This window comes from Streptomyces sp. CA-210063 (assembly GCF_024612015.1).
Classification (GTDB): Bacteria; Actinomycetota; Actinomycetes; order Streptomycetales; family Streptomycetaceae; genus Streptomyces.
Genome location: NZ_CP102512.1, coordinates 8,102,485 through 8,216,002, shown reverse-complemented (window position 1 = coordinate 8,216,002; position 113,518 = coordinate 8,102,485). Strand labels below are relative to the sequence as shown.

Annotated in this window: 103 protein-coding genes and 1 pseudogene (2 of these 104 running past the window's edge); 42 read left to right on the top strand and 62 right to left on the bottom strand. The window is 71.1% G+C overall.

What is annotated here, in order from left to right:
- Both JIX56_RS35900 and JIX56_RS35895 read right to left on the bottom strand, forming a co-directional pair.
- Window positions 1-941: the 5' portion of an aldo/keto reductase gene (locus JIX56_RS35900; protein ID WP_257546808.1), read on the bottom strand. Its footprint begins 94 nt before the window's first position; the window shows 941 of its 1,035 coding nt (coding positions 1-941); the start codon lies at window positions 939-941; the stop codon falls past the left edge of the window.
- A gap of 35 nt (window positions 942-976) precedes the next feature.
- Window positions 977-2,446, bottom strand: coding sequence for an MFS transporter (locus tag JIX56_RS35895; protein ID WP_257546806.1), 1,470 nt, complete (start codon window positions 2,444-2,446; stop codon window positions 977-979).
- A gap of 57 nt (window positions 2,447-2,503) precedes the next feature.
- Between JIX56_RS35895 and JIX56_RS35890 the strand changes: the two genes are divergently transcribed.
- The 3 genes from JIX56_RS35890 to JIX56_RS47735 all read left to right on the top strand — a co-directional run bounded on the left by JIX56_RS35890 (window position 2,504) and on the right by JIX56_RS47735 (window position 5,212).
- Window positions 2,504-3,379 (top strand): helix-turn-helix transcriptional regulator, encoded by an 876-nt coding sequence (locus tag JIX56_RS35890; protein WP_257546804.1) that lies wholly within the window; start codon window positions 2,504-2,506, stop codon window positions 3,377-3,379.
- A gap of 292 nt (window positions 3,380-3,671) precedes the next feature.
- Entirely contained in the window at window positions 3,672-4,169 is a 498-nt protein-coding gene (locus tag JIX56_RS35885) for a cupin domain-containing protein (protein ID WP_257546803.1), read from the top strand.
- Window positions 4,169-5,212 (top strand): ketoacyl-ACP synthase III family protein, encoded by a 1,044-nt coding sequence (locus JIX56_RS47735; protein WP_306819900.1) that lies wholly within the window; start codon window positions 4,169-4,171, stop codon window positions 5,210-5,212. Before JIX56_RS35885 ends, JIX56_RS47735 begins: the two co-directional genes overlap by 1 nt.
- 101 nt (window positions 5,213-5,313) lie before the next feature.
- Here the strand turns inward: JIX56_RS47735 and JIX56_RS35870 are convergent, their stop codons facing one another.
- From JIX56_RS35870 to JIX56_RS35855, 4 genes are all read right to left on the bottom strand, one after another.
- Window positions 5,314-6,198, bottom strand: coding sequence for an AfsR/SARP family transcriptional regulator (locus JIX56_RS35870; RefSeq protein ID WP_257546801.1), 885 nt, complete (start codon window positions 6,196-6,198; stop codon window positions 5,314-5,316).
- Window positions 6,199-6,473: 275 nt separating this feature from the next.
- Window positions 6,474-6,932 (bottom strand): MarR family winged helix-turn-helix transcriptional regulator, encoded by a 459-nt coding sequence (locus tag JIX56_RS35865; protein WP_257546799.1) that lies wholly within the window; start codon window positions 6,930-6,932, stop codon window positions 6,474-6,476.
- An 86-nt stretch (window positions 6,933-7,018) separates the two neighbouring features.
- Window positions 7,019-7,450: a hotdog fold thioesterase gene (locus JIX56_RS35860; protein ID WP_257546797.1), complete on the bottom strand. Its 432-nt coding sequence runs from the start codon at window positions 7,448-7,450 to the stop codon at window positions 7,019-7,021.
- Between the two features lie 10 nt (window positions 7,451-7,460).
- Entirely contained in the window at window positions 7,461-9,026 is a 1,566-nt protein-coding gene (locus tag JIX56_RS35855) for an MFS transporter (RefSeq protein WP_257546795.1), read from the bottom strand.
- 204 nt (window positions 9,027-9,230) lie between these two features.
- On the opposite strand from JIX56_RS35855, the gene JIX56_RS35850 reads away from it, so the two are divergent.
- Window positions 9,231-10,187: an aldo/keto reductase gene (locus JIX56_RS35850; protein WP_257546793.1), complete on the top strand. Its 957-nt coding sequence runs from the start codon at window positions 9,231-9,233 to the stop codon at window positions 10,185-10,187.
- A gap of 96 nt (window positions 10,188-10,283) precedes the next feature.
- Here JIX56_RS35850 and JIX56_RS35845 read toward each other — a convergent pair whose 3' ends face one another.
- The 10 genes from JIX56_RS35845 to JIX56_RS35800 all read right to left on the bottom strand — a co-directional run bounded on the left by JIX56_RS35845 (window position 10,284) and on the right by JIX56_RS35800 (window position 20,170).
- Entirely contained in the window at window positions 10,284-11,021 is a 738-nt protein-coding gene (locus JIX56_RS35845) for an HAD family hydrolase (protein ID WP_257546791.1), read from the bottom strand.
- A complete protein-coding gene (locus tag JIX56_RS35840) occupies window positions 11,018-12,583 on the bottom strand; it encodes an FAD-dependent monooxygenase (RefSeq protein WP_257546789.1) in 1,566 nt (521 codons plus the stop codon). The genes JIX56_RS35845 and JIX56_RS35840 overlap by 4 nt, the downstream gene beginning before the upstream one ends.
- Window positions 12,571-13,329 carry an SDR family NAD(P)-dependent oxidoreductase gene (locus JIX56_RS35835; RefSeq protein ID WP_257546788.1) on the bottom strand — a complete coding sequence of 253 codons (759 nt, stop codon included), beginning with the start codon at window positions 13,327-13,329 and terminating at the stop codon, window positions 12,571-12,573. Before JIX56_RS35835 ends, JIX56_RS35840 begins: the two co-directional genes overlap by 13 nt.
- 64 nt (window positions 13,330-13,393) lie before the next feature.
- Window positions 13,394-14,380, bottom strand: a complete 987-nt coding sequence (locus JIX56_RS35830) for a 3-oxoacyl-ACP synthase III family protein (RefSeq protein WP_257546786.1) — start codon at window positions 14,378-14,380, stop codon at window positions 13,394-13,396.
- Window positions 14,381-14,436: 56 nt separating this feature from the next.
- Window positions 14,437-15,192 (bottom strand): SDR family oxidoreductase, encoded by a 756-nt coding sequence (locus JIX56_RS35825; protein WP_257546784.1) that lies wholly within the window; start codon window positions 15,190-15,192, stop codon window positions 14,437-14,439.
- Window positions 15,189-16,448, bottom strand: a complete 1,260-nt coding sequence (locus JIX56_RS35820; protein WP_257546782.1) for a beta-ketoacyl-[acyl-carrier-protein] synthase family protein — start codon at window positions 16,446-16,448, stop codon at window positions 15,189-15,191. The genes JIX56_RS35825 and JIX56_RS35820 overlap by 4 nt, the downstream gene beginning before the upstream one ends.
- A complete protein-coding gene (locus JIX56_RS35815; protein WP_257546780.1) occupies window positions 16,448-16,687 on the bottom strand; it encodes an acyl carrier protein in 240 nt (79 codons plus the stop codon). Before JIX56_RS35815 ends, JIX56_RS35820 begins: the two co-directional genes overlap by 1 nt.
- Window positions 16,688-16,789: 102 nt before the next feature.
- The gene (locus tag JIX56_RS35810) at window positions 16,790-17,857 is read right to left on the bottom strand and encodes a 3-oxoacyl-ACP synthase (protein ID WP_257546778.1); all 1,068 of its coding nucleotides are present in this window, start codon (window positions 17,855-17,857) and stop codon (window positions 16,790-16,792) included.
- A gap of 6 nt (window positions 17,858-17,863) precedes the next feature.
- Window positions 17,864-18,874, bottom strand: a complete 1,011-nt coding sequence (locus JIX56_RS35805) for a ScbA/BarX family gamma-butyrolactone biosynthesis protein (protein WP_257546776.1) — start codon at window positions 18,872-18,874, stop codon at window positions 17,864-17,866.
- Between the two features lie 366 nt (window positions 18,875-19,240).
- The gene (locus JIX56_RS35800; RefSeq protein WP_257546774.1) at window positions 19,241-20,170 is read right to left on the bottom strand and encodes an NADP-dependent oxidoreductase; all 930 of its coding nucleotides are present in this window, start codon (window positions 20,168-20,170) and stop codon (window positions 19,241-19,243) included.
- Window positions 20,171-20,334: 164 nt separating this feature from the next.
- On the opposite strand from JIX56_RS35800, the gene JIX56_RS35795 reads away from it, so the two are divergent.
- From JIX56_RS35795 to JIX56_RS35760, 8 genes are all read left to right on the top strand, one after another.
- Window positions 20,335-20,976: an MBL fold metallo-hydrolase gene (locus tag JIX56_RS35795; protein WP_257546773.1), complete on the top strand. Its 642-nt coding sequence runs from the start codon at window positions 20,335-20,337 to the stop codon at window positions 20,974-20,976.
- The gene (locus JIX56_RS35790; protein WP_257546771.1) at window positions 20,973-21,986 is read left to right on the top strand and encodes a quinone oxidoreductase family protein; all 1,014 of its coding nucleotides are present in this window, start codon (window positions 20,973-20,975) and stop codon (window positions 21,984-21,986) included. The genes JIX56_RS35795 and JIX56_RS35790 overlap by 4 nt, the downstream gene beginning before the upstream one ends.
- Window positions 21,987-22,025: 39 nt before the next feature.
- Entirely contained in the window at window positions 22,026-23,603 is a 1,578-nt protein-coding gene (locus tag JIX56_RS35785) for an acyl-CoA mutase large subunit family protein (RefSeq protein ID WP_257546769.1), read from the top strand.
- A gap of 84 nt (window positions 23,604-23,687) precedes the next feature.
- Entirely contained in the window at window positions 23,688-24,089 is a 402-nt protein-coding gene (locus JIX56_RS35780) for a cobalamin B12-binding domain-containing protein (RefSeq protein WP_257546767.1), read from the top strand.
- A gap of 177 nt (window positions 24,090-24,266) precedes the next feature.
- Window positions 24,267-25,529: an MFS transporter gene (locus JIX56_RS35775; protein WP_257546765.1), complete on the top strand. Its 1,263-nt coding sequence runs from the start codon at window positions 24,267-24,269 to the stop codon at window positions 25,527-25,529.
- An 87-nt stretch (window positions 25,530-25,616) separates the two neighbouring features.
- Entirely contained in the window at window positions 25,617-26,081 is a 465-nt protein-coding gene (locus tag JIX56_RS35770) for an SRPBCC domain-containing protein (RefSeq protein ID WP_257546763.1), read from the top strand.
- Entirely contained in the window at window positions 26,078-26,416 is a 339-nt protein-coding gene (locus JIX56_RS35765; RefSeq protein WP_257546761.1) for an ArsR/SmtB family transcription factor, read from the top strand. Before JIX56_RS35770 ends, JIX56_RS35765 begins: the two co-directional genes overlap by 4 nt.
- 87 nt (window positions 26,417-26,503) lie before the next feature.
- Window positions 26,504-26,944 (top strand): SRPBCC family protein, encoded by a 441-nt coding sequence (locus tag JIX56_RS35760; protein ID WP_257546759.1) that lies wholly within the window; start codon window positions 26,504-26,506, stop codon window positions 26,942-26,944.
- Window positions 26,945-27,036: 92 nt separating this feature from the next.
- On the opposite strand, the gene JIX56_RS35755 is transcribed toward JIX56_RS35760, so the two are convergent.
- A complete protein-coding gene (locus JIX56_RS35755; RefSeq protein WP_257546757.1) occupies window positions 27,037-28,203 on the bottom strand; it encodes a hypothetical protein in 1,167 nt (388 codons plus the stop codon).
- Window positions 28,200-29,156: a 5-dehydro-4-deoxyglucarate dehydratase gene (locus tag JIX56_RS35750; protein WP_257546755.1), complete on the bottom strand. Its 957-nt coding sequence runs from the start codon at window positions 29,154-29,156 to the stop codon at window positions 28,200-28,202. Before JIX56_RS35750 ends, JIX56_RS35755 begins: the two co-directional genes overlap by 4 nt.
- A 242-nt stretch (window positions 29,157-29,398) precedes the next feature.
- On the opposite strand from JIX56_RS35750, the gene JIX56_RS35745 reads away from it, so the two are divergent.
- From JIX56_RS35745 to JIX56_RS35735, 3 genes are all read left to right on the top strand, one after another.
- Window positions 29,399-30,208, top strand: a complete 810-nt coding sequence (locus JIX56_RS35745; RefSeq protein WP_257546753.1) for an NAD-dependent epimerase/dehydratase family protein — start codon at window positions 29,399-29,401, stop codon at window positions 30,206-30,208.
- 219 nt (window positions 30,209-30,427) lie between these two features.
- Window positions 30,428-31,189: a DeoR/GlpR family DNA-binding transcription regulator gene (locus tag JIX56_RS35740; protein ID WP_257546751.1), complete on the top strand. Its 762-nt coding sequence runs from the start codon at window positions 30,428-30,430 to the stop codon at window positions 31,187-31,189.
- A gap of 327 nt (window positions 31,190-31,516) precedes the next feature.
- Window positions 31,517-32,746 (top strand): TerD family protein, encoded by a 1,230-nt coding sequence (locus tag JIX56_RS35735; RefSeq protein WP_257551307.1) that lies wholly within the window; start codon window positions 31,517-31,519, stop codon window positions 32,744-32,746.
- 256 nt (window positions 32,747-33,002) lie between these two features.
- Here the strand turns inward: JIX56_RS35735 and JIX56_RS35730 are convergent, their stop codons facing one another.
- The 5 genes and pseudogenes from JIX56_RS35730 to JIX56_RS35710 form a co-directional block, all read right to left on the bottom strand.
- Window positions 33,003-34,022, bottom strand: a complete 1,020-nt coding sequence (locus JIX56_RS35730) for a 1-aminocyclopropane-1-carboxylate deaminase (protein WP_257546749.1) — start codon at window positions 34,020-34,022, stop codon at window positions 33,003-33,005.
- Between the two features lie 158 nt (window positions 34,023-34,180).
- A pseudogene (locus tag JIX56_RS35725) lies at window positions 34,181-34,819 on the bottom strand (GntR family transcriptional regulator); the annotation flags it as partial.
- A 106-nt stretch (window positions 34,820-34,925) separates the two neighbouring features.
- Entirely contained in the window at window positions 34,926-36,509 is a 1,584-nt protein-coding gene (locus JIX56_RS35720; protein WP_257546745.1) for a TROVE domain-containing protein, read from the bottom strand.
- Window positions 36,510-37,003: 494 nt separating this feature from the next.
- Window positions 37,004-38,473, bottom strand: a complete 1,470-nt coding sequence (locus JIX56_RS35715) for a PhoX family protein (RefSeq protein WP_257546743.1) — start codon at window positions 38,471-38,473, stop codon at window positions 37,004-37,006.
- Between the two features lie 372 nt (window positions 38,474-38,845).
- A complete protein-coding gene (locus tag JIX56_RS35710) occupies window positions 38,846-40,333 on the bottom strand; it encodes a hypothetical protein (RefSeq protein WP_257546741.1) in 1,488 nt (495 codons plus the stop codon).
- 358 nt (window positions 40,334-40,691) lie between these two features.
- Between JIX56_RS35710 and JIX56_RS35705 the strand changes: the two genes are divergently transcribed.
- Window positions 40,692-42,515: an endonuclease/exonuclease/phosphatase family protein gene (locus JIX56_RS35705; RefSeq protein WP_257546739.1), complete on the top strand. Its 1,824-nt coding sequence runs from the start codon at window positions 40,692-40,694 to the stop codon at window positions 42,513-42,515.
- A gap of 13 nt (window positions 42,516-42,528) precedes the next feature.
- Here the strand turns inward: JIX56_RS35705 and JIX56_RS35700 are convergent, their stop codons facing one another.
- The 3 genes from JIX56_RS35700 to JIX56_RS35690 all read right to left on the bottom strand — a co-directional run bounded on the left by JIX56_RS35700 (window position 42,529) and on the right by JIX56_RS35690 (window position 44,733).
- Window positions 42,529-43,272: an SRPBCC family protein gene (locus tag JIX56_RS35700; protein ID WP_257546737.1), complete on the bottom strand. Its 744-nt coding sequence runs from the start codon at window positions 43,270-43,272 to the stop codon at window positions 42,529-42,531.
- Window positions 43,273-43,288: 16 nt separating this feature from the next.
- Window positions 43,289-43,927, bottom strand: coding sequence for an ArsR/SmtB family transcription factor (locus tag JIX56_RS35695; RefSeq protein WP_257546736.1), 639 nt, complete (start codon window positions 43,925-43,927; stop codon window positions 43,289-43,291).
- A 101-nt stretch (window positions 43,928-44,028) separates the two neighbouring features.
- Window positions 44,029-44,733: an antibiotic biosynthesis monooxygenase gene (locus JIX56_RS35690; protein ID WP_257546735.1), complete on the bottom strand. Its 705-nt coding sequence runs from the start codon at window positions 44,731-44,733 to the stop codon at window positions 44,029-44,031.
- Between the two features lie 112 nt (window positions 44,734-44,845).
- Here JIX56_RS35690 and JIX56_RS35685 point away from each other — a divergent pair, with 112 nt between their 5' ends.
- Window positions 44,846-45,946 (top strand): YihY/virulence factor BrkB family protein, encoded by a 1,101-nt coding sequence (locus JIX56_RS35685; RefSeq protein WP_257546734.1) that lies wholly within the window; start codon window positions 44,846-44,848, stop codon window positions 45,944-45,946.
- Window positions 45,947-46,483: 537 nt separating this feature from the next.
- Here JIX56_RS35685 and JIX56_RS35680 read toward each other — a convergent pair.
- Both JIX56_RS35680 and JIX56_RS35675 read right to left on the bottom strand, forming a co-directional pair.
- Window positions 46,484-46,756, bottom strand: a complete 273-nt coding sequence (locus tag JIX56_RS35680; RefSeq protein ID WP_443031933.1) for a DUF3618 domain-containing protein — start codon at window positions 46,754-46,756, stop codon at window positions 46,484-46,486.
- Window positions 46,753-47,223: a phage holin family protein gene (locus JIX56_RS35675; protein ID WP_443031932.1), complete on the bottom strand. Its 471-nt coding sequence runs from the start codon at window positions 47,221-47,223 to the stop codon at window positions 46,753-46,755. Before JIX56_RS35675 ends, JIX56_RS35680 begins: the two co-directional genes overlap by 4 nt.
- Window positions 47,224-47,450: 227 nt before the next feature.
- On the opposite strand from JIX56_RS35675, the gene dapA reads away from it, so the two are divergent.
- The gene (gene dapA, locus JIX56_RS35670; RefSeq protein WP_257546731.1) at window positions 47,451-48,350 is read left to right on the top strand and encodes a 4-hydroxy-tetrahydrodipicolinate synthase; all 900 of its coding nucleotides are present in this window, start codon (window positions 47,451-47,453) and stop codon (window positions 48,348-48,350) included.
- A gap of 8 nt (window positions 48,351-48,358) precedes the next feature.
- Here dapA and JIX56_RS35665 read toward each other — a convergent pair whose 3' ends face one another.
- The 6 genes from JIX56_RS35665 to JIX56_RS35640 all read right to left on the bottom strand — a co-directional run bounded on the left by JIX56_RS35665 (window position 48,359) and on the right by JIX56_RS35640 (window position 52,680).
- Window positions 48,359-49,591 carry a WD40 repeat domain-containing protein gene (locus tag JIX56_RS35665; RefSeq protein WP_257546730.1) on the bottom strand — a complete coding sequence of 411 codons (1,233 nt, stop codon included), beginning with the start codon at window positions 49,589-49,591 and terminating at the stop codon, window positions 48,359-48,361.
- Window positions 49,588-50,145: a SigE family RNA polymerase sigma factor gene (locus JIX56_RS35660; RefSeq protein WP_257551306.1), complete on the bottom strand. Its 558-nt coding sequence runs from the start codon at window positions 50,143-50,145 to the stop codon at window positions 49,588-49,590. Before JIX56_RS35660 ends, JIX56_RS35665 begins: the two co-directional genes overlap by 4 nt.
- 206 nt (window positions 50,146-50,351) lie before the next feature.
- Complete coding sequence (locus tag JIX56_RS35655) at window positions 50,352-50,576, bottom strand: hypothetical protein (RefSeq protein WP_257546729.1); 225 nt, start codon at window positions 50,574-50,576, stop codon at window positions 50,352-50,354.
- A gap of 104 nt (window positions 50,577-50,680) precedes the next feature.
- Window positions 50,681-51,670 carry a 2,3,4,5-tetrahydropyridine-2,6-dicarboxylate N-succinyltransferase gene (dapD, locus tag JIX56_RS35650; protein WP_257546728.1) on the bottom strand — a complete coding sequence of 330 codons (990 nt, stop codon included), beginning with the start codon at window positions 51,668-51,670 and terminating at the stop codon, window positions 50,681-50,683.
- Window positions 51,671-51,823: 153 nt separating this feature from the next.
- A complete protein-coding gene (locus JIX56_RS35645) occupies window positions 51,824-52,360 on the bottom strand; it encodes a TetR/AcrR family transcriptional regulator (protein WP_257546727.1) in 537 nt (178 codons plus the stop codon).
- Window positions 52,360-52,680, bottom strand: a complete 321-nt coding sequence (locus JIX56_RS35640) for a DMT family transporter (protein ID WP_257546726.1) — start codon at window positions 52,678-52,680, stop codon at window positions 52,360-52,362. Before JIX56_RS35640 ends, JIX56_RS35645 begins: the two co-directional genes overlap by 1 nt.
- 294 nt (window positions 52,681-52,974) lie before the next feature.
- On the opposite strand from JIX56_RS35640, the gene JIX56_RS35635 reads away from it, so the two are divergent.
- Window positions 52,975-53,880, top strand: a complete 906-nt coding sequence (locus JIX56_RS35635) for an AbfB domain-containing protein (RefSeq protein ID WP_257546724.1) — start codon at window positions 52,975-52,977, stop codon at window positions 53,878-53,880.
- Window positions 53,881-53,950: 70 nt separating this feature from the next.
- Here JIX56_RS35635 and JIX56_RS35630 read toward each other — a convergent pair whose 3' ends face one another.
- The 8 genes from JIX56_RS35630 to JIX56_RS35595 all read right to left on the bottom strand — a co-directional run bounded on the left by JIX56_RS35630 (window position 53,951) and on the right by JIX56_RS35595 (window position 60,522).
- Entirely contained in the window at window positions 53,951-54,283 is a 333-nt protein-coding gene (locus tag JIX56_RS35630) for a metal-sulfur cluster assembly factor (protein ID WP_055636909.1), read from the bottom strand.
- A complete protein-coding gene (gene sufU, locus JIX56_RS35625) occupies window positions 54,280-54,744 on the bottom strand; it encodes a Fe-S cluster assembly sulfur transfer protein SufU (RefSeq protein WP_257546723.1) in 465 nt (154 codons plus the stop codon). The genes JIX56_RS35630 and sufU overlap by 4 nt, the downstream gene beginning before the upstream one ends.
- Before the next feature lie 16 nt (window positions 54,745-54,760).
- Window positions 54,761-56,017, bottom strand: a complete 1,257-nt coding sequence (locus JIX56_RS35620) for a cysteine desulfurase (RefSeq protein ID WP_257546722.1) — start codon at window positions 56,015-56,017, stop codon at window positions 54,761-54,763.
- Window positions 56,014-56,778, bottom strand: a complete 765-nt coding sequence (gene sufC / locus JIX56_RS35615) for a Fe-S cluster assembly ATPase SufC (protein ID WP_257546720.1) — start codon at window positions 56,776-56,778, stop codon at window positions 56,014-56,016. Before sufC ends, JIX56_RS35620 begins: the two co-directional genes overlap by 4 nt.
- 7 nt (window positions 56,779-56,785) lie before the next feature.
- The gene (locus JIX56_RS35610; RefSeq protein ID WP_031057580.1) at window positions 56,786-57,103 is read right to left on the bottom strand and encodes a non-heme iron oxygenase ferredoxin subunit; all 318 of its coding nucleotides are present in this window, start codon (window positions 57,101-57,103) and stop codon (window positions 56,786-56,788) included.
- Window positions 57,103-58,284: a Fe-S cluster assembly protein SufD gene (gene sufD / locus JIX56_RS35605; RefSeq protein ID WP_257546719.1), complete on the bottom strand. Its 1,182-nt coding sequence runs from the start codon at window positions 58,282-58,284 to the stop codon at window positions 57,103-57,105. The genes JIX56_RS35610 and sufD overlap by 1 nt, the downstream gene beginning before the upstream one ends.
- 82 nt (window positions 58,285-58,366) lie before the next feature.
- Complete coding sequence (sufB, locus tag JIX56_RS35600; protein ID WP_257546717.1) at window positions 58,367-59,791, bottom strand: Fe-S cluster assembly protein SufB; 1,425 nt, start codon at window positions 59,789-59,791, stop codon at window positions 58,367-58,369.
- Window positions 59,788-60,522, bottom strand: coding sequence for a helix-turn-helix transcriptional regulator (locus JIX56_RS35595; RefSeq protein WP_257546715.1), 735 nt, complete (start codon window positions 60,520-60,522; stop codon window positions 59,788-59,790). Before JIX56_RS35595 ends, sufB begins: the two co-directional genes overlap by 4 nt.
- 161 nt (window positions 60,523-60,683) lie before the next feature.
- On the opposite strand from JIX56_RS35595, the gene JIX56_RS35590 reads away from it, so the two are divergent.
- From JIX56_RS35590 to JIX56_RS35575, 4 genes are all read left to right on the top strand, one after another.
- The gene (locus JIX56_RS35590) at window positions 60,684-61,517 is read left to right on the top strand and encodes an aminoglycoside N(3)-acetyltransferase (RefSeq protein WP_257546713.1); all 834 of its coding nucleotides are present in this window, start codon (window positions 60,684-60,686) and stop codon (window positions 61,515-61,517) included.
- Between the two features lie 10 nt (window positions 61,518-61,527).
- A complete protein-coding gene (locus JIX56_RS35585; RefSeq protein WP_257546711.1) occupies window positions 61,528-62,451 on the top strand; it encodes an ABC transporter ATP-binding protein in 924 nt (307 codons plus the stop codon).
- 142 nt (window positions 62,452-62,593) lie between these two features.
- Window positions 62,594-63,310 (top strand): ABC transporter permease, encoded by a 717-nt coding sequence (locus JIX56_RS35580; protein ID WP_257551305.1) that lies wholly within the window; start codon window positions 62,594-62,596, stop codon window positions 63,308-63,310.
- A gap of 70 nt (window positions 63,311-63,380) precedes the next feature.
- Complete coding sequence (locus tag JIX56_RS35575) at window positions 63,381-64,394, top strand: COX15/CtaA family protein (RefSeq protein ID WP_257546709.1); 1,014 nt, start codon at window positions 63,381-63,383, stop codon at window positions 64,392-64,394.
- 13 nt (window positions 64,395-64,407) lie between these two features.
- Here JIX56_RS35575 and JIX56_RS35570 read toward each other — a convergent pair whose 3' ends face one another.
- The 4 genes from JIX56_RS35570 to JIX56_RS35555 form a co-directional block, all read right to left on the bottom strand.
- Window positions 64,408-65,241: a nucleotidyltransferase gene (locus tag JIX56_RS35570; protein ID WP_257546707.1), complete on the bottom strand. Its 834-nt coding sequence runs from the start codon at window positions 65,239-65,241 to the stop codon at window positions 64,408-64,410.
- Between the two features lie 45 nt (window positions 65,242-65,286).
- Window positions 65,287-66,393 (bottom strand): amidohydrolase, encoded by a 1,107-nt coding sequence (locus tag JIX56_RS35565; RefSeq protein ID WP_257546705.1) that lies wholly within the window; start codon window positions 66,391-66,393, stop codon window positions 65,287-65,289.
- Between the two features lie 57 nt (window positions 66,394-66,450).
- A complete protein-coding gene (locus JIX56_RS35560; RefSeq protein WP_257546704.1) occupies window positions 66,451-66,813 on the bottom strand; it encodes a hypothetical protein in 363 nt (120 codons plus the stop codon).
- Window positions 66,814-66,975: 162 nt separating this feature from the next.
- Window positions 66,976-67,932 (bottom strand): heme o synthase, encoded by a 957-nt coding sequence (locus JIX56_RS35555; protein ID WP_257546702.1) that lies wholly within the window; start codon window positions 67,930-67,932, stop codon window positions 66,976-66,978.
- Between the two features lie 373 nt (window positions 67,933-68,305).
- On the opposite strand from JIX56_RS35555, the gene tkt reads away from it, so the two are divergent.
- Genes tkt through pgl form a run of 5 tightly spaced genes read left to right on the top strand, consistent with a single transcriptional unit; the run spans window position 68,306 to window position 75,045 of the window.
- Window positions 68,306-70,393: a transketolase gene (tkt, locus tag JIX56_RS35550; RefSeq protein ID WP_257546700.1), complete on the top strand. Its 2,088-nt coding sequence runs from the start codon at window positions 68,306-68,308 to the stop codon at window positions 70,391-70,393.
- Window positions 70,394-70,428: 35 nt separating this feature from the next.
- Window positions 70,429-71,547, top strand: coding sequence for a transaldolase (tal, locus tag JIX56_RS35545; protein WP_257546698.1), 1,119 nt, complete (start codon window positions 70,429-70,431; stop codon window positions 71,545-71,547).
- A 5-nt stretch (window positions 71,548-71,552) separates the two neighbouring features.
- A complete protein-coding gene (gene zwf / locus JIX56_RS35540) occupies window positions 71,553-73,076 on the top strand; it encodes a glucose-6-phosphate dehydrogenase (protein ID WP_257546697.1) in 1,524 nt (507 codons plus the stop codon).
- Window positions 73,073-74,266, top strand: a complete 1,194-nt coding sequence (gene opcA, locus JIX56_RS35535; protein ID WP_257546695.1) for a glucose-6-phosphate dehydrogenase assembly protein OpcA — start codon at window positions 73,073-73,075, stop codon at window positions 74,264-74,266. The genes zwf and opcA overlap by 4 nt, the downstream gene beginning before the upstream one ends.
- Entirely contained in the window at window positions 74,263-75,045 is a 783-nt protein-coding gene (gene pgl, locus JIX56_RS35530; RefSeq protein WP_257546693.1) for a 6-phosphogluconolactonase, read from the top strand. The genes opcA and pgl overlap by 4 nt, the downstream gene beginning before the upstream one ends.
- A 242-nt stretch (window positions 75,046-75,287) precedes the next feature.
- Here pgl and JIX56_RS35525 read toward each other — a convergent pair whose 3' ends face one another.
- Window positions 75,288-76,652, bottom strand: a complete 1,365-nt coding sequence (locus JIX56_RS35525) for an MFS transporter (RefSeq protein WP_257546691.1) — start codon at window positions 76,650-76,652, stop codon at window positions 75,288-75,290.
- A 503-nt stretch (window positions 76,653-77,155) separates the two neighbouring features.
- Here JIX56_RS35525 and JIX56_RS35520 point away from each other — a divergent pair.
- The 14 genes from JIX56_RS35520 (at window position 77,156) to fabG (ending at window position 93,216) form a co-directional block, all read left to right on the top strand.
- Window positions 77,156-77,983 (top strand): class I fructose-bisphosphate aldolase family protein, encoded by an 828-nt coding sequence (locus tag JIX56_RS35520; RefSeq protein WP_257546689.1) that lies wholly within the window; start codon window positions 77,156-77,158, stop codon window positions 77,981-77,983.
- Window positions 77,980-79,227 (top strand): 3-dehydroquinate synthase II, encoded by a 1,248-nt coding sequence (locus tag JIX56_RS35515; protein ID WP_257546687.1) that lies wholly within the window; start codon window positions 77,980-77,982, stop codon window positions 79,225-79,227. Before JIX56_RS35520 ends, JIX56_RS35515 begins: the two co-directional genes overlap by 4 nt.
- Before the next feature lie 6 nt (window positions 79,228-79,233).
- Window positions 79,234-80,649, top strand: coding sequence for a class I adenylate-forming enzyme family protein (locus tag JIX56_RS35510; RefSeq protein ID WP_257546686.1), 1,416 nt, complete (start codon window positions 79,234-79,236; stop codon window positions 80,647-80,649).
- A 63-nt stretch (window positions 80,650-80,712) separates the two neighbouring features.
- On the top strand, window positions 80,713-80,997 hold the full coding sequence (locus tag JIX56_RS35505; protein ID WP_234361230.1) for an acyl carrier protein: 285 nt from the start codon (window positions 80,713-80,715) through the stop codon (window positions 80,995-80,997).
- Window positions 80,994-81,326 (top strand): acyl carrier protein, encoded by a 333-nt coding sequence (locus JIX56_RS35500; RefSeq protein ID WP_257546684.1) that lies wholly within the window; start codon window positions 80,994-80,996, stop codon window positions 81,324-81,326. Before JIX56_RS35505 ends, JIX56_RS35500 begins: the two co-directional genes overlap by 4 nt.
- Entirely contained in the window at window positions 81,316-82,803 is a 1,488-nt protein-coding gene (locus JIX56_RS35495; RefSeq protein WP_257546682.1) for a beta-ketoacyl-[acyl-carrier-protein] synthase family protein, read from the top strand. Before JIX56_RS35500 ends, JIX56_RS35495 begins: the two co-directional genes overlap by 11 nt.
- The gene (locus JIX56_RS35490; RefSeq protein ID WP_257546680.1) at window positions 82,800-83,738 is read left to right on the top strand and encodes a hypothetical protein; all 939 of its coding nucleotides are present in this window, start codon (window positions 82,800-82,802) and stop codon (window positions 83,736-83,738) included. Before JIX56_RS35495 ends, JIX56_RS35490 begins: the two co-directional genes overlap by 4 nt.
- Window positions 83,725-85,404, top strand: coding sequence for a class I adenylate-forming enzyme family protein (locus JIX56_RS35485; RefSeq protein ID WP_257546678.1), 1,680 nt, complete (start codon window positions 83,725-83,727; stop codon window positions 85,402-85,404). Before JIX56_RS35490 ends, JIX56_RS35485 begins: the two co-directional genes overlap by 14 nt.
- Window positions 85,401-86,039, top strand: a complete 639-nt coding sequence (locus JIX56_RS35480; RefSeq protein ID WP_257546676.1) for a hypothetical protein — start codon at window positions 85,401-85,403, stop codon at window positions 86,037-86,039. Before JIX56_RS35485 ends, JIX56_RS35480 begins: the two co-directional genes overlap by 4 nt.
- Window positions 86,040-86,042: 3 nt before the next feature.
- Complete coding sequence (locus tag JIX56_RS35475; RefSeq protein WP_257546674.1) at window positions 86,043-86,963, top strand: NAD-dependent epimerase/dehydratase family protein; 921 nt, start codon at window positions 86,043-86,045, stop codon at window positions 86,961-86,963.
- The gene (locus JIX56_RS35470; protein ID WP_257546673.1) at window positions 86,960-89,038 is read left to right on the top strand and encodes an FAD/NAD(P)-binding protein; all 2,079 of its coding nucleotides are present in this window, start codon (window positions 86,960-86,962) and stop codon (window positions 89,036-89,038) included. The genes JIX56_RS35475 and JIX56_RS35470 overlap by 4 nt, the downstream gene beginning before the upstream one ends.
- 325 nt (window positions 89,039-89,363) lie before the next feature.
- On the top strand, window positions 89,364-90,905 hold the full coding sequence (locus JIX56_RS35465; RefSeq protein ID WP_257551303.1) for a class-II fumarase/aspartase family protein: 1,542 nt from the start codon (window positions 89,364-89,366) through the stop codon (window positions 90,903-90,905).
- Window positions 90,902-92,503: an MFS transporter gene (locus JIX56_RS35460; RefSeq protein WP_257546671.1), complete on the top strand. Its 1,602-nt coding sequence runs from the start codon at window positions 90,902-90,904 to the stop codon at window positions 92,501-92,503. The genes JIX56_RS35465 and JIX56_RS35460 overlap by 4 nt, the downstream gene beginning before the upstream one ends.
- Window positions 92,500-93,216: a 3-oxoacyl-ACP reductase FabG gene (gene fabG, locus JIX56_RS35455; protein ID WP_257546669.1), complete on the top strand. Its 717-nt coding sequence runs from the start codon at window positions 92,500-92,502 to the stop codon at window positions 93,214-93,216. Before JIX56_RS35460 ends, fabG begins: the two co-directional genes overlap by 4 nt.
- 123 nt (window positions 93,217-93,339) lie before the next feature.
- Here the strand turns inward: fabG and pgi are convergent, their stop codons facing one another.
- The 15 genes from pgi to JIX56_RS35380 all read right to left on the bottom strand — a co-directional run.
- On the bottom strand, window positions 93,340-94,995 hold the full coding sequence (gene pgi / locus JIX56_RS35450) for a glucose-6-phosphate isomerase (RefSeq protein WP_257546667.1): 1,656 nt from the start codon (window positions 94,993-94,995) through the stop codon (window positions 93,340-93,342).
- A gap of 74 nt (window positions 94,996-95,069) precedes the next feature.
- Window positions 95,070-95,258 (bottom strand): hypothetical protein, encoded by a 189-nt coding sequence (locus JIX56_RS48155; protein WP_443031931.1) that lies wholly within the window; start codon window positions 95,256-95,258, stop codon window positions 95,070-95,072.
- Between the two features lie 576 nt (window positions 95,259-95,834).
- Entirely contained in the window at window positions 95,835-96,170 is a 336-nt protein-coding gene (locus JIX56_RS35440) for an RNA polymerase-binding protein RbpA (protein WP_003957010.1), read from the bottom strand.
- A 230-nt stretch (window positions 96,171-96,400) separates the two neighbouring features.
- Complete coding sequence (gene secG / locus JIX56_RS35435) at window positions 96,401-96,631, bottom strand: preprotein translocase subunit SecG (protein ID WP_029181151.1); 231 nt, start codon at window positions 96,629-96,631, stop codon at window positions 96,401-96,403.
- 102 nt (window positions 96,632-96,733) lie between these two features.
- On the bottom strand, window positions 96,734-97,510 hold the full coding sequence (gene tpiA / locus JIX56_RS35430; protein ID WP_257546665.1) for a triose-phosphate isomerase: 777 nt from the start codon (window positions 97,508-97,510) through the stop codon (window positions 96,734-96,736).
- A 6-nt stretch (window positions 97,511-97,516) separates the two neighbouring features.
- Window positions 97,517-98,728, bottom strand: a complete 1,212-nt coding sequence (locus tag JIX56_RS35425) for a phosphoglycerate kinase (RefSeq protein WP_257546663.1) — start codon at window positions 98,726-98,728, stop codon at window positions 97,517-97,519.
- 135 nt (window positions 98,729-98,863) lie between these two features.
- Window positions 98,864-99,874, bottom strand: a complete 1,011-nt coding sequence (gene gap, locus JIX56_RS35420; RefSeq protein WP_257546662.1) for a type I glyceraldehyde-3-phosphate dehydrogenase — start codon at window positions 99,872-99,874, stop codon at window positions 98,864-98,866.
- 268 nt (window positions 99,875-100,142) lie between these two features.
- Window positions 100,143-103,097 (bottom strand): M14 family metallopeptidase, encoded by a 2,955-nt coding sequence (locus JIX56_RS35415; protein ID WP_257546661.1) that lies wholly within the window; start codon window positions 103,095-103,097, stop codon window positions 100,143-100,145.
- Window positions 103,098-103,271: 174 nt separating this feature from the next.
- Window positions 103,272-104,261 carry a DNA-binding protein WhiA gene (whiA, locus tag JIX56_RS35410; RefSeq protein WP_257546660.1) on the bottom strand — a complete coding sequence of 330 codons (990 nt, stop codon included), beginning with the start codon at window positions 104,259-104,261 and terminating at the stop codon, window positions 103,272-103,274.
- A complete protein-coding gene (locus JIX56_RS35405; protein WP_257546659.1) occupies window positions 104,252-105,322 on the bottom strand; it encodes a gluconeogenesis factor YvcK family protein in 1,071 nt (356 codons plus the stop codon). The genes whiA and JIX56_RS35405 overlap by 10 nt, the downstream gene beginning before the upstream one ends.
- Complete coding sequence (rapZ, locus tag JIX56_RS35400; protein WP_257546657.1) at window positions 105,319-106,371, bottom strand: RNase adapter RapZ; 1,053 nt, start codon at window positions 106,369-106,371, stop codon at window positions 105,319-105,321. Before rapZ ends, JIX56_RS35405 begins: the two co-directional genes overlap by 4 nt.
- Window positions 106,368-108,446 carry an excinuclease ABC subunit UvrC gene (uvrC, locus tag JIX56_RS35395; RefSeq protein ID WP_257546655.1) on the bottom strand — a complete coding sequence of 693 codons (2,079 nt, stop codon included), beginning with the start codon at window positions 108,444-108,446 and terminating at the stop codon, window positions 106,368-106,370. The genes rapZ and uvrC overlap by 4 nt, the downstream gene beginning before the upstream one ends.
- Before the next feature lie 143 nt (window positions 108,447-108,589).
- Window positions 108,590-109,261 carry a response regulator transcription factor gene (locus JIX56_RS35390; RefSeq protein ID WP_257546653.1) on the bottom strand — a complete coding sequence of 224 codons (672 nt, stop codon included), beginning with the start codon at window positions 109,259-109,261 and terminating at the stop codon, window positions 108,590-108,592.
- Between the two features lie 308 nt (window positions 109,262-109,569).
- Window positions 109,570-112,251: a PAS domain S-box protein gene (locus JIX56_RS35385; protein ID WP_257551301.1), complete on the bottom strand. Its 2,682-nt coding sequence runs from the start codon at window positions 112,249-112,251 to the stop codon at window positions 109,570-109,572.
- Window positions 112,252-112,386: 135 nt separating this feature from the next.
- Window positions 112,387-113,518: the 3' portion of an ABC transporter substrate-binding protein gene (locus JIX56_RS35380; protein ID WP_257546652.1), read on the bottom strand. It continues 266 nt past the right edge of the window; the window shows 1,132 of its 1,398 coding nt (coding positions 267-1,398); the start codon falls outside the window, past its right edge; its stop codon occupies window positions 112,387-112,389.

Genomic DNA, 113,518 nt, shown 5'->3' with positions numbered 1-113,518 from the left:
GCGGTGCGCTCCTCGGGCGTGAGCGACCAGCGGGTGGCGGCCAGGTTGTCGGCGAGTTGCCGCTCGTTGCGGGCGCCGATGACGACCGAGGTGACGCCGCGCCGCTCCAGCACCCAGCGCAGCGCGACCTGGGCCGGGGACACCGCCCGCTCGTCGGCGATCTTGCGCAGTACGTCGATGGTGTCGAACGTACGCTCGGGGTCGACCGGCTCGAACCAGCCCACCGCCCGCCGCGTACCCGGCGGTGGCGTGGCGTCCCGCTCCTGGTGGCCGCTGAGCAGACCGCCCGCCAGCGGGCTCCACACCATGACGCCCACCCCCTCGGCCTCGGCCATCGGCAGCAGCTCCCACTCGACCTCGCGGGCGGCCAGACTGTACTGGATCTGGTGCGAGGCGAACCGCTCCAGGCCCCGCTGCTCGCTGGTGGCCAGGGCTCGGGTGAGCTGCCAGGACGTCAGGTTCGACGCGCCGACGTAGCGGACCTTGCCGGCCCGTACGAGGTCGTCCAGCGCCCGCAGGGTCTCCTCCCACGGTGTGCGGCCGTCCCAGCCGTGCGTCTGGTAGAGGTCGATGTAGTCGGTGCCCAGGCGGCGCAGACTGGCCTCGACCGAGCGCACGATGTGATGCCGGGACAGACCGCGGTCGTTCGGGCCGCCCTTGCCGTCCGGCATCTGCCAGCGCACCTTCGTCGCGATGATCGCGTCGTCGCGCCGGCCGGAGAGGGCCCCGCCCAGGACCTCCTCCGACTGGCCGGCGGAGTACATGTCGGCGGTGTCGAAGAAGTTCACGCCCGCGTCCATGCAGAGATGGACGAGCCGTCGGGCTTCGATGGTGTTGAGCTGCCCCATGTGCTGGAAGCCGTGCCGGCCGCCGAACGTCATGGTGCCGAGGCAGATCTCGGAGACCTGCAGGCCGGTGCGGCCCAGGTAGCGCGTACGCATGCGGATGGTCGTCCTCTCGTCCTGCTTACGTTTCCTCAGCGTGCGTCGGCCGCGACCGGCTCACCGGCGCCCGAGGCGGTGGCGGCCGCGGCGCTCCGCCCGGGGCGCAGGAACGCGATGGCGGCGAGGCCGGCGACGAGCAGCGCGGTCGCGGCGGTCAGCAGGCCGCCCTGTACGCCGTTGAGGACGGCGGCCGGGCCGCTGCCGCCGGAGGAGGCGATGCCGGAGGCGGCGACCGTGGCCAGGACCGGGGTGCCCACCGTGACGCCGAGCTGCTGGCCGGTGTAGGCGAGACCGGTCGCCAGGCCCTGCTCGTGGTCCGGCAGACCCGAGGTGGCGGTGATCATGTAGCCGACGACCGCCAGGAGGTGGCCGAAGCCGCCCGTCGCGGTGGCCACGAGCAGCAGCAGCATGCCGCCGTCGGTGTCGAGGAAGAAGAGCGCGGCCGTGCTCGCCGCCTGCAGGAGCAGGCCGTACACGAGCGCCCGGTGGACGCCGATCTTCCCGATGATCCTGGCCGCGAAGGCGCCGCCGAGGACGGCCGCGACACCGAGCGCGGCGAACGCGAAGCCGGCGTCGAGCGGGGTCATCCCCCGCACCTGCTGCATGTACAGCGTGAGCAGGAAGACCATGCCGGTCATCATCGCGAAGGTGACCAGACCCGTGGCGTTGCCCCAGCTGACGGTACGTCGGCGCAGCACTCCCAGATCGACGAGCGGCGCGGCGACGCGTGACTCGACGGCGAAGAAGGCGACCAGCAGCACGGCGCCGGCCGCGAGCGCGCCCAGGGTCATGCCGGAGCTCCAGCCGTTGCGCTCGGCGGAGGTGATGCCGTAGATGACCGAGAGCAGGCCGCCGGTGACGGTCACCGCGCCGAGGACGTCCAGCTTCGGGGTCTCCTCGTTGCGGCTCTCCTTGATCAGGATCGGGGCGGCGATCGCGGCCGCGATGCCGACCGGGACGCTGATGAAGAGCGTCACGCGCCAGCTGGTCAGATCGGTGATGACACCACCCATCACCACGCCCGACAGGAAGCCGAGCGACAGCAGGGCACCGTTGATGCCCAGGGCGCGGGCGCGCTGCGGCCCCTCGGCGAAGTTGGTGGTCAGCAGGGACATCGCCGCCGGGGTCAGCATGGCGGCCGCGACTCCCTGGGCCGCGCGAGCCCCGAGCAGGACGCCGGGGGTGGGGGCGAGGCCGCCGACCAGCGAGGCCACCGCGAACAGGACCATGCCGGCGACGAACCAGTTGCGACGGCCGTACAGGTCGGCGGCACGGCCGAAGAGCAGCAGCAGACCGCCGGACGGCAGGGCGAACGCGGTGACGACCCACTGCAGGTCGCTCAGGGCGAAGCCGAGGTCCTCGCCGAGGACGGGAAGCGCGACGCTGAGGATGGAGAAGTCCAGCGCGAGCATGAACTGCGCGCCGCACAGCAAGGTGATGATGAGCCACTGGCGCGTGGTGAAACGCACCTTGGCGGGCGAGTTGACGGAATCGGAAGTCATGCCGCGAGGCTCGCAGTCCGCAACACGCCCTGGGGAGTCCGTACTTATCCTGTGTTCATGACCACCAGTCTGAACGCGGTACGGGAGCCCCGCCGACGCGAGGAGCTCAAGCACTTCCTGCGTACGCGCCGGGAGCGTCTCACGCCGGAGGAGGTGGGCCTTCCACCGGGGGCGCGCAGGCGGACCCCGGGTCTGCGCCGGGAAGAGGTCGCCCTGCTGGCCGGTATCGGCGCCTCCTGGTACACCTGGCTCGAACAGGGCCGGGACATCAAGGTGTCGGCGCAGGTCCTGGACGCCCTCAGCCGCACACTGCGGCTGGACCCGGCGGAACACGACCACCTCTACCAGCTGGTCGGGATGAACCCGCCGCGCCGCACGGCGGACGACCTGTCCGACACCACACGGCTGACCGCCCTGCTGGAGGGCTGGATGCCGTCTCCGGCGTACGTCATCGACCGCTGCTGGAACATCGTGGGGACCAACCGGGCGGCCCTGCTGGTCTTCGGGTTCCGTGAAGGGGACACCAACTGCCTCGTGGCCTTCTTCACCAACCCGGCGTTCCGGGCGCGGCACCGCTACTGGGAGGAGATCGCCCCCGGTCTGGTGTCCGAGTTCCGCCGGGACGCCGCCCGCTACCCCGACGACGCGGAGTTCACCCGGATCTCGGACCAACTGGTCCAGGAGAGCCCGGAGTTCGCGGAGCTGTGGTCGCGGTACGAGATCACGGCGACGAACCAGGGCGTGAAGGCCGTCGACCATCCGAGGGCCGGGTGCCTGATCTTCGACCACTCGGTGCTGGAGATCCCGGACCGCCCGGGCGTCCGGCTGATGCTGCACACGGCCCGGGCGGGCACGGACACGCGCGAGAGGGTCATGGAACTCCTGGGCCGCGACGAGCGGAAGGGGCGGATCTCCCTGGTCGAGGCGGGCTGACACGGGCGATCACGGCGGTCGGCCGGTGCGGCGCAGCGCGGCGGTCGATGCGGCGGCGGTGCGGCGCGGCGGTCGATGCGGCGGCGGTGCGGCGCGGCGGTCGAGGACGGCTGGAGAGCCGGACGAGGAACGACCGAGGGGCGGCCGAAGCCCCAAAAGAGGGCAGCACAGGAACCCAAGACAGCCCTCGATCGAGTGACAATGCTCTGATACATATGGCTGCGGACGGGGGCGCGAGCGTGCTCCCGCCTCTTTCGTGCACACACTTTCCGCGAGCAGAGGAAGACGTACCGTGGTCAACAAGAGCAAGGTCGCAGCAGCCGGTGCCGTCGTCGCGGTGACCTTCGCCGCCGGGTTCGCCACCCAGCACCTCGCCGTGGCCGAGGAGCCCCCGGTGAGCGTGGTCACGCTGAGCCAGGGCGTCACATCGGCCCCCTTCAAGATCAAGGCGAACGGCGACCGCAAGATCCTTTACCGCAAGGCGGTCGTGCAGCCGGGCGCCTCCACCGGCTGGCACTACCACGTGGGCGAGGAGATCGCCGTCATCCATTCCGGCACCTTCACCCGGATCGAGGGCTCCGACTGCTCGGTGGAGGAGTACGGTCCGGGCGAGTCGCTCGTCGAGCCCGTCGGCCCCGACACCGTGCACATGGGCATCAACAACGGCACCGAGCCCGTCGAGCTGTACGTCGTCGACATCATCCCCAAGGACGCCACCGCCCCGGTCGTGGCCGCCCCGGACCCGGGCTGCGACACCGAGGGATACAAGGGCGCCGGCGGGCGACCGTGATGCGTCTGCCCCGTCCCCTGGGTATCTCGGGGCCCGCCCTCTGGCTCCCCGAGCGGCGGCAGAGTGCGCGGGAGGCCGTCGAACTGGGGCTGGTCGACGCCGAGACGGCCGGGGAACTGGGGTATGCCCAGCTGCCGGTGGCCGACCTCGCCCCGCCCGAGATGGCGGTCGAGGCGGGCCGCCGTGCGCTCGCGGCGGCCGGCACGCACCCCCGCGACATCGGCCTCGTCCTGCACGCGTGGATCCACTACCAGGGCCACGACCTGTGGTCCCCCACGCACTTCATCGCCGACCGGCTGGGCGCCGACGACGCCGTACCCGTCGGTGTCCAGCAGGTGTGCAACGGCGGTGCGGCGGCCGTGGAACTGGCGGTCGCGCGGCTGTTCGTCGAGCCGGCCCTCGGCCGGGCCCTGGTGACCACGGCCGACGCGTTCGTCGAGCCGGGCTTCGACCGCTGGGGCGGGGACTACGGCATCGCCTACGGTGACGGGGCGACCGCCCTGGTCCTGCACCACCTGGAGGGGACGGAGGGAGGGCGGCCCGCCGATCTGGTGCTGCACTCGCTGTCCACGGTGGCGGCGCCGCGGCTGGAGCGCATGCACCGCGGGGACGACCCGTTCAGCCCCGCCGCGCGCTCGCTCGGACCGCGGGTCGACATCCGCCGCACCAAGAAGGCGTTCCTCCAGGCGTCGGGTATGGAGGCGTTCACCGAGGCCAGTGCCCGTGCGCTGCGGTCGGCGGTGGAGTCGTGCCTGGACGGTGCGGGGATGGCGGCCACGGGTGATCCGCCGCTGCGCTATGTGGTGGCGCCGAGGCTCGGCCGCAAGACCGTCGATCTGGCCTACGCGCCCCTGCTGTCGAAGCTCACCGGGGCGGAGCTGCTGCGGCCCGGCGCCGACACCGGGCACCTCGGCGCCGGTGACGCGGCGGCCAGTCTGGCGGAGCTGCGTGCCCGGCGCCTGCTGGGCCCCGGCGAGTACGCGCTCGTGGTGAGTGCCGGTGCCGGGTTCACCTGGTCGTGCCTGCTGGTGAGCGGGGGCTGACCCTCGACGACACAACGGGTCCGTGGGGCGCTCAGCCCCCCGGACCCGTCATGCGTACCGGACCGGATGGGTACCGGACCGGATGGGTACCGGACGGTGCCTCAGCCGGTCGGCTGCATGGCCGACATGGGCAGGCGCCGGACCGTCCCTCCGCCGACGGCCCGGCCCCTCTGCCGCCCGGAGCCCTGGTCGGCGGGCCCCGCCGTCGGCTCGTCCAGCGACGGCTCCCCGCGCAGGATGTCCTGCTCCAGCTGGATGAGGAACGGTGAGGGCTCCAGGCCCAGCTCCTCCACCAGCCGCGTGCGCAGCCGCCGCATGACGGCGAGCGCCTCCGCCCTCCGCCCCGACCTGTACAGCGCGAGCATCAGGTGGCGGTGGAAGTTCTCGTGGAGCGGGTGGCGGGCCGTGAGCCCGGTCAGCTCGGGCACCAGCGTGCGGTGGGCGCCCCGCTGGAGATCGGCGCAGATCCGCTGCTCCTCGACGCAGATCAAGGACTCGTCCAGGTGGACGATCCGGGCGCTGAGCAGCTCGCCGGCCTCCACGTTGACGAGCGCCGGGCCCCGCCACAGCGCCAGTGCCCGGCGGAGCAGATCGGATCCCCGGGCGAATTCACCACGCTCGACCGCCGCGACCCCCTCCTCCGCCAGCAGTTCGTACTCCGTGATGTCCAGTGCCACCCGTGAAGTGGACAGGACATAACTGCTGCCCTCGGTTATCAGAATTTCCTCGGCGACGGTGGCGGCGCTTGTCCTGAGTGCTTCCGCCAAGGTGCGCCGGACATGCCCTATGTAGGTCTGAATCGTGGCTGTCGCCGTCCGTGGCGGCTTGTTCCCCCATAGTTCCTGCATGAGTGCGCTGACGGATATCGCTCGGTCGGCGCTGACCGCGAGTAATGCCAGAACCTGTCGTGGCTTCGGTGCCAGGATCACCGGCTCCGACTCCTCGTCGAAGACGGTCATCGGACCGAGGACGTGAATCTGCACCATTCCCCCTTATTGGTACATTACATTCCACTCGGCGGCGGAATGCAAGATTCCGCTTCCCTCAGGGCCACCATGAGCATTACCCTGAGTGACCATTCAACTGTAGCAGGGTTCTGGCTTGAAACCACTTGAATGTTTGATCGAGCAGGGAATATTTACCGGGTGGAGCGCTTGCTGTAACCAATCTCACTCCGGTCGAAAAAAGAAAAAGCCACGGTGAGTAAATCACCGTGGCTTTCTCGGATGCGCGGACCCGTCAGCGGAATATGGAATTCCACTCAGGGGGTGGATTCCAGCGAGCTCAGTAGGGCGATCGCCCGCTCCAGGTATTCCTCGAACTGGGCCAGTTCCTCCGGCGTGAACTCGCCGCTCAACGCGCCCTCGACATGAAGGGCCGCCTTGTCGGCCTTCCGGGCGACGGTACGGCCCGCGCGGGTCGCCCGGTTGACCACGACCTTCTGGTGGAGCTCCGAAGGTTCGCGCACCACCAGACCGGCCTTCTCCAGGTTCGTCAGGACCGTGGCCATCGTCTGCGGGGTGACCATGCACTCCCGCGCGAGCTGGGCCGCGGACATGCCGTCGGAGACCGACAGCAGCAGCAGGACCGAGTACTGCGGCACCGTCAGGTCGAACTCCCGCAGCACCTGGGTCTTGCGTGCGATGAGAGCCTGCTCGGCTCTCTTGATCGTGTGCCCGAGTCGGCCTGCGGCGACCGTCTCCGCCGTCGTGTTCGCCATATCAATAGTCTCGCATACGACAGAGGACGAAGCATTAGCCGCGCAGTGCCGTCGCCCCGTCGGACCCCGCCCCCTGGAGGGTGCCGTCACCGTGGCTTCCGGCGCCTGGCCGGCGGAATCGCACACGTCAGCCTGGCCGTACAGGTGCGCCGGCCCCGCTCGTCGGTGACGACGATCTCGTAGGTCGCCGTGTGCGTGCCCACGTGCAGCGGCCGGCAGACGCCGGTGACCCGGCCCGAGCGGGCGCCCGCGTGGTGGGTGCAGGACAGCTCCTGGCCGACGATGATCCGGTCGGCGCCCGCGTGCACCCAGGCGGCGAGCGACCCCAGCGTCTCGGCGAGGACCGCGTTGGCTCCGCCGTGCAACAGCCCGATGGGCTGCCGGTTGCCGTCCACCGGCATGGTGCCGACGACCAGATCCGGCTCGCAGACGGTGATCTCGATACCGAGGCGCTCCACCAACTGCTGTTCGGCATAAGGGGGCAGGACCTCGACGGGCCCCAGGGCGGTCTGAGTCATGGCCGCCCCCTCAGTGCGTCGAGGCGGGCTCGGGCGCCGCCGCAGCCGCGCCGTCGGAAGGCTCGGCGGGTGCATCGCCGGACTTCTTCCCGCCCGAGAGGAGGCTGCCGACGACGACCGCGCTGACGGCACACGCCGCCGCGACGATCCACATCGTGGTGTGCAGCCCGCTCGCGTACGCGTCGGCCATCGCGCCCACGGCCCGGTCCCGCACCTCACCGGCCGGCAGTGTCCCCGCGGCCTCGGTCAGGCCGCCCTGGAGCGCACGCGACGTCAGCTCCTCTCCGCCGCCCGGATACGCGGAGACCGCGTCGTTGTCGAGGGCGCTCGTGGTGAGCGCGGTGACGAGGGCGCCCAGACCGGCCATGGATACCGCGTCGGAGGTGAGCCGGACCGTGTTGAACATGCCCGCCGCCATGCCCATCCGTTCCGGCTCGACGGCCGAGACCGCCGCGCCGTCCAGAATGCCCAGCGAGATGCCGTACCCGATGCCCAGCAGGAGCAGCGGACCGGCCAGCGCGGCAGCCGACGCGCCCGGTTCCACCAGGGTCAGCCAGGCGGCGCCGACCGCGGAGCAGCCCAGCAGCACCAGGAACAGGGCGCGTTGCGAGACCTTCTGCGCGAGCAGCCCGGTGAGGGCGGGCATCACCAACGACGGGCCGGTCAGCAGCAGCAGGACCACGCCGATGCGCAGCGCCGACATGCCGCTCGTGGAGGTCAGATACGGCGGGAGCACGATGACGAGCGCGACGAAGCTGAACGCCAGTACCAGGGGCACCAGACAGACGGCGAGGAACTGCGGCCGGGCGAACAGGCCCAGGTCGAACATCGGGTGTTCGGTACGGCGCTCCACCGCCACGAACACCCCCATCAGGACCAGGCAGCCGACGGCCGCGGCGAGCACCACGGGGTCGGTCCAGCCCCGGCCCGGGCCCTCCACCAGGGCGAGGACGAACAGGGCGACGGCGAAGCCGAAGCTGAAGCTGCCCGCCCAGTCGAAGCGCGGCCCCTTGTTGGGCGCGGAGTGCGGCAGCAGCGGCGTGCTCAGCAGGACGAGCACGGAGACCGCGGCCAGGACGAGGAACACCGAGCGCCAGCCCCACAGGTTGACCAGGGCGCCGCCGAACGCGGGTCCGAAGGCGAGGCCCGCGCCGAGGAACGTACCGAAGAGGCCGAACGCCTTCGCGCGAGCGGCGCCGTCGAAGGCCTGGGCGAGGATGGCGGTGATGGAGGCGAGCGCGGCGCCGCTGCCGAAACCGGCGATCGCCCGCGACAGGTCGAGCAGGAGGATGCTGTTCGCCAGGCCGGAGACGGTCATCCAGAAGGCGAAGAAGGCCATGCCCCAGGTGAACATGCGCCGGTGGCCGACGCGGTCGGCGAGCGAGCCCATGGCCGCGAGGCTGCTGGACGCGGTCAGCATGTAGCCGTCGACCACCCACTGGGCGGCGGCGAGTGAACTGTGCAGATCGGCGCCGATGTCGGGGACGGCCACGGACGGGCCGGTCACCACCAGGGTCATGAGCGGACCGACGACGCACGCCGCGGCGAGCGTGGCCCGCGGGTTGCCGGTGGACACGGAGGATCACCTCTGTCTGTTGGGTGTCGGGTATTCGGGGCGGTTATTCGTTTTCAGGCATGAGCCAGAACCCTGTCATAGAGTAGAGGTCTACTCGACCCGGATGTCAATGTCGTATGCCAGGGTTCTGTGTAAAGATGAGGGCCTGTCATCCGTCGGCAGGTACGGGACACAGCGAGAACGGGAAGGGCGGTGCGCAGGGCGATGCGCAGGATCCAACTGGGCGGCTCACAGCGGACCTTCGGGGCTGTCGGCCTCGGCTGCATGGGCATGTCGTGGGGCTACGACGAGCTGGGCCGGGACGAGAACGAGTCCATCGGGGTGATCCGCCGTGCCGTAGAGCTCGGTGTCGATCTGATCGACACCGCGGACCAGTACGGCCCGTTCACCAACGAGCTGCTGGTCGGCAAGGCCTTGAAGGGGTACCGCGACAAGGTGCTGCTCGCCACCAAGGGCGGGCTCGTGGTCGACGACCCCGCCACCTACCGCAGCCACCGTGACGGCCGGCCGGAGTATCTGCGCTCCGCCGTGGAGGCGAGTCTGCGCCGGCTGGACGTGGACCACGTGGATCTCTACCAACTGCACCGCATCGACCCCGAGGTGCCGGTCGAGGAGAGCTGGGGCGCGCTGGCGGAGCTGGTGAAGGAGGGCAAGCTCGGCGCGCTCGGGCTGTCCGAGGCGTCGGCCGACGAGATCGGCCGGGCGCACGCGATCCATCCGGTCGCCTCCGTGCAGAGTGAACTGTCCCTGTGGAGCCGGGAGGCCCTGACAGACGGGGTGGTGGAGTACTGCGGGCGCGAGGGCATCGCGTTCATCGCGTTCGCCCCGCTCGGCCGGGGCTTCCTGTCCGGCCTGATCAGCGGCCCGCAGGACCTCCCCGAGGCGGACGGACGGCACCGGCTTCCGCGCTTCCAGGCCGAGGCCATCACCGCCAACCGGGCCATCGTCGACCGGGTGCGGGCGGTGGCCGACGGGCTCGGCGCGACCGTGGCACAGGTGGCGATCGCCTGGGTGCTGGCCCAGGGCGACCACGTGGGCGTCATCCCCGGCACCAAGACCCGCCGCTACCTGGAGGACAACGTCGCGTCCGGCTCCCTGACCCTCTCGCCGGACGCCCTCGCGGAACTGGCGGCCCTGCCGGAGGCGACGGGTTCTCGCTGAGAGAGCCGGTGCCCGGACCCCGGCCGGACCGGCGCGGACGGCGGTGGGCGGTCTCCCCCCTCGGGGAGGCCGCCCACCGGCATGTGCCGCCACCGCCTACACCGGCTGGCGCTGGGTGCCCGTCGCGAGGGTGGCCGGGAGGACCGGCCAGCCGTGTTCGGCCGCGTGGACCGTCATCGTCGGGTGCGCGCCGACCACCGTGGGGTGGCCCACCATCCGGAGCATGGTGAGGTCGCCCGGATCGTCGCCGTAGGCGTAGCAGTCCGCCGGGTCCGCGCCGAACTTGTCCAGGGCCTCCCGTACCGCGTCCGCCTTCGCCGGACCGAACATCGCGTGCCGGATCGCACCGGTCATGCAGCGCCGTTCGTCCAGTTCCGGTTCGGTGCACAGGACCAGGTCGATGCCCAGGTCGTCGGTGATCGGGGTCAGGGTCGCCGGCCACGAGCCCGAGACCACCACCGTGTGATGGCCCGCCTCCTGATGGCGGCGCAGCCGGGCGACGGTCGGCTCGATGAACGGCGCACCGTGCTCCCGCAGTTCGGCGTACCACATACGGGCCTCCGCGAGCACGTCGTCCCACGGGATGCCGGCATGCAGCTCGTAGAACTTGGACACCACCTCGACCGGTGTGACGCCCATCGACGCCAGCCGCCGCAGCGGCTCCACCATCCGCTCGTACGTGGCTCCCGTGACGTCCCCCTGGCGCCGCAGCCGATACCGCAGCAGGGAGAACGGGCTCTTCATGGCGATGAGCGTCTCGTCGGCGTCGAAGAAGGCCACCACGGGACGGGAGTGGCCGGTGGCCGGCGGGATGGGGGCGGGGGTCGTCGTCATGGCCGGCTCCTTGGGTGTGCGGCTCGGTCGAGCAGTCGCGCGGTGTCCTGTGGCCGCCCGGGGTCGCACCGTGCCAGCAGATGGCCGTCCGGGCGGACCACGGCCACGGTCGGCACCGGACCCAGCGCCCGGGCCGGACCCGAGGGCAGCGCACGGGTCAGATCGAGTACGGGTGTGCCCTCGGGCAGCGCCCCGCGCACCCGGTCGCGCGTGCGCTGCCAGTCCGCCGGCGGCGTGCGCGTACCGGGCCACAGCAGCACGGTGTGCCGATCCCGGGCGATCACCGGCCAGCCCCCGCTGCCGAGGTGCGGGGCGTCGTCGGCCGGACCCGCGACCTTCAGCGGCAGCCGGGGGTGGCGGTCACCGTCGTAACTGACGGCCGTCTGACTGAGCTGTGGCGCGAGCTTGCGCTGGAACAACCCCGTCCGGTCGGCCGCCATGAACGCCGCGTCGCGCAGCGCGACCTTCGCCGGCGTGTTGACCAAGCCCGCTTTGGTCAGCCACTCGGTCGAGCGCGCCACATCGTGGGAGACCGCCCGCCGCTCGCTGTCGTACGAGTCGAGGATGCCCTCCCCGAACTCCCCGCGGATCACCCCGGACAGCTTCCACGCCAGGTTGAACGCGTCCTGCATCCCGGTGTTCATGCCCTGGCCGCCGGCCGGACTGATCACGTGCGCCGCGTCGCCCGCCAGGAAACAGCGGCCGCCGCGGAACGCGGACGCGATCCGCACCCGTACCCGGAAGGAGCCGCTCCACAGCAGCTCCTCGACCACGCTGCGGCCGGCCGCCCGGTCGTCCACGACCCGCTGGAACATCTCACGCGGCGGCGGACTGTCCTGGTCGTAGGCGTCGTGCGGCACGTTCAGGGCGATCCGGTGGACGCCGTCGCCCATCGGGCCGAGCACCATGGCGCCGCTCGGCGCGTAGCAGTAGTGGGACAGGTCCTCGGAGAGGCTGGTGGTCAACCGGGCGTCGGTGATGGCGAACGACACGTCGACCGGCGGACCGTCGTACGCGATGCCCAGCTCCTTGCGGACGGTGCTGTGCGCGCCGTCCGCGCCGACGAGCCAGCCCGGTTCGAGCTCCTCGACCCGGGCCGGCTCGTCGGCGTGCTCCAGCTTGACGTGCGGCACGCCTCCCGCGTTGTCCAGGGAGGTGAGCCGCACGCCCTCCTCGACGGTGCCGCCGAGCGCGGCGAGCCGTCGTCGGAGCACCCGCTCGGTCTCGTTCTGCGAGATCGTGAGCGCGAACGGGTAGGGCGAGTCGGGCAGTTTGCTCATCCAGGCGGTGGCCAGCCGACGGCCGCGCGAGTAGAACGCCGTCCCCGCCAGCCGGTGTCCGAGGCCGAGCAGTTCGTCGGTCACCCCGATCCGGTCGAGCAGTTCGAGATTGCGCGGCCAGATGACGTTCGCCCGGGAATGCGCCGAGGGACCGCGCCCGGCGTCCACGACGCGTACCGTGACACCGCGCTGGAGCAGTTCGCAGGCGACGACCAGACCGACCGGGCCCGCGCCGACGACGAGCACCGACCGCTCCTGCCGGTCCCGCGTCAGGCCGCCCACATCAGCCCCCCGTTGACCTCGACCACGCTGCCGTTGACGTACGAGCTGTCCCGTGAGGCGAGGAACACCGCGGTGGCGCCGACCTCCTCCGGCCGGCCGAGCCTCCCGGAGAGCAGCCGGCCGCGGTAGCTCTCCCAGGCGCGCTCGTTGGCGGCCAGCTCCTTGCCCATGCCCTCGTCGATGTAGCCGGGCGACAGGCAGTTGACGGTGATGCCCTTGGGCGCCAGCTCGGCCGCCGACGTCCGGGTGAACATCTCCACGGCCGCCTTGCTCGCGCTGTACGCGGCGGCGCCGATCGCGGCCCGGCCGGCCACGCAGGACGACACGTTGATGATGCGGCCGCCCGCGCCCGTCGCCTTGTCCGGGGCGGTCATCGGGGTGATCACCGCACGGGTGCACAGGAAGACACCGGTCAGGTTGGTGGCCAACGTGGTGTTCCAGTCGGCCACCGAGAGCCGGGCGATCTTGCCGTCACGGCTGACACCCGCGTTGTTGACCAGGATGTCGATGCCGCCGAACGCCTCCACGGCCGCGGTCATCAGCCCGGCCACCGACCGCTCGTCGGTGACGTCCGTCTGGTGGTAGAGCAGCCGGTCGCCGTGCACGTCGGCCAGCTCCTTGATGTCGTACGGGTTGCGCGCGGCGACCACCACCGAGGCGCCCTCCGTGAGGCAGGCCTCGGCGATCGCCCGGCCCAGGCCCCGCGTGCCGCCGGTGATGACGGCGGTCTGTCCGTCGAGCCTCATGGCTCCTCCATCCGCTGCGTGTGGTTGGTGTGTGCGTGCGACGACCGGTGTGGGTGACACGGCGTCAGTACCAGGTCAGCAGCGCGGCACCTGCCGTCATGCCGCCGCCCACCGACGCCAGCAGCACCTTCTCGCCGCGCCGCAGGGGCCGCTCCCGATGGGTGGCGTGCAGGGTGAGCGGCACGGACGCGGCGACGGTGTTGCCCAGCTGCGGTGCGGTGTAGGCGACGCGCCGCGGGTTGATCCCCGCCTCCGCCACGAAGGTCTCCAGGAGCCTGGTGTTCGCCTGGTGGAAGACGAACCGGTCGATGTCCTCCAGGGCCAGCCCGCAGTCGTCGAGGGTCACGGCGGTCAGCTTCGCCAGCACCGACAGCGCGTAGTCGCGCACCGCGCGCCCGTCCATCCGGAAGAGGTGCTGCCCGGCCTCGCGGGCCCGCGCGTCGAGCGGCGTCCGCGTACCGCCGGCCTCCACACCGACGTAGTGGTGGAACTCCCCGTCCGTGACCAGGTGCACCGACTGCAGGCCGTAGCCCTCGGGGACCGTGCCGAGCACGACGGCGCCCGCGCCGTCACCGAACAGGCTCACCGTGCGCCGGTCGGTCCGGTCCATGATCGTGGAGAACATGTCGGCACCGACCAGCAGCACATGCTCGCCGTGGCGGCCGGTCCGGACCAGCCCTTCCGCGACGGACAGCCCGTACAGGAAACCGCTGCAGACGGCGTTGATGTCGAAGGCGGGCAGCGCGGAGAGCCCCAGCTTGTGCTGGAGGATCGCCGCCGTGGACGGCTGCGGTACGTCCGGGGTACTGGTCGCCACGACCAGCGCGCCGAGCCTTGCGCGCACCTCGGGGCCGACGGCCTCCAGCGCTTCCCGGGCGGCGGGGACGGCGAGGTCGGACGTCGTGGTGCCCGGTTCGGCGTACCGCCGCTGAAGCACTCCGGTGCGCTCGGTCACCCAGGACTCGGGCATCCCCGTCCAGGTACTGATCTGCTGGTTGTCGACGACCTTGTCCGGTGTGTAGGAGCCGATCGACAGGACACCGACTGGCATGGTTTCCCTTTCCTGTTCCTGTGCTTTCGTGGGTGGTGGAAGCGCGGCACGGGGCGTCAGTGACCCATGCCGAGCCCACCGCTGACCGGCAGCACGGCGCCGGTGATGTACGAGGCCTGCTCGCTGGTGAGGAACCCGACGGCCGCGGCGACCTCGTCGGTGGTGCCGGGCCGGCCGAGCGGCGTCATCGCCAGGTACTGCTCCACACGGGCGGGGCGCACCTCGCGCAGCATGTCCGTCTCGACGAGGCCGGGGGCGACGACGTTGACGGTGATGCCGCGACCGCCGAGCTCCCAGGCGAGGGAGCGGGCGAGGCCGACGAGGCCGGCCTTGGCGGCGGTGTAGTTGGTCTGGCCGGGCGACCCGGTGAACGCGACGGCGGACGAGACGAGCACCATCCGGCCCCAGCGCCCCCCGAGCATGCCCCGGGCCGCGTGCTTGGCGACCCGGATGACCGCCCGCAGGTTGGTGTCGAGCACGGCGTCGACCGCGTCGTCGCCGAGGGCCAGCAGCAGTCCGTCCTGAGTGATCCCGGCGTTCGCGACCAGCACCTCGACATCGCCCTGTGCGGCGGCGACCTCCTTGAAGGCACGCTCGACCTGCGCCTCGTCCGTGACGTCGCAGCGCACGGCGAACAGCCCCTGAGGCGGCTCACCGGTACGGAAGGTGACCGCCACCCGGTCGCCGCGTGCGGCGAGCGAGCGGGCGACGGTCAGACCGATGCCCCGGCCGCCCCCGGTGACGAGGACGGAACGGCCCCCGGGCGGCGGACCGGCGTCGCCGGCGTTCCTGGTCTCTGGAGCCGTACTCATGCCGGGGTCACCACGATCACCGCGTTCTGGCCGCCGAAGCCGAAGGAGTTGTTCACCGCGGCGCCGATGTCCAGGGGGCGGGCCTCCTTCGCCACCACGTCCACCCCGATGCCCGCGTCCTGACTCGTCAGGTTGGCGGTCGGCGGGACGAGGCGCCGCTCGACGGCGAGCACCGTGTACACCGCCTCGGCCGCTCCGGCCGCGCCCAGCAGATGGCCCACGACACCCTTGGTGGAGGTGACGGCGGGCTTCTCTCCGAAGACCCGCCGGATCACCCCGGACTCGGTGATGTCGTTGAGCGGGGTGGACGTGCCGTGCGCGTTGACGTGGTCCACCTCGGACGGGTCGACGAGGGCGTCGGCGAGCGCCGCCCGGATGGCCCGTTCGGCTCCGCCGCCCGTCGGGTCGGGCGCCGACGCGTGATGGCCGTCGGCGGACGCGCCGAACCCCGACACCCGGGCCCGGATGCGAGCGCCCCGCGCCCGCGCGTCCTCGACCCGTTCCAGTACCAGCATCGCCGCGCCCTCGCCCGCGACGAAGCCGTCGCGGTCGGCGTCGAACGGACGCGAGGCGGACGCCGGGTCGTCGGTGCGGCCCGACAGCGCGCCGGCCCGGGCCAGACTGGCCATCGCGGTCGGGGACATGGCCGCCTCGGCGCCGCCCGCCAGGACGATGTCGCAGACCCCGGCCTCCAGCAGGGCGCGGGCGTACCCGATCGCCGTGTTGCCCGAGGCACAGGCCGTGGACACCACCTGGTTCGGGCCCAGCGCCTTGAGATCCATGGCGATGTAGCCGGCGGTCATGTTGACCGGCCCCATCACCATCAGCAGCGGGGAGACGAACTCCGGGCCGTCGGCCAGCCGGTTGCCGTGCTCCCGCTCGACCGTGGACCAGCCGCCCAGCGACGTACCGACGACCACACCGACCCGGGGGCCCTCCCAGGAGGCCGGGTCGAGCCCGGCGTCGGCCACCGCCTGCCGGGCCGCGACCACACCGAAGTGGCTGACCGGGTCCATGCGTACGGCGCTGCGCCTGCCCAGCAGTGCCGCGGCGTCGAAGTCCGGTACACGACAGGCGAAGTCGACGGGCAGACCGGCGAGTTCCGGGTCGGGAGCCGCCGTGGAGACCCCCGACCAGACCCGTTCCACGTTGGCCTCGACGCCCAGCCCGGCCGGGGTGACCAGACCGACGCCGGTGACGGCGACGTCGAAGCGTCGGCCGCGACCGGGACGGGCTTGCGTTCGTACATCGGTCATCAGGCCACCACGGCCTTGCTGTCGATGACGGAGAGGACGTCGGCGAAGGTGTTGTCGGGGGTCAGCGCGGTCTCGTCGATCTGCACGCCGAACTCCTTCTGCACGATGACGCTGAGCTCGATCAGTGCGAGCGAGTCCAGGTCGAGCGCGTCGAAGGTGGCGGCGGTGTCGAGGTCCTCAGGGGCGACGCCGAGCTTCTCGGTGACGAGGGCGAAGAGACGGTCCTGGTGTGCGGACATGGGTGTATCTCCTTGGATCGCGTTGCTTGCTGCTTGGTGTTTGCTGCTTGGTGTTTGCTGCTTGCTGCTTGGTGGTGAGGTGGGTCCGAGGGGCGGCGCCGGTCAGGGCTTGCCGACCACCACCGCGGTGAACGTGAAACCGCCACCGCCGTTGAGCACGAGCGCGTACTGCCCGGGCTCCAGCAGGTCGGTGCGGGACAGGTCGGCGAGGGAGGCGTTGAGGTCGCCGGCGCCCACGTGCCCGGTGGCGCGGCCGAGGTCGAGCACCTCCGCGGAGGTGACGTCCGTCAGCGGCGGGATGTACGCCTCCGCCATGGCCTTGCTCCCCAGTCTGGGGATCACGGCGTAGCGGAGCCGCGGGTCGTCCGGGGCGAGCCCGGCGTCGGCCAGGCACTCCTCGACGACGGCACGGATACGCCCGGCAGCGGTCTTGAGGAAGAAGTCGACGCCGTACGCCTTGATGAACGCGCGCTTGGTGCGCCGTACGTCGATCATCGAACTGTGGCCCATGGGCGTCGCGTTGAGCTCGTCGTCGCCGCGGTGCATCACCTCCAGTTCGGCCGCGGCATCGGTCGCGAGGGAGTGCAGGAGCAGGTCCGGTGCGAGCGCGTGCCCTGTTCCCGGAGCTCCGGACGCCTCCGCCGCCCCGCTGACACGGTGGACGAGGACGGCCGTGGCCGCGTCGCCCGCCGCCATGCCGTAGTCGCTGAGCCAGCGGTGCCAGCTCGGCATCAGGAACCGGTCGGCCGTCGTCACCAGAGCGGGTCCGGCGGCCGGGTCGCCCTGGAGGCGGCTCGCGGCGAGCTCGATGCCGATGGCGCCGCCGTTGCACTGCTGCAGGAGGCCGATCGGTACGGCACGGTGGGCCCCGAGCCGCCGTGCCACGTAGTGCGGGGCGGACCAGGCGTCATGGCCCTGGTGGTGGACGCTCGCGTGCAGGACGAGCGACAGGTGGGCGGCCTGGGCGCCGGAGAGCGTCAGCACCTCCGTCGCGGCCTCGACGGCCATGTCCGGCGGTGCCATGTGCTCGCTGACCGGAAGGGAGGTGTAGCCGAGGTCGCGGGCGGTGCGGGCGTCGATGTCGCCGACGGCCAGGGCCTCTTCGACCGTCTGCCGTCGCTTCGGGTACCAGGCCGCGGCGATCAGCCCGAGCGGTGAGTCCAGTCGCACCTGGCGTCACCTGCCGCCCGTGTCCGTGGCCGGCGGCGCGGGAAGCCCGGCGACGCCGACGGTGGCGGTGCAGACGGACGCGCCGTCCTGCCGGAAGTCGACGGTGAAGCGCTCGTCGTCGGAGGGGGTGACGGCGACCGTCACCGGGCTGTCCAGTTCCACGAACCGGCTGAAGGTGGCGCCGAAGGCGTAGGCGTACCGCCGCTCCGCCGGCGCCCCGGCGGCGAGCACCGCCGCCTGGCGGGCCGCCTCCATCAGGGCCATCGCGGGCACATGGTCCAGTGGGTGGTCGTACATCGCCGGGTGCTGTACCGGTACCTCGAGCGAGGCGCGCAGGAGCTCCGGGCCGCCCGGGTGTGCCACGTCGGTCAGCACCACGTTCCCGGTCCGCTCGCGGCCGACGAGTCCGGGCGCCACAGGGGCGCCGACGCGGTCGCACGGCATGTCGGAGGAGAGAGGCGGAACGTTTCCCCGGCTCTTCTCGCGGTGTGCCTGGTAGCCGTCACGGCTGAGGTAACCGGCCACGATGACGCTCGTTCCGGCGTGTCGGCCTCCGACGACGAACACGCACTCCAGCGTGGCGGCCAGCAGTCGGGTCCCCCGCCGCTTGAGGTCACGGGTGGTGACCTCGACGACGAACTCGTCCGGCACGTCGCCACGGGTCCGCAGCGCGGACAGGTCCGTGAACTCGGTGGTCCAGTCGCTGATCAGGAACGACGTGTCGTACGAGACGCCCAGCCACTGGTGCGCCACGACGGTGACCGCCTGCCGGGCCGCCTCCAGCAGGAACAGCGGGTCGAGCAGCCCGGGCCGCTGGGTGTGGTCGTTGTAGTAGCTGTGCGCGCGGGGTGCCTGCACCGCCACGGCGAACGTCTCGTCGCCGAGCCGTGCCGCGTCCGTGACGAAGACCTCCATGATGGCGCGGCGGTGCACCAGCGCCCGGTCCATCGAACGCCGGTAGGCCGGTTCGGCCGCGGCCGGGGCGGCGTCCGGCCGCTCCTGCTCAGCAATGGTCATACCCAGTCCCGTTCGTCCGTGGTTTCGTTCGGCGGCCCCCTGGGAGGCGTGAGATCAGCCTCGCAGTCACCTCTGGGGGCTCGGCCGAGAACGCCGAGGGGTTCCGCCGACGGCTCCGCCACGGCTGGGCCGAGGCTCCGGCATGGCCTGCTCGAAAGCCGCTCAAGGCTCACTGGAGAGACGGAAGGAAGCGCGGCCGCCGTGGAAAAGGACAGGGAAGTACAAGGAGACGGACAGGGAAGTCCATGGAGACGGACAGGGAAAAGGGCCGCCCCCCAGGGGGACGGCCCTTCCTTCTCGCACGTACTGCTGACTGCTGACTGCTGGCTGCTGACCGCTGACCGCTGACCGGTCACCGCTGTGCGGTCAGGCCGGCGTGACCGCCAGGACGACCTTGCCGCGCACATGGCCGGTCGCCACGAGCTCGTGGGCACGCGCCGCGTCGGCGAGCGGGAACTCGGCGCTGACGTGGACCCGTACCTCGCCGCGGTCCGCCAGAGCCACCAGCTCGGCGAGGTCGGCCGGGTCGGGGCGGACGAACACATAGCGCCCGCCCAGCCCGGTCACGTCCCCCGAGATGGACGCGAGGCGGCCCCCCGGGCGCAGCAGGGCGGGCGAAGCGTGCAGCGTGTCACCGCCCATGAGGTCGAAGACCGCGTCGACGCCCTCCGGGGCCAGGGCCCGCACCCGGTCGCCGAGCCCGGGGCCGTACGTCACGGGCTCGGCGCCGAGCGAGCGCAGGAACTCGTGGTTGCGCCCACTCGCCGTACCGATGATCCGGGCGCCGAGAGCACGGCCGATCTGGACGGCGAGGGAGCCGACCCCGCCGGCCGCCGCGTGCACGAGCAGTACGTCACCCGGGCCGACCTCCAGATGACGGCGCAGTGCCTGGTAGGCGGTGAGGCCGGCGGCCGGGAGCCCGGCGGCGGCGCGCCAGTCGAGGGTGTGCGGCTTGTGCGCCAGGGTGCGGACGGGGGCGGCCACCAACTCGCCGTACGTGCCGCGTTGCATGTGGTCGGCTCGGACATAGCCGACGACCTCGTCGCCCGGGGCGAACTCGGTGACGCCGAGGCCCGTACGCTCGACGACACCGGACAGGTCACAGCCCATCACCATGGGGAAGTGCGACTCGAACCAGTCGTCGATGTAGCCCTCGCGGATCTTCCAGTCCGCCGGATTGACGCCCGCGTAGCGCACCCGGACGAGCACGACGTCCGGGCCGATCCGCGGTGCGGGAAGGTCCATGAGCTCCAGGACCTCCGGCCCTCCGTAGCGCTGGATGGCGATGGCCTTCACGTACGAACCTCCTGGGGAAACACGGCGACAGCGCGTCCGCCCGGCGTGCGACAGCACACCCGTCGGGTGATGACACCTCGGCACTATAGCTGAGCGATAAGACAGAGCTCTGCTTCACAAACGGCAATTGACATATGGCCGAGGACTCCGACAGAGTCGAAGGCATGCTCGTACTGTCCGCCACCACCGGCAAGTTCGGCACGAACGTCCACATCGTCGCCGCGGGACCCGGATCACCGTGCCTGATCATCGACCCCGGGCACGACGCCGCCGACGCGGTCGCCGAGGCCATCCGCGCCCACCGGCTCGAACCCGAGGCGATCCTGCTCACGCACGGCCACATGGACCACACCTGGGACGCCGTGCCGCTCGCCCGGCGCTACGGCATCGCCGCGTGGATCCACCCGGCCGACCGCTACCAGTTCGGCGCCCCCGCCAAAGGGCTGCCGGACACCTTCCCCCGTGAACTGCTCGTCGGCCACCCCGACCAGGAGCCCGACGAGGTCGGTGACCTGCCCGAGGACGGCGGCGAAGTGGCTTTCGCGGCGGGCCAGGTCACCGTGCTGCACACGCCCGGCCACACCGGCGGTTCCGTGATGTTCCGCTTCGACGGCGGCGAGGTGCCGCTGCTCGCCACCGGAGACACCCTGCTCGCGGCGGGCAAGGGGCGCGCCGACGCGCCCGGCGCCAGCCCCGCGAGCCTGGACGCCTCCCTCCGCACGATCGTCACCGCCTGTCCGGGCGGCACCCGTCTGCTCACCGGACACGGCCCCACCAGCACCCTCAGCGAGACAGGAATCCGATGACGAACACCTCCCAGCCCCCCGTGGCCCTGATGCGCGCCGTCCGGTTCGAGTCCTTCGGCGGCCCGTCCGTCCTGACCGTCGCGGACGTCCCGGTGCCGGAGCCGGAGCCCGGACAGATCACGATCGACGTCGATCACGCGGGCGTGAACTTCGCCGAAGTGATGTTCCGGCGCGGCCAGTTCCCCGTGGATCTGCCGCACTCCCCGGGCCTGGAGGCGGTCGGCAGGGTCCGTGCCGTCGGCGCCGACGTCACCGGCTTCGAGATCGGCGAGCGGGTGGCCGCCCTCACTCTGGGGGGCGGCGGAAACGCCGAGGTCGTCGCCGTGGGCGCGGGGCACGCCGTGCGACTGGACGGCGAACTCTCCGGACTGGACGGCACCCTGGCGGCCGGAGCCCTCTGCAACGTCACCACGGCCCTGGGCGTTCTCACTTCGGCCGGGCACCTCGCCGAGGGCGAGACCGTGGTCGTTCTCGCCGCCGCGGGCGGAGTCGGTACGGCCGCCGCACAGCTGGCCCGGTCGCTCGGCGCGGCCACGGTGATCGGCGTGACCAGCAGCCCGGCCAAGGCCGAGTACGCGCGTGCCTTCGGCTACGACAGCGTCGTGTCGTACCAGGAGATCGAGCGGGAGGTGGCGGAGCGGACCGGCGGAGCGGGCGCCGATCTTGTCCTGGACTCGGTCGGCGGCGCGTTCCGCTCCTCCGTGACCGGCCTGCTGGCCGCGTTCGGACGGCATGTCATCTTCGGCAACGCCGCGGCCGAGGACGTCACGTTCGAGGGCAATCACCCCTGGTACACGAACAGTTCGCTCGTCGGCTACAACCTCGGCGGTGTCGCCGGCCGCGCACCCGAACTGCTCCGCGCCCATCTGGAACAGGCGCTGGCCGAAGTCGCGAAGGGCGCGGTCCGCGTCGACGTGAAGGTGCTGCCGCTGAAGGACGTCGTGCACGCCCACGAACTGCTGGAGACACGGGCGTCCACGGGCAAGTACGTACTCGACGTCCGGGCCTGACACCGGCACCGGCACCACCACAGGCATCAGGGGGAAGGCATGCGCGAGTCGGAGTCGGGACTGCCCATCGAGCCGGTGTACGGCCAGGGCGCCCTGGAGGGCTGGGATCCGGCGGAGAAGCTGGGTGAGCCGGGTGCGTACCCGTTCACCCGTGGCGTCTATCCGTCGATGTACACCGGCCGTCCGTGGACCATGCGCCAGTACGCCGGCTTCGGTACGGCGGCGGAATCCAACGCCCGCTACCGGCAGTTGATCGCCAACGGGACCATGGGCCTGTCGGTGGCCTTCGACCTGCCCACCCAGATGGGCTACGACTCCGACGCGCCGATCGCCCACGGCGAGGTCGGCAAGGTGGGCGTGGCGATCGACTCGGTCGACGACATGCGGGTGCTGTTCGGCGGGATCCCGCTGGACAAGGTGTCGACGTCGATGACGATCAACGCGCCGGCCGCGGTGTTGTTGCTTCTGTACCAACTGGTGGCCGAGGAGCAGGGCGTCGGCGCCGACCGGCTGACCGGCACGATCCAGAACGACGTGCTGAAGGAGTACATCGCGCGCGGGACGTACATCTTCCCGCCGAAGCCCTCCCTCCGGTTGATCGCCGACATCTTCAAGTACTGCAGGGCCGAGATCCCGAAGTGGAACACGATCTCGATCTCCGGCTACCACATGGCCGAGGCGGGCGCCTCCCCCGCGCAGGAGATCGCGTTCACCCTGGCCGACGGCATCGAGTACGTCCGTACGGCGGTCGCGGCGGGCATGGACGTCGACGACTTCGCCCCCCGGCTGTCCTTCTTCTTCGTCGCCCGTACGACGATCCTGGAAGAGGTCGCCAAGTTCCGTGCGGCGCGCAGGATCTGGGCCCGGGTGATGCGGGAGGAGTTCGGCGCGCAGAACCCCAAGTCCCTGATGCTCCGCTTCCACACGCAGACGGCCGGCGTGCAGCTGACGGCCCAGCAGCCCGAGGTGAACCTCGTCCGCGTCGCCGTCCAGGGCCTGGCCGCGGTGCTGGGCGGCACCCAGTCCCTGCACACCAACTCCTTCGACGAGGCGATCGCGCTGCCGACGGACAAGAGCGCCCGTCTCGCCCTGCGCACCCAGCAGGTGCTGGCGTACGAGACCGATGTGACCGCGACGGTCGACCCCTTCGCAGGTTCGTATGTCATCGAGAAGATGACCGACGACGTCGAGGCGGCGGCCGTCGAGCTGATGCGGAAGATCGAAGACCTCGGCGGCGCGGTCTCAGCCATCGAACACGGCTTCCAGAAGAACGAGATCGAACGCTCCGCCTACCGCATCGCCCAGGAGACGGACTCCGGCGAGCGCGTCGTGGTCGGCGTCAACCGCTTCCAGCTCGACGAGGAAGAGCCGTACGAGCCCTTGCGGGTGGACCCCGCGATCGAGGCCCAACAGGCCGAACGCCTTGCGAAGCTGCGGGCCGAGCGCGACCAGGCGACCGTGGACGCGGCCCTCTCCGACCTGAAGAAGGCGGCCGAGGGCACGGACAACGTCCTCTACCCGATGCGGGAGGCCCTGAAGGCCCGCGCGACGGTGGGCGAGGTCAGCGACGCGCTCCGGGACGTGTGGGGCACCTACACACCGACGGATGCCTTCTGACGGCCGTCGCGAGGAAAGAAGAAAGCGGAAAGCGGAAAGCGGAAAGCGGAAGAGCAGAGAGGGAAGAGCAGTGAGGGAAGAGCAGTGATATCGACACCCGTTCGCGTCGTGATCGCCAAACCGGGGCTGGACGGCCACGACCGTGGCGCCAAGGTCATCGCCCGTGCCCTGCGGGACGCCGGGGTGGAAGTCGTCTACACGGGGCTCCACCAGACACCACGCCAGATCGTCGACACCGCGGTCCAGGAGGACGCCGACGGGATAGGCCTCTCGGTGCTCTCCGGAGCCCACATGACCCTCTTCGCCGAGGTTCTCAGGCTGCTGAAGGAGGCCGGGGCGGAGGACATCACCGTCTTCGGCGGCGGGATCATCCCGGAAGCCGACATCCCGGCACTGCGCGACATGGGTGTCGCCGCCCTCTTCACCCCCGGCGCGGCGACTCACGACATCGCCGAGTGGGTGACGACGAGCGTGCGCTCCGGCTGAGAGGGAGCAGCCCCTCAGCGCCAAGCCCCACCCACCCGTCGGGGTCGAATGTGGCTTCGGTGGACCTGCGGCGCCCCGAGAACTCATCGCTCGCCACGCACCCACTCCTCCCGGCGACGATTCCTAGGGCATCCGCCCGATCCGCGGCGCAGGGCCTTAGCGCCACGATCACCAGCCATGACATCCACGCCATGGGCGACGACGCGCGTCCTCGGGGACCGCAACGCGGGGCTGTACCTGGCCGGAGTGGTGGTCTCGGGCCTCGGTTCGTCGGCGATGTGGCTGGTCGCGGGCGTCTGGGTCAAGGACCTCACCGGCTCGGACGCGCTCGCGGCGCTGTGCGCGTTCGCCCTGTGGGCCCCGGTCCTGGCCGGCCCCCTCCTGGGCACCCTCGCGGACCGCCCCCGCCGCCGCGCCCTCCTCATCACCACCAACCTGGGCCTGGCCGCCCTCCTCCTCACCCTCTTCGCCGTGGACACCCCGGGCGACCTGTGGCTCCTCTACACGGTCCTCCTCGTCTACGGAGCGGCAGGCGTCGTCGCCGACGCGGCCGAGTCGGCCCTCGTCACCACGGCCATCGACAAGTCCCTCCTCGGCGACTTCAACGGGCTGCGCATGACGGCTAACGAGAGCATGAAACTGGTGGCTCCGCTGGCGGGGGCGGGGCTGTACGCGGCGTACGGCGGGGCGACGGTGGCACTGCTGGACGCGGTCACGTTCGTCGCGGCGGCGGGGGTGTACGGGTTGGCGCGGGTGCGGGAGGGTGCCCCGGAGCCTGGGCCGTCGACGGCCCAGGCAGGTGGCGAGGTCGCCCCCAAGACACCGCTGACCAGCCCCGCACTCGAGCAGCCCACCGCGGGTCGGCGCGCCCGCACGACCGAAGGCGCCCGCCATCTGCTCGCCGACGAACGCCTACGCCCCCTCGTCCTGGCCGGCGCCACGACCATGCTGCTCTCCGGGATCAACGGCGCCCTGATCTACGCGGTGGTCGAGTCCCTGGGCCACTCCCCCGCCTACACAGGCCTCCTCTACGTCGCCCAGGGCATCGGCTCGATCACCATCGGCCTGACCACGGGCCCGCTCCTGCGCCGCCTCGGCGAACTCCCCTTCGCGGCGTACGGCATCGCCCTGACGGGATCGGCGGTGGCCCTGCGCGCGCTACCGAACGACACCCTCACGCTGGCCTGCAGCACAGCGATCGGCATCGGCCTCCCCTGTGCCCTGACCGCCACGCTCACCGCGATCCAGCGCCGAACCCCGCCCGAGCTACTGGGTCGCACCACCGCCACGGCCCACACCCTGCTCTTCGCCCCGACCGCCGTCGGGATGGCGATCGGCGCGGGACTGGTGGAACTGATCAACCTCCAGGTACTGCTGGTGGCCGTGGGGGCGGGATTCGTCCTGTCGGCGGCCCGACTGCTGCGCCATTGCCGCCGGTGAACCCTTGGAGCAACTTTTGGTTGCGCGTCCCAGAGGGGAGGTCTACAGTTATACGCAACCAAAGGTTGCGAAAGACGGGAGCGTGAGATGGAGTACGGCAGCATCGAGCGGGAGCTCTACATCGAAGCCACACCCGAGGTGGTCTACGAGGTCATCAGCAGGCCCGAACATCTGCGGGAGTGGTGGCCGGACGAAGCGGAGCTGAAGCCGGTGCCCGGCGCCACCGGGGTCATCCGGTTCGGCGACAGGACCACGCCGGACGCGAAGGTCGTACCGCTCACGGTGATCGAGGCCGACCCGCCCCGGCGGTTCTCCTTCCGGTGGGTGTACGACGAGGCCGAAGCCGCGGCGCCGGCCGACTCGCTCCTGGTGACCTTCGAGCTGGTCCCGTCGGGTGCGGGCACACTGCTGCGCTTCACCGAGGCCGGGTTCCGGGAGAAGGGCTGGGAGGCGGCCGTGCTCGAGGAGCAGTACCGCGAGCACGTCACCGGCTGGGACTACTTCCTGCCCCGCCTCGTCGCGTACGTCGCTCGGCTGGTGTCGACACCATGAGCGTCACCATCGACGACGAACTCTGGTCGGCGGTGGGGGACCCGACCCGGCGGCGGATGCTCGACCTGCTGTTGGCCGACAGCGGCGGGACGGCGACCACGCTCAGTGAGCAGCTGCCGGTCACCCGGCAGGCGGTCGCCAAACACCTCGGCGTACTCCACCGGGTCGGGCTGGTCCACGTCACGCCGTCCGGACGCGAGCGCCTCTACCAGGTGGACGAGGCCCAGCTCGCCCGCGCGGTCGCGCAGCTGTCGTCGGTCGGGGCCAGTTGGGACGCCCGGCTGCATCGCATCAAGCGGATCGCCGAGGCAATCCAGCGCGGCCAAGAGGGATGACCTCTCACGTACGAACGTCGCCACATCCGATGCGGCGCCGATGAACCGCGCCCGCATGCGGGCGCCTGCACGAGAAGAGGTATCGAGATGGTGGACATCCTGCACAGGATCGGAGTCACGTCGTCTCCCGACGCTGTCTACGCCGCCCTGACCACGATCGACGGGCTGGCGAGCTGGTGGACGCAGGACACGGAGGGCGACGGCGACGTCGGGGGAGTGATCAGGTTCCGCTTCGAGCCCGGCGGGTTCGACATGAAGGTGCTGGAGGCTCAGCCCGCCGAGCGCGTGGTCTGGGAGGTCGTGGACGGCCCCGAGGAATGGATCGGCACGCAGATCCGCTTCGAGCTCAAGCACGAGGACGGCTTCACGATCGTGTTGTTCCGGCACGAGGGCTGGAAGGAGCCGGTGGAGTTCATGTACCACTGCAGCACCAAATGGGCGACCTTCCTGATGAGCCTCAAGAAAGTGGTCGAAACCGGCAAGGGAGAGCCCGCGCCGCACGACGTCAAGATCAGCAACTGGCACTAGACCCCGCCAGGGCCGCTCTCAGGTGAGGGTCCCGCCGTACGCCCGTCTCCCCCTCTCGGCTCGCCCCTCGACGAGGGGGAGACCCCCTCGATTCAGCCCACCGCCGTCAACGCCTCCCGCACCGCCACCAGATCCTGATCCGAAGCCAACCCCGCGTGATACAGCCGCAGTTCGGTCGCCCCCAGCTCCATCGCCCGTCCCGCGTCCTCGGCGAGTGTCACCGGGCTCCCGCCCATCCCCGACACGATGCCGAAGTTGGCGGCCAGCACGGCGCCCTCCGCCCCGGCCTCGGCGAACGCGGGCAGCAGCCCCGGTCCGCCCGCGCACGGGACGACGACACCGTCCGCCACGCCCAGGATGTGCGCGGGGTCTACCCCCGGGTTCGCCCCGCAGTGGTACGTCACCGGGTCCGCGTGCAGCAGCACCTGGAACCCCCCGGGCGCGGCGGCCCGTACCGCCGTCACAGCCGCTTCCTGGAGCGAGCGTGCGATCGCGTCGCGCCACACCCGGGTATCCGCCGCCCGCTCGGCGCCGAGGAGTTTCTCCACGGCCGGCCAGCCCTCGTCGACGCCCTCGCCCCGCCACAGCGGCTCCAGCGCGTCACGGACGGCCGCCGCCAGCGCGTCGGGGTCCTGCCCGGCCTCGGCGTAGCCGTCGCGGCAGGTTCCGCAGAAGCACAGCGACATCAGGTACTGCCCGGCGTCCCCGAGCCCGACCCCGCCCGTCTTGTCATGGGCGTGGAGGTGGGAGATGCCGTACCAGCCGAGCGACTCCAGCTCGGTGCCCCGGGCCCCCGGGCGGACCGCCGCCTCCACCGCCAGGTCGACGAGGTACTCGCGTGTCGCGGGCTGCGCGACGCACGGCGCCCAGGGATACCGGTCCCCGTACGCGTTGACCACGGAGGTCGAGGGATGCTCGGCGCCCATACGGGAGTTGTGCGCGAGAACGACCCAGGTGTGGACCTCGAGACCGGCGGCGGCCAGCGCCTCGGCCGCCTCCCCGAACGCGTCGCCGGGCGCCCACTCCCCCGCCGCGTACGGCCGCAGCGTACGGCCCTCCCAACGCGCACCCGGCGGATACAGCACGGCCGCGTGCTCGGCGGTGACGATGCGCTGCCGGGGGTGGCGGGGGGTGAGCGCGCGCGTGGAGTGGTAGGCGGAGGCGAGCGTCACCTGTTCCACGCCCAGCCCCGCGACGCGTTCCGCGGCGGCCGGATCCCCGTTGACGTCCCACGGGTAGACGAACGTCGACGCCTTCACTTGACCTCCTGGCACTCTTCCAGCAGCGCGTAACCGCGCTCGATCAACTCGCCCAGCCGCTTGACGTGTTCCTCGGCCGGCTCGTGCAGCGGCGGCCGTACCTCTCCCACGTCCAGCCCCCGTAGCCGTACCCCGGCCTTGACCAGTGACACGGCGTAGCCGCGTCCCTGTGCGCGGAGTTCGACGAAGGGGCGGTAGAAACCCTCGAGCAGCCGTTCCACGATTCGATCGTCTCCCGCGCCGAGCGCCCGGTGAAACGCCAGGGCGATCTCCGGAACAAAGCAGAAGACGGCCGAGGAGTACAGGGGGACCCCGACGGCGCGGTAGGCGGGCTGGGTCAGTTCGGCGGTCGGCAGGCCGTTGAAGTAGAGGAAGTCACCGGCATCCGGCGCCCCGCTTCGCACCGCGCTCACGATCCGCGTCATCAGGTCGAGGTCGCCGACGCCGTCCTTGAGGCCCACGATCCCTTCCGTGCGGGCCAGTTCGACCACCGTCTCCGGCGTGAAGACGGCGTTGTCGCGCTGGTAGACGACGACGGGGAGGGAGGTCGCGGCGGCGAGTTCGCGGTAGTGGCGCAGCAGCCCTTCCTGGGCGGCCACCACGAGGTACGGGGGCATGGCGAGGAGGCCGTCGGCGCCGGCCTCCTCGGCGAGACGCGCGTAGCGCACGGCGAGGGCGGTGCCGTAGCCCGCGCCGGCCACGACGGGCACCCGCCCGGCCGTCTCCGCGACGGCCGCCCGTACGCACTCCTGGAACTCCTCGGGCGTGAGCGCGTGGAACTCACCGGTGCCGCAGCAGGCGAAGACGGCGGCGGCCCCGGCCTCGACCCCCTGGCGGACGTGGGCGCGGTAGGCGTCGAGGTCGATCGTGCCGTCCGGCCCGTACGCCGTGACGGGGAAGAACAGCGGTCCGCTGGGGACCCTGAGCCGGGCGGCGAGAGGGGCTGACGTCACGGGCTCTCCCTAGTCCATGCAGCTGATCAGTAGTCCATGTAGCTGATCAGTGTTTACATTTCTGAACAGAAGCACGCTAAGGCGCCCCCTTGCGGCCGGTCAAGCCGGGTAACCCCCACCGCACCAGCGATTTCCCGCCTCCGCGCCACACTTGACGCACGGGACCCACACTCCCTAGCGTGTCCACGAATGTGAATGTCGGACGCCCATGTGCACAGATGGCGATGCAAGGAGATCCACGGATGCCCGCTCCCCGCACCGTTCTGCTCACCGGCGCCGCCGGTGGACTCGGCACCCTGATGCGGGAGCTGCTCCCGGCCCACGGCTACGAGCTGCGTCTCCTGGACATGCTGCCCATCGAGGGCGAGCCGGACGCGATCACCGCCGACCTCGCCGACAGGGCGGCCCTGCGCGAGGCCGTACGGGGCGTCGACGCGATCATCCACCTCGCGGGCATCTCCCTGGAAGCCTCCTTCGAGAAGATCCTGAAGGCGAACATCGAGGGGACGTACCACCTGTACGAGGCCGCCCGCGAGGAGGGCGTGCGCCGTGTCGTGTTCGCCTCCTCCAACCACGCGGTGGGCTTCACGCCCCGCCCGCAGGGCCCGGATCCGCTGATCCCGATCGAGACCCCCCACCGCCCCGACACCTTCTACGGCCTGTCCAAGTCCTTCGGCGAGGACCTGGCCCAGTTCTACTGGGACAAGCACGGCCTGGAGACGGTCTCCGTACGCATCGGCTCCTGCTTCCCCGAGCCCACCAGCGTCCGCATGCTCTCCCTCTGGATGAGCCCGGCCGACGGCGCCCGTCTCTTCGACGCGGCCCTGACCGCCGAGCACGTCGGTCACACCGTCGTCTACGGCTCCTCCGCCAACACCCGCCTGTGGTGGGACCTCTCCACCGCCCGCGCCCTGGGCTACGAGCCGCAGGACGACTCCGAGCCGTACGCCGAGAAGCTGATCGCCGAGCAGGGCGAACTGGACCCGGCGAACGTGGCGCACGCCAACCTGGGCGGCCACTTCGTGAGCGACCCGCCGATCTGGCCGCACTGACGCCTCTTACGGGCGCACAGGTTCGTACGCCGTACGGGATACGAGGGCCGTGACGACGTACGGAAGGAGCGGGCGGGCACCGAACGGGCCCGCCCGCTCCCGCGTTCGGGCATCCGCAACAGGCCTGGTCGGCGCCGCGCACCCGCTGTAGAACTTGCACCGAGGCCCCCACCGGGCCCGAACGGGCAGCACTACGGCGAGGGAGAGCAGGTGTCGGCCATGAGCGCGGAAGAAAGGCAACGCGAGATCGTCAGGGCCGCCCGCCGCACGGGCGCGGTCGACGTGGCCGAGCTGGCCGTCGAACTGGGGGTCGCCAAGGAGACCGTACGGCGTGATCTGCGTGCCCTGGAGGACCACGGGCTGGTCCGCCGTACGCACGGCGGGGCGTATCCCGTGGAGAGCGCCGGCTTCGAGACGACGCTCGCCTTCCGCGCGACCAGCCATGTGCCCGAGAAGCGCCGGATCGCGGCCGCGGCGGCCGAACTGCTCGGGGACGCGGAGACGGTCTTCGTCGACGAGGGCTTCACCCCGCAGCTCATCGCCGAGGCGCTGCCCCGGGACCGGCCGCTGACCGTGGTCACCGCCTCCCTCGCCACCGCGGGCGCGCTCGCCGAGGCCGGCACCACCACCGTGCTGCTGCTCGGCGGCCGGGTGCGGCCCGGCACCCTCGCGACCGTCGACCACTGGACGACGAAGATGCTCGCCGGCTTCGTCATCGACCTGGCGTACATCGGCGCCAACGGCATCACCCGCGACCAGGGCCTCACCACCCCCGACCCGGCCGTCAGCGAGGTCAAGGCCCAGGCGATCCGCGCCTCCCGGCGCACGGTCTTCACCGGCGTCCACACCAAGTTCGGCGCGGTCAGCTTCTGCCGCTTCGCCGAGGTGAGCGACCTGGACGCGATCGTCACGAGCACGCTGTTGCCGACGGCGGAGGCCCACCGGTACGCGCTGCTGGGCCCCCAGGTCACCCGGGTCTGAAAGCCGCCGATCCGCTCTGCCAAGGGTCGTACGACGGGTGCGGGTGGGATGTGGTTGCTCGCGCAGTTCCCCGCGCCCCTGAAGACCCACGGCCCTGCGGGCCGAAAAGCACGGGGCGCAGCCCCTGCTTTTCAGGGGCGCGGGGCTGTATCGATATGCGGCTCCGCCGCGTGGGCGCGACCAGCCCCCACCCACCCGCACCCGCCCACGCACCCCGGACACCCCCCACCTCACCGGCCCCCAGACACCCGCACCCCCGAACGGCCCCCGACCCGCTCGGTAAGGGAACGGTAAAGCGGCCTGAATCGTTCACCCGGCATGACCGCTATGACCCCCGGCTCGAACATCCCGCTGCCCGCCCCCCGCGTCGCCGTGGACGTCGCCGCCCCGGTGCGGCTCGACGTATCGGGCCTGCTGCTCACCGCCGACGGCAAGGTGCGCTCGGACGACGACTTCATCTTCTACAACCAGCCGACCGGCCCGGGCGTGACGTACCGCTCCGGCGGCGGTACGACCCCCGACTCGATCACGGTGGACACGACGGCCGTCCCCCCGGGCATCGAGAAGATCGTCGTCACGGCCAGCCCGGACGCGGCGGGCCAGACCTTCCAGGGCGTCGAACCGACGGCGACGATCCGCAACGCGGCGGACGGCTCGGTGATCGCCACGTTCACCCCGCCCCAGCTGAGCACGGAGACGGCCGTGGTGATCGTGGAGATCTATCTGCGCAACGGCGCGTGGAAGGCCCGCGCGGTCGGCCAGGGGTATGCGAACGGCCTCGCCGGCATCGCGACGGACTTCGGCGTCACGGTGGAGGAACCCGCACCGACCCCGGCACAGACCACTGCCGTCGCCCCACCCGCCCCCACCATGCAACCTCCGGTGGCCCCGCCGGCCCCGCCCCTGGACCCGCGCCTCACGGCGCCCCCGGCCCCCGCCGCACCTCCGGCCGCGCCCGCGGCCCCCGCACCCGGCGCCGGCAAGATCAACCTGGACAAGGGCCGTGTCAGCCTCCAGAAGAACCAGACGGTCTCCCTGGTCAAGGGCGGCCGCCCGCTGCTCTCCCAGGTCAAGATGGGCCTCGGCTGGGAGCCGGCGTACCGGGGCAAGGACATCGACCTGGACGCGTCGGTCATCGCGTACGGCCCGCAGCGCAACCACATCGACAGCTGCTACTTCGGCAAGCTGTCGATCGTGAACGGCGCGATCAAGCACTCCGGTGACAACCTCACGGGTGAGGGCGGAGGTGACGACGAGGTGATCGTCGTGGACCTCGGACGGCTCCCCCAGGAGGTCACCGGACTGGTCTTCACCGTCAACTCCTTCTCCGGCCAGAAGTTCACCGAGGTCGCCAAGGCCTACTGCCGCCTCCTCGACGCCGCCACCGGCGAGGAGCTCGTCCGCTTCGACCTCACCAGCGCCGAGGCCCAGACCGGCGTCATGATGGCCAAGCTGATCAAGCAGTTCTCCGGCGAGTGGGAGATGACCGCGATGGGCGACTTCGTGAAGTCCCGCACGGTCCGGGGGATGGTGAAGCCGGCGGCGCAGTCGCTCTGAGGGCACACATACGCAACGCCAGGCGCCCCCGAGGAGGGGCGTCCGGCGCGTGCCCGACAGGCGGGAGGGCCGCAGGACGCCAGCGTCCTTGCTGCGGGCCATGGTGCTTGGGCCAGGAGCTTCGGGCGGAAGTCCTCGACAGCGATGGCGTCGTGGTCGCGGACGACTTCTTGGCCCGCTCCGGACACAGACCCGGGCAAGTCCGCTGCCGCAACCGACGGCGAGCCGGGTCAGCCCCGCGACAGCGCCCCCGACATCACTCGATGACCCCGCTGTACGCGTTCAGCGCGGGCTGCCCGCCGAGGTGGGCGTAGAGCACGGTGCACTCCGGGTCGATCTCGCCGCGCTCGATCAGGTCGGTCATCCCGGCCATCGACTTCCCCTCGTACACGGGGTCGGTGATCATGCCCTCGGTGCGTGCGGCGAGCTGCATCGCCACGAGGGTGGCGTCGTCCGGGACGCCGTAGATCCCCCCGTGGTAGCGCTCGTCCAGCTCGACGTCGGCCACGGTCAACTCCCGCTTGAGACCGATGAGTTGACCGGTGTTCTGCGCGATACGGGCGATCTGCTCACGGGTGGCGGTCGGCTTGGCCGAGGCGTCGATGCCGACCACCCGGCGCGGCCGTCCGCCCGCCTCCTCCAGCGCGGCGAACCCGGCGACCATGCCGGCCTGGGTCGAGCCGGTCACCGAGCAGACGATCACCGTGTCGAAGAAGACGCCCAAGTCCCGTTCCTGCTCGGCGACTTCGTACGCCCAGCCCGCGAAGCCGAGACCGCCGAGGGGGTGGTCGGAGGCGCCGGCCGGGATGGCGTACGGCTTGCCGCCGCTCTCCTCGACCTCCCTGAGCGCCAGTTCCCAGCTCTCCTTGAAGCCGATACCGAAGCCGGCCCGGACGAGCCGTACGTCGGCGCCGGCCAGCCGGCTGATCAGGATGTTGCCGACCTTGTCGTACACGGCGTCGGGCCAGTCGACCCAGCTCTCCTGCACCAGCACGCACTTCAGCCCGGCGTGGGCGGCGACGGCGGCGACCTGGCGGGTGTGGTTGGACTGCACGCCGCCGATGGAGACGAGGGTGTCGCAGCCCTGGGCGAGCGCGTCCGCGACGAGGTACTCCAGTTTGCGGGTCTTGTTGCCGCCGTACGCGATACCGGAGTTGCAGTCCTCGCGCTTGGCCCAGACGGAGGCGCCGCCGAGGTGGGCGGTGAGGCGCTCCAGCGGGTGGACCGGTGAGGGCCCGAAGAGGAGCGGGTAGCGCTCGAAGGAAGAAAGGGACACGGGTCCTCCCGGGGTGGAGTGGGTCAGTGGTCCGCTTCGAGGACGGGCGCGCCGACGGCGTCGTCGACGGGTCTCTCGGCGGCCTCGGCGGCAGCCTGGTCGCCGGGCTCGTCGACGGGTTCTTCGGCGGGCTCGTCAGCAGGTTCCTCGGCGGGCTCGTCGACGAGCGCGGCCAGGCCGCGCCAGATCTCCGCCGTGACCCGGACCGCCTCGTCCGTGTCACCGGCCGCGCAGGCCTCGATCAACTGCTCGTGCAGGCCCGCCGAGCGACAGTTGCCGCCCTCGCCGAAGCGCCGTCGCTCCAGTCGGCGGATGAGCGGGGTGTAGCGGGCGACGGTGGCGGCGGCCGCGCGGTTGCCGCTCACCCGGACGAGGACGTCGTGCAGTTCGTCGTCGGCGACCAGGGCGGCGTCGACGTCGCCCGCGTGGACGGCCGCCGCGAACCGCTCGTTGGCCGAGCGCATCGTCTCGACGTCCGCCGCGAACAGCCGGGGCACGGCGGTCCGGGTGGCCAGCTCGTGCATGGCCCCGACCACGGCGGCGGCGTCCCTCACATCGGCGGCCACGACGGCCGTGACCCGCGTGTAGCTCTGCGGCTTGCTCTCCAGGAGCCCCTCGTCCACCAGCCGCGAGAACGCCTCCCGCACCGGCGCCCGCGACAGCCCCAGCAGCTCGGCGAACTCGGCGTCGCGCACCACCGCACCGGGCTCGATCTCCCCGGCCACGATGGCGTCCCGGATGGCTTGGTAGGCACGGTCCCTGAGAAGGGTGCGGCTCACCGGTCGTATGGCCTCCATGGACTGAAATGTTAGATGTCAACACGCACCCGAACAAGAGTGTGGCCCGTACCCCCCGGTGGGATACGGGCCACACTCACCGCCGGACGGCACTCCCCGGCGTCCTTCAACCGACCCACGGCCAGTCGGCGTCCCGGGCTGCCTCCAGCAGCGGGACCATCCGGAAAGCCGCGTCCGAAAGGCCGCCGAAGGTGTGGCGGTTCCCGTTTCCGGAGGGGCCGTGGCCCGCCCGGTAGCCGGCGAGGTTCCAGGTGTAGACCGGTACGTCGGCCGGGACCTGCGCGGTCGGGTCGCCGTAGTGGCTGTAGGTGGCCTGCTCGTCGGTGACGATCAGGACCCGGTCGTGCTTCTTGTAGTGCCGGCGGACGGCCTCGGTGGTGTCGGTGCCGCCCAGGTCGCCGAAGCGGCCGATGATCTTCAGTACCGACTCGCCCTTGCGGTACTCCACCGGCTTGCTCGTGCTCCCGAACTCGACGAGATCCGCGTCCGCCGCCCGCAGCGCGAGCGCCGTGCCGAAGATCGCCGCCGCGTCGGCGTACGTGAGCGACGAGCGGTCGGTCAGTCGCGAGTAGAACATCGAGCCCGAGCGGTCGACCAGGACCAGGGTCCGGCCGGGCAGCGCGGGCACATTGGCCAGCGAGTGGCCGAGCGCCTGCTCCAACGGGTACGCCCAGCGCAGCGAGGGCGCGTGCCGGTAGGCCGAGAGGTAGCGGAACGGGAACTGCCGCGACCGCGCGACCTCCGCCGGGTCGCTGATCCGGGCGGCCACCTGCGCCGCGACCTCGTCCGAGACACCCGCCTCGTCGAAGTTCCGCAGATTCCTGGTCAGGGCCATCGCACCCATGGACGGAATGACGGCCTCCCAGGCCGCCTTGTCCATCGGTCCCTGCAGCCAGCCCGCCAGCGCCTCCCAGGTGATGCCCGCGTCGGCGAGACGCCGCGCGCCGCCCGCACCGGTGACCACCCGGCGCCGCTTGGCGGGCCGCAGCTCCATCAGGTCACGGTGCGCCGCGAGCACGGGCAGCGACTTGGGCACGACCGCCGTGTCCGGGTTGTGGCGCCGGTCGAGGGCGTACTGGAACAGGTCCCCCTGCCACGGCTTGTCCGGGTCCGGCGCCGCGTGCACCAGGTTCAGGATGTCGCCGAAGCGGTAGCCCTTGGACGCCGTGTCGTACTTCAGCAGCGACTTGGCGCTGTAGAGCCGTCGTACGGCGTCGGCGACGCCCCGCTTCACCGGCTTGGGGATGGTGCGGCCGTACCGCGAGGTCCAGTAGGCGAGCAGTTCGCCGGGCTCGTCCGGGCGCCGCAGCACCGAGTCGATGACCTGGCGGTTCGTCGGGCCGTCGGTGGCGCCCGCGTCGAGCCGTGCCTTCACGTACTCGGCGGCGCCCACGATCGAGGCCGTACGGAGGTTGCCCTCGCCGCGCAGCCAGCCGAGCAGGCCGGCCGTCCACGCCGGGTCGGTGACGGCGAGCCGGCGTACGAGCGCGGCGAACCGGTCGTCCCGCTCCTCGCCGCTCTCGTAGAAGGTCTTCTGGGCGACGAAGTTGGCGATCGACAGCAGGAAAAGCTCGGAGCGCTCGTCGCGCTCACGGCCGCGGCCGCCCTCGTACGTACGGAGCACACGCCCCGTCGAGGTGACCCGCGAGGTGGGCTGCGCCTTGGCGGCCTTGGTGTTGAATCGCGCCATGATGAATTCCCCCGAATTCGCCAGCACTTCGTGCGTGGAATGGTTGTTTCGGAGGGAGGCGCAGCAAAAGGAGGGTGTCCGAGGTCGAGATCGGCGACGGTTGCTTATAACTGGCGCGTCTTCCGTTCCGCCACACCGACCCGAAGTCGATGACGGGATTCGAACCCGCATGAGGAGTCATCCCCACCAGTTCCCGAAGTATCCGCTGCCTGCGCACCGGGCACCCACCATCTGCTGCGCCTCCCCGAGATCAGACATCGCACCGGGAGGTGCATGAAGTTTTGGGTGTCCAGAGATCGAAGCCGGCGGAACCGACGTAGGTGCTCTAACCCCTGAGCTACACCGGCACGTGGTACCGGTGGCGGGACTCGAACCCGCGGCCGCCCCATTATCAGTGGAAGTAGGTCCTGCCTTCGCACCTGGACAAGAAAGACTTTAGGAGGCGAACCGCGGGTCGAGCGAACGAATTAAATCGAGGAGTACGGCTTCGAGGTTCAGCCGCGCTTCTGCCGCTTCCACGGACCCGTGATGGCGAGCAGGATGCCCGGCTTCTGGATGTTGGCGTAGAGGGTCTTGCCGTCGGGCGAGAAGGTGACGCCGCAGAACTCGGCGTAGTCGGGCTCCTCTTCGGTGCCGACGTTGAGGTCGTTGCGGGCGATGGGGTACGTACGGCCGCTGTCGGTCGCGCCGAAGAGGTGCGAGACGCCTTCGCCGTCCTCGGCGAGGATGATGCCGCCGTACGGGGAGACGGTGATGTTGTCGGGGCCGTCGAAGGCGCCGTCGACGGACGGGTCGGGGTTGACGCCGAGCAGGACCTTCAGCGTCAGGGTGCGGCGCTTGGGGTCGTAGAACCAGACCTGGCCGTCATGCGCGGCGCCGGGGCTCTCCGCACGGGCGTACGAGGAGACGATGTACGCGCCGCCGTCGCCCCACCACATGCCCTCCAGCTTGCGGGCGCGGGTGATCTCGTCGGTGCCGAACTGCTTGCGGACGGCGACGGTCTTCGCGTCACGGTCGGGGACGTCGATCCAGTCGACGCCGTAGACCGTGCCGATCTTCGTGGCGCGGGAGAGGTCGTCGACGAACTTGCCGCCGGAGTCGAAGCACTTGGGCGCCTGGAGGACGCCCGCGTCGTCGGCGAGCTCACGGAACTTGCGGGGGCCGTACTCGAAGCCCTTCGGCGGGGTCCAGCGGAAGAAGAGGCCGTTGGGGTTCGAGGCGTCCTCGGTGAGGTAGGCGTGGCCGCGCTTGGGATCGATGACGACGGCCTCGTGGTCGTAGCGGCCGAAGAACTTCAGCGGCTTGGGGTCACGGTTGGCGCGCCGGTCGATGGGGTCGACCTCGAAGACGTAGCCGTGGTCCTTGGTCATGCCGTTGACGCCGGCCTTGTCGGAGTTCTCCTCACAGGTCAGCCAGGTGCCCCACGGGGTGCTGCCGCCCGCGCAGTTGGTGGAGGTGCCGGCGATGCCGACCCACTCGGCGACCTGGCCGTCGCGGCGGACCTCGACGACCGTGCAGCCGCCGGACGCGGCCGGGTCGTAGACGAGGCCCTCGGTGAGCGGCACGGGGTACTGCCAGTTGGCCCGGGGGCCCTTCAGCTCGTGGTTGTTGACGAGGAGGGTGGCGCCGCGCGGGCCGGCGAAGGTGGCCGTACCGTCGTGGTTGGAGGGCGTGTACTCGCCCGACTCCAGCTTGGTCTTGCCGCTGTACGTGATGACGCGGTACTTGAACCCGGCGGGCAGCGCCAGGATGCCGTCGGGGTCGGGAACGAGCGGGCCGTAGCCGACTCCACTGTGGCGGTCCGCCCCGCCCTCGGTGGCTTCGCCGGTCGTGCTGTCGGTGTCCGTGTCCGTCGACGCGAGGGCGTTCGGTGCGGTGGCGAGTGCGCCTACGCTACCGGCCAGCGCGACACCGGCTCCGGTGACCGCGGATGTTCTGGCGAAGTCCCTGCGGGTGAGCGACATGCTGACTCCTGCTTGCGGTGGATGACCGTGGGGGGCGGACCCGTGTTACGCGCCCGAACTGTCCCGTCCGTGGCTGAACACGGGTTGAACGGGGGGCGAAGCGGGCCCCTTCGCTTCGATGAACCCGTCAAGGGGCTGTGCCCCTTCGACCCCCTGGCGCGGGAGAGCTCGGGTGGATGGGGTCATGGGGCGGGTGCGGGTGGGTGGGGCTTCTCGCGCAGTTACCCGCGCCCCTGAAAGACCAGGCCCTGCGGGCCTGAAAAGCACGGGGCGCAGCCCCTGCTTTTCAGGGGCGCGGGGAACTGCGCGAGCAACCACGAACCACCCGCAGTCGCCCGAACACAGTCAGCCCCGAGTCACTAGGCGCCCGGCTCAGCGGCGCAGCTCACTCCGCGCCTTGAACGCCGCCTTACGAGCCTCCTTCGCCACCCGCTTGTCGGGATGGATCCTCCCCATCGCCTCCAGCACATCGGGCGTGGCCGGATGGTCCACCCGCCAGGCGGCCGCGAAGAACCCGCCGTGCTGCGCCGCCAGCCCCTCCACCAGCGCTCGCAGTTCCGCGGAGTTCCCCTCGGCAGCCAGCTGCGCGGCCAGCGTGTCGATGGTCAGCCAGAAGACCATCGCCTCGGACGGCGCGGGCACGTCCGATGCCCCGCGCTCGGTCAGCCAGACGCGCGCGAGCCCGCCCAGCTCGGGATCGTCGAGCACCTCGCGCAGCGCGGGCTCGGCCACGGGCCCGACCAGGGACAGCGCCTGCTGGCAGCGCAGCCGCCGCAGTGGCGCGCCCGGGTCGGAGCCGCGGGCGGCCGCGAGCAGCTCACGGGCCGCGCCCAGCGATTCCCGGCGGGCGAGCCACTGTTCGGTCTCGGCATGGGCCGCCGCCGGCGGGAACCCGGCGGTGCCGTCCAGCAGCGCGTCCGCACCCTTGTCGACGAGGTCTCCGACCGCCGGCGCGGGAACGCCCGCCTCCTGGAGCCGCGCCCGCATCCCGTACAGCCCGAGCGGGGTGAGCCGCACCATGCCGTACCGGGTGACATCGGTTTCGTCGACGACCGGCGCACCCGTCCCCTCGGCGGCGGCAGCCTCCTCCGGGTCCGTCATCAGCGCCTCGTCCACAGGCTGGTACTCGACCAGCCCGACCGGCTCCAGCACCCGGAACTGGTCGTCGAGCCGCATCATCGCGTCCGACACCTGTTCCAGCACGTCGTTGGTGGGCTCGCCCATGTCGTCGGGGACGATCATCGACGCGGCGAGGGCGGGCAGCGGCACCGGCCCGTCGCCGGGGCCGTCCTCGCTGACGGTGAGGAGGTAGAGGTTGGCGAGCACTCCGTCGAGGAACTCCGCCTCGGCGTCGGGGTCCCAGCCCAGTCCGGGGAAGTCGATCTCGCCGCCGGAGTCCATGGCGTCGACGAGGCCGTCGAGGTCGGGCACGCTCGCGTCGGCGAGGGCGGTCTCCAGGGCGGTGAGCCAGATGCCGAGCACGTCCTGCGGCCCGCCGGAGGTGAGGAGCGCGAGGTCCTCGCCCGGGGCGACCGTCCCCTCCTCCTCGTCCACGATCTCGACGAGCCCGGTGTCCAGAGCCACCCGCCAGGCCGCGCTCGCCGAGGCCGCCGCGTCGTCACCGTCATGACCGTCGACGCCGTCATGACCGTCGACGCCTTCGCCGGTGAGCCCGAGCGCCGCGGCGGCCGCGGGCAGCTGCTCGTCGACGAGTTCGCCCCCGGTGCCCACACGCGTGTCCGGCCCGGCCCAGCGGGCGAGCCGCGCGGCGCGCGAGAGCAGCGGTGTGGCGAGCGCTTCCCGCGCCAGCTCCGCTTCGGGGAGAAGCCGCACCGGCGGCAGTGGCGAGCTGTCTGACATCGGCGGGGATCTCCTCGGAACGAGCGGTGTACAGGCGACAAGTACACGTACAAGTACGACGACGAGTACGGCAGCCGCTCAGCCTAGACGGATTTCCACCCATGCCACCCGGTTCATGTACCTGCCAGGAGTCAGACATGGCTGAAACCTTGACAACTGCCCTGACCAGGCAGGAGATTGACGCGCGTAGAAACTCACGGGTAGCCCTGGGGTGGTTCCGGGGCCGCCCACAGACGCGGCCATCGGAGTCCGTCGGAGTCCGTCTGGGTTCTACGCGCGTCGCACCGGCCCCGCCGGTCGCAGGCCACCCCCGTCCACCCTCGTCCCGGCGCTCACGTACGTCCCCGGAGGGATCCCCTTGCCCAGCAAGAGAACCGCGCGCATCGGCGCGCTGACCGTCGCCACCATCTGCTCCACGGTGTCCGCCGTGGTCCTGACCTCGCCCGCCGAGGCGGAGTCGATACGCATCCACGACATCCAGGGCACGACCCGGACGTCCCCGCTCGCCGGTCAGCAGGTGACCGGAGTCGAGGGCGTCGTCACGGGTGTACGCACCTACGGTTCGCGCGGCTTCTGGATCCAGGACACCCGGGCGGACGCCGACCCGGCCACGAGCGAGGGTGTGTTCGTCTTCACCAGCTCCCGGCCGACGGTCTCGGTGGGCGACGCGGTGACCGTCTCGGGCTCGGTCTCCGAGTTCGTGCCGGGCGGCACTTCGTCCGGAAACCAGTCCGTGACGCAGATCACCCGCCCGACGATCACGGTGGTCTCCACGGGCAACGCCGTCCCGGCCGCGACCGTCATCGACGCCAAGTCGGTGCCGGGCAGGTACGCGCCGGCCGGTGACACCGCCGCCGGCGGCTCGGTCAACGGCCTGCCGCTCGCCCCGGCCACGTACGCCCTGGACCTCTACGAGTCCCTGGAGGGCATGAACGTCCAGGTCGCCGACGTCCGCGTGGTCGGTGCCACCGACCCGTTCACCGAGCTGTGGGTGACGGTGAAGCCCCGGGAGAACGCCAACCGCCGCGGCGGCACGGTCTACGGCTCCTACACCTCGCAGAACACCGGCCGGCTGCAGATCCAGTCGCTGGGTGCGGTCGCCGACTTCCCGAAGGCGAACGTCGGTGATGGGCTGAAGGGCACCACGGCCGGCCCCCTGGACTACAACCAGTTCGGCGGCTACACGCTCGTCGCCAACCGGATCGGCACCCTGGAGCAGGGCGGCCTGGAGCGCGAGACGACCCGCGAGCAGGCGCGCGGCGAGCTCGCGGTGGCGACGTACAACGTCGAGAACCTGGACCCCTCGGACGCCACCTTCGCGGACCACGCGGCCGCGATCGTGCACCACCTCCAGTCGCCCGACATCGTGACCCTGGAGGAGATCCAGGACAACAACGGCGCCACCAACGACGGTACGGTCGCCGCCGACCAGACGGTGCGGAAGCTGGTCGACGCGATCGCGGCGGCGGGCGGCCCGGCGTACGACTGGCGGTCCATCGACCCGGTGAACCTCGCGGACGGCGGCGAGCCCGGCGGCAACATCCGCCAGGTCTTCCTCTTCAACCCGGAGCGGGTCTCCTTCACCGACCGCGCGGGCGGCGACGCCGCGACCGCCGTCGGCGTGACGAAGTCCTACGGCAAGGCGCGGCTCACGGTCTCCCCCGGCCGTATCGACCCGGCGAACGCCGCCTGGACGAACAGCCGCAAGCCGCTCGTCGGCGAGTTCTCCTTCCGCGGCAAGCCCGTCTTCCTGATCGCGAACCACTTCGCCTCCAAGGGCGGCGACCAGTCGCTGCACTCGGAGTTCCAGCCGCCGAAGCGGAGCTCGGAGACCCAGCGCCACCTGCAGGCGGCCGCCGTGAACACCTTCGTCAAGGAGATCCTGGCGAAGGAGAAGAGCGCGGATGTCATCGTCCTCGGCGACATCAACGACTTCGAGTTCTCCGACACCGCCGAGCTGCTGGAGGACGACGGCGCCCTGTGGTCGGCGTTCAAGTCGCTGCCGAAGAGCGAGCGTTACTCGTACGTCTTCCAGGGCAACGCCCAGGTCCTCGACCAGATCCTGATCAGCCCCTCGATCCGGCGCTCCTGCGAGTTCACGTACGACAGCGTGCACATCAACTCGGAGTTCAACGACCAGATCAGCGACCACGACCCGCAGGTGCTGCGGTTCAAGCCGTAACCGTCAGTGGTTCTCAGGGCTGGCTGAACACGCCGTTCAGCCAGCCCTCCCAGGCCGTCTCGTCGGCCTTGGCGTCGGCGCCCGGCGCGAAGTCGTGGACGCTCATGCCGACGCGGTAACCCCAGTGGTTGCGGCCGAAGAAGCGGATCAGGGCGTCGTCGGTGCGCAGGCCGATGAAGTACGGGTCGCGGTAGTCGACCACGGCGTCGAGCAGCTGCCCCTCGGGTCCCTTGGCCTGGACGCGCGTCCCCGCGGCGGTGTCGTCCGCGAGGCCGAGCGCCCGCCCGACGGTGGTGAGCGCGTCGGCGCCCCCGGCCGTCTCGGGCCCGTCGAAGGTGGCGAACGCGGTGACCGGCCGACCCTCGAAGCGGGTCAGGTACTGGCGCAGGGTGTGCAGATAGAAGTCGGTGTGCTTGGAGGCGCCGTCGTACTGGTTGTCCCAGTCGTCGACGAAGACGCCGCTGTGCACGTACCGCACCCAGGCGCGCCGGCCGTCGTCGCGCGGTTCGATCGTGTAGTCGAGCTGGTTGACGGTCTGCTCGGCGATCTCCTCGACGTCCTCGACCCGGTTGGTGTACCGGTGCGGCGGGTCCCAGGCGGTGACCTCGGAGCCGAACGGCCCCTTGCCGCCGACCTGCGGCTCGGGCGCCTCCATCGGCCACAGCCAGCCGCCGGTACCGCTGGTGACGGCCTCCCACACCTGCTCGGGCGTGGCGTCGACCTCGAACTCGCGGGCGATCTCGAATTCCTTGGGCATGGTGAACTCCTGAGTACTACTGATCCAGTTCGGGGGCGGTCGGGTTCTCGGGCTCGACCGTGGCTTTGACCGTGGCTTTGACCGTGGGATGTACGGCGACGACGATGCGGTGACCGCGGCCGCCCTCGGCGTCGGGGGCGTCGTACTTGCGGAGGAGCGCGCTCACCCCGGCGGTCAGCTCCTGGACGAACGCGGCCCGGTCGGCGGCCGTGGCGAAGGTGACCTCGCCGTCGAGCGCGTAGGTCGCGAGCCGTTTGCGGGCCTTGGCCGCCCCCGTGATCAGTGACCCGACGTCCCGGACCAGCCGGGCGCCGAGCGCGAGCAGCCAGCGCGCGGAGAGCTGGTCCCGGAACCGGTCCGGGTCCGGCTGTACGGCGGCGAGCGCGAGCGGCGAGATCACGTACGACGCGGCGGTGGCCCGCATCAGCCGCTCGGTGACATTGCCCTTGCGGCGCTCCCCCGCCAGCTCGACCAGGCCGTGCTTCTCCAGCGCCTTCAGGTGGTAGTTCACCTTCTGGCGCGGCAGCCCGACCTTCCCGGCCAGCATGGCCGCCGACGCGGGCCCGGCGGCCAGCTCGGCGAGCAGCCGGGCCCGTATGGGGTCCAGCGAGACCGCTGCGGCCTCCGGGTCCTCGATCACGGTGACGTCCAACATGGCTCCACCCTCTCACCGAAAACTTTTCTTGTCCAGACGGTTGGATTTTTCGGCGGAGGGCGGAGGAGGGTGGAGAAGGGACGGAGGAGGGGCGGCCGAGGTCAGTCGGGGACGAGGCCGAGGGCGTACGCGTAGCGGTTGACCGTGCTGCTCTTCAGTCCCGGCCAGGTCTGCACGCGCTGCCACAGCCGCGTGGGTGGGCCGATGCCGTCGCCGGGGGCGGCGAGGGCGTCCATGTGGTCCTGGGCGGTCTCCCACTCGGCGTAGTTGAGGACGCGGGTGCCGTCGGTACTGACGTGGAAGTGGGTGGAGATGCCGCCGGGGTGCGGGTTCGGCTCGACGGACAGCGCCTCCTCGACGGCGTCCACCCAGGCCCGCTGCCGCGCCGGGTCCGGCCCGTCGAACTCGACGTCGACGATCACGACGCACCCCGGCACGCGTGCCGCACGGTCGTCCCGGGTGAGGCTGCGGTAGTGCCGGTAACGCCCGAGCCCCACCCGCTCGATCCCCGGCACGGCGGTGTCGATGGCGTCGTTGCGTTCCTGCCTCCGCGTCCTGACGAAGGCCTCGTACGCCTGCTCGTCGGCCCACTGCGAGTAGTGGAGCAGGCCGGAGCCGTCCTCCGCCGTATAGATGAAGTAGCCCAACAGCCCGTCGGCGGGCCACGGCCGCCGCTCCCAGGTGTCGGCGATGGCCTCGACGGTCTGCCGCTGCCGCAGGGGTGTGCCCACCCGCCAGGTGCTGAAGAAGGGCGCCCCGACGTCGGGGCGGTCGAGGACGGGATGTGCATCGGTACGGCGAGTCATGTCGCTCTCCGGTGGTCGGCGATCGTTCCGTGCATCCACCACCCTTCAACCTCAACCAAGATTCAGGTCAAGTCCGCGGTTCGGGGCCCGGATTCGGGAGACCCGCCCGGTCATGGACGCGAAGCGGCCCGAGGCCGAGCGGGTGGGGAAGGGACCGGAAACCCAGGCGGAGAGCCAGGAGGAAACCGGGGCGGAAACCGGGACGGAGACCGAGGAGCGGACCGGCGCGGGCGGTCCCGCCGGACTGCCGAGGCGTTCGTGGTGGGCGGTGGTACGGCGCACGGTCAAGGAGTTCCAGGACGACGAACTGTCCGACCGGGCGGCCGCGTTGACGTACTACGGCGTACTGTCGCTGTTCCCCGCGCTGCTGGTGCTGGTGTCGCTGCTCGGGGTCGCCGGGCAGCGCACGACCGACAGACTCCTGGACAACATCGGCGACTTGGCGCCCGGTCCCGCTCGGGACATCCTGCGGGACGCGGTCGTCCAGCTGGGTGAGAGCGGCGGCACGGGCGGAGTGCTGGCCATCGTCGGCCTCCTGGCGGCCGTGTGGTCGGCGTCGGGGTACGTGGCCGCGTTCATCCGCACCTCCAACGCGGTGTACGACCTGCCGGAGGGCCGCCCGGTGTGGAAGCTGACGCCCCTGCGGATCGCGCTGACCCTGGTGCTGATGCTGATGCTGGCGGCGAGCGCGATGATCGTGGTGTTCACCGGTCCCCTGGCCGAGCGCGCGGGCACGACGGTCGGGCTCGGCGACGCGGCCATCGCGATGTGGGACATCGCCAAGTGGCCGGTCCTGCTGGTGCTGGTGACCCTGATGATCGCGCTGCTCTACTGGGCCGCGCCCAACGTCCGCGGCCGGGGCTTCCGCTGGGTCAGCCCCGGCGGCGTCCTCGCCACGCTCATCTGGCTCGCCGCGTCGGCCGGCTTCGCCGTCTACGCCGCCCACTTCGGCTCCTACAACAAGACCTACGGCACCCTCGCCGGCGCCGTCGTCTTCCTCGTCTGGCTCTGGCTCACCAACCTGGCGATCCTCCTCGGCCTCGAATTCGACGCGGAACTCTCCCGCGAACGCGCCATCACCTCGGGCCGGCCCGCCACCGAGGAGCCCTACGTGGAACCCCGCGACACCCGCAAGTGGCCACCGCGCCTACAGGCCCTCCGAGAGGCCCGCGCACGCGCGACGGGCGGACCGGAGGCGATGGGCAGAGGGTGAGGAGACACCCCCTGCCGCAGATACCACCGCGTGCCAGTCGCGCCCCGTCGGCAGGCACCGCCGCCCGCCAGCGACAGGACTGACAGGGGGCGGCGCCTGCGGCGGGGGCCCGACTGGCAGGCGGCGGCGCCTACGGACAAGGAGCACGACTGGCAGGCGGTGCCCCTGCCGACCGAGGGGCACGGCTGGCGGGCGGCGTCATCTGCCGACCCTGGGCGATGGCGCCCTGACCAGGCGTGATCACGTCCGCCATGGAATCAACAGCGGCAGCGCGGAGGCACACCGCCCCTGCGATCGCCGGCCCCGGGCAGCCGCAGGTGTTCTCAGGCTGCCGCAGGTGCCAGTCCCGGCAGCCGCAGGCGTCCTGAGGCTGTCGCAGATGTCGGCCCCCGGGCCCAGGCAGCCCGGGAGCTGGTGCCGCACCGGAGGTGCAGGACTCGGCCCGCTGACGCGGAACCGTGGAAACAGAGCCTCGCCGAGCCCTGTGAGCTGGACTGATCACCAAGGCGAGTCGGGTGGGCGGGTGGGCGAAGTCGGTCAGTGGTAGTGCCGCCAGGCCAGTACTCCCGCCGCGGCCACGGCGGCCCCCGCGCCGCCCACGATCACCGCTTCCCGGGGCACACGGTCCCACGCGGAGTGGACCCTGGCCTTCACATCGGCCTTGGCGGCCAGTTCCTCGACGGTGTCGCCGAGCTGCGCCCGGGTCACCTCGATCTGCCGCCGGAGTTCGTCGGGACCCTTGGCTCCCGCCGAACCGTTGTGCTTGCTGGAGGCACCGGGCGTGCCGGACGTGCCGGATGTATGCGTCATCGCCGAGCCCTTCCCTTGATCTCGTCCACATCCGCCTTGACGCTGTCGAGCGCCAGCTCCGGCTTGGGAGGAGTGGCCCGCCGCAGTTGCGCGCGGCCGACCGCGGCCAGTACGGCGGCGATCAGGAACAGCACGCCCATGACGATGAGCGCGGCCGCCCACACGTCCAGCACGAGCGACAGCGCCGCGACCCCGGCGCCCGCGAGGGTCATGAACCCCACATAGGCGACGGCGCCGGCCGCGCCGAGGAGCCCCCCGCCGCGCCCCGCGCGCCGCCCCTTCTCGGCCAGCTCCTCCTTGGCGAGGGCGACCTCCTGTCGTACGAGCAGGGAGAGCTGTTCGGTGGCCTGCCCGACCAGTTCCCCCACGGAGTGGTGGTCGTGTTCGCCCGGCCCCGGACGCGCGTCTCGCACGGAGCGCACGGATCGCACGGATCGCGAGGGCCTGGTCTCGGTGGTACCGGTCACGGTGTCCCGCCTCCTCACATATCGGGACGCCCCGGGTACCCTCCCCGACCTGGGCTACCCCTGCGGCGGCGCCACCTCGGCGACCAGCCCGGGCACCCCGAGATCACCGGACAGCCCGGCCCCCGCAGTCCCGGACGACCGCCTCCCCCATCGTCGTAGCAATGCTCCCCTACACCTCGTAGAAGAATTAAGTGGAGCTTCACAATGACCCCGCCGAGACTACCCCTATGACCCTCACCCCCCGCCCCGCCCCCTTCGGCCGCGCCCTCTGCGCGATGATCACGCCCTTCACCGCGTCCGGCGCGCTCGATCTCGACGGGGCCCAACGGCTCGCCGACCGGCTGGTGGCTCAGGGGTGCGACGGGCTGGTGCTGTCCGGTACGACGGGCGAGTCGCCGACGACGACGGACACGGAGAAGGCGGAGCTGATCCGCGCGGTGCGCGCGGCGGTCGGCGACCGGGCCGTGATCGTGGCGGGGGTGGGCACCGCCGACACCCGGCACACCGTGGAGCTGGCATTGGCGGCCGAGAAGGCGGGCGCGGACGGCCTGTTGGCGGTGACGCCGTACTACAGCAGGCCCCCGCAGGACGCGGTCGAGGCGCACTTCCGCGAGCTGGCCGACGCCTCGGGACTGCCCGTCGCCCTGTACGACATCCCCGGCCGCACCGGCACCCGGATCGAACCGGAGACCATGATCCGGCTCGCCCGCCACCCCCGGATCGTGGCCGTGAAGGACTGCGCGTACGACCTCCTCGGCACCCAGAAGGTGCTGGCGGAGACGGAGTTGGCGTACTACACGGGCTGCGACGAGTACGTCCTGGCGCTGTACGCGATCGGCGGCTCCGGCTGCATCGGCACGGTCGCGAACGTGGCGCCCCGGCACTTCCGCTCGGTCATCGACGCGTTCGACGCGGGCGACACCGGCGAGGCGGCCCGGCTGCAGCGACGGACCATCCCGCTCACCGAGTTGATGATGTCCTCCGGTCTGCCCGGCACCGTCACGGCGAAGGCGCTCCTGGGACGGCTCGGCCTGCCCGGCGGGCCGGTGCGCGCACCGCTGCGGCCCGCCGGCCCGGAGGTGACCGACGGGCTGCTGGCGGCCTACGAGCGGCTCGTGGCCGCCTGAGACGAGGGTCAGCGGGTGGCGAAGACCGGGTTCCAGCGACCGCCCGCCCCGTCGTTGCCCTTGCGGGCGCCGCTCAGCGGGATGGTCCTGTCGCTGCCGATCGTGACGAGCACGAGGGCGTTGTGGAACTCGTTGTCGCCGGCGGTGATGTCCCAGGCGACGAGCCGCTTGTCGTCGACCCAGGCGAGCAGCTGCTGCCCGCGGATCTTGTGGAGTCGCTCGCCGGTGTGGGGATCGAGGATCTCGGAGGCCGTGGTCTTGGCGCCGCCCGCGAAGCCGCCGGCCGCGAGCTTGCCGTCCGGGGAGAGCCGTGCCTCCACCGACCAGGTCAGATACTTCTCGTTGGCCGGCTTGGCGACCTTGTTGCCCTTGAGGTCGTAGAACTGGTCGTGCGGTTCCGAGGTCAGCCCGGAGTAGACCAGCTTCGCGTCGCCGCTGAAGGCGAAGTCCTGACGGGCGTTGAGGACGCCCGTCTCGTTGCCGTCGTCGGCGGCGACCTCACTCCAGTCGGTCTTCCCGGAGTCGACGTCGACGACGTAGAAGCCGGTCCGGTGCGACGTGGACCAGTCCGAGTCGAAGTCGTTCATCTTGCCGTCGCCGTCGGAGTCGTAGTCCACCCTGGTCAGCAGATCCGGGTTCTCGCTGTAGGTGGTGGCCACGAGCCTGGTGCCGTCGGACGAGAACTCGACGCTCGCGACGCCCCGGTCGACCGGGATCCAGCGCTCGACCTCGCCGGTGAGCAGGTCGAGGAGCCCGATCCGCCGGGCCGGCAGATCCTTCTCCAGGACGGCGGCGGTCCGCATGCCGGGGGCGACCGAGACCATGGACCAGCGGGTGTCCGTGACGTACTTGCCGTTCTTCTGGTCGAGGATCCGGTAGGTGCGTTCCCTGACCGCTGTGTCCTTCTTCGAGGTCATGACGGTGTCCGAGGTGTACCAAGCGGCCAGCGCCACGTCCCCCGCCGCGATCAGGTCGCGCGGCGGCGACTGGTCGGGGTGGGCGATGATGTCGCTCTCGTTCTTCTCGGTGGCGAGCCGCAGCTCGTTCCTGCCGGAGTCCAGCAGCGGCACGGCCACCGCTACGGCGACCACGGCGGCGGTGGCCGCGGCGACGGTCGCGAGCGTACGGGTCCGGCGGCGGCGCCGGACGGTCAGCACCCGGTCGGCGAAGCCCGGCCCGAGGGGCGCTTGTTCGGCGGCCTGCTCCCGCAGGGACTCCCGCACCAGTTCGTCGACGTTCACGGACGCACCTCCACGGGCGAGAAATCACGGGACGGCTGCTGCTCGGCCTCGGCGGGACCGAGGGCGGCCAGCTCGGGCGCGAGCGCGCGCAGCCGGGCGAGCGAGCGGTGGGTGGTGGACCGGACGGTCCCGACCGAGCAGCCGAGGATCCGGGCCACCTCCCGCTCGGGCAGGTCCTCGAAGTAGCGGAGCACCAGCACGGTCCGCTGCCGGGCGGTCAGCCGGGCCAGCGCCCCGCGCATGACGAGCCGCAGCTCCACCCCGGCCGCGCCGTCCACGGCGCCGCCGCTCTCCGGCGGCTCGGCGACGGTCAGCTCCCGGCGCCGCCACTTCAGCCGCCACCGGCTGACCTGCTGCCGGTAGAGGATCCGCCGTACGTAGGCCTCCGGCTCGTCGATCCGCTGCCAGCGTCCGGCGGCCTTGATCAGCGCGTTCTGCAGCAGGTCCTCGGCGGCGTGCCGGTCCCCGCCGCTCAGCAGCACGGCCGTCTTCAGCAGCGCCGACGACCGCCCGGCCACGAACTCCCGGAAACTCTCCTGCCCCGCGGCATCCATCGTCACCTTCTCTTCCCCGGCGGGCCCCGTGTCCCGCCCCTGTGCCCCTTGTGACGCGCCGACCCGCCCGCCGCTATGCCGGGACGACGAAAAGACGCTGAAAAAGACGAATGACAAAGACGACCGAAAAGCGCCGGGAAACAGATCCGGGGCCCGTACGCGTGTGAACGCGTACGGGCCCCGGACCATACGGCCGGCCGTGCGGATCAGCCCCAGCGGTACCCGTCACCGAACAGCAGGGTGTGCTCCAGCACGTCCTCCATCGGGTCGTCGACCTGCCCGACGTTGATGAGCCCGATCCGGGGGCCGTTGTGCGAGGACTTGTTGGTCTCGTCGGCGTGCGCGGCCCCGGTCGGCAGCCAGCACACCGCCACCGTGGCCAGCACCCCCGTGACCACTCGCGTCACGGTCCTCGCCCGGTCGTTCCTCATCCCTCAGCCCCTCATTTCGTCGGTTCGGCCACTGATCGGACATGGCGTCCACCAGTTCATCTGCCTGGACCGGGCCGAGGTCACGCCGGGCAACCCGTACGGAGTCAGTTGTGGCTGTGCAGGATCTCGTTCAGGCCGCCCCAGACCGCGTTGTTCGGGCGGGCCTCGACCGTGCCGGTGACCGAGTTGCGGCGGAAGAGGATGTTCGAGGCGCCGGAGAGCTCGCGGGCCTTGACGACCTGGCCGTCGGGCATGGTGACGCGGGTGCCGGCGGTGACGTAGAGGCCGGCCTCGACGACGCACTCGTCGCCCAGCGCGATGCCGACGCCCGCCTCGGCGCCGATCAGGCAGCGCTCGCCGATGGCGATGATGACGTTGCCGCCGCCGGACAGGGTGCCCATGGTGGAGGCGCCGCCGCCGATGTCCGAGCCGTCGCCGACGACGACACCGGCGGAGATACGGCCCTCGACCATCGACGTGCCGAGGGTGCCCGCGTTGAAGTTGACGAAGCCCTCGTGCATGACCGTGGTGCCCTCGGCGAGGTGCGCGCCGAGGCGGACACGGTCGGCGTCGGCGATCCGGACGCCCTTGGGGGCGACGTAGTCCGTCATGCGCGGGAACTTGTCGACGGAGGTGACCTGGAGGTGCAGGCCCTCGGCGCGCGCGTTGAGGCGCACCTTCTCCAGCTCGTCGACGGCGACCGGGCCGAGCGAGGTCCAGGCGACGTTGGCGAGGAGGCCGAAGATGCCGTCCAGGCTCTGGCCGTGCGGCTTGACCAGGCGGTGGGAGAGCAGGTGGAGGCGCAGGTAGGTGTCGTGCGTGTCGACCGGCTTGTCGTCGAGCGAGGAGATGACCGTGCGGACCGCGACCACTTCGACGCCCCGGCGGGTGTCCTGACCGATCGCCGCGGTCGCGCCGCCGCCCAGCAGCTGCGCGGCCTGCTCGGCGGTCAGCCGCTCGGTGCCGGAAGGGCCCGGCTCGGCGGCGAGCTCGGGCGCGGGGAACCAGGTGTCCAGAACGGTGCCGTCGGCGGCGATCGTGGCGAGGCCGGCGGCCACGGCGCCGGTGGTGCGAGGAGCAGTCGTGTCGGTCATGAGGGCAACCTAACCGTCCGGGGGCTGTACGGGCCAACCGGCGGCGGGGGCGTCTCAGGGTGCGGTCCGGTCACCGGGTTCCCTACGAGCGCACCGGGTTCTCTCCCCTCAGGGACCGGACCGCGGCACGGAACGCCCGCCCGGGACCGCGGCTCAGGGAATCACCCGCGCCAGCACCTCCCGCGCGTACTCCTCGTCGTACGGCGCCCCCGTGAGCAGGACCTGCAAGCAGATGCCGTCGACCAGCGCGACCAGCGCCCGCGCGGTCACCGGGTCGGTGCGGCGGGCGAGGATGTCGGCGAAGCCCCGGCCCCACTCGTCGGCGACGGGCCTGAGGGCGGGCCGGCGCAGGGCGGCGAGGTAGAGCTCGTACTCCACCTCCACGCCCGTACGGTCCCCGGCGAGCCATTCGCTGCCCAGCGCGGCGAGTTCGGTGGCCAGGTCGGTGTCGGGGTCCCCCAGGGCGGCGCGTGCGGCGACGGTCTTCGCGAAGCCCTCGTTGGCCTGCCGCAGGGCGGCGACCATCAGCTCGTCGAGGGTCTTGAAGTGGTACGTCGTCGAGCCGAGCGGTACGTCCGCCTCGGCGGCCACGGTCCGGTGGCTCAGTCCGGCGATGCCCTTCGCCCCGACTACCCGGATCGCCGCGTCGATGATCCGCTGCCGCCGCTCGGGGTCGTGACGCCGGGCCATCAGTGGGCGCCTCCCAGGTTCAGCACCACCACTCCCGCGATGATCAGCACGATCCCGGCGGCCTTGGCAAGGCTCAGCCCCTCCCCGAAGAGCACCAGCCCGAGCACGGCGACCGTCGCGGTGCCGGCCCCGGACCAGATCGCGTACGCCGTGCCGATCGACATCGACTTCAGCGCCTGGGCGAGCAGCACGAAGGAGACGAGGTAACCCACCCCGGTGACCAACGACGGCCACAACTTGCTGAAGCCCTCGCTGTACTTCATGGCGGTGGTGGCGGCCACTTCGGCGGCTATGGCGCCGGCGAGCAACAGATATCCCATGTGTACGATCGTACACATGATGCGTACGCCCGTACACATCAGCCGTACGGGCGTGCTTATGGATGGAATTGACCGTCGACGAGCAGCAAGAGGCCCTGTTTTCGGGGCCGTTCTGTTATGCAAGCGCTCTCGGAAAGGGCTCCCCGCACACCACGTGGTCCACTACTGTTTCAACGGTCAATCTCCCGGATGCGTGACGACCGCCAGGGTTTTCACACACGGGTGACACGTACCACCGTCCCCGATCCGCATGACGATTCGCGTCCGCCTTTGGCGACGCCGAAGGAACCGCGCATGCCGCCAAAGAAGCCCGGACCTGATCCGGACGAGACGCCCAACCTTCCCGTGCTCAGATCCTCGAAGGTGTGGGAGACGGGTGTCGCCCCGAACGACACCCGAATACCGGGCACGCGCCGCCTGTGGCTGGCCGGCGCCCTCGCCCTCGCCGTCGTCTCCTCCTGCGTGACCGCGATCACCTTGCAGGGCATGGGACCTGACGAATCGTCACAGAACGACGGCCGTACCACCACCGCCGCGGACGACGGAGTCGTTCCCGCCCTCTCCCTCCCGCCCGCGTCGCCCTCCGCGACCTCGGCGCCGGACGGCAAGAGCGGCCTGACGAAGCCGCAGGAGTCCAAGGACGGCTCGAAGAACGACGACAAGGACAAGGAGTCAGGGGACTCCGACTCGTCCGAGAGCCAGCAGGGCGGTGCCAAGCCGACTTCCGAGCCGCCGAAGTCGACCACGCCCCCCAAGAAGCCGCCGTCCACCACCACCCGTAAGTCCGTACGGTCCGTCTACTACCCGGACCGCTACTGGCACCTGCGCAGCGGTGTGATCCAACTGGACCAGGTGAGCTCCCGCAGCGGAAGCGAGACCAGGGAGGACTCCTCCTTCAAGGTCGTCTCCGGCCTCGCGGACTCCTCCTGCTACTCCTTCCGCATGACGGACGGCCGCTACGTGCGCCACCAGAACTTCGTGCTCCGCGCGGCCGGCCACGACGGCTCCCGGCTCTTCAAGCAGGACGCCACGTTCTGCCCCCGCTCCGCGTACTCCTCGGACTCGATCATGCTGGAGTCGGTGAACTACCCCGGCCACTTCGTCCGCCACCGGAACTTCCAGCTCCGCCTCGAACGCCCCGAGCACAGCGGCCAGTTCTTCGCGGACGCCACGTTTCAGCTGGTGAAGGGCTTCTCCTGACCGGCCCGTGCACCGGACATGGGTGTGGCCCCCGGCGATTCGCCGGGGGCCACACCCATGTCCATGGATCTCAGACGTTGAACCCGAGCGCCCTGAGCTGCTCGCGGCCGTCGTCCGTGATCTTGTCGGGGCCCCACGGGGGCATCCAGACCCAGTTGATGCGGAGTTCGTTGACGAGGCCGTCGGTGGCGGACTTGGCCTGGTCCTCGATGACGTCCGTCAGCGGACAGGCCGCCGAGGTCAGGGTCATGTCGATCGTCGCGATGTTCGCGTCGTCGATGTGGATGCCGTAGATGAGGCCGAGGTTGACGACGTCGATGCCCAGCTCGGGGTCGACGACGTCGTACAGGGCCTCGCGGACCTCCTCCTCGGAGGCCGGCTTCATCTCCACTGTGTCGCTCATGCCGTCTTCCTTTCGGCTTCGGCGCCCAGCGCCTGGGCCGTCGCGTCCTTCCACGCCATCCAGCTGAGGAGGGCGCACTTCACCCGGGCCGGGTACTTGGAGACACCGGCGAACGCGACCGCGTCCTCCAGCACCTCCTCCATCGCGTCGTCCGGCTCGATCCGGCCCTTGGACTGCATCAGCTCCAGGAAGGTCTCCTGGATCTTCTGCGCCGCGGCCAGGTCCTTGCCGACGAGCAGGTCGTTCAGTACGGAGGCCGAGGCCTGGCTGATCGAGCAGCCCTGGCCCTCGTACGAGACGTCCTGGATGGTCGTGCCGTCGTACTTCACTCGCAGCGTGATCTCGTCGCCGCACGTCGGGTTCACGTGGTGCACCTCGGCGTCGCCATCCCGCAAGCCCCGCCCGTGCGGGTGCTTGTAGTGGTCCAGGATGACTTCCTGGTACATCGAGTCCAGCTTCATACGATCGCTCGTCCCATCAGCCGAAGAAGTTCCGTACGTGCTCCAGGCCTTCGACCAGCGCGTCGATCTCGGCCGGCGTGGAGTACAGATAGAACGACGCTCGGGTGGTCGCGGGAATTCCGTAGCGCAGGCAGACGGGTCGGGCGCAGTGGTGGCCGACCCGGACCGCGATGCCCTGTTCGTCGAGGACCTGGCCCACGTCGTGCGGGTGGATGTCACCGAGTGTGAAGGAGATCGCCGCGCCCCGCTCCTCGGCCGTGGCGGGACCGATGATCCTGAGGCCCGGGACCTCCGTCAGCCGCTTCACGGCGTACTCGGTGATCGCGTGCTCGTGGGCGAGGATCTTGTCCATGCCGATCGAGGTCAGGTAGTCGATCGCCGCGCCGAGACCGACCGCCTGGGCGATCGGGGGCGTGCCCGCCTCGAACTTGTGCGGGGCGGGGGCGTAGGTCGACGAGTGCATCGACACCGTCTCGATCATCTCGCCGCCGCCCAGGAACGGGGGCAGGTCCTCCAGGAGCTCCTGGCGGCCCCAGAGGACGCCGATGCCGGTCGGGCCGCACATCTTGTGGCCGGTGAAGGCCACGAAGTCGGCCTGGAGGGCCTGTACGTCCAACGGCATGTGCGGCGCGGCCTGCGAGGCGTCGATGCAGACCAGGGCGCCGACCTCCTGCGCCCGGCGCACTATCGCCTCGACGGGGTTGATCGTGCCGAGGATGTTGGACACCAGGACGAAGGAGACGATCTTCGTCTTCTCCGTGATGATCTCGTCGATGTTCGAGAGGTCCAGGCGGCCGTCGTCGGTGAGGCCGAACCACTTCAGCTTCGCGCCGGTGCGCTGCGAGAGCAGCTGCCACGGCACGATGTTGGAGTGGTGCTCCATCTCCGTGATGACGATCTCGGTCTCGGAGTCCACCCGGTAGGGCTCGTCGGCCCAGCCGAGCATGTTCGCCACGAGGTTCAGCGACTCGGAGGCGTTCTTGGTGAAGATCACCTCGTCGCGGCTGGGCGCGTTGATGAACGCGGCGACCTTGTCGCGCGCGCCCTCGTACAGCGCCGTGGCCTCCTCGGCGAGCACATGCACACCGCGGTGGACGTTGGCGTTGTAGCGCTCGTAGTACTCGCTCAGGGCGTCCAGCACCTGGCGCGGCTTCTGCGAGGTCGCCGCGTTGTCCAGGTACACGAGCTTCTGACCGTCGTGGACCTGGCGGTCCAGGATGGGGAAGTCCTTGCGGATCGCCTCGGTGTCGAGGAGGCCCGGCAGCTGTGTCACGCGGATACGCCACCCTTCGTGTATGCCTCGTATCCCTCGTTCTCCAGCTTGTCGGCGAGTTCGGCGCCGCCGGACTCGACGATCCGGCCCGCGGAGAAGACGTGGACGAAGTCGGGCTTGATGTAGCGCAGGATGCGCGTGTAGTGCGTGATCAGCAGGGTGCCGACCTCGCCGGTCTCACGGACGCGGTTGACGCCCTCGGAGACGACCCGGAGCGCGTCGACGTCCAGACCGGAGTCGGTCTCGTCGAGGATCGCGACCTTCGGCTTGAGCAGTTCGAGCTGGAGGATCTCGTGGCGCTTCTTCTCACCGCCGGAGAAGCCCTCGTTGACGTTGCGCTCGGCGAAGGCGGGGTCCATGTTGAGGCGCTGCATGGCCTCCTTGACCTCCTTCACCCAGGTGCGCAGCTTGGGGGCCTCGCCGCGGATGGCGGTGGCGGAGGTGCGCAGGAAGTTGGAGACCGAGACGCCGGGGACCTCGACCGGGTACTGCATCGCCAGGAACAGGCCCGCGCGGGCGCGCTCGTCGACGGACATCTCCAGGACGTCCTCGCCGTCGAGGGTGACGGTGCCGCCGGTGATCGTGTACTTCGGGTGACCCGCGAGCGAGTAGGCGAGCGTCGACTTGCCGGAGCCGTTGGGGCCCATGATGGCGTGCGTCTCGCCCTGCTTCACGGTGAGGTCGACGCCCTTGAGGATCTCCTTCGTGGCGTTGTCGGCCTCGACGGTGACGTGCAGGTCTCGGATTTCAAGCGTTGCCATGGGTGCCTCAGGACTCCTGGGTGAGGGAGACGAGCACGTCGTCCCCTTCGATCTTTACGGGGTATACGGGGACGGGGCGCGTCGCGGGAAGGCCGGACGGCTTGCCGGTGCGGAGGTCGAAGCTGGAGCCGTGCAGCCAGCACTCGATCTGGCAGTCCTCCACCTCGCCCTCGGAGAGCGATACGTTCGCGTGGGAGCAGATGTCGTGGATGGCGAACACCTCACCCTCGGTCTGCACGACCGAGACCGGCGTGCCGTCGAGTTCCACCCGCTTCGGGGTGTCCTCCTCCAGCTCGCTCAGCCCACAGGCGCGTACGAAGGCCATCAGACCGTGGCCTCCAGCTCCTCGTCGATCTTCACGAGAAGGCGTTCCTGGATGTCGTCCACGCCGATCTGCTGGACCAGCTCGGCGAAGAAGCCGCGGACCACCAGGCGACGGGCCTCGTCGGCCGGGATGCCGCGGGCCATCAGGTAGAAGAGCTGCTCGTCGTCGAACCGGCCGGTCGCGGAGGCGTGGCCGGCGCCGACGATCTCGCCGGTCTCGATCTCCAGGTTCGGCACGGAGTCGACGCGGGCGCCGTCGGTCAGCACCAGGTTGCGGTTCATCTCGTACGTGTCCGTGCCCTCGGCCTTGGCCTCGATGAGCACGTCGCCGATCCACACCGCGTGGGCGCCGTCGCCCTGGAGCGCGCCCTTGTAGGCGACGTTGGACTTGCAGTGCGGGGTGTTGTGGTCGACGAGGAGGCGGTGCTCCTGGTGCTGACCGGCGTCCGTGAAGTACAGACCGAAGAGCTCGGCCTCGCCGCCCGTGCCGGCGTAGGAGACGCGCGGGTGCAGGCGTACGAGGTCGCCGCCGAAGGTGACCACGAACGACTTGAAGGTGGCGTCCCGGCCGATCAGCGCGTTGTGCTGGCCCACGTGCACGGCCTTGTCGTCCCAGTCCTGGACGGAGACGACGGTCAGCTTGGCGCCGTCGCCCAGGACGTAGTCGACGTTGGCGGCGAGCACGGCGTCACCGGTGTGGTCGATGACGACGACGGCCTCGGCGAAGGCTCCGAGTTCCACGACCTGGTGGGCGAAGGCGGTGCCGCCCTCGCCGTGCACGGCGATGCGGATCGGCTCGGTGAGCACCGTCTCCTTGGGGACGGTGATCACGCCGGCCTTCTCGAACGCCGAGTAGGCCTGGGCGGCGACGCGGTCCACCGGGGTGCCCGCCTTGCCGAGGCGGGCGTCGTCACGACCGACGGTCTCGACGACGACGCCCTCGGGGGCGTCGATGTCGACCTTCAGGCCGTCGCCGGTGGCGACCGCGGTGCCGTCGTGCAGCCCGCGCAGGCGCTCCAGCGGGGTGAACCGCCACTCCTCCTCACGGCCGTGCGGGACCGGGAAGTCCGCCACGTCGAAGGACGGGGGCGCGCTCATGCGCGTGGCGACGGTCGACTCTGCGGCCACCGCGATCTGGCCGGCGGTGGTCGAGCCCACCGGGATGTTCTGAGCCTCAGCCATGGCTGTCGGTCTGCTCTCTTCCTACGTGTTGCGATCCTCGGCCCGCCGAGGGCGGGCCGCTAGCTACCGGACAGGCGGCGGGTCAGCCGACCGCGCCTTCCATCTGCAGCTCGATCAGCCGGTTGAGTTCCAGGGCGTACTCCATGGGCAGCTCCTTCGCGATGGGCTCGACGAAGCCGCGCACGATCATCGCCATCGCCTCGAACTCGCTCAGACCGCGGCTCATCAGGTAGAAGAGCTGGTCCTCGGAGACCTTGGAGACGGTCGCCTCGTGGCCCATGGACACGTCGTCCTCGCGGACGTCCACATAGGGGTACGTGTCGGAGCGGGAGATGGTGTCGACGAGCAGCGCGTCGCACAGCACGTTCGACTTGGAGCCGTGGGCGCCCTCACCGATCTCGACGAGACCGCGGTAGGACGTACGACCGCCACCGCGCGCCACCGACTTGGAGACGATGTTGGAGGAGGTGTTCGGCGCCATGTGGACCATCTTGGAGCCGGCGTCCTGGTGCTGCCCCTCGCCCGCGAAGGCGATGGACAGGGTCTCGCCCTTGGCGTGCTCGCCCATCAGGTAGACGGCCGGGTACTTCATGGTGACCTTGGAGCCGATGTTGCCGTCGATCCACTCCATGGTCGCGCCCTCGTACGCCACGGCGCGCTTGGTGACCAGGTTGTAGACGTTGTTCGACCAGTTCTGGATGGTCGTGTAGCGGCAGCGGGCGCCCTTCTTCACGATGATCTCGACCACCGCGGAGTGGAGGGAGTCCGACTTGTAGATCGGCGCCGTACAACCCTCGACGTAGTGGACGTAGGCGTCCTCGTCGACGATGATCAGCGTCCGCTCGAACTGGCCCATGTTCTCCGTGTTGATACGGAAGTAGGCCTGGAGCGGGATCTCCACGTGCACGCCCTTCGGCACGTAGATGAAGGAACCGCCGGACCACACCGCGGTGTTCAGCGACGCGAACTTGTTGTCGCCGACCGGGATGACCGTGCCGAAGTACTCCTTGAAGAGCTCCGGGTGCTCCTTCAGGGCGGTGTCGGTGTCGAGGAAGATGACGCCCTGCTCCTCCAGGTCCTCGCGGATCTGGTGGTAGACGACCTCGGACTCGTACTGGGCCGCGACACCGGCGACGAGGCGCTGCTTCTCCGCCTCGGGGATGCCGAGCTTGTCGTACGTGTTCTTGATGTCCTCGGGCAGGTCCTCCCAGGACTCCGCCTGCTTCTCCGTGGAGCGCACGAAGTACTTGATGTTGTCGAAGTCGATGCCCGACAGGTCCGAGCCCCAGTTCGGCATGGGCTTCTTCTCGAAGAGGCGCAGGCCCTTGAGACGGAGCTTGGTCATCCACTCCGGCTCGTTCTTCTTCGCGGAGATGTCGCGGACGACGTCCTCGTTGATACCGCGCTTGGCAGAGGCACCGGCCACGTCGGAGTCGGCCCAGCCGTATTCGTAGTTGCCCAGACCCTCGAGCTCGGGGTGGGCAGTCTCCTCGATGGGGAGCGTCATGCGGGGTTCCTCCCGGCGGTGCTTGCAGATGCGGTGTCGGTGGCTGTCTTGGAAATTCTGGGGATGAACGTCGTGCAGACGCCGTCGCCGTGGGCGATGGTGGCCAGCCGCTGGACGTGTGTACCGAGCAGTTCGGCGAAGAGTTCGGTCTCGGCCTCGCAGAGCTGCGGGAACTGCTCGGCGACATGGGCGACCGGACAGTGGTGCTGGCAGAGCTGCTCACCCTGGTGGGGGTGGGGGGCACTGCGAGCCGTAGCAGCGTACCCGTCGGCGCTCAAGGCCTTGGCCAGAGCTTCTGTCTTCTGTTCGGGGCCCGCGGCCTCGACGGCCTTGCGGTAGGCGCCGGCCTGGGCGGCGACCCGGGCCCGGGCGAAGGCGGCGACGGCCTGCGCCCCGCCCTCCTGGTCCGCGATCCAGCGGAGCGCGTCCGCGGCGAGCTTGTCGTACGACTGGTCGAAGGCGTCGCGCCCGCAGTCCGTCAGGGCGAACACCTTGGCCGGGCGCCCCCGCGTGCGCGCACCGTAGACGCGCTGCTCACGGGGTTGTACGACGTCGTCGGCGACCAGTGCGTCGAGGTGCCGGCGGACGGCCGCCTGGGTCAGCCCGAGGCGTCCGGCGAGGTCGGCCACGGTGGACGGGCCGTGGTCCAGGATGGACCGCGCGACCCGGTTGCGCGTGGAGCGCTCACCGGTCGCGAGTTCCTCCTGCGGAGCCTCGCCAACGTTTTTCACAACGCCATTGTTGCGTAATTCCTCGGGGAGGGGCAAGCCGCGTCCGAACGAGCGGACGGTGCCGTGCATCACTTAGGTATACCTAAGGTGACCTGCGGAAACGATCATTGATCGATCAAACGGGTGGCGTCGCGAAGGCCGCTCCGGAAGACTGCCACACCATGTCGACAACCCCTCCCACCGGCCCACTTGTCACCCGTGAGGGCTTGGCCGCGGACCTGCGCGCGACCGGTGTCAACCCCGGCGAGACCCTCCTCGTGCACTCCTCGCTCAGCGCGCTCGGCTGGGTCTGCGGAGGCCCCGTCACGGTCGTCCGGGCGCTGCTCGACGCACTCGGTCCGGACGGCACCCTGGTCGTCCCCAGCCAGACCGGCCAGCTCTCGGACCCGGCACTGTGGGCGTACCCGCCGGTGCCGGAGGAGTGGTGGGGGCTGATCCGGTCGACCATGCCCGCCTACGACCCGCGCACCACCCCCACTCGCGGGGTCGGCGTGATCCCCGAGACGGTACGGACCTGGCCGGGCGCCCTGCGCAGCGCGCACCCCCAGACGTCCTTCGCGGCGATCGGCCCGGGCGCGGCGGCGATCCTCGCGGACCACGCCCCCGACTGCCGCCTCGGCGAGCGCAGCCCCCTGGCCCGGCTGGAGAAGGCGGGCGCCCGCGTGCTCCTCCTCGGCGCGGGCTACGACTCCTGCACCAGCTTCCACCTCGCCGAATACCGGATACCCGCGCCCCTGGTCCAGGTCGGCCGCCCGGGCCCGGACGGCTGGGAGGTGGTGACCGAGGTGTCGATCGACTCGGACCGCTTCGACGAGCTGGGGTGGGACTTCGAGCGCGATCACGGGGTCGTACGGGGAAAGGCGGGCGCGGCGGACGTACGTCTGTTCCCGGTGGCCGACGCGGTGGCGTACGCCGAGCGCTGGCTCCCGACGCACCGTCCCCGTGAGGAGGAGATCTCCGGACCCGCCCCTCTGGGCACCCGGCCGCGTCCCTAGACTCGGGCCCATGCGAAGTGACCCCGTGGTCCAGGTCCGGTCCCTGGTGAAACGGTACGGCGACAAGACCGCGGTGGATGGCCTCGACCTGACGGCCCGAGAGGGCGTCACCGCCGTGCTCGGACCCAACGGCGCGGGCAAGACGACCACGATCGAGACGTGCGAGGGCTACCGGAAGCCGGACTCCGGCTCGGTCTCCGTCCTCGGCCTCGACCCGGTCCGCGAGGCGGCGGCGCTGCGCCCCCGGCTCGGCGTGATGCTCCAGTCCGGCGGCGTCTACTCCGGCGCCCGAGCCGACGAGATGCTGCGGCACGTGGCCAAGCTGCACGCCCACCCCCTCGATGTGGACGCCCTCATCGAGCGCCTGGGCCTCGGCTCCTGCGGTCGCACGACCTACCGGCGGCTCTCCGGCGGCCAGCAGCAGCGCCTCGCCCTCGCCATGGCCGTGGTCGGCCGCCCCGAGCTGGTCTTCCTGGACGAGCCGACCGCCGGCCTCGACCCGCAGGCCCGCCGGGCGACCTGGGAACTCGTCCGGGACCTGCGCACGGACGGTGTCTCGGTCATCCTCACCACGCACTACATGGACGAGGCCGAGCAGCTCGCCGACGACGTCGCGATCATCGACGCCGGCCGGGTCATCGCCCAGGGCACGCCCGAGCAGCTGTGCAGGGGCGGCGCCGAGAACACCCTCCGCTTCACCGGCCGCCCGGCCCTCGACGTCGGCTCCCTGCTGAAGGCCCTCCCGGCGGACTCCACCGCCCTCGAACTGACGCCCGGCGTCTACCGGGTGACCGGCAAGATCGACCCGCAACTCCTGGCGACCGTCACCTCCTGGTGCGCCCAGCACGGGGTGATGCCGGACCGGATCTCGGTGGAACGGCACACCCTGGAGGACGTGTTCTTGGAGCTGACCGGCAAGGAGTTGCGTTCATGATCCAGGCCAGCACACGGACCGGCTGGGGGTCCGGGGGTCATCCCCCGGGAAGGCACAGCCTGGAGCTGACCGGCAAGGAGCTGCGCTCGTGACCACCACCGGCACCTACACGCCGAAGCCGGGCGCCGCCCCCCTCCCCCGCATGATCGCGGCGCAGGCGGCCCTGGAGACGAAGATGCTGCTGCGCAACGGCGAGCAGCTGCTCCTGACGGTCGTCATCCCGACCCTGCTGCTGGTGCTCTTCGGCTCGGTGGACATCGTCGACACGGGCGAGGGGAAGGCCGTCGACTTCCTGGCCCCCGGCATCCTCGCGCTCGCCGTGATGTCGACGGCGTTCACGGGACAGGCGATCGCCACGGGCTTCGAGCGCCGCTACGGCGTGCTGAAGCGGCTGGCGGTCTCGCCGCTCCCCCGCTGGGGCCTGATGACCGCGAAGACCCTGTCCGTGCTGGTCACGGAGGTCCTCCAGGTCGTCCTCCTCACGGGGATCGCCTTCGCGATGGGCTGGTCGCCGCACGGCAACCCCTTCGCCGTACTGCTCCTGCTCGTCCTCGGTACGGCCGCCTTCTCCGGTCTCGGTCTGCTGATGGCGGGCACGCTGAAGGCGGAGGCGACGCTCGCGGCGGCGAACCTGGTGTTCCTGCTGCTGCTCGTGGGCGGCGGTGTGGTGGTCCCGCTGGACAAGTTCCCGGACGCGGCGCAGAGCGTGCTCGGACTGCTGCCGATCGCCGCCCTGTCGGACGGTCTGCGGGACGTCCTCCAGCACGGGGCCGGGATGCCGTGGGGCGACCTCGGGATCCTCGCCGTGTGGGCGGTGCTCGGGCTGGGCGCGGCGGCACGCTTCTTCCGCTGGGAGTAGACGCAGGTCACGGTGGCGGTCACGGAGGGGGCCCACCCCTCGTGAATACGTGCACAAGCGGCGGCCTACGATGGTGCGCGTGCCGAAAGTGACCCGCGACGACCTCGTCTCCGCTGCGCGCAACCCGCTCGCCTTCATCGCCGAACGCTGGACCCCGGACCCCAGAACGGTCCGGCGTGCGGCCCTCGCCGCGCTCGTCATGGCGGTGGTCATCGTGGTGACCGGCGGTGCCGTACGGCTCACCGGGTCGGGCCTCGGCTGCCCGACCTGGCCCAAGTGCACCGACGACTCGCTCACCGCCACCCGTGCGATGGGCGTGCACGGTGCCATCGAGTTCGGCAACCGCATGCTGACGTACGTGCTGTGCGCGGCGGTCGGCTGGGCGATCATCGCCGCGCGCTCGGAGAAGCCCTACCGGCGCAGCCTCACCAAGCTGGGCTGGACGCAGTTCTGGGTCGTCATGAGCAACGCGGTGCTCGGCGGCATCGTCGTACTGGTCGGCCTCAACCCGTACACGGTGGCCGCGCACTTCCTGCTCTCCACCGCGCTCATCGCCGTCGCCGCCGTGATGTGGCACCGCACCGGTGAGAGCGACACCGCCCCGCGTCCGCTCGTCGGCAAGGCGGTGCGGCAGCTGGTGTGGGCCCTGGTGGGCGTCACGCTGCTGCTGATCGCGGTGGGCACGGTCGTCACCGGCGCGGGTCCGCACGCCGGTGACTCGAGCAAGGTCGAGCGCATCCCCCTGAACTGGGAGAACGTCACCAAGCTGCACGCCGTCCTGGCCTGGATCGTGGTGACGCTGGCCTTCGCCCTGTGGTTCGTCCTCAGGGCCGTCGACGCCCCCGCCGGTCCCCTGCGCCGCACCCGCGACCTGTTCCTGATCCTCCTGGCCCAGGGCGCCGTGGGCTACGTCCAGTACTTCACCGACCTCCCCGAGGTCCTGGTCGGCGCCCACATGTTCGGCTCCTGCCTGGTGTGGATCGCCACCCTCCGGGTGCTGCTGTCCCTGCGGGAGCGGTCGGCGGACGAGGTGGACGTGCCGGGTCCGGCGGCGGTGGAGACACCGGTCGCCGCGCGCGGCTGAGCCCGTCCCGGCCTCAGCCGTACGTCCGTACGAGGTCGTCGGTCGCCGGGCCGAGGAACGCCCGGGTCAGCTCGCCACGGTGCGGCACCTCCTCGGCCCGCTGCCCGTACCGGCGCCGCCTGATGTCGTCGACCACCTCGGCGGGCGCGCCCAGGGTGGGCAGCAGGTCCAGGGCCTCGCGCTTGGTGATCAGCCGGCCGTCGCGCAGGGCGGCGGTGGCGCGGGCGTGGGTGAGCAGGCCGAGGTCGACCCAGACGTCCTGGTTCCAGAGGTGGGCCTTGTCGACCGCCGGGCGCCAGAACTCCTGCTGGTCTCGGACGACGAACGCGTCCAGCTCGATGTCCGACACCGGCGGCAGCAGCCCCTTGGGCGATTCGCCGTGCAGGACTAGGCCGAACGTGTGCAGCTCGCGCCGGGTGACCGGGGTGACCGTCCGCCGGAACAACTGCTCGTGCGCCCAAGTGAGGTGCTTGCGCTGGGCGTCGTCCGTCGTCCCGGAGGTCAGATAGGTGCAGTGCAGCAGGGCGGCCAGCGGTTCGTGGCGCAGACGGGCGTGCAGCCGTGCCACCCGCCAGGCCGTCCTCGCCGTGACCGGGCCGGCCAGCACGGCGATCAGGTCCAGGTCGCTGCGGCCCTCCTGATAATCGCCCCCACCGAGAGAGCCGTGGGCCCAGACGGCGAGCGGCGCCAGGCCGTCCTGGAGTTCATCGAGGAAGCGGTCGAGCAGATCGGCGGTCTCGGGGCCGGTGTCGGCCAGGGCGGCGGCCCCGGTGGTAGTGCCGGTGGGGGTCCTGCCTCCGCCGAATAAAGGAGTGGGCTCGGTGATGATCCCGTCGCTGCGTGTCATACGCCCAGTCTGTACAGCTCGCGCCGACCCCGTACACCCGAAGGTTCACTCCAACCCGTACACCCGGCGCGCGTTCCCCGCCGCGATCAGCGCCGCCACGCGCTGCGCGTCCACCGGCGACCACGCGCCCTCCGCCACCCAGGTCCCCAGCACCCGCGCCAGCGCCTCCCGGAACAGCCGGGCCCCGACCACATGCAGCTCGGGCAGGCCGTGGGCGCCGCTGGAGAAGAGGAGCTTGCCGAAGGGCGCCAGTTCCAGGACCTCGGCGAGTACGGCGGCGGCCCGGGCGCCGGTGTGGACGAGTTCGGCGCCCAGGTCGGCGTAGACGTGCGGGAAGACACCGGCGAGATGGGCCGCGTGCCGGTGGTAGGGGTAGCCGTGCAGCAGGACCAGGTCGGTGCCGAGACCCGCCGTGGCGCGGGCGAAGTCGGTGAGCAGGACGGGGTCCGTACGGTCGATGCGCAGGCCCGGTTCGCCGAGGCCGGCGTGGAGTTGCAGGGGGCGGCCGGAGGCGACGGCGATCCACAGCAGATGCCGCAGCAGGACCGGGTCGGTGAGCTCCCCGCCGACCGGCCGGTGCGTGAGCCAGCGCCCCACCGCGCCCCGCACCTCCCCCGGCCCGGGCGGTTCGGGCGCCAGCGCCAGGCCGTGCCGTACGCCCGCCACCGACGCGAAGGCGACGGCGTTCGCGGCCGCCGCGTGGACCGACTCGGCGAGATTGGCCAGGAACGACTCGACGGTGCCGGAGGTGTCGGCGACCTGTTCGGCGAGGAGTTCGAGGCGGACGATCTCGTGTGCGTCCGCGTCTCCCGTGGAGGCCATCTCGCCCGGGCCGGTGAGGTCGCCCGGCAGCCCGGTGTCGACGAGGTAGGTGGTGATGCCGCTGCCCCGCAGCAGTCTGCGGCCCGCCTCCAGTACGCCCAGTTCACGGCGTCGGGCGAGGTAGCGGGCCGGTGGGCAGTGGGGTTCCAGGCCCAGCAGGGGCGGGCACCAGCGGCGTACCGCGAAACCCGTCTGGGTGTCGAAGAAGGTGGTGCCGGGCGCCGGCGGTCCCTCACTGCGGGCGAGGTGGGCCTCGAAGGTGCCGAGGCCCAGCTCCGTTCTCAGTACGCCGTGGCAGTACTGGTCCACGAGGGACGGCGTTTCGATCATCCGGACTCCCCGAGACTGGACCCGTGTGCTCCACAGGTCCTAACGGGTGAGTCCGCCTCAGGTGTTGCTGTTGCTCGGTCCGCCGACCTGGATTCCGGCCATCCGTGTCCACTCGTACGGGCCGGTCTTCACCTTGGCGGCGAACTCCCCGTCGAAGTCCTCGTGGACGGTGACGCCGGCCTTCTGCACGGCCTGCTCGGCGATGGCGTAGGTGGGGGCCACGAGGTCGCCCCAGCCGCCGTCCTCGCCGACGAGCACGATCCTCGCTCCGCGCTGGCCCATGTAGGCGACCTGGGCCTCGGCTCCGCCGTGGGCCTTGGAGAAGGCGCCGATCTGCTTGGCCAGCCGGGTCGCTCGGCGCTCGGCCTTGGCGGCCTGCTTGGCGTCCTTGGCCTCGTCAACCTGCTTGGTGTCTGCCATGGTCAGGATGCTACCGATGGGTAAAGCAGGGGGCCACGGCAGGGCCGCGTGGCCTTGAACACGAAACCCGCGCCCCTGGATCTTTCAGGGGCGCGGGACTGTTTCGATGTGCGGCTCCGCCGCGTGGGCGCGACAAGCCACGAACTACCCGCGGCAAAAAACTCAGCGGAGGAAGGGGTCCACCGCCACCGCCACGAACAGCAGCGACACATACGTGATCGACCAGTGGAACAGGCGCATTTCCTTGAGCTTGGCGCCCACGGCGCCGCCCTTCGCCCTGTTCTGCAGCGCGTGCGCCTCCCAGAGCCACCAGCCGCCCGTCACCAGGGCCACCGACGTGTAGAACCAGCCCGTGTAGCCGAGCGGGGTCAGCATCAGGGAGACGGCGACCATGACCCAGCTGTAGAGGACGATCTGCCGCGCGACCACCGTGTTCGAGGCGACCACCGGGAGCATCGGGACGCCGACACGCGCGTAGTCGTCCTTCACCTTCATGGAGAGGGGCCAGTAGTGCGGCGGGGTCCAGAAGAAGATGACGAGGAAGAGGATGACGGCGGCCCAGGACATGGAGTTCGTGACGGCGGACCAGCCGATGAGGACGGGCATGCAGCCGGCGATGCCGCCCCAGACGATGTTCTGCGACGTACGTCGTTTGAGGATCATCGTGTAGACGACGACGTAGAAGAGGAGCGCTCCGAGCGACAGCCAGGCGGACAGCCAGTTGACGAGGGCGCCGAACCAGAGGGTGGAGACGACCGCGAGGGTGATGCCGAAGACGAGACCCTCACGCGGGGTGACCATGCCGGTGACCAGCGGGCGCTGCGAGGTGCGCTCCATGAGCGCGTCGATGTCCCGGTCGATGTACATGTTGAGCGCGTTGGCGCCGCCCGCGGAGAGGTAGCCGCCGACGCAGGTGGCGAGCACCAGCCAGAGGTCGGGGACACCCTGCTCGGCCAGGAACATCACCGGAACCGTGGTGATCAGCAGCAGTTCGATGATCCGCGGCTTCGTGAGCGCCACGAACGCCTTGACTCTGGCCCCGATCGGCCGCTGACCCCGGCTGCTGCTCGTGCTGCTCGCGCCCAGCACTCCCGGTGGACGGGATTCGACGGCCGTCACGCACACCCCTGACAGAGACTCCCAGCAAGCCTCCGGTTGTGAACTCCCCGTGACGGCTCGCGCGTACCACGCCACTGTAGACGTTGCCCAGAGCGAGCCTTTCAAGGGGGTCGGATCGTGTTGGGAGGCACGCGGCGACGAGCCGAACACAGTTCGGTTGAGCAGTCGGATGAGCGGCTCCGTATTCAGATGTCGAACAGCGGAACCCCCTGGTCTCAGCATGCGGAACCACCGGTCGGGAGGCGGACCAGACAGAGTCCCGGCAGTCTGGAACGCCTCGAAAAACGCACGTTCCTACGGGGGTAGGCTCGACAACGGCCGGTGCCGTGACGGACACCGGCACGAGACATCTGGAGAGGAGCCCTGACCCAGGGTGAGCACCAAGCCGACCACTACAGACCTCGCGTGGACCGCACTGGACCAGCGGGCCGTCGACACCGCCCGAGTCCTGGCCGCCGACGCCGTACAGAAGGTCGGCAACGGCCATCCCGGTACGGCGATGAGCCTCGCGCCCGCCGCGTACACCCTCTTTCAGAAGGTGATGCGCCACGACCCCGCCGACCCCGACTGGGTGGGCCGTGACCGGTTCGTCCTGTCCGCGGGCCACTCCTCCTTGACCCTCTACATCCAGCTGTACCTGGGCGGCTTCGGCCTGGAGCTGGCGGACCTGGAGTCCTTCCGCACCTGGGGTTCGAAGACCCCGGGCCACCCCGAGTACGGACACACCAAGGGCGTCGAGACGACGACCGGGCCGCTGGGCCAGGGTGTCGCCAACGCCGTGGGCATGGCGATGGCCGCCCGCTACGAGCGTGGTCTGTTCGACCCGGAGGCCGCCGAGGGCGAGTCGCCGTTCGACCACCACATCTTCGTGATCGCCGGTGACGGCTGCCTCCAGGAGGGCATCTCCGCCGAGGCGTCCTCGCTGGCCGGTCACCAGAAGCTCGGCAACCTCGTGATGCTGTGGGACGACAACCACATCTCCATCGAGGGCGACACGGAGACGGCCGTCTCCGAGGACACCGCCAAGCGGTACGAGGCGTACGGCTGGCACGTGCAGCGCGTCGAGCCCAAGGAGAACGGCGACCTCGACCCGGCCGCGCTGTACGCGGCGGTCCAGAAGGCGAAGGCGGTCACCGACAAGCCGTCGTTCATCGCGATGCGCTCGATCATCGCCTGGCCCGCCCCGAACGCGCAGAACACCGAGGCCGCGCACGGCTCGGCGCTCGGCGCGGACGAGGTCGCGGCCACCAAGCGGGTCCTCGGCTTCGACCCGGAGAAGGACTTCGAGGTCGCGGACGAGGTCATCGAGCACACGCGCGCCCTGGGCGAGCGTGGCCGTGAGGCCCGTGCCGCCTGGGAGAAGCAGCTCCAGGAGTGGCGCGACGGCAACGCCGAGCGTGCCGCCGAGTTCGACCGCATCAGCGCGGGCGAGCTGCCCGAGGGCTGGGAGTCGCACCTGCCGGAGTTCGAGACGGGCAAGGGTGTCGCCACCCGTGCCGCGTCCGGCAAGGTGCTCCAGGCGCTCGGCGCGGTCATCCCCGAGCTGTGGGGCGGCTCCGCCGACCTCGCGGGCTCGAACAACACGACGATCGACAAGACGTCGTCCTTCCTGCCGGCGGACAACCCGCTGCCGGAGGCGAACCCGTACGGCCGCACGATCCACTTCGGCATCCGTGAGCACGCCATGGCCGCGGAGATGAACGGCATCGCGCTGCACGGCAACACCCGTGTCTTCGGCGGCACGTTCCTTGTGTTCTCCGACTACATGCGCAACGCCGTCCGTCTCTCCGCGCTGATGCACCTGCCGGTGACGTACGTGTGGACGCACGACTCCATCGGTCTCGGCGAGGACGGCCCGACCCACCAGCCGGTCGAGCACCTGGCCGCGCTGCGCGCGATCCCGGGCCTGAACGTGGTCCGCCCGGCCGACGCCAACGAGACGGCGATCGCCTGGCGCGAGATCCTCAAGCGCTACACCAAGGAGTTCGGCAAGGGCGCCCCGCACGGCCTCGCGCTGACCCGCCAGGGCGTGCCGACGTACGAGGCCGACGAGGATGCCGCCAAGGGTGGTTATGTCCTCTTCGACGCCGAGGATGGTGACGCCCAGGTGATCCTGATCGCCACCGGCTCCGAGGTGCACGTGGCCGTGGAGGCGCGGGAGCGGCTCCAGGCGCAGGGCGTGCCCACCCGGGTGGTGTCCATGCCGTCCGTGGAGTGGTTCGAGGAGCAGGACCAGGGGTACCGGGACAGCGTTCTGCCGCCGTCCGTCAAGGCGCGTGTCGCGGTCGAGGCCGGGATCGGTCTGACCTGGCACCGGTATGTCGGTGACGCCGGTCGCATCGTTTCGCTGGAGCACTTCGGCGCTTCGGCCGACGGCAAGGTCCTTTTCCACGAGTTCGGCTTCACTGCCGAGAACGTGGCCGCTGCCGCACAGGAATCCCTCGCAGCGGCTCAGCGCTGACGCTCTGTACACGACACGTAGGAGATGGAATTTCCATGACAGACGCACTCAAGCGCCTCTCCGAGGAGGGCGTCGCGATCTGGCTGGACGACCTGTCGCGCAAGCGCATCACGTCCGGCAACCTCGCCGAGCTGATCGACCAGCAGCACGTCGTGGGCGTCACCACCAACCCCTCGATCTTCCAGAAGGCGATCAGCAGCGGTGACGGCTACGAGCAGCAGGTCTCCGACCTCGCCGCCCGTAAGGTCACCGTCGAAGAGGCCATCCGCATGATCACGACGGCGGACGTCCGCGACGCCGCCGACATCCTGCGCCCGGTCTTCGACGCGACCGGCGGGCAGGACGGCCGGGTCTCCATCGAGGTCGACCCGCGCCTGGCGCACAACACCAAGGCGACGGTCGCCGAGGCCAAGCAGCTGGCCTGGCTGGTGGACCGCCCGAACACCCTGATCAAGATCCCGGCGACGAAGGCGGGCCTGCCCGCGATCACCGAGACCATCGGTCTCGGCATCAGCGTCAACGTCACGCTGATCTTCTCCCTGGAGCGCTACCGCGCGGTCATGGACGCCTACCTGGCCGGCCTGGAGAAGGCCAAGGAGCGCGGCCTGGACCTCTCCAAGATCCACTCCGTGGCGTCCTTCTTCGTGTCCCGCGTGGACACCGAGATCGACAAGCGCCTCGACGCGCTCGGCACCGACGAGGCCAAGGCCGCCCGCGGCAAGGCCGGTGTCGCCAACGCCCGCCTCGCCTACCAGGCGTACGAAGAGGTCTTCGCCGGGGAGCGCTGGAGCGCCCTGGAGAGCGCGGGCGCCAACAAGCAGCGTCCGCTGTGGGCCTCGACCGGCGTCAAGGACCCGGCGTACAAGAGCACCCTGTACGTCGACGAGCTGGTGGCGCCGAACACGGTGAACACCATGCCGGAGGCGACGCTGGAGGCCACCGCGGAGAGCGGCGAGATCCGCGGGAACGCGATCTCCGGGACGTACGAGCAGTCGCGTGCCGAGCTGGACGCGGTCGAGAAGCTCGGGATCTCGTACGACGAGGTCGTCCAGCTGCTGGAGGACGAGGGCGTCGAGAAGTTCGAGGCGTCCTGGAACGACCTGCTCAAGTCGACCGAGGCGGAGCTTCAGCGCCTCGCACCCTCGGAGGGCTGAACACCTTGTCGAGCAGCAATCCGCTGCGTGACGCCGCGGACCGACGGCTCCCGCGTATCGCGGGGCCGTCGGGCCTGGTCATCTTCGGCGTCACAGGCGATCTGTCACGCAAAAAGCTGATGCCTGCCGTGTACGACCTCGCCAACCGCGGACTGCTGCCGCCGGGCTTCTCGCTCGTCGGCTTCGCCCGTCGTGAGTGGGCCAACGAGGACTTCGCGCAGGAGGTCCACGACGCGGTCAAGGAGCACGCGCGTACGCCCTTCCGCGAGGAGGTCTGGCAGCAACTCATCCAGGGCATGCGGTTCGTCCAGGGCACGTTCGACGACGACGAGTCCTTCGAGCGGCTGCGCGACACCATCGAGGAACTGGACAAGGCGCAGGGCACCGGCGGCAACTTCGCCTTCTACCTCTCCGTGCCGCCGTCCGCGTTCCCCGTGGTCATCCAGCAGCTGAAGAAGCACGGCCTGGCCGACCAGTCCAGCGGGTCCTGGCGGCGCGCGGTCATCGAGAAGCCGTTCGGCCACAACCTGGAGTCGGCCGAGGAGCTCAACACGACGGTGGAAGAGGTCTTCGCCCCGGACCAGGTCTTCCGCATCGACCACTACCTCGGCAAGGAGACCGTCCAGAACATCCTGGCGCTCCGCTTCGCCAACACGATGTTCGAGCCGATCTGGAACCGGTCCTTCGTCGACCATGTGCAGATCACGATGGCCGAGGACATCGGCATCGGCGGCCGTGCGGGCTACTACGACGGCATCGGCGCGGCCCGTGACGTCATCCAGAACCACCTCCTCCAGCTGATGGCGCTGACCGCGATGGAGGAGCCCGCCTCCTTCGACGCGGACGCGCTCGCCGCCGAGAAGACCAAGGTCCTCGGCGCGGTGAAGCTCTCGAAGGACCTCGGCCGGGACACCGTGTTCGCGCAGTACGCGGCCGGCTGGCAGGGCGGCGAGAAGGTCATCGGCTACCTCGAAGAGGACGGCATCGACCGCAAGTCGAAGACCGACACATACGCGGCGATCAAGGTCGAGGTCGACAACCGCCGCTGGGCGGGTGTCCCCTTCTATCTGCGCACGGGCAAGCGCCTCGGCCGCCGCGTCACGGAGATCGCGGTCGTCTTCCAGCGCGCCCCGCACTCCCCCTTCGACTCCACCGCCACCGAGGAGCTGGGCCAGAACGCGATCGTCATCCGCGTCCAGCCGGACGAGGGTGTGACGGTCCGCTTCGGTTCGAAGGTCCCCGGCACCTCGATGGAGATCCGGGACGTGTCCATGGACTTCGCGTACGGCGAGTCCTTCACGGAGTCCAGCCCCGAGGCGTACGAACGCCTCATCCTGGACGTCCTTCTCGGCGACTCGAACCTCTTCCCGCGCACCGAGGAGGTCGAGCTGTCCTGGAAGATCCTCGACCCGATCGAGGAGTACTGGGACAAGCACGGCAGGCCCGCGCAGTACCAGGCGGGCACCTGGGGCCCCGTCGAGGCGGACCAGATGCTCGAACGAGACGGACGGAGCTGGCGCCGGCCATGAAGACAGACCTCACGGACACCACGGCCAGCAAGATCAACAAGGCGCTGGTGAAGGCCCGCCGGGCGATAGGCACCCCGGCCGTCGGCATGGTGCTCACGCTGGTCATCGTGACGGACGAGGAGAACGCGTACGACGCGCTCAAGTCGGCCAACGACGCGTCCCGCGAGCACCCCTCGCGCACGATCGTGGTCATCAAGCGCGTCTCCCGCTCCCCCCGCGACCGTACGAAGTCCCGCCTCGACGCCGAGGTACGGGTGGGCGCGGACGCCGGCACCGGCGAGACCGTCGTGCTGCGGCTGTACGGCGAGGTCGCGGACCACGCCCAGTCGGTCGTGCTTCCGCTGCTGCTGCCGGACGCTCCGGTGGTCGTCTGGTGGCCGGTCAACGCACCGCTCGACCCGGCCCGCGATCCGCTGGGCGCGCTCGCCCAGCGCCGGGTCACCGACAGCTACGCCGCCGAGAAGCCCATCGACGAGCTGCGCACCCGCGCGGACAACTACGAGCCCGGCGACACGGATCTGGCCTGGACCCGGATCACCCCCTGGCGCTCCATGCTGGCCGCCGCCCTCGACCAGGTGGACTGCGAGGTCATCTCGGCGGAGGTGCAGGGCGAGCAGTACAACCCGAGCGTCGAACTGCTGGCGATGTGGCTGGCGGACCGGCTGCACGTCCACGTACGGCGTGGGGTGTCGGCCGGGCCCGGCCTCAACGAGGTGCGGATGCTGACGAGCACCGGCCCCATCCGGCTGTACCGGCCCAACGGGGGTCTCGCCCTGCTCACCCTGGAGGACCAGCCGGACCGGGCGGTGGCGCTGAAGCGCCGCGAGACGTCCGAGCTGCTGGCGGAGGAGCTGCGCAGGCTCGACCCCGACGACACGTACGCGTCGGCGCTGCGGTTCGGGGTGGACCGGTTGGGGGGTGGTTTGACGGCTGCGCCCGGCTCCACCGGGACGGCCCCCGCCGTGGATGCCGCTCCGGGCCGGGAGCCCTCGTTGGCGTTGCCGCCGGCTCTTCCGACGAGGTCGCCGGGGGCGACGAGTTCTGCCGGTTCCACCGGTTCTTCGGTTTCGGCCGGTTCCACGCCTTCGGCTGATTCTTCGGTTTCGGCTGGTTCCACGCCTTCGGCCGACGATGATGAGCGGCCCACTCCGGCGCAGATGCCACCGGTGAAGAAGGCGGCCACGCCGTGAGTACTCCCCAGTTGGTCGTGCATCACGACAAGGAGCTGATGGCGCAGGCCGCGGCGGCCCGGCTGATCACCAAGGTGGTGGACGCTCAGGCCTCGCGCGGCTACGCCTCGGTGGTCCTCACGGGCGGCCGCAACGGCAACGGTCTGCTCGCCGCGCTGGCGGCGGCGCCCGCCCGGGACGCGATCGACTGGGCTCGGCTGGACCTGTGGTGGGGTGACGAGCGGTTCCTGCCCGAGGGCGACCCGGAGCGCAATGTCACCCAGGCCCGGGAGGCGCTGCTGGACTCGGTGCCGGTGGATCCGAAGCGGGTGCACGCCATGCCCGCGTCGGACGGGCCGTGGGGTACCGATGTGGATGCGGCGGCCGCGGCGTACGCGGAGGAGCTGGCGCGGGCGGCGGTGCCCGAGAACCACGGCCCCGTGCCGACGTTCGACGTGCTGATGCTGGGGGTCGGGCCGGACACCCATGTGGCCTCCCTCTTCCCCGAGTTGCCGGCCGTACGGGAGACCGAGCGGACGGTCGTGGGGGTGCATGGTGCGCCGAAGCCGCCGCCGACGCGGGTCACGCTGACGCTGCCGGCGATCCGGGCGGCGCGGGAGGTGTGGCTGCTCGCGGCCGGTGAGGACAAGGCGGGGGCCGCGGCCATCGCGCTGTCCGGGGCCGGTGAGATCCAGGCCCCCGCGGCGGGGGCGCGGGGCAGGTCCCGGACGTTGTGGCTGCTGGACGCGGCGGCGGCGTCCCAACTGCCGCGCTCGCTGTATCCGCCGGCGTCGCCCTGAGGGGCTGTGCGTTGTGTGGCGGGTGCGAGTTGTGTGTGGTTGCTCGCGCAGTTCCCCGCGCCCCTCAATGCAAAAAGCACGGGGCACAGCCCCTGCTTTTTGAGGGGCGCGGGGAACTGCGCGACCAGCCCCCACCCACCCGCAGACAACCGACACACCTGAGCGGGGTCGAAGGGGCGGCAGCCCCTGGGGGATGGGACGGGTAGGGGGATGGGACGGGTAGGGGCGGCGGGGGCGCAATCTCAGGCCGCGAACTCCTCCTCACGTGTCTCCGGCAGCGCCAGCAGACACAGCAGACTCACCAGGCACAACCCACCCGTGTAGAACCCGAGCACCAGCGGCGACGACCACTGACTGTTCAGCCACGTCGCGACGAGCGGAGCGAAGCCGCCGCCCAGCGTATTGGCCAGGATGAACGCCGCCGACGCACCGGTGTAGCGCAACCTCGCCGGAAACAGCTCCGCGAGGAACGCCGCCATCGGCGAGAACATCAGGGCGAGCAGCATGAGCCCGACGGTGTACGCCCCGGTGATGACGAGCGCGTTCCCCGAGCTGAGGGACGCGTACATGGGGACGGCCCACACGACACAGCCGATCGCGCCCGCCAGCATCACGGGCCGCCGCCCGACCCGGTCGGCGAGCCGGGCGACGGGCAGGGTGATGGCGATCCCGGCGGCCGCCCCCACACTCGCGGCGGTGAGCATCGTGTTCTGCGGGATGCCGAGCGTCTTCGGCCCGTAGGACAGGCTGTACACGATCGTCAGGTAGTAGACGGCCGAGCCGCCGATCGCCGCCCCGGTGCCGAGCAGCAGCCTCCCGGGGTACCGCGCGACGAGCGTGCCGAGCGGGAACCGGGACGCCGTCGACACCGCTGCCGGGGCCGACGGCGAGGCCGAGGCCTTGAACACCGGTGACTCCGTCACCGTGGTCCGCACCCACAGCCCCACCACGACAAGCACGGTGCTGAGCAGGAACGGAACGCGCCACGCCCACTCGGTGAAGCCGTCGCGGCCCACGATGTTGAGCGTGGGGAGGATGACCGCGCTGGAGAGCAGGAAGCCGAGGGAGGGGCCGACGTTCGGGACGGCGGCGTAGAGCGCGCGACGCCCGGGCGGGGCGTGCTCGGCGGCCAGCAGTACCGCGCCGCCCCACTCACCGCCCATGCTGATGCCCTGCAGCAGACGGAGGGTCACAAGGAGCACGGGGGCGAGGAGTCCGGCGGTCTCGTACGTCGGCAGCAGGCCGACGCCGACCGTCGCGACGCCCATCAGCAGGAGGGAGGCGACCAGGGCCTGCCGGCGGCCCAGCCGGTCGCCGATCGTGCCGAAGAGCACCACGCCGAGGGGGCGGGACAGGAAGGCCGCGGCGAAGGTGAGGAACGCGGCGAGGGAGGAGACGGTGGCGTTGCCGGAGGGGAAGAAGGCGGGGCCGAGGACGAGGGCGGAGGCCGTGCCGTACACGGCGAAGTCGTAGTACTCGATCGTGGTGCCGATGAGGCTCGCGGCGGCGACCTTGGGCGCCTTGCTCGCCTCGGCCGGCGACGACGGTAAGGCGGCCGGTCTGGGGCCGACGGCCTCGGTGACGGTCTTGGACGGGGATTCGGGCATGGGGGGCTCACTTCCGGTACGCCCGGACACGAATGGTCCGGGCCCAGAGGGGGACGGCCACGCATGAAACACGAACCGGAGTGCGGCTGTCACCCTAGGCCGGGAAATTCGATTCCCACAAGGAAGCCCCGGAAAGACCGCCCGGAGACTTCGTCGAATGATTTCGACGGAAGAGTAAGCGTCGATTACACGCGACAACGACATTTAAAGCATGTGATCCCGCTATGCGTGGGGACAGGTCGCCAAAATATGCCACGAACACCACTCTTCGACGCCGTCAACCCAGGGACTCCTGTCAAGTCGCTGTCAATATTCATACCTTTGTCCGCATAAAAATTTGCCGATGGCCACGCCTTGCCAACACCCGATCACCCACGGAATGCTGACGTCCGGCCGAACTTGAAAGTTCTACGACCATCGTTTTTCGGACATGGAGACCACAACGGGGTTGCCGCGGTTCGACTTTCCGAAATGCGGCTCAGAGCCGGGAAGGCGCTTTACCCATGCTGAAAAGTGGCAAGCCATTACGGTTGAGAAGACTTTCGCTGGCCGGTGATGACCGGCACTTGCTCATACCGCTCGACCACAGCGTCTCGGACGGCCCTGTCGCTCCTCCGGGGCAATGGGAAGAACTGTTGAAGGCGTTGGTGGCCGGCGGGGCCGACGGGATCATCGTCCACAAGGGGCGTGCCCGCACTCTCGCCCCGGACGTCCTCAGGAGCTGCGCGCTGGTGGTGCACCTGAGCGCCAGTACGGCCTGTTCCCCCGACGTCGACGCCAAGGTGCTGGTCGGCGATGTCGAGGAGGCGGTGACACTCGGCGCGGACGCGGTCAGCGTCCATGTGAACATCGGCTCGGACACCGAGGGGCGGCAGCTCGCCGACCTGGGCGCGGTGGCCCGTTCGTGCGACACCTGGGGCATGCCGCTGATCGCGATGGTCTATCCGCGCGGGCCCCGGATCGAGAACCCGCACGATCCCGTCCTTCTCTCGCACATCGTGAACGTCGCCGCGGATCTGGGCGCCGACCTGGTGAAGACCTCCGTCGCCCTGCCGCTCGACCGGATGGCCGAGGTGGTGGCCCACAGCCCCATCCCCGTCCTCGCGGCCGGCGGACCACCGGACGGCTCCGACCTCATCGAGTACGGCACCGCCGTGATGGCCGCCGGCTGCCGGGGACTGGCCGTCGGCCGCCGGATCTTCTCGGCCCCCTCCCCCGCCGCCCTGGTGTCCCGGCTGGCCGCGGTGGTGCACGGCGGCGACTCCCTTACTGGTGACATGAGCATGACTACCCCTACTCATTACTCGACGATCGTGGCAGGTGTCGCATGAGGTTCGCGTGGATCGATCTCCGTGAAGTCCCCCGTCCGCAGCTCCAGTCGGTGGTGGACGCGGCCGTCCACGCCCGGATGGCCGGGGTGGTCTCCGCCGACGCCGAGTTGCTGGGGACGCTGCCGCCGACCGTGACCAGGGTGCTGGTTCCCGGCGGGCCGGCGGCGGCTCCCGCGAAGAAGGCGGGCGAGAAGGCCGACGGCAAGGGGGACAAGGAAGCCAGGGCCGCAGCCGACGCCAAGCCCGAAGGCAAGGCTTCACCCGGCGCCGGAATCGACCTCCTGCTGCGGAAGTTCGCCACCCAGGACGAGCTGGACGCCCTCGCCGCGGAGAACCGGGCCACCGCCGGCACGCCCGCCACGGGTACGCCGGTCACCGGTACATCTGTCGCCGGTACACCTGTCGCCGGTTTCATCGACGTACGGGACGACCGCACCCTTCAGCTGTCGTGCGCCGGCGCGATGGCGCTGCCGTACACGGTCATCCACTTCGCCGACCCGACGAAGATCCCGCTGGAGATCGTGCTCGCGGCGGCCGAGTCGGCCGAGGGCAAGCTGGTGACGGTCGTCGGGGACCTGGAGGAGGCGGCCATCGTCTTCGACGTCCTCGAACGCGGTTCGGACGGCATCCTGTTCACGCCCCGCGGCGCCGACGACGTGTTCGCGCTGGCCCGACTGCTGGAGGCGACGACCCCGCAGCTGGAGCTGTCCACGCTGACGGTCGAGAGCATCCGGCACGTCGGGCTCGGCGACCGGGTCTGTGTGGACACCTGCTCGCACTTCGAGGAGGACGAGGGCATCCTCGTCGGCTCGTACTCCTCCGGGTTCGTGCTCTGCTGCAGCGAGACCCACCCGCTGCCGTACATGCCGACCCGCCCGTTCCGGGTCAACGCCGGTGCCCTGCACTCGTACACGCTGGGCCCCGAGAACCGCACCAGCTACCTCAGCGAGGTGGGCTCCGGCAGCGCCCTGCTGGCGGTCGGTGCCGACGGCCGCACCCGGCGGGTGGTGGTCGGGCGGGCCAAGCTGGAGTCCCGGCCACTCCTGGAGATCCGTACGCACGCGGAGGACGGGCGACTGGTCAGCCTCACCGTGCAGGACGACTGGCACGTACGGGTGCTCGGGCCGGGCGGCAAGGTCCTCAACGTCACCGAGTTGCGGACGGGCGACGAGTTGCTCGGCTATCTGGCCCAGGACAAGCGCCATGTGGGCCTGCCCATCGGCGAGTTCTGCAAGGAGGTCTGAGGCCTCATGGGCGAACTCGTGGCGGCCGCGGCCGGCCCGGACGGGATGGGTGTCCTGGTCCAGCGGCTGTTCGACGCGCGGGACGACGGTCTGCCCTACCTGACGCACCAACAGGAGACGGTCAGCCGAGGTGAGTTACGGAAGCGGGTGGCCAAGCAGGCCGCCGTGTTCGCCGGTTACGACATCGGGCCCGGCTCCACCGTGGGGCTGCGGACGCCGCCCAGCTTCACCCAGGTCGAGGTGCTGCTCGCGCTGTGGCGGCTGGGCGCGCAGGTGATGCTCTTCGACTTCCGGCTGAAGCCCGCCGAGGTGGACGCGCTCTGCGCCACCTGCCGACCGCAGTTCATGGTCCGGGCGGGCTCCAACGTCCGGGCGGCGTTCGGCTTCCGGCCCGAGTACGAGGTCGCCACCGAGTGCCGCAGGGCCGGGCGGCCGGCCGCCGGCGGGCATCGGCTGGTCCAGTTCAGCTCGGGCTCCACCGGGCGGCCGAAGGTGATCGGCAGGACCGCCGGCTCGATCGCCGCCGAGGTCGAGGCGTTCGCCGCGGTCCCCGGTATGCCGGGCGAGGGCGACCGGCTGCTGCTGCTCAGCTCCACCGCGCACAGTTTCGGGCTGCTCGGCGGGCTGCTGCACTCACTGGCGGCCGGTGTCCGTGTCGTCTTCGCGCCCCGGGTCTCGGCCCGCGACATCCTGCGGACCTCGGTCGAGCACCGGATCACCACCCTCTTCGGAGTGCCGATGCACTACGAACTGCTCGCCGCCGCCCTCGATCCCCCCGAACTGCCCGACCTGCGGACCGCCGTCTCCGGCGGCGAGCTGATGCCCCCGGAGGCCGCCGCGCGGTTCGCCGAGCGGTACGGCGTCGGGGCCGGCGAGGCCTACGGCACCACCGAGACCGGCATCGTCGCCATCGACATCGGCGGCACGCTCCGGCCCTCGGTCGGACGGCCCGCGCCGGGTGTCGTGGTCCGGGAGCACAAGGGCGAACTGGACGTCGCGCTCGCCGAGTCGCCGTATCTCTTCGACTCGGGCGGCACCCAGTACACGGACGGCTGGCTGCACACCCGCGACCGGGCCACGGTCGCCCCCGACGGAACGGTCACCGTGCGCGGCCGCGCCGACTCCCTGGTGGTCATCGGGGGCCTCAAGGTCGACCTCACCGAGGTCGAGCACGTGCTGCGCGCGCACCCGGCCGTCGAACAGGCGGTCCTGGTCCACGAGGACGTCACCGAGGCGTACGTGGCGGTCGCCGCCGGGGCCGCGAGCCCGTCGGCGGAGGAGCTGCTGCGCTGGTGCCGGGAGCGGCTGGCCGACTACAAGCTGCCCCGCGTGGTCCGGGTGCTGGAGTCCCTGCCCCGCACCTCCAACGGGAAGCTGGTCCGCCAGGCGGCGACGCTCCAGGCGGCGGCGAGCGGCGCATAGCCGCTCGCCGGACACCTCTCATACGACTTTTCGCATGGCCTTCGCACGACATTCCACATGGAGATGGCGATCATGAGCACGTCCACCCTGGACAACGAGATCCGCGAGTTCGTCCTGACCACGGTCATCGACGAGATGAACATCCTGCTGAGCCGCGACGGCATCACGGACGAGAGCCCGGTGACCGTCGGCGGCCTCGAGCTGGACTCCCTGAGTCTGATCGAGCTCACGCTGCGGCTGGAGTCGCGGTTCGGCGTGGAGATCCCGGACACCGACATCGAGCCCCTGGCCTCCCTGACCCTCGGCGGGCTGGTCACCGAGGTCGTCGGGCGCGGGGCGAAGGCATGAGCGCGGAAGCCTCCGCACCGGCCGTGCCGGAAGCCTCCGCGCCGCCCGTGCCGGAAGCCTCCGCGCCGCCCGTCATCACCGTCGACACCGTCCGGGAACTGCTGTCCGACCGCAAGATCTTCCCCGGCGTCCCCGACGACCTCGGCGACGACGCCGAACTGGTCCTGGACTCCCTCGGGCTGGTGTGGCTGCTGCATGTGGTGGAGGAGCGGTACGGCCTGGTCGTGGAGCCCGGCGACGAGGACATCGCGGGCCTGACCTCCCTGCGGCGGCTCACCGAGTTCCTGAGCGGGGCCGGGGCGGACGGGGGTGGCCGCGTTGACCGGTGACGTGACGGTGACCGGGTTCGGCGTGCGCACCGCGTTCGGCACGGGCGCGGACGCCCTCCGGCGCGGGGTCTTCGCAGGCGTCCCCTCCTTCGCCCCCACCACCCGGTTCGACACCGGCCCGTACCGTACGCCGATGGCCGGCGCCGCCCCCGACGGCCCCGACGCGGTCGAGGGCTGGGCCCTGCGTCACGCCCTCGCCCAGTGCGGCACGGAGGCACTCGCCATGGCGGACCTGCCGCGCGGCACGGACGCGGCGGTATTGCTGGGCATCGCGGGTGACTGCACGAGCATCACGCGGTACTGGCGGGAGGCGGCGGCGAGGCCGGGGGCCGAAAGGGGCGGTGGCGGCGTCGCGGACCAGGGCGCGGCTGCTGCGCAGCGCCCGGTGACGAACGGACGGCGGGAGGCGGCGCCGCAAGGGCCGCCACGGGACGCCTCCGGGGGCGGGCCGGGCGGAGTGGTCGGGCGTCTCGCCGAAGTCGAGGGGCTCACCGAAGCCGGGGGATTCGCCGAGGCCGGAGGGCTCGCCGAACCCGGTCGGGTGCACGCGCCCCTGAGCGACGCGGCGGCCCGGCCGGCCCGAGCCGGCGGGCTCACCGGACCCGGCCCGGGGCACGCGTTCGGCACCGACCCGGCCCTCGCGGCAGCGGCCGGGCTCGCCGATGCCGTCCCCGCCCACCTCGCCGAGTCGCTGGCCGGGGGCCTCCGGCTGACCGGGCCCCGGCTCACGTTCACCAACGCCTGTGTCGCCTCCGCCGCCGCGATCATCCATGCCTGTCGGCTGATCTCCTCCGGCCGGATCGACGTGGCCGTCTGTGCCGGCGGCTATCTCGTGGAGGAGGAGACGTTCGGGAAGTTCGACTCGGGGCGGGCGCTGTCCCGTGACGGCATGGTGCGGCCGTTCAGCGCGGACCGCACCGGGCTGCTGCTCGGCGACGGGGTCGCGGCCGTCGTCCTGGAGTCCGCCGAGCACGCGCGGCGGCGCGGGGCCCGGCCGCTGGCGAGTGTGGTCGGCTGGGGCGCGGCCACCGACGCCCACCACATCGCCCAGCCGCACCCGGAGGGCGTCGGCCTGGCCCGCGCGGCACGGCAGGCGCTGCGGCTGGCCGGTGACCCGGACGGGGCGGGCCTCGGCTATGTCAACGCCCATGGCACCGGCACCAAGTACAACGACGGTGCCGAGACCCGAGGGCTGCGCGCCGCCTTCCCGGAACGGGCCGAGTCGATACCGGTCAGCTCCACCAAGAGCACCACCGGTCATCTCCTGGAAGCGGCCGGCGTCGTGGAGTTCGTGATCACGCTGCTGGCCCTCATGGACGGCGTACTGCCGCCGACCGCCGGTCTCACCCGGGCGGACCCGGAGTGCGACCTGGACTACGTGCCGAACAAGCCCCGCCAGGCCGATCTCCGCCGGGCGCTCACCATCAACGCCGCCTTCGGGGGCGCCAACACCGCACTCGTCCTGGAGCGGCCGTGACGACGACGGAGAACACGGAGAACATGACAAAGGCCACGTCGGCCGAGAAGGCACCCCTCCGTTCACCCCTCGGCGTCCTCACCACCGCCACCGCGACGCACGGCACCGGGCGCGACGGCGACATCCCGCTTCCCCGGCTGCCCGGGTTCGTGGAGTCGGCGTTCAGCCCGCTGGCGTACGAGGTGGCCGCGCGGTGTCTGACCGAGCGGGCCGATGGGGGCACCTCCCGCTCGAGCGAAGCCGAGCGTGGGGGAGGCACCCGTACGGCGGTCGCGCTGGCGAGCCTGATGGGGGACACCACCACCGCGGACCTGGCGAGCCGGCGCGTGGTCTCCGGGCGGGTCCACAACCCGCTGCTGTTCATGCAGGCCACCGCCAACTCCGTGCTGGGCCACATCAGCCGGGAGTTCGGGATCACCGGCCAGATGTTCAGCCTGTCCACCCTCGACGACCCCGTGACCGAACTGCTGGCCATGGCGGACCTGCTCCTGGAGGACCCGGAACTCGACCAGGTCCTGATGATGGGCGTGGAACTGGGCGGCGGCGAACGGCTGGCCGCCGTGTACCGGGAACTCTCCGCCGGCAGCGACCGCCCGGTCCCGGACCTCCCCGAATCCGCCGGGTCGGCGGTGGCGGTGTTGCTCGGCCGCCCCGGCGCCGGCGCACCGGTGACCATCCGGTCGACGGAGTCGTACGACGGCGCACACCCGGCTCCCGCCGCGCACCCCGGAAGCGTCCAGGGCCTGTTCGACCTGGCCGCCGCGCACCGGCGACTGCTGCGGGACGGCGGCACCCACGTCCTGGTCACCGACCCGCGGGCGCCCGCGTTCCTCCTCACCGCCGATTCCCCAACGCCCCCACACGCCCTCCCCCAAGCGCCCCCGCACGCGTCGCTCCCCGAGGGAAACGAGACGGAGACCCATGCTCATCAGTAGGCAGGAGCGGGCGCGTATCTGCTCCGACACCGAACTCGGCGCCGGCAACATCCTGCAGCGCCTCCGGGCATACGAACGACCGCTCGACGAGCCGGCGTTGCGGACCGACGGCACCTGGCGGGCACCGGACGGCACCCGGCCCGAGGAGCTGACGCTCGGGCAGTTGTACGAGGTGGTCGAGACGTACGCGGGCTGGTACGCGGCCCGGGGTGTGCGACCCCGCGACCCGGTGGCCATCCACTCCTCCTCGGCGGCCGAGTTCGCGGTGAACTTCCTGGCGCTGACGTCGCTCGGCGCCGTCCCGTCGTTCGTCAACGGCAATCTGTCCCCGGAGATCGCCCGGGAGTACGTCCGCCGCCAGGGCGCGGTGGGCGCCTTCACGGACGAGGCGCACCGGAAGGTGCTGGCGGAGGAGGCGTCCGGGCTCGGTTTCCTGGTGACCGCCCCCGACATCCGGCCGGAGCACCGCGCGTCGCTGCCGCCGTCGTACCCGTACCGGCATGACCCGACCGACCCCGTGCTCATCTCCCACTCCTCCGGCACCACCGGCCTGCCCAAGGGTGTGCCGCACACCCACCGGACGCTGATGTACGCCCAGGTGCACCGGCTGCGCTTCTCCACCGGGGCCGACATGGAGCGCACGCTGGTGGGGCTGCCGGGCGCGCACAACGCGATGGTGGCGACGCTGCTGTACTGCCTGCTGCTGCGCACGGACATCAAGCTGCTGTCCAGCCAGCGCGGCACGGACGTGCTGGACGCCATCGAGGAGTTCCGGCCGACGACCGTACTGGCGTTCGCCGGGACCTTCGGCGAGATGGCGGCGGAGGACCTGACGGCACGTGATCTGTCCAGCGTGCAGGTGTGGTTCAACACCGGGGACGCGGCGCACGAGGCGCACATCAGGGCGCTCGTCCAGCACGGGAGCCGTCTTGAGATCCGGCGGGACCTGAGCCGCGTCCCGGTCGACGGCTCGGTGTTCGTGGACGGGCTCGGTTCGTCGGAGGCCGGCTACTCGGTCTTCCACAACCGGCACACCAAGGACACCTCGGCCTACTCCCGCTGCGTCGGCAAGCCCATCAGCTTCGCCGAGGCCGCGGTACTGGCCGAGGACGGCACTCCGCTGCCGCCCGGGCGGATCGGCCGCCTGGGCCTCAAGTCGCCCACGCTCACGCCGGGTTACTGGAACGACTCGCTGACCTGGAACCGGATGCGGCTCGGCGGCTACTGGCTCACCGGCGACCTCGCCCACCAGGACGAGGACGGCAACTTCTACCACCTCGACCGGGCCCCGGACGCCGTCCGCACCCGCGCCGGCATCGTCTTCAGCACCCGCACCGAGGAACTTCTCCTGGCCGAGCTGCCCGGACTCGCCGACTGCACGGTCGTGGGGGTCGCCCCCGACGGCGTACGCGCGGACTGGGACGGCGACGGCGAGGCCGAGGCGTACGCACTGCTCCAGCTCGCGGACGAGAGCGGGGGCGAGGACAGCGGTGACGGCGACGAGGTGTGGACCGGGCGCGTCAACGCCGTGCTGACGGCCGCCGGGTTCCCGCCGGTGACCCGGGCCCTGCGGATGAAGCCCGACGACGTGGCCAAGGGCGCCACCGGCAAGGTTCTCAAACGAGTGATGCGCGACCGTTTCGCCGCCAAGGAGCACCACGCATGAGCACGAACACGGACACCGGCACCGGCACGGACACGGGCACGGGCACGGGCACCGGCACGGGCACCGGCACCGGCACCGGCACCGACGGCGTCAATCACCGCGCCCGGGCGAGTGAGGCGTACCGGCTGTGGTGGCAGCACGACGCCCACTGGTACCAGGGCGTGGCCGCGCGGTTCGGGCAGGAGACCGCGAACGAGATCAACGCGGAGGCGCTGGGCAAGGTCGCCCTGCACGTCGGGCAGCGGGTCGCCCGGCTGTACGGCCCGCTCCCGGACACCGGCGACAGCCGCAAGGACCTGGAAGAACTGCGCCGCCGCTACGACGACTGCGGCGACCGGATGTTCCCGCCGGAACTGCGCAACGCCTCCACCGAGGTCGAGGACGACGACCTGATCGTGCTCACCCTGAGGCGGAACTTCGCGATCACGATGGTCCGGATGGCCGGTTCGCTGGAGGGCTACCGCTGCCCGTGCACCGCCATCCACGCCGGCTGGTCCGAGGGCCTCGGTGTGACCCTCACGGAGAACAGGGCCGAGAGCTGTCTGCGGGACGGCGACAAGGCGTGCCGTCTGCTCATGCGGGTCGCCACACCCGTCGCACCCATGGCACCCGTCGCACCCGGTTCGGAGGGCTGAGGCATGCGGGTACTCGTCGCCGGGGCCACCGGAGTGGTCGGACATCCGCTGGTGGGCGCGCTGCGGGCGCGGGGCCACCAGGTCAGCGCACTGGTACGGCAGAGGTCCCGGGGCCGGGCCCCCGAGGCGGACGAGGTCGTGGTCGCCGACGCCCTCGACCGCGAGGCCGTGCTGTCGGCGGTGTCGGCCGCCCGGCCCGAGGTGGTCGTCCACCAGATGTCGGCGCTGCGGCTGCTGCGCGACGATCCGCCGGGTGCCTTCGCCCTCACCGCGCGGCTGCGCACCGAGGGCACCGCCCATCTGATCGAGGCGGCCCGCGCGGCCGGCGCGCGCCGGCTGGTCGCCCAGTCCATCGCCTTCGCCGCCGCCCCGGCCGGCGCCCCGGTCGTCGACGAGGACGCGCCCCTGTACGTGGACGCCCCCGACCTCGGCTGGGCCTCGACCGTACGGGCCGTCGCCGAGCTGGAACGGCAGGTGACGAGCAGCGGCCTGGAGGGCGTGGTGCTGCGCTACGGCACCCTGTACGGCCCCCGCACCGCGTACGCCCGTACCGGCGGTACCGCCCAGTCCGTACTGGCCGGACGGCTCCCCCTGCCCGGCGGCGGATCCGGGATCATGTCGTTCCTGCACGTCGAGGACGCCGTGGGGGCGGCCGTGGCGGCCGTCGAGTCCGATGCCACCGGCGTGTTCCATGTGACGGACGACGACCCGGCCCCGGCCGCGCAGTGGCTGCCGCACCTCGCCCGGATGCTCACCGGCCCGTCCCCGCGTACGGTTCCGGCGGCCCTCGCGCCCCGGCTCCTCGGCTGGTTCATGGCCCATCAGCTCACGTCCGCGCACGGGGCGGCCAACGACCGGGCCCGTACGGCACTGGGCTGGAAGCCGACGAGACCGAGCTGGCGCGACGGGCTGGGCCAGGAATGACCGGCCCTGATGCCGCCCTCGCCGTCTGTGTGATCGGCGCCGGTCCGCGCGGCCTGTCGGTGCTGGAGCGGATCTGCGCCAACGCCGACGGGATCGTGCGGCCGGTCGAGGTCCACCTGGTCGATCCGTACCCGCCCGGCGCGGGCGCGGTCTGGCGCACCGACCAGCCGGGCGAACTGCTGATGAACACGGTCGCCTCCCAGGTGACCCTGTTCACCGACGACAGCGTGGCCTGCGCGGGGCCGTCGGTGCCGGGGCCCAGCCTGTACGAGTGGGCGTGCGCGATCCGCGACGGAGCCCTCGGCCACGACCTGCCGGCACGGGCCCTGGACGAGGCGCGGCTGCTCGGCCCCGACACCTATCCGACCCGCGCGTTCCACGGCCACTACCTGGAGTGGGTCTTCCGGCACCTCTTACACACGGCCCCGCCGCACGTGACGGTCCACACCCATCCCACGACCGCGATCGCCCTGACCGACGACATCGCGGCCGGCCGGCACGAGGGCGCTCCGGACGGACGGCTCGACGGGGCCGGGCGGCAGGGCCACGCCCCGGGCGGGCCGCAGGCGGTGGTCCTGGAGAGCGGTGACCGGCTGGCCGGGATGGACGCCGTGGTGCTGGCCCTCGGCCACGGCGCCCTGACCCCGTCCCCGGAGGAACGCGCGCTGCGCTCCTTCGCCGACCGCCACGGCCTCACCTATGTGGCCCCCGCCAACCCGGCCGACGCCGACCTGAGCGGAATCGCGCCGGGCACCCCGGTCGCCCTGCGCGGCCTTGGCCTGAACTTCTTCGACTGCCTGGCCCTCCTCACCGAAGGCCGCGGCGGCACCTTCAAGGAGGCCCAGTCCGGCCTGGTCTACCTCCCGAGCGGCAACGAGCCGGTGCTGTACGCCGGTTCGCGGCGCGGCATCCCGTACCACGCCCGGGGCGAGAACGAGAAGGGCGCGCTCGGCCGCCACGAGCCCCGCTTCCTGACCCCGGACGTCATCACCGGACTGCGGCGCCGCGTGGCCACCGGGCACCCCATCGGGTTCCGCCAGGACCTCTGGCCGATCGTCGACCGCGAGGTGCGGACCGTCTACCACGAGGCGTGGATCCGCGCCGCCCAGGGCCCGGGGGCCGCCGAGGAGTTCGTACGGTCGTGTCTGGCGGGTGGGAGCGGTGAGGAGGCGGCCCTGCTCGACCGCTACGCCGTCCCGCCGGGCGAGCGATGGGACTGGGCGCGGATCGAACGCCCTTACGGCCAGCGGACGTTCACCGACCGCGCCGACTTCCGGCACTGGCTGCTGGAGTATCTGCGGCGCGATGTCGCCGAGGCCCGGCTCGGCAATGTGAACGGTCCGCTGAAGGCCGCGCTGGACGCGCTGCGGGACCTGCGCAACGAGATCCGGCTCGTCGTCGACCACGGCGGTGTCGCCGGCGAGTCGTACCGCACGGAACTCGACGGCTGGTACACCCCGTTGAACGCCTTCACCTCGATCGGCCCGCCCGTCTTCCGTATCGAGCAGCTGATCGCGCTGATCGAGGCGGACGTGCTGCGGGTGATCGGCCCGGGGATGCGCGTACGCGCCTGGGCGCCGGGCCGCGACCACGGCGGTGCCGTCGGCGAGGGCACCGACGAGGGCGGTTTCCTCGTGGACGCGGAGCTGGTGGACGAGCCCCCGGTCCGGGTCGGGGCCCTGGTCGAGGCACGGCTGCCCGCCGTCGATCTGCGGCGCGGCGCCGACCCGCTGTTGCGGGGGCTGCTCGCGGCCGGCGCGTGCGCACCGTACCGGTTGGACGGTTATGAGCCGGGCGGGCTCGCGGTGACCGCCGGCCCGCCCCGGCTCGTGGACGCGGCGGGCCGGACCCACCCACGCCGGTTCGCCTTCGGCGTCCCGACGGAAGGCGCGCGCTGGGTGACGGCGGTCGGCATCAGACCCGGCGTCGGCTCGGTGACGCTGGAGGACTCGGACGCGATCGCGCGGGCGGTGCTCGGGCTGGCGGGAGCGGAGGAGCCGGGGGCCGAGGCCCCAAAGGCCGCCGCCACGTCGGCAGCACCTCAGACAGCAGGCACAGGGAGTCGAGGAACTTGAATCCTCCCCCAGCTGAAGCAGAGGGATTCCTGGCTCACGCTGCCTGCGGGGCAGCGACCCGACAGGTCTTCCACGATCAACACCAGCCGGGTTGAAACCAGCCCGGTCTGACACGGCAAAGCTTGGAGGTGCATGTGCTGTCTTGGCTCTCGATCAGCACGGTGTACGCGCTTGGTTCTCGCAACGCACGGCCTGCAGCTTACCCGGTCAGGTGGACGGGGTTTCGCCCTGGAGGCGAAACCCCGTTTCCTGCTCTGCTCCGCGGTAGCCCGATTCCTCCCTGGCCTGAAGGCCGAGGCATCCTCGGAGGAACCCAGTGAACGCGATGTCCGTGGGCACCGACGCGGGCCTGCTCGCCCCCACGTGGGCCGGCACGCCCGTGGCGGCCGAGGTGACCGACGAGGCCTGGCTGCAGGCCATGCTGGACGCCGAGGTGGCGCTGGCCCGCGCCCAGCACGCGGTCGGACTGACGCCGGCCGCCGCGGTGGAGGCGATCGCCTCGGCGGCGCGTGCGGAACGGTTCGACCTGGTGGCGCTGGCCCACGCGGCCCGGGCCGCCGCCAATCCGGTGGTCGCGCTGGTGACCGCCTTCACCGAGGCCGTCGCCGTGCAGGACCCGGCCGCCGCGGAGTATGTGCACCGGGGGTCCACCAGCCAGGACATCCTCGACTCGGCGGCCATGCGCATCGCCCGCCGGGTGCTCGACCTGATCGCGGCGGATCTGTCACGCGTCGGTGCGGCCTTCGCCGCGCTGGCCGACACCCACCGCCGCACCGTCATGGCGGGCCGCACGCTGGCCCAGCACGCCGTCCCCACGACCTTCGGTCTGAAGGCCGCGGGGTGGCTGCGGCTGATCGCCGACGCACAGACCCGAGTAAGGGCGGTCGCGTATGCGCTTCCGGCCCAACTGGGGGGAGCGGCAGGCACGTTGGCCGCGTACCGGGAGTACGCGATGGTGGACCGTGAGGGCCAGGGGGTGGGCAGCTACGGCCCGGTGGGGGCTGATCGCGCCCGCGCGGCGGAGCCTCATGTGTCAGAGCCCCGCGCCCCTGAAGAGGCGCTGAACCGGGCCGGTGGCGGCAGCGGAAGCCTCGACGAGGGCGGGGTGGAGTTGCTCGCCCCCTTCTCCGAAGCCCTCGGCCTCGCCGAACCCACGCTCCCCTGGCACACCGTCCGCACCCCCGTCGCCGAACTCGGCGCCGTGCTCCAGCTCGTGACCGGAGCGCTCGGAAAGTTCGCGCTGGACGTGCAGACGCTGTCCCGTACGGAGATCGGTGAGCTGTCGGAGCCGGCGGCCGTCGGGCGGGGTGCCTCCTCGGCCATGCCGCAGAAGCGGAACCCCGCGCTGGCCACACTGATCGTGTCGGCGGCCCGGCAGGTCCCCGCGCATGCCCTCGTCCTGGCCCAGTGTCTGCTCGCCGAGGACGAGCGGCCCGCCGGGGCCTGGCACGCCGAGTGGCAGCCGCTGCGGGAGGCGTTGCGGCTGGCGGGCGGCGCCGCGCACACCGCCGTCGAACTCGCGGAGGGCCTGATCGTCCACCCGGACCGTATGCGGGCCAACCTCGAACTGACCGGCGGTGCCCTCGTCACCGAACGCCTGACCGTGGCCCTGGCCCCGGTGCTCGGCAAGGCCCGCGCGAAGAAACTCCTGACCTCCGCCTCGGCCGAGGCCGCCGACACCGGCCGCCCGCTCCGTGACGTACTGGCCGCCGACCCCGAGGTGTCCGCCCGGTTCGCCCCCGCCCGGCTCGCGGAGCTGCTGGACCCGACCCGGTACACGGGCGCGGCCGAGGCACTGGTCGACCGGGCCCTGTGGAGACATGACGTCGCGCGCAGCCACGAAGAGAACAGCGGAGGCATCCTGTGAGCACCGTGAGCCGGACGACCGACGAACCGGCCACCGCACCCACCCGCTCCTGGCCCGTCCTCGTGGTCGTGGTCTGTGCGCAGATGCTGATCTGGCTGGACACCTCGATCCTCAATGTCGCCGTCACCACCCTCGCCGACCCGGTGGACGGACTGGGCGCGACCCCCGGCGAACTGGAGTGGGTGGCGAGCGCCTACACCCTGGTCGTCGCCGGCACCCTCTTCGCGGGCGGCGCGCTGGCCGACCGTTTCGGGCCCCGGAACACGCTCCTCGCCGGGCTCGCGCTGATCGGCGTGGCCTCCGGCGCGGGCGCGTTCGTGGACAGTCCGGCATGGCTGATCGTGGCGCGGGCCTTCATGGGCGCGGGCAGCGGTCTGCTGATGCCCGCCACGCTGACGGTCATCGTGCAGAGCACCCCGGAGGAGAAACGCACCCGGGCGATCGCGATCTGGAGTTCGTCGAGCGGACTCGGCGTGGCCATCGGCCCGGTCGTGGGCGGGGCGCTGCTCAGCCACTTCTGGTGGGGCTCGGTGTTCCTGGTCAATGTGCCGATCGTCGCCCTGTGTCTGCTGGCGGTCGTGGCCGTCGTCCCCGACCTGGGCGGCTCCCGCCGCCGGGTGCTCGACCTGCCGGGCCTCGCCCTGTCGGTGCTCGGCCTGGGCGGCGTCGTCTACGGCATCATCGAACTCGGCAACGGCCGGACCTGGTACGGCCCCCACGTACTCCTGCCCCTGCTGCTGGGCGGTGTCCTGCTGGCCCTCTTCGTCGCCGGTCAGCGCAGGTCCCCGACGCCCAGCCTGGATCTGCGGCTCTTCCGGCAGCCGGGCTTCACGGCCGGCAGCCTGGTGCTGCTGATCGCCTTCATGGCGCTGGCCGGTCACCTGTTCTACGCCGCCTTCTATCTCCAGGGCCCCCGCGGCCTCTCCCCCGCCGACGCCGGGACCGTCATGATCGCCGCGGCGGTCGGCATCGTCCTCGGCAGCCAGGCCTCCCCGGCGCTGAGCCGTCGGCTGTCCGCCCGCTGGACGGTGGCGTCCGGCGTGCTGGCCACCGCCGCCACCTACGTCGCCTACGCCGGGCTCGACGGGCGGACCCCCCTCTGGGTCGTCGCCGTGCTGCTGTGGATCCAGGGCTTCGGCATGGGCCTGGTCGGCACTCCGGTCACGGCCGTGATGATGCGCGGGGTGCCGCCGCAGCTCGCGGGCGCCGGTTCCGCCGTCAACAGCGTCACCCGGCAGGTCGGCGGCACCCTCGGCGTGGCGATGGCCGGCTCGATCCTCTCCGGCGTCTACCGCGACCGGATGGCCGACGCCGAACTCCCCGGCACCACGCAGGGCCTGTCACCGGCCGCCGAGCAACAGGCCCGCACCTCCGCCGAAGCCGCCCGCTCCCTCGCCGATTCCCTGAACCTGCCCGAACTGGCGACCACGGCCGACCGCGCCTTTCTCGACGCGATGTACGCCGCCACGCTCGCCGTCGCCGCCCTCGCCCTCCTCGGCTGCGCCGTGGCCGTCGTGGGCCTGCGCACCCGTGCGGCACCCGGAAGTCCGGAGCACACACGGTCGTTGGACATGGCACGGAAAGGGAACGCACGATGACACAGCCGACAGCTCGCTCGGTCTTCGTCACCGGCGGAAACAGGGGCATCGGACTGGCCATAGCCCGCCGTTTCGCGACCGCCGGGGACCGGGTCGCGGTCACCTACCGAGGTGAGGAGCCCCCCGCGTCCGAAGGATTCCTCGCCGTACGGTGCGATGTGACGGACAGTGGCCAGGTCGACCAGGCCTTCAAGGAAGCCGAGGCGGCCCATGGCCCGGTCACGGTCCTGGTCGCGGGCGCGGGCGCGGCCCACGACCGGCTGCTGGTGCGGATGACCGAGGCGGACTTCACCTCCGTCCTCGACACCAACCTCACCGGGGCCTTCCGTGTCGCCCAGCGCGCGGTGCGCGGCATGCTCCGCGCGGGCCACGGCCGTATCGTCCTGATCTCCTCCACGGCCGCCCTGCGCGGTGCCCCCGGCCAGACCAACTACGCGGCGGCGAAGGCGGGCCTGATCGGCTTCGCCCGCTCGCTGACCCAGGAACTCGGCCCCCGCGACATCACCTGCAACGTCGTCGCGCCCGGTCTCACCGCGACCGACATGAGCCGCGCCCTCACCCCGGACCAGCGCCGTGAACTGCTGCGGAGCACCCCCGCCGGGCGCCTCGGCACCCCCGAGGAGGTCGCCGACGCGGTGGCCTTCCTGGCCACCGCCGGTTATGTACGCGGCGCCGTGATCCCCGTCGACGGGGGCGCCGGGCTGGGGCATTGAGGTCCGGCGAGACCCTGGGTGTCACGAACACGGAGACCCGCGGGCACCGGGCTTTCCGGCCACCGAGACCCGGGGTGGGGGGGCGGACGTCGCGCGGCTGCCCGCCTCCCCGCCCCCGTACGGCTACTGCCGCCCGCGCAGCGCCCGGTACTTGGCGACCAGTGCCTTCGTGGACTCGTCGAGCCCCGGCACCTCGGCCCCCTCCGTCAGCGCCGGCTCGACCCGCTTGGCGAGGACCTTGCCCAGTTCGACGCCCCACTGGTCGAAGGAGTCGATGTTCCAGACGGCACCCTGGACGAACACCTTGTGCTCGTAGAGGGCGATCAGCTGCCCCAGCACCGACGGGGTCAGCTCCTTCGCCAGGATCGTCGTCGTCGGGTGGTTCCCCTTGAACGTCTTGTGCGGCACCAGCTCCTCCGGCACCCCCTCGGCCCGCACCTCGTCCGGCGTCTTGCCGAAGGCCAGCGCCTGGGTCTGGGCGAAGAAGTTGGCCATCAGCAGATCGTGCTGGGGGACCAGTCCGGGCAGCAGATCGGCGACCGGCTCGGCGAAGCCGATGAAGTCCGCCGGGATCAGCTTCGTGCCCTGGTGGATCAACTGGTAGTACGCGTGCTGCCCGTTCGTGCCCGGCGTGCCCCACACCACCGGCCCGGTCTGCCACTCCACCGGCAGGCCGTCCCGGCCCACGTACTTGCCGTTGGACTCCATGTCCAGCTGCTGCAAGTAGGCCGTGAACTTGGACAGATAGTGGCTGTACGGCAGCACCGCGTGCGACTGCGCGTCATGGAAGTTGCCGTACCAGATGCCCAACAGGCCAAGGAGCAGCGGCACATTGGACTCGGCGGGCGCCGTACGGAAGTGCTCGTCGACGATCCGGAACCCGTCGAGCATCTCCCGGAAGCGGTCCGGACCGATCGCGAGCATCAGCGACAGCCCGATCGCCGAGTCGTACGAGTACCGGCCGCCGACCCAGTCCCAGAACTCGAACATGTTGGCCGTGTCGATACCGAAGTCCGACACCTTCTCGGCGTTCGTCGACAGCGCCACGAAGTGCTTGGCGACCGCCTCCTGCCCCGCCTTCAGCTCGGTGAGCAGCCAGTCGCGCGCGGAGGTCGCGTTGGTGATCGTCTCGATCGTGGTGAACGTCTTCGAGGCGATGATGAAGAGCGTCTCCGCCGCGTCCAGGTCCCGGACCGCCTCGTGGAGGTCGGCCCCGTCCACGTTCGACACGAAACGGACGGTCAGATCGCGGTCGGTGTAGGAGCGCAGCACCTCGTACGCCATCGCCGGACCCAGGTCGGAGCCGCCGATGCCGATGTTCACGATGTTCTTGATGCGCCGGCCGGTGTGGCCGGTCCACGCTCCGGAGCGGATCCGCTCGGCGAAACCGCTCATCTTGTCGAGAACGGCGTGCACACCCGGCACCACGTTCTCGCCGTCCACCTCGATCACCGCGTCACGCGGGGCGCGCAGCGCGGTGTGCAGGACGGCACGGTCCTCGGTGGTGTTGATCTTCTCGCCGCGGAACATGGCGTCCCGCAGCCCGAACACGTCGGTCGCGGCGGCCAGCTCGCGCAGCAGCCGCAGCGTCTCGTCGGTGACCAGATGCTTGGAGTAGTCGACGTGCAGATCGCCGACCTCCAGCGTGTACCCGGCGCCGCGCCCCGGTTCGGCCGCGAACAGCTCACGCAGCTGCACATCCCCCAGCTGCTCCCGGTGCGCGGCCAGCGCGGTCCACTCCGGCGTCTGGTTGAGCCTGGTACGGCTTTCTGCGTTCATCTCGGACTTCAGCCTTCTTTCCTACCTGGTCCTGCCTGCGTAGCTTGCCCCGCTGCCGGTCCCAACCTAATTGATCACGACGGAACACGAGCTGTCGTCGCGTCGTCGTCCGGCTCAACAACAGATACGTCCGACTTGAGCGCCGGTATCAGCGCGGCGACGGACAGGACGAAGAAGGCGGCGGCGAGCAGCGCGGGGGTGTTCAGCCCCCAGGTCGTGGCGACGGCCCCGCCCAGCAGGGCGCCCAGGGGTGCCCCGGCCACCCCGAGGGTCCGGAAGGCGCTCCCCCGGCGAGGCTGCCGACCGTGTACCCGGCCATGGCCGCCGCGAACCCGGCGTTGCCCGCGCAGAGGCTTGTCCCGCCACAGCGTCCGCAGCCCGGCGGCGATCTCCGCCGGCGACCAGGGCGGGCAGCAGGGCCGTGGCCGCGTTGTCGAAGAGCGTCTGGAGTGTGGTCAGCGCGAAGGCGAGCGCTGTCAGCAGGGCGAGGGAGGCGTGGCCGAGCGCTACGGCCACCGCGAAGCACGCCACCAGCAGACCGCGCACCACATCCACGATCCACCTGGCCCGCCGCTGATCCACCCGGTCGGCGACGGCCCCGCGTGCGGCTGCCGCCGACTCGACCGATGCCACGTGCCCCAAGCGATTCGATGGACACATCGCAGGTGGCCCCACAGACGATCGGGCTTGGCCGGAACATGAGAAACCGGAACTGCGGTGGTCGGTTCGCTGCGGACCGTCGTGGCTGGTCGCGCAGTTCCCCGCGCCCCTTTGGGGGCGCTACATGTACCCGAAAACCTCCGGCCAGGCACCCCCAGGTGCCCGGCCGGTTTCAACTCCTAGATCTCGCCCCGCAGTTTGGCGAGCGCCTCGGCAAGGATCGCCTCGCCGTCCGCGTCGCTGCGCCGCTCCCGCACATAGGCGAGGTGGGTCTTGTAGGGCTCGGTGCGCGGTGGGTCCGGTGGGTTGTCCCGGTCCTGTCCGGCCGGGAAGCCGCAGCGCGGGCAGTCCCAGGTGTCGGGGACCTGTGCGTCGCTGGCGAAGCTCGGCTGGGTCTCGTGTCCGTTGGAGCACCAGAAGGAGATGCGCAGCCGGGGTGCGGACTCGCCGCGCTCGGCTTCGCCCATCGGCCCCGCCCCGACCCGGCTTCCTCGGATCGCGTTGCCACTTGCCACGGTCGTAACTCCCTGCGTGATGGTGCGGCGAAGCGAGTCGGCGTTTCGCTTCGCTGCGAGCGCCTCAGTCTACGTAAGGCCCAACGCGCGTCCAGTGATGGGAGTTACCTCCTGCCCCCAGACGCAAGCCCCATGATAGGCCGCGCTCGAAGTCGCGTACCCAGCATGGGGCTTTACGTGCGGATTGGTGCGTCCGTGACGCGTTGTTTCGCCGGCGTCGTGGCTGACGGTCAGTTGTTGACCTTCATGAGGATGCCGAGTACGACAATGCACGCGAACCACAGCAGACCGACCACGACGGTGATGCGGTCGAGGTTGCGCTCGGCGACCGAGGAGCCGCCGACGGAGGACTGCATGCCGCCACCGAACATGTCGGAGAGGCCGCCGCCCTTGCCCTTGTGCATCAGCACCAGCAGCATCATCAGCAGGCTGAAGACGATCAGGGCGATCGAGAACCCCATAACCACGGCTGGACCAACTTCCTCGGATTCTGATGGACGACGGGGACCGGCCGCCACGGCCGGTCCCCGCCAAGAGTACGACGTCTGGCTGCTACGGCCTACTCACTGGTCGCGGAAGCGCACGATCTTGACGAACTCGTCGGCGTCCAGGGAGGCGCCGCCCACGAGGGCGCCGTCGATGTCGGCCTGGGCCATGATCTCGGCGACGTTGCCGGCCTTGACGGAACCGCCGTACTGGATGCGGATCTGGTCGGCGGTCTCCTGGGAGTACAGTTCGGCGAGCTTGCCGCGGATGGCCGCGCAGACCTCCTGGGCGTCCTCGGCTCCGCAGACCTTGCCGGTGCCGATGGCCCAGACGGGCTCGTAGGCGATGACGACGGTCTCGGCGTGCTCGGCGGGGACGTCCTTGAGGCCGCCCTCGACCTGGGCGAGGGTGTGGGCGACGTGGTTGCCCGCCTCGCGGACCTCCAGCTCCTCACCGACGCACAGGATCGGGGTGAGACCGTGCTTGTAGGCGGCCTTGACCTTGGCGTTGACGAGCTCGTCGGTCTCGTTGTGGTACTGGCGGCGCTCGGAGTGGCCGATCGCCACGAACGTGCACTTGAGCTTGGCCAGCATCGGGCCGGAGATCTCGCCGGTGTAGGCACCGCCGTCGTGCGCCGAGAGGTCCTGGGCGCCGTACTTGATCTTGAGCTTGTCGCCGTCGACCAGGGTCTGGACGGAGCGCAGGTCGGTGAAGGGCGGCAGGACCGCGACCTCACAGGCCTCGTAGTCCTTGTCGGCGAGGGCGAAGGCGAGCTTCTGGACGTGGGCGATGGCCTCGAGGTGGTTGAGGTTCATCTTCCAGTTGCCCGCCATGAGCGGCGTACGGGTGGTCATTGAGGGTCAGTCCTCCAGTGCGGCGAGGCCGGGGAGCGTCTTGCCCTCGAGGTATTCGAGGGAGGCGCCGCCACCGGTCGAGATATGGCCGAATGCGTTCTCGTCGAAGCCCAGGATCCGCACGGCCGCGGCGGAGTCGCCGCCGCCGACGACCGTGAAGGCCCCCGAGTCGAGAAGTGCCTGGGCGACCGCCTTGGTGCCCTCGGCGAAATCGGGGTGCTCGAAGACGCCCATGGGGCCGTTCCAGAAGACGGTGGCGGCGTCGGCGATCTTCGAGGCGTACAGCTTGCGGGACTCCGGGCCGATGTCGAGACCCATCTCGTCGGCCGGCATGGCGTCGGCGGCGACCGAGGTCGGGGAGGCCGGGGCCTTGCTCTTCAGGTCCGGGAACGCGGGCGCGACCACGGCGTCGACGGGCAGGACCAGCTCGACACCGGTCTTCTCCGCGCGCTCCACGTACTCGGTGACCGCCGCGAGCTGGTCCTCCTGGAGCAGGGAGCCGCCGATCTCGTAGCCCTTGGCCTTGAGGAAGGTGTACGCCATGCCGCCGCCGATGAGGATGCGGTCGGCCTTGCCGAGCAGCTGGTCGATGACGGCGAGCTTGTCGGAGACCTTGGCGCCGCCGAGCGCGACCACGTAGGGGCGCTGGACGTCCACGGTGAGCTTCTTCAGGACGCCGACCTCGGTGGCGATGAGGTGGCCGGCGTAGTGCGGCAGACGGGCCGGGAGGTCGACGACCGAGGCGTGCTTGCGGTGCACCGCGCCGAAGCCGTCGCCCACGTACACGTCCGCGAGGGCGGCCAGCCGGTCCGCGAAGGCGCCGCGCTCGGCGTCGTCCTTGGCGGTCTCGCCGGCGTTGAAGCGGAGGTTCTCGACGACCGCGACCTGGCCGTCGGTGAGGCCCGCGACCGTGGCCGTGGCGGACTCGCCGACCGTGTCCGTCGCGAACGCCACGCCGGTGCCGAGGAGTTCACCGAGGCGGGCGGCGGCCGGGGCGAGGGAGAACGCCGGGTCCGGGGCGCCCTTGGGGCGGCCCAGGTGGGAGGCGACGACGACGCGCGCGCCCGCCTCGGCCAGCGCCTTCACGGTGGGCAGCACGGCACGGATGCGGCCGTCGTCGGTGATGGTGGTGCCGTCGAGCGGCACATTGAGGTCGGCGCGGACGAAGACCCGCTTGCCGGCGACTCCATCGGCGAGGAGTTCGTCGATCGTCTTCATTGAGGGGGCTCCCGGAGAGGACTTGTGGTGCTCGTGATCGTAAGAGGGCCGCTTTTGTACGTGAGTCAGGGCCCGGGCGGCGCGTCCCTGCGCCGCCCGAGCCCTGCTGTCACATGGAGGTGCCTGCTCTGTCGATCAGAGCTGGTCGCCGACGAAGACCGTCAGGTCGACGAGGCGGTTGGAGTAGCCCCACTCGTTGTCGTACCAGCCGAGGATCTTCACCGAGTTCCCCTCCTGGACCATGGTCAGGGAGGAGTCGAAGGTGCAGGAGGCCGGGTCGCTGACGATGTCCGAGGAGACGATCGGGTCCTCGGTGTAGGCCAGGTAGCCCTTGAGGTCGCCGTCCTCGGAGGCCTTCTTGAACGCGGCGTTGACCTCGTCCTTGGTGACCTCGCGCTGGAGGGTCACGACCAGGTCGGTGGCCGAGCCGGTCGGGACCGGGACGCGCATCGCGATGCCGTCGAGCTTGCCCTTGAGCTGCGGCAGGACCAGGGCGGTGGCCTTCGCGGCACCGGTGGTGGTCGGGATGATGTTCTCGGCGGCGGCGCGGGCGCGACGCAGGTCCGAGTGCGGGAAGTCCAGGATGCGCTGGTCGTTGGTGTAGGCGTGGACCGTCGTCATCAGACCCTTGACGATGCCGAAGTTCTCGTCGAGGACCTTGGCCATCGGCGCCACACAGTTGGTGGTGCAGGAGGCGTTGGAGATGACGTGGTGGTTCGCCGGGTCGTACTTGTCCTGGTTGACACCCATCACGATGGTGATGTCCTCGTCCTTGGCCGGAGCCGAGATGAGGACCTTCTTGGCGCCACCGGCGAGGTGCTTCGCGGCGTCGGCCTTCTTCGTGAAGATGCCGGTGGACTCGATGACGATGTCGACACCCAGCTCGCCCCACGGGATGTCCGCGGGGTTGCGCTCGGAGAGGACCTTGATGGTGTGGCCGTCCACGGTGATCGTGTCGGCGGTGTGCGACACCTCGGCCTTGAGGCGGCCCAGGATGGTGTCGTACTTCAGGAGGTGTGCGGTGGTCGCGGTGTCACCCAGGTCGTTGACAGCCACGATCTCGATGTCTGCACCCTGCTCCAGCAGCGCGCGGAAGTAGTTACGACCGATGCGGCCAAAGCCGTTGATGCCTACGCGGATCGTCACGAACCGATCTCCTCGTTGGTACGCCGGCTCAGTGCCGGCGAGCTGTATGGGATGTCCCCGACCGCCTACGACCCTACCTCCCCGGGGCCCGTCCGGTGACATCGAGATGCCCTATACATGCCGGTGCGGTCCGTACTCGCCAGTAGGGGTACGGACCGCCCGGGTTTTGCAAGGTGATTACCTTTTGAGCGGCCCTCCGATCATCTGATTTCAGACGCCCGGAGGGCCGCTCACCAGCCCTTCGTCAGCCGGTCGGCGCAGTCGGCGCTCAGTTCCTCAGAGCCGCCAGCGCCTTGCCGAGCAGTGCCTTGCGGTCGGCCGCCACGGGGACCTGCTCCAGGCCGAAGCCCAGCAGCACGGTGTCGTCCGTGGTGACCGCTCCGTAGGTCTTGAACAGTTCACCCGACAGGCCCCAGTCCTTCACGACCGCCGGGCTGCCCGCGGGCGGGCCGGGGACGCTCCAGGCACCGAGCGACGTCTCGAAGCCCTCGACCGCGCCGGGCGTGCCGCCGACCACGACGGTGGCGTTGTCGGCGAGGACGCCGCGACCGCCGGAGCCGGGGTCGGTGATGTAGCTCAGCGACACCTCGACCGTCTTCCCTGCGTACGCGGACAGGTCGAACTCGACCTGCTGCCAGCCGTCGGAGGCCCCGGTGAAGCTGTTCCAGGAGCCGCTGGTGCCGGTGGGCGTGCAGCCCCCGGAGCCCAGGGTCAGATACCGCTTCAGGGCCGGGTGGCCCTGGATGAAGTACCCGGCCTCGCACTCGACGGGCACGGTCGTGGAGGTGGCGCCGCCGGCCTCCGGCAGCGTCGTCCAGTCGTCCGCCCCGGCCGTGTGCGCCTCGAGAACCGCGTGGTCGTAACCCTCCTCGGTGTTCCACAGCAGCTGGGTACGCAGCGTCGGCTTGTCGGCCGCGCTCACCGAGGTGAGGTCGATGGTGCGGGTGAGGCGGTTCCAGGCGTAGTCGCTGTGCGTGGCTGCCGCCATGGACGCGCCCTCGTACGGGCCGTACGGGTTGACGGTCCCGGGGTACTGGCCCGCGCCGGCGCTCGTGAACTGCGGGAACGTCTCCACGGGCAGGGCGTCGGAGGTGATGCCGAACGATCCGGCGGTGTTCAGCGGGTTGCCGGGCGCGTCGCCGAGCGTTCCCGTGAAGCCGTCGAGCTTGGCGAGGCCCGCGAAAGCGGTGGCGTTCGGCAGGGAGGTACGGCTGTAGGCACCCAGGTAGTACTGACTGAAGTCGTTCGACAGGGTGCCGCCGCCGAGGTCGACGGCGCCGCCCGCGCTCTCGCCCGCCTCGATCAGCTTGCCGCCCTCATTGAGGTAGGCACGCAGTTCGAGCTGGGTGGCGACGCCCGGCCGGACGGCGCCCGTGTAGTGCACGACCTGCTTGAAGTGTTTCAGTACGCCGAGCGCGTCGGGTGCGCCCAGGGTCGCGACGTCCCAGACGAGCGCCTTCTTGCCGTTGGCCTTCAGCGCGTCCACATAGGCCTGCGCCTGGGTCGCGGTCGCGCCCTCCTCGGCGACGACGAGCGTGTCGGCCTTGGGCCGCTCGGCGATCGTGTAGGTGAAGCGCTCGCTGGTGGTGGGCTTGCCACTCTTCGTCTCGCCGGTGAACCAGACCTCGACCTTGTCGCCCGGTTCGCCGTCCTGCACCTTCGCCCGGTACTCGTCGAACCAGAGGTTGTCCTCACCGCCGAACGTCTCGCCGCCCTTCCAGGCCTTGAGCGTCTGGTCGTACGTACGGCCGCGGCCGTTGATCCGGTACTTCAGCTCCTTGTCGCGCACGGACTTGCGGGCGACGACGGAGATCTCCTGGTCGGCGCCGCGGGAGTACGACGTGGTGAAGCCGGCCGGGGTGAAGTCGGGGGCGTCGAGGCCGACCGAGGACTTCGGCTGGTCGGGCTTGACAGCGGACTCGGCGACGGAGAGCGCGAACGGGATGTTCTTCTCGAACTCCTGCTTGATCAGCTTCTCGTCGTCCGGGAACGTGAAGACGGAGGCGCAGTCCTCGGGCTTCCAGGCGTCGTCCGGGTCGATGCTCGACGCGGTCTGGCAGGTCGACATCTCGGGGGTGAACATCGCCGTGCCGTTGACGTTGGCCGCGTGGCCATCCGCCTCACCGTTGGTCGTGTACAGCTCGGAGGAGAGCTGGGGGTGGTAGCCGGGGATCGCGGGGTTCTCCGGTGTGCCGGCCAGCGCCTCGTAGAGCACGTCGTCCGGGGTGGGGCTGGCCACCTGCCAGCCGACGCCGTAGAGGATGAGTTCGGCGGCCGAGTGGTAGTTGATGCCGTACTCGAACCCGATGCGCTTTTCGAAGGCGTCGAGGGCCTTCGTCTCGGGCTCCGAGTTGGGGCCGCCGCCGCGGTAGGTCTCGCTGGTGGGGAACGGGGACGAACCCTCGTTGTCGTAGCCCCACTTGTAGGCGAAGTTGCGGTTGAGGTCGACGCCGTCGCCGACCGTGATGGCGTTGTCGCCGTTGATGTCCCGCACGTTCTTGCGCCACTGGCGGTTGGCGGCGTCCCGGTGGGTGAAGTCGTAGCCGTCCGGGTTGGCGGAGATCACGAACCACAGCTCGGTGGTGTCGACGATCTTCTTGATCCGCTTGTCGGTCTTGTAGTTGTCCAGGTAGTGGTGCATCAGCCGCCGGGTCATCTCCGGCGTGATCCACTCACGCGCGTGCTGGTTGGACAGGTACAGCACCGACGGCTTGGCGCCGTCCTTGGTCTTCTTCGCGTTCTTGGTGAGCTTGACCGCGAGGATGTCCTGCCCCTGGAGGGACTTGCCGAGGGAGACCACCTTGGTCAGGGACGGGTTCTCCTGGCCGGTCCGGAGGATCTCCTCCTTGATGTTGCCCGCGCCGCTGTACGGGCGGTACACCCCGTCGCCGGCGGCGGCCACACGCGCCTCCGCCTTGTTGGTGAGCTTGTGCTCCTCGAGCTCGACGCCCTGCTTCTCCAGGGCGTCCGCCTGCTTGTCGGTGAGGTAGACCTCGACCGAGGCGGTGCCCTTCTCCGGCGCCTGCTCGCTGAGTTCGTGGCCGTCCTGCCCGGCTGCGAGCAGCAGGGGTATCTGCTGCTTCGTCACCTCGGCGCGGAAGACCTTGACTTCCTCCGCCTCGGAACCCTCGTTCTCGGCCGCCTGGGCGAACGGCGTCAGTCCCGCGCCTCCGCCCAGCAGGAGCGCGCCCGCGGCGAGGATCGATCTCGCTCTTCGTCTCATGAGCCCCCCTTGCAGTGATTCGCCACAGCGGCGAACAGACGCCAGGCTCATGTCAGATATGGGCCGCGTCAAGGGGGCATCACAGGCCACACACGGAATTTACCCAGAAAGCCGAATGCCGGTGCCGACAGCCCCAAGTGGGCGTCGGCACCGGCGAGTTGACCTGGTGTCCTGTCACCCCACCAGGTTCTCGGCCATCTCCTCGGTGAGGCTGGCCTCGGTGCTCGGGATGCCGAGGTCCGAGGCGCGCTTGTCGGCCATGGCCAGCAGCCGGCGGATCCGGCCCGCGACGGCGTCCTTGGTGAGCGGCGGGTCGGCGAGCGCGCCCAGCTCCTCCAGGGAGGCCTGCTTGTGCTCCATGCGCAGCCGCCCGGCCGCCGCGAGATGCTCGGGCACGTCGTCCCCGAGGATCTCCAGGGCGCGGCCCACGCGGGCACCGGCGGCGACGGCGGCACGGGCCGAGCGGCGCAGGTTGGCGTCGTCGAAGTTGGCGAGCCGGTTCGCCGTGGCCCGGACCTCGCGGCGCATCCGCCGCTCCTCCCACGCCAGCACGGACTCATGGGCGCCGAGCCGGGTCAGGAGCGCGCCGATCGCGTCCCCGTCCCGTACGACGACCCGGTCCACGCCCCGTACCTCGCGGGCCTTCGCCGCGATCGACAGCCGGCGGGCCGCGCCGACCAGTGCGAGAGCGGCCTCCGGGCCGGGGCAGGTCACTTCCAGGGAGGACGAGCGGCCGGGCTCGGTGAGCGAGCCGTGTGCCAGGAACGCGCCGCGCCAGGCCGCCTCGGCGTCGCAGGTGGCCCCGGAGACGACCTGCGGGGGCAGGCCCCGGATGGGGCGGCCGCGGCCGTCCACCAGACCCGTCTGCCGGGCCAGCTGGTCGCCGCCCGCGACCACCCGTACGACATAGCGCGATCCGCGGCGCAGTCCGCCGGGTGCCATCACGATCAGTTCGGAGCTGTGGCCGAAGATCTCCAGGATGTCCCGCTTGAGTCTGCGGGCCGCCATCGCGGTGTCCAGCTCCGCCTCGATCACGATGCGCCCGCTCACCAGGTGCAGCCCGCCCGCGAACCGCAGGATCGCCGAGACCTCCGCCTTTCTGCAGCAGGTCCGGGTGACGGGTAGCCGGGAGATCTCGTCCTTCACCGCTGCCGTCATCGCCATGGGCCGATCCTTCCATGCATCCGAAAAATACGGTCGTACGCGGCGGCCAACAGCTCCGGGTCGTGCCGCGGAGATCCATCGGTCCGGGCCACCGGCGCCAGCTCGACCGCGGCACCGAACCGTTTGGCGGCGTCGGTCAGGGAATCGCGGTCGGGCACGGCGGCCTCGTCGGCCAGCACCACGTCCAGGGCGAGTTTAGGGGCGTGTCGTGCCAAAACCTCCAAATGACGCTGCGGGGAGAAGCCATCGGTTTCTCCCGGCTGCGGGGCGAGGTTCAGCGACAGCACGAGCCGGGCCTTGGTCTCGGTGAGGGCGTCGAGCAGTTCGGGCACGAGAAGGTGCGGGATCACCGAGGAGAACCAGGAGCCGGGGCCGAGCACCACCCAGTCGGCGTCGCGGACCGCCGCGACGGCCTCGGGCACGGCGGGCGGGTCGTGCGGCACGACGTGCACGGACTGCACCTCGCCGGGCGTGAGCGCGACGGTCGCCTGCCCCCGTACGGTGTCGATGTCGTCCGGGCGCGCCGGGTCGTGCCCCTTGACGAGGGCCTGGAGCTCCAGGGGTACGGCCGACATGGGCAGCACCCGGCCCTGGGCGCCCAGCAGCCTGCCGACCAGGTCGAGGGCCTGGACGTGGTCGCCGAGCTGCTCCCACAGGGCGACGATCAGCAGATTGCCGACCGCGTGCTCGTGCAGATCGCCCTTGGACTGGAAGCGGTGCTGGATGACACGGGACCAGGTCTGGCCCCAGTCGTCGTCGCCGCACAGCGCGGCGAGCGCCTTGCGCAGGTCGCCGGGCGGCAGCACGCCCAGCTCGTCGCGCAGGCGTCCGCTGGAGCCGCCGTCGTCGGCCACGGTGACGACGGCGGTGAGGTCGCCGGTGATCCGGCGCAGTGCGGCGAGCGAGGCGGACAGGCCCATGCCGCCGCCGAGCGCGACGACCTTGGGCTGGGCACCCCGGCGGCGCGGCCTGGCCCCACGTGCCTCGACGGGCCTGCCCTCGCGGCCCTCGGGGGTGACCCGACGCAGCCTGCTCAGCCGCGACGCGGTACGTCCGGTCACTCGCGCCCCATGTCCCGGTGCACGACCACGGTCTCGACGCCCTGGGAGGCGAGGCGGGCGGCGAGCTTCTCGGAGGTGGCGACCGAGCGGTGCTTGCCACCGGTGCAGCCGACCGCGATGGTCACGTACCGCTTGCCCTCGCGGCGGTAGCCGGCGGCGATCATCTGGAGCAGCTCGGTGTAGCGGTCGAGGAACTCCTTGGCGCCGGGCTGGTTGAAGACATACGCGGAGACCTCCTCGTTGAGGCCGGTGAACGGGCGCAGCTCCGGGACCCAGTGCGGGTTGGGCAGGAAGCGCATGTCCACGACCAGGTCGGCGTCGACCGGGAGGCCGTACTTGAAGCCGAAGGACATGACGGTGGCCCGCAGCTCGGGTTCCTCGTCGCCGGCGAACTGGGCGTCCATCTTGGCGCGCAGCTCGTGCACGTTCAGGCTGGAGGTGTCGATCACCAGGTCGGCGTCGCCGCGCAGCTCGCGCAGCAGTTCCCGCTCGGCGGCGATGCCGTCGGTGATGCGGCCGTCGCCCTGGAGGGGGTGCGGGCGGCGCACCGACTCGAAGCGGCGCACGAGGGCGTCGTCGGAGGACTCCAGGAAGACGATCCGCCGGGTGACGTTCTTCGTCTCCAGGTCGGAGAGGGAGTCGCGCAGGTTGTCGAAGAAGCGCCGACCGCGGACGTCGACGACGACCGCGATCCGGGCCACGTTCCCCTGGGAGCGGGCGCCGAGCTCCACCATGGTGGGGATCAGCGCGGGTGGCAGGTTGTCGACGACGAACCAGCCGAGGTCCTCCAGGCACTTGGCGGCCGTGGACCGTCCGGCGCCGGACATGCCGGAGATGATGACCAGCTCGGGGATGGCCGCCTCGGGGACCCCGGGTGTTTCGATGCCCGTACTCACGTGTGCTCCGTCTTCCTGTGGCGCTGGGTGCTGCGAGGCGTGGTCGCCCGCCGCGCTGTGGGCTTCCCCGCGCTCCGCTGTGTGCTCTCGGTGCTGTTCTTCTGGACGCTCTGCGCGCTCCGGGAGTTCTGGGCGCTCGTCGTGCTCGGTCATGTCTCCTGCCCTCGCCGCCGGTCCGGGGCGCCCGCGGCCACGGGCTCCCCCGAGGGGTCCGCCGTCGTACCGGGCTCCTCTTCTTCCATGATCTCTCCAGTGGCCGTGTTCACGGCGGGTGCGGCTGGAGCCGCCTCGGCGAGGGCCGCGGCGATCGTCTCGGCCGTCTTGCGGCCTATGCCGGGGACCTCGCAGATCTGGTCGATCGTCGCGGAACGCAGCTTCTTCAGTGAACCGAAGTGCTTCAGCAGGGCCTGCTTGCGAGCCTCGCCGAGGCCCGGCACGTCGTCCAGGGGGCTCGCCCGGAAGCGCTTGGCCCGCTTGGTGCGCTGGTAGGTGATGGCGAAGCGGTGGGCCTCGTCGCGGACGCGCTGGAGCAGATAGAGGCCCTCGCTGGTGCGGGGCAGGACCACGGGGTCGTCCTCGCCGGGCACCCAGACCTCCTCCAGGCGCTTGGCGAGGCCGCACACGGCGATGTCGTCGATGCCCAGTTCGTCGAGGGCCCGCCGGGCGGCGGCGACCTGTGGCTGCCCGCCGTCGACGACGACGAGCTGGGGCGGGTAGGCGAAGCGCTTGGGGCGGCCGTCGTCGTCCTTGAGACCGCCTGCGGGGCCGCCGAGACCGTCGCCGGAGTCGCCGGACCGGTCGGAGTCGTCGACCCACTCGCCGGTCTTCTCCTTCTCGGCGAGGTACCGCCTGAAGCGGCGGGTGATGACCTCGTGCATGGAGCGGACGTCGTCCTGGCCCTCGAAGCTTTTGATCTGGAAGCGGCGGTACTCGCTCTTGCGGGCCAGCCCGTCCTCGAAGACGACCATGGAGGCCACGACGTCGTCGCCCTGGAGGTGGGAGATGTCGTAGCACTCGATCCGCAGGGGGGCGCTGTCCAGGTCGAGGGCCTCGGAGATCTCCTCCAGGGCGCGGGAGCGGGTGGTGAGGTCGGAGGCGCGCTTGGTCTTGTGCAGGACGAGCGACTGCTGGGCGTTGCGCGCGACGGTCTCCATGAGCGCCTTCTTGTCGCCGCGCTGTGGGATGCGCAGGGAGACATTGGCCCCGCGCCGCCCGGTGAGCCACTCCTGGACGGGCCCGACGGGGTCGGGCAGCGCCGGGACGAGGACCTCCTTGGGGACGGAGTCGCCGGTCTCCTCGCCGTAGAGCTGTTGGAGCGCGTGTTCGACGAGGTCACCGCTGGTGACGGCCTCGACCTTGTCGGTGACCCAGCCGCGCTGGCCGCGCACCCGCCCGCCGCGGACGTGGAAGATCTGGACGGCCGCCTCCAGCTCGTCCTCGGCGAGGGCGATCAGGTCGGCGTCGGTCGCGTCGGCGAGCACGACCGCGTTCTTCTCCATGGCCTTCTTCAGGGCCTCGATGTCGTCGCGCAGCCGGGCGGCCCGCTCGTACTCCATCTCCTCGGCCGCGTCCATCATCTGTTTTTCGAGACGGCGGATGTATGTGCCCGTCCGTCCGGCCATGAAGTCGCTGAACTCGTCGGCCAGTTCGCGGTGGTCCTCGGCGGAGATCCGTTCGACGCAGGGGGCCGAGCACTTGCCGATGTAGCCGAGGAGGCAGGGGCGGCCGGTGCGGGCCGCGTTCTTGAAGACGCCGGCCGAGCAGGTGCGGACGGGGAAGACGCGCAGCAGGAGGTCGACGGTGTCGCGGATCGCCCACGCGTGCGCGTACGGCCCGAAATACCGGACGCCCTTCTTCTTGTGACCGCGCATCACCTGCACGCGGGGGTACTGCTCGCTCATGGTGACGGCGAGATACGGGTAGCTCTTGTCGTCGCGGTACTTGACGTTGAACCGGGGGTCGAACTCCTTGATCCAGGAGTACTCCAGCTGCAGCGCCTCGACCTCCGTGGACACCACGGTCCACTCCACGGAGGCGGCCGTGGTGACCATCGAGCGGGTGCGCGGGTGGAGGCCGGCCAGGTCCTGGAAGTAGTTCGCCAGGCGCTGACGCAGGCTCTTCGCCTTCCCGACGTAGATCACCCGGCGGTGCTCGTCACGGAACTTGTACACCCCGGGGGAGTCCGGGATCTGTCCCGGACTGGGGCGGTAGCTGGAGGGATCGGCCATGTTCCACACCCTACTGGCGGGGAGTGACAACACGGGGTGCCCTGTGGACAGAGCCAGGGGGCAGCGCCCCGTAGGGGCGCGGGGAACTGCGCGACCAGCCGCCCACCAACCCGCGGCCGCCGAACAACCGCACCCGCCGAGCTCTAACGCGTCTCCAAAAACGTCAGCACAGCCAGAACCCGCCGATGATCATCAGGCTCCTCGGGCAACCGCAGCTTCCCCAAGATGCTCCGCACATGCTTCTCCACGGTCCCCTCGGTCACCCACAGCCGACGACCGATCCCCGCATTGGACCGCCCCTCGGCCATCAGGCCGAGAACCTCCCGCTCACGATTGCTGAGCATCGACAGCGGATCGTCACGCCGCTGCGCGGCCACCAGCTCCTGCACCAGCGACGGATCCACCACCGAACCACCCCGGCGGATCCGGTCCAGCGTCTCCAGGAACTCGTCCACGACAGTGATCCGGCTCTTGAGCAGATACCCGATGCTCCGCCCCCCGGCCATCAACTCCAAAGCGTCCTCGACCTCGACGAACGCCGACAGCACCAGGATCCCGACCGCCGGATACCGCTCCCGGATCTCCCGCGCGGCCTTCAACCCCTCCGTGGACTGCGTCGGCGGCATCCGGATGTCGACGATCGCGATGTCCGGAAGCTCGCTCTCGACGATCTCCATGAGCCCGCCGGCGTCCCCGGCCTGGCCCACCACCTCGTAGCCGACGCGCTCGCAGAGGCTCGCCAGCCCCTCCCGCAGCAGCACGTCGTCGTCCGCGAGCACCACCCGCCCACGCACCGGATGCTGATCGGCCTCCATGGTCTCGGTCTCCCCCTTGCCCGACCTGTCCCGTTTGTCCCAACAGCCTGCCTGAACATGGGTCTTACGGCTAGCCGGAAGCCTAGTTGGGGGAGGGCCATGACGACACCGGAACGTTTACGCACCATGCTCGAAGCAGTGCAGTCACGGGCTGACCGGCCGTCTCGGGCGAGAGCCGGCAGGTCGTCCCCTGCTCCCAGAGCCGGACGGCCGTCTCCGCCGTCCGACCCGACCGCCCGGAACGTACGCCCGTACCGAGTCCCGGACTCCCCCCTTGAACGGGCCTCACCCGCGTACGCTCCGGGCGGTCAGCCAAGCGGCGGGACGTCCACGGCCGCCGCGGGCGCGGTCACCGGCAGCCGCACACTCAGCGTCGTACCGCCGCCCGGCGGGCTGGCCACGGTCAGCCGGCCGCCGATCGCCTCCACCCGGTCGATGAGCCCGATGAGCCCCGAACCCTTGTCCGGTTCCGCTCCCCCGACGCCGTCGTCGCGGATGACCAGCTCCAGCACGCCCGAACGCTCCAGAGCCGCCACGGTCACCACGCTCGCGCGCGCGTGCTTGACGGCGTTGGTGAGGCACTCGGAGGTGACGTAGTACGCGGCCACCTCCACCTGTTCGGGGAAGCGGGCGCCGGCCAGGGCGAGGTCGAGTTCCATGGGGATCGCGGATCGGCGGGCCAGGGCGCGCAGGGCTGGGCCCAGGCCGCCCTTGGACAGGACGGACGGGTGGATGCCCCGGGCTATCTGGAGCAGGTCCTGGAAGGCGCCGTCGAGGCCCTTGCCCAGGTGGTCCAGCTGCTGGGCGAGTTCCGAGGAGTGGTCCGTCACCAGGGTCTGCGTCATCCGCAGTTCCAGTTGGAGGGAGACCAGACGCTGCTGGACGCCGTCGTGCAGATCGCGTTCGATGCGGCGCCGGGAGGCGTCCCCGGCGGCCACCACGCGCGCACGTGAGGCGGTCAGCTGGTCCCGGCTGTCGGCGTTGGCGATCGCGGTGGCGATCAGTTCGGTGAAGTCGGCGAGCCGGGACTCCGTGCCGTCGGGCAGCGGGTCGAGGAGGGAGGCCGCCACCACCACCCCCCACAGCCTGCCGTCCACGACGATGGGGGCACCCACGGACGTGCCCGACCGGGCCGCGGCCCCGGTCCGGGCCACCTCCTCGATCGCCTTCCGCGCCGCCTCATGACGCGCCATCCGGGCGGCGTCGGCGGTCGCGTCGACCCGCGCCTGCGCGGTCCCGAGGAGTGTGGTGCCGCCGTCGGGCTCGTAGCGCAGGACGGCCGAGGCCGTGCCCAGCAGGGAGCTCACTTCCTCCGCCACCTTCGTGAACACGTCGGACGGCGGCACACCGCGCGCGACCGCGGTGGCGACCCGGCGCAGCGCGGCCTGTTCGAGGGAGGCCCGGCGGCTCTCGGTGACGTCGCGGGCGGCGGCGTAGATGAGTCCTTCCTCGGGGACGGGCCGGGCGCTCCACTGCAGCCAGCAGTCGGTGCCGTCGGCGCGGACGTACCGGTTCTCGAACTCGGCGAGCTCGGCGCCGCTCGCCAGCAGCGCGATGGCCTCCCGGGTGCTGTCCCGGTCCTCCTCGTGGACGAACTCCAGGAACGGCCGGGAGGTCAGCGTCTCGGCCGGATGGCCCAGGGTGCGCTCGAAGGCCGGGTTGACCCGCAGGAAGTAGCCGTCGACGCTGCTGATGCACAGCAGGTCCAGGGAGAGGTTGAAGATGCCCTCCAGCTCCTGCTCGGCCCTTCTGCGCCGGCCGTGGGCGGCGGCGAAGGAGGACATCGTGCCGTTCATGCCGCCCAGCAGCTGGGCCCAGGTGCCGTCGAAGGAGTCGACGTCGGCCCGGTGTTCGAGCCGGCCGGCGTCGATGGCCGTGTTCATGGCCCGGATCTCGTCGGCCAGCCGCTCGCTGGTCACCCGCAGCTCACGGAACGTGTCGGCGACGTCCCCGAGTTCGTCGCGTCCCGCGTAGCGGATGTCGTACGAGAGGTCGCCGTCCGACAGGGCGCGGGCGCCCTCGGAGACCTGGCCGAGGGGGCGGGTGATGGAGCGGCGCAGGGCCAGCGCGAGGAGGGTGACGAGGCCCAGGACACCGAGGGAGACGGCCAGTTCGGTGAAGGCCTGGGCGCGGGTGGTGCGCAGGTCGCGCTCGGCGGTCACGGCCAGTTCCCGGGCGGCCCGGTCCTGAATGCCGCGCAACGCGTCGACGTACCGCTCGGAGTCGGACAGCCAGCTGTCGTACGAGGGCCAGTCGGTGGGCCGGGGGTCGGTGTCGGCGAGCAGGTCGCGGGCCTTGCGGACCTCGCGTCCGGCGGCCTGGAAGATCGCGGTGTGCAGTTCGGCCTTCAGCTCGTCCGACGTGGTCTGCCGGAACGCCCTCAGCTGGGCCTTCTCCAGTTCGGTCCAGCGGCCTGCGGCCGCGGTGGCGCGCCCCTCGGCGGGCGCGTGGAACAGGATGGCGAGTTCCGCCCTCTCGCTCTCGGCGGCGGCGATGGCCCGCAGCATCGCGATGTGGGCGTCGGCCGCGCGGCCCGCGGCCCTGGTGGGGCGCCCGGATTCGAGGGCGGCGACGATGTCGAGGAGGGTGTTCTCTATGACCTCGTACCGCTGGGCCACGGTCTGCGCGTCCAGCGAGCCGGTGCCCGTCTGCACCCGGAGTGCGTGCAGTTGCCGGCGTACGGCGTCGAGGCCCCCGGCGACATCGGACTCCGGCCGACCGACGGCTTCGTCGAAGGCCCGCCGCAGCGCGTCGTCGGTGATCCGCTGGGCCTCCGACCGGCCGCGCAGGGTGTCCGGTTCGGCGCTGAGCCGGGCCTCGACCGCGGCGATCCGCTCGCGTGCGACGGCGCCCGCGACCTCGCCGGTCGCGAACGACACCTCGATCGCGGTGTCGAAGTCGCGCAGGGTCCGCGCCTCCTCCCACTGGGTCACGGTGGTGAAGGCCGTGAAGGCCAGCAGGACGGTGACCGGCAGCAGGACGAGCAGCATCAGCTTGGGGCCGACGCGCAGCCGGGCCAGGAACGGGACGGTGCCCACGGTCGCGGTGCGGCGGCGGATTCGCGCCACGGTGGGGCGCGGGGCGGGGACTCGTCCGCGGGACGGTGGGCGGAGCACGGCCGGGCCTCACGGTCCGGTCGGCGGGTAGTGGCTGTGGTCCGCCAGGTCCTTGTCGACGGCACGCGCCGCCTCGTCGAGGGTGGGCTGCACAGGCGCTCCCCGCATGATCTTCGCGAACGCCCGGGCGAACGCCTCGGTGATCGCCGGGTAGGCGGGTGTCTGCGGCCGGGGGCGGGCGGTGCCGTCGCGCAGTTGTTCTATGTAGAGCCGCGCGGGGCCGCCCTCGGCGAACGCCTCGGTGCGTTCGACGGCCGTGCCGGTGGCGGGTATCCCGCCGTTGACGTCGGTCATGCGCAGGATCTCGTCAGGGCGCAGCAGGAATGCCAGGAAGCGCCAGACGGCGTCGCCGTCGGCGGTGCCCGCGGGGATGCCCCACTGCCAGGAGCCCATCCCGGTGGCGGTGCCCGTGCCGAAGTCGGGCAGCGGCACGATCGCGACGTCGCCCGGGTGGGCCTCGGCGTAGCCCCGGTGCCACCAGTGGCCGGTCCAGGACACGGGGCTCCTGCCCTTCCGGAAGGCCCCGAAGTCCTTGTTCGCGTCCACGTATCCCGCCTTCGCCCAGCCCTGCAGCGTCGTCAACGCCTCGACCGACCGCGGCCCGTTGAGCACTCCGTCGGCCGTTCGATAGGTGGAGCGTTCGATCAGGTCGCCGCCCGCCGACCACACGGCCGGCGCGAAACCGTACGTTCCCCATTCGGTGCCGGCCCACGGCATATGGAGGTCCAGCGGCCTCTCGTAGCCCAGGGTGCGCAGTTTCTTCAGGATGCCGGTGAACTCGTCGGCGGTCCAGGCGTCGCCGACGCCCTTCGGGATGCGTACGCCCGCCTTCTTGAGCACCGACGGCCGTACGTGGAGGCCGAGTCCGGAGTCGAACGTGCCGAGGCCCCACAGCCTGCCCCGGTAGGTGCCCTGTTCGAGGACGGAGGGGAGCAGGTCCGCGCGCAGCGCCTCGGGTACGCAGGAGTCGATCGGACGGAGGTCGCCCGCCCAGGCGTGGCTGAAAAGCTTCGGGGCGTCGAAGTCGAGCAGGTCGGGCAGTTCGCCGTCGGCCGCCGCCGTGCGGACCAGGTCGTCGTAGTCGCCTTCCGGGAGGCGGACGAGACGGACCTTCACCTCGTCCTGGGAGGTGTTGAACGCC

Excerpts from the sequence above, each read along its gene's own strand:
- JIX56_RS35895 (WP_257546806.1), bottom strand. The coding sequence starts at position 2,446 with ATGACTTCCGATTCCGTCAACTCGCCCGCCAAGGTGCGTTTCACCACG.
- JIX56_RS35890 (WP_257546804.1), top strand. The coding sequence starts at position 2,504 with ATGACCACCAGTCTGAACGCGGTACGGGAGCCCCGCCGACGCGAGGAG.
- JIX56_RS47735 (WP_306819900.1), top strand. The coding sequence starts at position 4,169 with ATGCGTCTGCCCCGTCCCCTGGGTATCTCGGGGCCCGCCCTCTGGCTC.
- JIX56_RS35870 (WP_257546801.1), bottom strand. The coding sequence starts at position 6,198 with ATGGTGCAGATTCACGTCCTCGGTCCGATGACCGTCTTCGACGAGGAG.
- JIX56_RS35865 (WP_257546799.1), bottom strand. The coding sequence starts at position 6,932 with ATGGCGAACACGACGGCGGAGACGGTCGCCGCAGGCCGACTCGGGCAC.
- JIX56_RS35860 (WP_257546797.1), bottom strand. The coding sequence starts at position 7,450 with ATGACTCAGACCGCCCTGGGGCCCGTCGAGGTCCTGCCCCCTTATGCC.
- JIX56_RS35850 (WP_257546793.1), top strand. The coding sequence starts at position 9,231 with ATGCGCAGGATCCAACTGGGCGGCTCACAGCGGACCTTCGGGGCTGTC.
- JIX56_RS35845 (WP_257546791.1), bottom strand. The coding sequence starts at position 11,021 with ATGACGACGACCCCCGCCCCCATCCCGCCGGCCACCGGCCACTCCCGT.
- JIX56_RS35835 (WP_257546788.1), bottom strand. The coding sequence starts at position 13,329 with ATGAGGCTCGACGGACAGACCGCCGTCATCACCGGCGGCACGCGGGGC.
- JIX56_RS35830 (WP_257546786.1), bottom strand. The coding sequence starts at position 14,380 with ATGCCAGTCGGTGTCCTGTCGATCGGCTCCTACACACCGGACAAGGTC.
- JIX56_RS35825 (WP_257546784.1), bottom strand. The coding sequence starts at position 15,192 with ATGAGTACGGCTCCAGAGACCAGGAACGCCGGCGACGCCGGTCCGCCG.
- JIX56_RS35820 (WP_257546782.1), bottom strand. The coding sequence starts at position 16,448 with ATGACCGATGTACGAACGCAAGCCCGTCCCGGTCGCGGCCGACGCTTC.
- JIX56_RS35815 (WP_257546780.1), bottom strand. The coding sequence starts at position 16,687 with ATGTCCGCACACCAGGACCGTCTCTTCGCCCTCGTCACCGAGAAGCTC.
- JIX56_RS35805 (WP_257546776.1), bottom strand. The coding sequence starts at position 18,874 with ATGACCATTGCTGAGCAGGAGCGGCCGGACGCCGCCCCGGCCGCGGCC.
- JIX56_RS35795 (WP_257546773.1), top strand. The coding sequence starts at position 20,335 with ATGCTCGTACTGTCCGCCACCACCGGCAAGTTCGGCACGAACGTCCAC.
- JIX56_RS35790 (WP_257546771.1), top strand. The coding sequence starts at position 20,973 with ATGACGAACACCTCCCAGCCCCCCGTGGCCCTGATGCGCGCCGTCCGG.
- JIX56_RS35785 (WP_257546769.1), top strand. The coding sequence starts at position 22,026 with ATGCGCGAGTCGGAGTCGGGACTGCCCATCGAGCCGGTGTACGGCCAG.
- JIX56_RS35775 (WP_257546765.1), top strand. The coding sequence starts at position 24,267 with ATGACATCCACGCCATGGGCGACGACGCGCGTCCTCGGGGACCGCAAC.
- JIX56_RS35770 (WP_257546763.1), top strand. The coding sequence starts at position 25,617 with ATGGAGTACGGCAGCATCGAGCGGGAGCTCTACATCGAAGCCACACCC.
- JIX56_RS35765 (WP_257546761.1), top strand. The coding sequence starts at position 26,078 with ATGAGCGTCACCATCGACGACGAACTCTGGTCGGCGGTGGGGGACCCG.
- JIX56_RS35760 (WP_257546759.1), top strand. The coding sequence starts at position 26,504 with ATGGTGGACATCCTGCACAGGATCGGAGTCACGTCGTCTCCCGACGCT.
- JIX56_RS35745 (WP_257546753.1), top strand. The coding sequence starts at position 29,399 with ATGCCCGCTCCCCGCACCGTTCTGCTCACCGGCGCCGCCGGTGGACTC.
- JIX56_RS35740 (WP_257546751.1), top strand. The coding sequence starts at position 30,428 with ATGAGCGCGGAAGAAAGGCAACGCGAGATCGTCAGGGCCGCCCGCCGC.
- JIX56_RS35735 (WP_257551307.1), top strand. The coding sequence starts at position 31,517 with ATGACCCCCGGCTCGAACATCCCGCTGCCCGCCCCCCGCGTCGCCGTG.
- JIX56_RS35720 (WP_257546745.1), bottom strand. The coding sequence starts at position 36,509 with ATGGCGCGATTCAACACCAAGGCCGCCAAGGCGCAGCCCACCTCGCGG.
- JIX56_RS35715 (WP_257546743.1), bottom strand. The coding sequence starts at position 38,473 with ATGTCGCTCACCCGCAGGGACTTCGCCAGAACATCCGCGGTCACCGGA.
- JIX56_RS35710 (WP_257546741.1), bottom strand. The coding sequence starts at position 40,333 with ATGTCAGACAGCTCGCCACTGCCGCCGGTGCGGCTTCTCCCCGAAGCG.
- JIX56_RS35700 (WP_257546737.1), bottom strand. The coding sequence starts at position 43,272 with ATGCCCAAGGAATTCGAGATCGCCCGCGAGTTCGAGGTCGACGCCACG.
- JIX56_RS35695 (WP_257546736.1), bottom strand. The coding sequence starts at position 43,927 with ATGTTGGACGTCACCGTGATCGAGGACCCGGAGGCCGCAGCGGTCTCG.
- JIX56_RS35690 (WP_257546735.1), bottom strand. The coding sequence starts at position 44,733 with ATGACTCGCCGTACCGATGCACATCCCGTCCTCGACCGCCCCGACGTC.
- JIX56_RS35685 (WP_257546734.1), top strand. The coding sequence starts at position 44,846 with ATGGACGCGAAGCGGCCCGAGGCCGAGCGGGTGGGGAAGGGACCGGAA.
- JIX56_RS35680 (WP_443031933.1), bottom strand. The coding sequence starts at position 46,756 with ATGACGCATACATCCGGCACGTCCGGCACGCCCGGTGCCTCCAGCAAG.
- dapA (WP_257546731.1), top strand. The coding sequence starts at position 47,451 with ATGACCCTCACCCCCCGCCCCGCCCCCTTCGGCCGCGCCCTCTGCGCG.
- JIX56_RS35660 (WP_257551306.1), bottom strand. The coding sequence starts at position 50,145 with ATGGATGCCGCGGGGCAGGAGAGTTTCCGGGAGTTCGTGGCCGGGCGG.
- JIX56_RS35655 (WP_257546729.1), bottom strand. The coding sequence starts at position 50,576 with ATGAGGAACGACCGGGCGAGGACCGTGACGCGAGTGGTCACGGGGGTG.
- dapD (WP_257546728.1), bottom strand. The coding sequence starts at position 51,670 with ATGACCGACACGACTGCTCCTCGCACCACCGGCGCCGTGGCCGCCGGC.
- JIX56_RS35645 (WP_257546727.1), bottom strand. The coding sequence starts at position 52,360 with ATGGCCCGGCGTCACGACCCCGAGCGGCGGCAGCGGATCATCGACGCG.
- JIX56_RS35640 (WP_257546726.1), bottom strand. The coding sequence starts at position 52,680 with ATGGGATATCTGTTGCTCGCCGGCGCCATAGCCGCCGAAGTGGCCGCC.
- JIX56_RS35635 (WP_257546724.1), top strand. The coding sequence starts at position 52,975 with ATGCCGCCAAAGAAGCCCGGACCTGATCCGGACGAGACGCCCAACCTT.
- JIX56_RS35630 (WP_055636909.1), bottom strand. The coding sequence starts at position 54,283 with ATGAGCGACACAGTGGAGATGAAGCCGGCCTCCGAGGAGGAGGTCCGC.
- sufU (WP_257546723.1), bottom strand. The coding sequence starts at position 54,744 with ATGAAGCTGGACTCGATGTACCAGGAAGTCATCCTGGACCACTACAAG.
- sufC (WP_257546720.1), bottom strand. The coding sequence starts at position 56,778 with ATGGCAACGCTTGAAATCCGAGACCTGCACGTCACCGTCGAGGCCGAC.
- JIX56_RS35610 (WP_031057580.1), bottom strand. The coding sequence starts at position 57,103 with ATGGCCTTCGTACGCGCCTGTGGGCTGAGCGAGCTGGAGGAGGACACC.
- sufD (WP_257546719.1), bottom strand. The coding sequence starts at position 58,284 with ATGGCTGAGGCTCAGAACATCCCGGTGGGCTCGACCACCGCCGGCCAG.
- sufB (WP_257546717.1), bottom strand. The coding sequence starts at position 59,791 with ATGACGCTCCCCATCGAGGAGACTGCCCACCCCGAGCTCGAGGGTCTG.
- JIX56_RS35590 (WP_257546713.1), top strand. The coding sequence starts at position 60,684 with ATGTCGACAACCCCTCCCACCGGCCCACTTGTCACCCGTGAGGGCTTG.
- JIX56_RS35585 (WP_257546711.1), top strand. The coding sequence starts at position 61,528 with ATGCGAAGTGACCCCGTGGTCCAGGTCCGGTCCCTGGTGAAACGGTAC.
- JIX56_RS35580 (WP_257551305.1), top strand. The coding sequence starts at position 62,594 with ATGATCGCGGCGCAGGCGGCCCTGGAGACGAAGATGCTGCTGCGCAAC.
- JIX56_RS35575 (WP_257546709.1), top strand. The coding sequence starts at position 63,381 with ATGGTGCGCGTGCCGAAAGTGACCCGCGACGACCTCGTCTCCGCTGCG.
- JIX56_RS35570 (WP_257546707.1), bottom strand. The coding sequence starts at position 65,241 with ATGACACGCAGCGACGGGATCATCACCGAGCCCACTCCTTTATTCGGC.
- JIX56_RS35565 (WP_257546705.1), bottom strand. The coding sequence starts at position 66,393 with ATGATCGAAACGCCGTCCCTCGTGGACCAGTACTGCCACGGCGTACTG.
- JIX56_RS35560 (WP_257546704.1), bottom strand. The coding sequence starts at position 66,813 with ATGGCAGACACCAAGCAGGTTGACGAGGCCAAGGACGCCAAGCAGGCC.
- tal (WP_257546698.1), top strand. The coding sequence starts at position 70,429 with ATGACAGACGCACTCAAGCGCCTCTCCGAGGAGGGCGTCGCGATCTGG.
- opcA (WP_257546695.1), top strand. The coding sequence starts at position 73,073 with ATGAAGACAGACCTCACGGACACCACGGCCAGCAAGATCAACAAGGCG.
- JIX56_RS35525 (WP_257546691.1), bottom strand. The coding sequence starts at position 76,652 with ATGCCCGAATCCCCGTCCAAGACCGTCACCGAGGCCGTCGGCCCCAGA.
- JIX56_RS35520 (WP_257546689.1), top strand. The coding sequence starts at position 77,156 with ATGCTGAAAAGTGGCAAGCCATTACGGTTGAGAAGACTTTCGCTGGCC.
- JIX56_RS35515 (WP_257546687.1), top strand. The coding sequence starts at position 77,980 with ATGAGGTTCGCGTGGATCGATCTCCGTGAAGTCCCCCGTCCGCAGCTC.
- JIX56_RS35510 (WP_257546686.1), top strand. The coding sequence starts at position 79,234 with ATGGGCGAACTCGTGGCGGCCGCGGCCGGCCCGGACGGGATGGGTGTC.
- JIX56_RS35505 (WP_234361230.1), top strand. The coding sequence starts at position 80,713 with ATGGCGATCATGAGCACGTCCACCCTGGACAACGAGATCCGCGAGTTC.
- JIX56_RS35500 (WP_257546684.1), top strand. The coding sequence starts at position 80,994 with ATGAGCGCGGAAGCCTCCGCACCGGCCGTGCCGGAAGCCTCCGCGCCG.
- JIX56_RS35485 (WP_257546678.1), top strand. The coding sequence starts at position 83,725 with ATGCTCATCAGTAGGCAGGAGCGGGCGCGTATCTGCTCCGACACCGAA.
- JIX56_RS35480 (WP_257546676.1), top strand. The coding sequence starts at position 85,401 with ATGAGCACGAACACGGACACCGGCACCGGCACGGACACGGGCACGGGC.
- JIX56_RS35475 (WP_257546674.1), top strand. The coding sequence starts at position 86,043 with ATGCGGGTACTCGTCGCCGGGGCCACCGGAGTGGTCGGACATCCGCTG.
- JIX56_RS35470 (WP_257546673.1), top strand. The coding sequence starts at position 86,960 with ATGACCGGCCCTGATGCCGCCCTCGCCGTCTGTGTGATCGGCGCCGGT.
- JIX56_RS35465 (WP_257551303.1), top strand. The coding sequence starts at position 89,364 with ATGTCCGTGGGCACCGACGCGGGCCTGCTCGCCCCCACGTGGGCCGGC.
- fabG (WP_257546669.1), top strand. The coding sequence starts at position 92,500 with ATGACACAGCCGACAGCTCGCTCGGTCTTCGTCACCGGCGGAAACAGG.
- pgi (WP_257546667.1), bottom strand. The coding sequence starts at position 94,995 with ATGAACGCAGAAAGCCGTACCAGGCTCAACCAGACGCCGGAGTGGACC.
- secG (WP_029181151.1), bottom strand. The coding sequence starts at position 96,631 with ATGGGGTTCTCGATCGCCCTGATCGTCTTCAGCCTGCTGATGATGCTG.
- tpiA (WP_257546665.1), bottom strand. The coding sequence starts at position 97,510 with ATGACCACCCGTACGCCGCTCATGGCGGGCAACTGGAAGATGAACCTC.
- JIX56_RS35425 (WP_257546663.1), bottom strand. The coding sequence starts at position 98,728 with ATGAAGACGATCGACGAACTCCTCGCCGATGGAGTCGCCGGCAAGCGG.
- JIX56_RS35415 (WP_257546661.1), bottom strand. The coding sequence starts at position 103,097 with ATGAGACGAAGAGCGAGATCGATCCTCGCCGCGGGCGCGCTCCTGCTG.
- whiA (WP_257546660.1), bottom strand. The coding sequence starts at position 104,261 with ATGGCGATGACGGCAGCGGTGAAGGACGAGATCTCCCGGCTACCCGTC.
- rapZ (WP_257546657.1), bottom strand. The coding sequence starts at position 106,371 with ATGACCGAGCACGACGAGCGCCCAGAACTCCCGGAGCGCGCAGAGCGT.
- uvrC (WP_257546655.1), bottom strand. The coding sequence starts at position 108,446 with ATGGCCGATCCCTCCAGCTACCGCCCCAGTCCGGGACAGATCCCGGAC.
- JIX56_RS35390 (WP_257546653.1), bottom strand. The coding sequence starts at position 109,261 with ATGGAGGCCGATCAGCATCCGGTGCGTGGGCGGGTGGTGCTCGCGGAC.
- JIX56_RS35385 (WP_257551301.1), bottom strand. The coding sequence starts at position 112,251 with ATGCTGCTCGTCCTGCTGCCGGTCACCGTCCTGCTGGCCTTCACGGCC.